This window comes from uncultured Alsobacter sp., assembly GCF_945952055.1.
Lineage (GTDB): Bacteria > Pseudomonadota > Alphaproteobacteria > Rhizobiales > Beijerinckiaceae > Alsobacter.
In genome coordinates this window covers 224,953-311,641 of record NZ_CAMFHB010000001.1, presented here as the reverse complement: position 1 = coordinate 311,641, position 86,689 = coordinate 224,953, and the positions used below count along the sequence as shown (strand labels likewise).

Annotated in this window: 63 protein-coding genes and 1 pseudogene (1 of these 64 cut by a window edge); 43 read left to right on the top strand and 21 right to left on the bottom strand. The window is 70.5% G+C overall.

What is annotated here, in order from left to right; translation table 11 throughout:
* From Q0Q47_RS01330 to Q0Q47_RS01320, 3 genes and pseudogenes are all read right to left on the bottom strand, one after another.
* Positions 1 to 574: pseudogene (locus Q0Q47_RS01330) on the bottom strand (glucose-6-phosphate dehydrogenase); the annotation flags it as partial.
* On the bottom strand, positions 571 to 1,533 hold the full coding sequence (locus Q0Q47_RS01325; RefSeq protein ID WP_293853498.1) for a carbohydrate kinase: 963 nt from the start codon (positions 1,531 to 1,533) through the stop codon (positions 571 to 573). The gene Q0Q47_RS01325 and the pseudogene Q0Q47_RS01330, both read right to left, overlap by 4 nt.
* Positions 1,530 to 2,789: an ROK family transcriptional regulator gene (locus tag Q0Q47_RS01320; protein ID WP_293853496.1), complete on the bottom strand. Its 1,260-nt coding sequence runs from the start codon at positions 2,787 to 2,789 to the stop codon at positions 1,530 to 1,532. Before Q0Q47_RS01320 ends, Q0Q47_RS01325 begins: the two co-directional genes overlap by 4 nt.
* Before the next feature lie 251 nt (positions 2,790 to 3,040).
* Between Q0Q47_RS01320 and Q0Q47_RS01315 the strand changes: the two genes are divergently transcribed.
* The 9 genes from Q0Q47_RS01315 (at position 3,041) to cysG (ending at position 19,727) form a co-directional block, all read left to right on the top strand.
* Positions 3,041 to 5,542, top strand: coding sequence for a glycogen/starch/alpha-glucan phosphorylase (locus tag Q0Q47_RS01315; protein WP_293853495.1), 2,502 nt, complete (start codon positions 3,041 to 3,043; stop codon positions 5,540 to 5,542).
* A gap of 2 nt (positions 5,543 to 5,544) precedes the next feature.
* Positions 5,545 to 7,749, top strand: a complete 2,205-nt coding sequence (gene glgB / locus Q0Q47_RS01310; RefSeq protein ID WP_293853493.1) for a 1,4-alpha-glucan branching protein GlgB — start codon at positions 5,545 to 5,547, stop codon at positions 7,747 to 7,749.
* Between the two features lie 70 nt (positions 7,750 to 7,819).
* Positions 7,820 to 9,088, top strand: coding sequence for a glucose-1-phosphate adenylyltransferase (gene glgC / locus Q0Q47_RS01305; RefSeq protein WP_293853519.1), 1,269 nt, complete (start codon positions 7,820 to 7,822; stop codon positions 9,086 to 9,088).
* Positions 9,085 to 10,536 carry a glycogen synthase GlgA gene (glgA, locus tag Q0Q47_RS01300; RefSeq protein ID WP_293853491.1) on the top strand — a complete coding sequence of 484 codons (1,452 nt, stop codon included), beginning with the start codon at positions 9,085 to 9,087 and terminating at the stop codon, positions 10,534 to 10,536. The genes glgC and glgA overlap by 4 nt, the downstream gene beginning before the upstream one ends.
* A 30-nt stretch (positions 10,537 to 10,566) precedes the next feature.
* Positions 10,567 to 12,195, top strand: coding sequence for an alpha-D-glucose phosphate-specific phosphoglucomutase (locus Q0Q47_RS01295; protein ID WP_293853490.1), 1,629 nt, complete (start codon positions 10,567 to 10,569; stop codon positions 12,193 to 12,195).
* Positions 12,196 to 12,315: 120 nt separating this feature from the next.
* The gene (gene glgX / locus Q0Q47_RS01290) at positions 12,316 to 16,470 is read left to right on the top strand and encodes a glycogen debranching protein GlgX (RefSeq protein WP_293853488.1); all 4,155 of its coding nucleotides are present in this window, start codon (positions 12,316 to 12,318) and stop codon (positions 16,468 to 16,470) included.
* Between the two features lie 99 nt (positions 16,471 to 16,569).
* Complete coding sequence (locus Q0Q47_RS01285) at positions 16,570 to 17,154, top strand: ANTAR domain-containing response regulator (protein ID WP_293853486.1); 585 nt, start codon at positions 16,570 to 16,572, stop codon at positions 17,152 to 17,154.
* Positions 17,151 to 18,194 carry a CmpA/NrtA family ABC transporter substrate-binding protein gene (locus Q0Q47_RS01280; protein ID WP_293853484.1) on the top strand — a complete coding sequence of 348 codons (1,044 nt, stop codon included), beginning with the start codon at positions 17,151 to 17,153 and terminating at the stop codon, positions 18,192 to 18,194. The genes Q0Q47_RS01285 and Q0Q47_RS01280 overlap by 4 nt, the downstream gene beginning before the upstream one ends.
* Before the next feature lie 90 nt (positions 18,195 to 18,284).
* Entirely contained in the window at positions 18,285 to 19,727 is a 1,443-nt protein-coding gene (cysG, locus tag Q0Q47_RS01275; protein ID WP_293853482.1) for a siroheme synthase CysG, read from the top strand.
* A gap of 54 nt (positions 19,728 to 19,781) precedes the next feature.
* Here cysG and Q0Q47_RS01270 read toward each other — a convergent pair whose 3' ends face one another.
* Both Q0Q47_RS01270 and Q0Q47_RS01265 read right to left on the bottom strand, forming a co-directional pair.
* Positions 19,782 to 22,436 carry an ATP-binding protein gene (locus tag Q0Q47_RS01270; RefSeq protein WP_293853480.1) on the bottom strand — a complete coding sequence of 885 codons (2,655 nt, stop codon included), beginning with the start codon at positions 22,434 to 22,436 and terminating at the stop codon, positions 19,782 to 19,784.
* Between the two features lies 1 nt (position 22,437).
* The gene (locus Q0Q47_RS01265) at positions 22,438 to 22,947 is read right to left on the bottom strand and encodes a molybdopterin-dependent oxidoreductase (RefSeq protein WP_293853479.1); all 510 of its coding nucleotides are present in this window, start codon (positions 22,945 to 22,947) and stop codon (positions 22,438 to 22,440) included.
* A gap of 160 nt (positions 22,948 to 23,107) precedes the next feature.
* Between Q0Q47_RS01265 and Q0Q47_RS01260 the strand changes: the two genes are divergently transcribed.
* The 5 genes from Q0Q47_RS01260 to Q0Q47_RS01240 all read left to right on the top strand — a co-directional run bounded on the left by Q0Q47_RS01260 (position 23,108) and on the right by Q0Q47_RS01240 (position 27,629).
* Entirely contained in the window at positions 23,108 to 23,317 is a 210-nt protein-coding gene (locus Q0Q47_RS01260; RefSeq protein WP_293853477.1) for a hypothetical protein, read from the top strand.
* Positions 23,318 to 23,437: 120 nt separating this feature from the next.
* The gene (locus Q0Q47_RS01255) at positions 23,438 to 24,178 is read left to right on the top strand and encodes a metallophosphoesterase (RefSeq protein ID WP_293853475.1); all 741 of its coding nucleotides are present in this window, start codon (positions 23,438 to 23,440) and stop codon (positions 24,176 to 24,178) included.
* A 1-nt stretch (position 24,179) separates the two neighbouring features.
* On the top strand, positions 24,180 to 25,574 hold the full coding sequence (locus tag Q0Q47_RS01250; RefSeq protein ID WP_293853473.1) for a bifunctional serine/threonine-protein kinase/universal stress protein: 1,395 nt from the start codon (positions 24,180 to 24,182) through the stop codon (positions 25,572 to 25,574).
* Between the two features lie 145 nt (positions 25,575 to 25,719).
* Positions 25,720 to 26,319: an NAD(P)H:quinone oxidoreductase type IV gene (gene wrbA / locus Q0Q47_RS01245; protein ID WP_293853472.1), complete on the top strand. Its 600-nt coding sequence runs from the start codon at positions 25,720 to 25,722 to the stop codon at positions 26,317 to 26,319.
* Positions 26,320 to 26,402: 83 nt separating this feature from the next.
* Positions 26,403 to 27,629 (top strand): MFS transporter, encoded by a 1,227-nt coding sequence (locus tag Q0Q47_RS01240; protein ID WP_293853470.1) that lies wholly within the window; start codon positions 26,403 to 26,405, stop codon positions 27,627 to 27,629.
* Here Q0Q47_RS01240 and fumC read toward each other — a convergent pair.
* Positions 27,620 to 29,026 carry a class II fumarate hydratase gene (fumC, locus tag Q0Q47_RS01235; RefSeq protein WP_293853468.1) on the bottom strand — a complete coding sequence of 469 codons (1,407 nt, stop codon included), beginning with the start codon at positions 29,024 to 29,026 and terminating at the stop codon, positions 27,620 to 27,622. The genes Q0Q47_RS01240 and fumC overlap by 10 nt on opposite strands.
* Positions 29,027 to 29,180: 154 nt before the next feature.
* On the opposite strand from fumC, the gene Q0Q47_RS01230 reads away from it, so the two are divergent.
* Genes Q0Q47_RS01230 through Q0Q47_RS01220 form a run of 3 tightly spaced genes read left to right on the top strand, consistent with a single transcriptional unit; the run spans position 29,181 to position 35,909 of the window.
* Positions 29,181 to 32,492: a DUF2126 domain-containing protein gene (locus Q0Q47_RS01230; protein ID WP_293853466.1), complete on the top strand. Its 3,312-nt coding sequence runs from the start codon at positions 29,181 to 29,183 to the stop codon at positions 32,490 to 32,492.
* A gap of 1 nt (position 32,493) precedes the next feature.
* Entirely contained in the window at positions 32,494 to 35,010 is a 2,517-nt protein-coding gene (locus Q0Q47_RS01225) for a circularly permuted type 2 ATP-grasp protein (protein WP_293853464.1), read from the top strand.
* Positions 35,007 to 35,909, top strand: coding sequence for a transglutaminase family protein (locus Q0Q47_RS01220; RefSeq protein WP_293853462.1), 903 nt, complete (start codon positions 35,007 to 35,009; stop codon positions 35,907 to 35,909). Before Q0Q47_RS01225 ends, Q0Q47_RS01220 begins: the two co-directional genes overlap by 4 nt.
* Here Q0Q47_RS01220 and Q0Q47_RS01215 read toward each other — a convergent pair.
* Together Q0Q47_RS01215 and Q0Q47_RS01210 are read right to left on the bottom strand one after the other, a co-directional pair.
* The gene (locus tag Q0Q47_RS01215) at positions 35,891 to 37,777 is read right to left on the bottom strand and encodes a mechanosensitive ion channel family protein (protein ID WP_293853461.1); all 1,887 of its coding nucleotides are present in this window, start codon (positions 37,775 to 37,777) and stop codon (positions 35,891 to 35,893) included. The two genes, Q0Q47_RS01220 and Q0Q47_RS01215, sit on opposite strands and share 19 nt — an antisense overlap.
* On the bottom strand, positions 37,774 to 38,928 hold the full coding sequence (locus Q0Q47_RS01210; RefSeq protein ID WP_293853459.1) for a 2Fe-2S iron-sulfur cluster-binding protein: 1,155 nt from the start codon (positions 38,926 to 38,928) through the stop codon (positions 37,774 to 37,776). The genes Q0Q47_RS01215 and Q0Q47_RS01210 overlap by 4 nt, the downstream gene beginning before the upstream one ends.
* Positions 38,929 to 39,065: 137 nt before the next feature.
* Here Q0Q47_RS01210 and Q0Q47_RS01205 point away from each other — a divergent pair, with 137 nt between their 5' ends.
* The 16 genes from Q0Q47_RS01205 (at position 39,066) to Q0Q47_RS01130 (ending at position 55,411) form a co-directional block, all read left to right on the top strand.
* Positions 39,066 to 40,103 (top strand): LacI family DNA-binding transcriptional regulator, encoded by a 1,038-nt coding sequence (locus tag Q0Q47_RS01205; RefSeq protein ID WP_293853458.1) that lies wholly within the window; start codon positions 39,066 to 39,068, stop codon positions 40,101 to 40,103.
* Between the two features lie 68 nt (positions 40,104 to 40,171).
* Positions 40,172 to 41,230 (top strand): sugar phosphate isomerase/epimerase, encoded by a 1,059-nt coding sequence (locus Q0Q47_RS01200; protein WP_293853456.1) that lies wholly within the window; start codon positions 40,172 to 40,174, stop codon positions 41,228 to 41,230.
* Between the two features lie 13 nt (positions 41,231 to 41,243).
* The gene (locus Q0Q47_RS01195; RefSeq protein ID WP_293853455.1) at positions 41,244 to 42,416 is read left to right on the top strand and encodes a Gfo/Idh/MocA family oxidoreductase; all 1,173 of its coding nucleotides are present in this window, start codon (positions 41,244 to 41,246) and stop codon (positions 42,414 to 42,416) included.
* A gap of 434 nt (positions 42,417 to 42,850) precedes the next feature.
* A complete protein-coding gene (locus tag Q0Q47_RS01190; RefSeq protein WP_293853453.1) occupies positions 42,851 to 44,182 on the top strand; it encodes an ABC transporter substrate-binding protein in 1,332 nt (443 codons plus the stop codon).
* An 84-nt stretch (positions 44,183 to 44,266) separates the two neighbouring features.
* Positions 44,267 to 45,241, top strand: coding sequence for a carbohydrate ABC transporter permease (locus Q0Q47_RS01185; protein WP_293853452.1), 975 nt, complete (start codon positions 44,267 to 44,269; stop codon positions 45,239 to 45,241).
* Entirely contained in the window at positions 45,238 to 46,194 is a 957-nt protein-coding gene (locus tag Q0Q47_RS01180; RefSeq protein ID WP_293853450.1) for a carbohydrate ABC transporter permease, read from the top strand. The genes Q0Q47_RS01185 and Q0Q47_RS01180 overlap by 4 nt, the downstream gene beginning before the upstream one ends.
* Positions 46,191 to 46,397: a hypothetical protein gene (locus tag Q0Q47_RS01175; protein WP_293853448.1), complete on the top strand. Its 207-nt coding sequence runs from the start codon at positions 46,191 to 46,193 to the stop codon at positions 46,395 to 46,397. Before Q0Q47_RS01180 ends, Q0Q47_RS01175 begins: the two co-directional genes overlap by 4 nt.
* Positions 46,398 to 46,400: 3 nt before the next feature.
* Complete coding sequence (locus Q0Q47_RS01170) at positions 46,401 to 47,519, top strand: ABC transporter ATP-binding protein (RefSeq protein WP_293853446.1); 1,119 nt, start codon at positions 46,401 to 46,403, stop codon at positions 47,517 to 47,519.
* Positions 47,512 to 48,537 carry an ABC transporter ATP-binding protein gene (locus Q0Q47_RS01165; RefSeq protein WP_293853445.1) on the top strand — a complete coding sequence of 342 codons (1,026 nt, stop codon included), beginning with the start codon at positions 47,512 to 47,514 and terminating at the stop codon, positions 48,535 to 48,537. The genes Q0Q47_RS01170 and Q0Q47_RS01165 overlap by 8 nt, the downstream gene beginning before the upstream one ends.
* 23 nt (positions 48,538 to 48,560) lie before the next feature.
* Entirely contained in the window at positions 48,561 to 49,151 is a 591-nt protein-coding gene (dhaL, locus tag Q0Q47_RS01160) for a dihydroxyacetone kinase subunit DhaL (RefSeq protein WP_293853443.1), read from the top strand.
* 4 nt (positions 49,152 to 49,155) lie between these two features.
* Positions 49,156 to 49,545, top strand: coding sequence for a dihydroxyacetone kinase phosphoryl donor subunit DhaM (gene dhaM / locus Q0Q47_RS01155; RefSeq protein WP_293853441.1), 390 nt, complete (start codon positions 49,156 to 49,158; stop codon positions 49,543 to 49,545).
* Positions 49,546 to 49,565: 20 nt separating this feature from the next.
* On the top strand, positions 49,566 to 49,868 hold the full coding sequence (locus Q0Q47_RS01150) for an HPr family phosphocarrier protein (RefSeq protein ID WP_293853439.1): 303 nt from the start codon (positions 49,566 to 49,568) through the stop codon (positions 49,866 to 49,868).
* Positions 49,861 to 51,474: a phosphoenolpyruvate--protein phosphotransferase gene (gene ptsP / locus Q0Q47_RS01145; RefSeq protein ID WP_293853438.1), complete on the top strand. Its 1,614-nt coding sequence runs from the start codon at positions 49,861 to 49,863 to the stop codon at positions 51,472 to 51,474. Before Q0Q47_RS01150 ends, ptsP begins: the two co-directional genes overlap by 8 nt.
* Positions 51,471 to 51,893, top strand: a complete 423-nt coding sequence (locus Q0Q47_RS01140; RefSeq protein ID WP_293853436.1) for a hypothetical protein — start codon at positions 51,471 to 51,473, stop codon at positions 51,891 to 51,893. The genes ptsP and Q0Q47_RS01140 overlap by 4 nt, the downstream gene beginning before the upstream one ends.
* A gap of 47 nt (positions 51,894 to 51,940) precedes the next feature.
* A complete protein-coding gene (dhaK, locus tag Q0Q47_RS01135) occupies positions 51,941 to 52,924 on the top strand; it encodes a dihydroxyacetone kinase subunit DhaK (RefSeq protein ID WP_293853434.1) in 984 nt (327 codons plus the stop codon).
* 132 nt (positions 52,925 to 53,056) lie between these two features.
* Positions 53,057 to 55,411 (top strand): xanthine dehydrogenase family protein molybdopterin-binding subunit, encoded by a 2,355-nt coding sequence (locus tag Q0Q47_RS01130; RefSeq protein ID WP_293853432.1) that lies wholly within the window; start codon positions 53,057 to 53,059, stop codon positions 55,409 to 55,411.
* 186 nt (positions 55,412 to 55,597) lie between these two features.
* Here Q0Q47_RS01130 and Q0Q47_RS01125 read toward each other — a convergent pair whose 3' ends face one another.
* The 8 genes from Q0Q47_RS01125 to Q0Q47_RS01090 all read right to left on the bottom strand — a co-directional run bounded on the left by Q0Q47_RS01125 (position 55,598) and on the right by Q0Q47_RS01090 (position 68,067).
* Positions 55,598 to 56,698, bottom strand: coding sequence for an NAD(P)/FAD-dependent oxidoreductase (locus Q0Q47_RS01125; protein ID WP_293853430.1), 1,101 nt, complete (start codon positions 56,696 to 56,698; stop codon positions 55,598 to 55,600).
* A complete protein-coding gene (locus Q0Q47_RS01120) occupies positions 56,695 to 57,630 on the bottom strand; it encodes a dihydrodipicolinate synthase family protein (RefSeq protein WP_293853429.1) in 936 nt (311 codons plus the stop codon). Before Q0Q47_RS01120 ends, Q0Q47_RS01125 begins: the two co-directional genes overlap by 4 nt.
* A gap of 261 nt (positions 57,631 to 57,891) precedes the next feature.
* Positions 57,892 to 58,830, bottom strand: a complete 939-nt coding sequence (locus Q0Q47_RS01115) for an ABC transporter substrate-binding protein (RefSeq protein WP_293853427.1) — start codon at positions 58,828 to 58,830, stop codon at positions 57,892 to 57,894.
* 88 nt (positions 58,831 to 58,918) lie between these two features.
* A complete protein-coding gene (locus tag Q0Q47_RS01110; RefSeq protein ID WP_293853426.1) occupies positions 58,919 to 59,947 on the bottom strand; it encodes a ribose ABC transporter permease in 1,029 nt (342 codons plus the stop codon).
* A gap of 23 nt (positions 59,948 to 59,970) precedes the next feature.
* Positions 59,971 to 61,503: a sugar ABC transporter ATP-binding protein gene (locus Q0Q47_RS01105; RefSeq protein WP_293853424.1), complete on the bottom strand. Its 1,533-nt coding sequence runs from the start codon at positions 61,501 to 61,503 to the stop codon at positions 59,971 to 59,973.
* Positions 61,500 to 62,747, bottom strand: coding sequence for an ROK family transcriptional regulator (locus Q0Q47_RS01100; protein WP_293853422.1), 1,248 nt, complete (start codon positions 62,745 to 62,747; stop codon positions 61,500 to 61,502). Before Q0Q47_RS01100 ends, Q0Q47_RS01105 begins: the two co-directional genes overlap by 4 nt.
* A gap of 416 nt (positions 62,748 to 63,163) precedes the next feature.
* A complete protein-coding gene (gene xylB, locus Q0Q47_RS01095) occupies positions 63,164 to 64,645 on the bottom strand; it encodes a xylulokinase (RefSeq protein WP_367278195.1) in 1,482 nt (493 codons plus the stop codon).
* A 203-nt stretch (positions 64,646 to 64,848) separates the two neighbouring features.
* Complete coding sequence (locus Q0Q47_RS01090; protein ID WP_293853420.1) at positions 64,849 to 68,067, bottom strand: DEAD/DEAH box helicase; 3,219 nt, start codon at positions 68,065 to 68,067, stop codon at positions 64,849 to 64,851.
* 88 nt (positions 68,068 to 68,155) lie between these two features.
* On the opposite strand from Q0Q47_RS01090, the gene Q0Q47_RS01085 reads away from it, so the two are divergent.
* The 6 genes from Q0Q47_RS01085 to Q0Q47_RS01060 all read left to right on the top strand — a co-directional run bounded on the left by Q0Q47_RS01085 (position 68,156) and on the right by Q0Q47_RS01060 (position 76,676).
* Entirely contained in the window at positions 68,156 to 68,386 is a 231-nt protein-coding gene (locus Q0Q47_RS01085) for a DUF1289 domain-containing protein (RefSeq protein ID WP_293853418.1), read from the top strand.
* Between the two features lie 73 nt (positions 68,387 to 68,459).
* Positions 68,460 to 69,263: a polyphosphate kinase 2 family protein gene (locus Q0Q47_RS01080; RefSeq protein ID WP_293853416.1), complete on the top strand. Its 804-nt coding sequence runs from the start codon at positions 68,460 to 68,462 to the stop codon at positions 69,261 to 69,263.
* Positions 69,264 to 69,420: 157 nt separating this feature from the next.
* The gene (locus tag Q0Q47_RS01075) at positions 69,421 to 70,677 is read left to right on the top strand and encodes a 3-phosphoshikimate 1-carboxyvinyltransferase (RefSeq protein ID WP_293853414.1); all 1,257 of its coding nucleotides are present in this window, start codon (positions 69,421 to 69,423) and stop codon (positions 70,675 to 70,677) included.
* 324 nt (positions 70,678 to 71,001) lie between these two features.
* On the top strand, positions 71,002 to 71,922 hold the full coding sequence (locus Q0Q47_RS01070; RefSeq protein WP_293853413.1) for a hypothetical protein: 921 nt from the start codon (positions 71,002 to 71,004) through the stop codon (positions 71,920 to 71,922).
* Complete coding sequence (locus Q0Q47_RS01065) at positions 71,858 to 73,384, top strand: DNA polymerase Y family protein (protein WP_367278196.1); 1,527 nt, start codon at positions 71,858 to 71,860, stop codon at positions 73,382 to 73,384. The genes Q0Q47_RS01070 and Q0Q47_RS01065 overlap by 65 nt, the downstream gene beginning before the upstream one ends.
* A gap of 7 nt (positions 73,385 to 73,391) precedes the next feature.
* Positions 73,392 to 76,676, top strand: coding sequence for an error-prone DNA polymerase (locus tag Q0Q47_RS01060; protein WP_293853411.1), 3,285 nt, complete (start codon positions 73,392 to 73,394; stop codon positions 76,674 to 76,676).
* Between the two features lie 175 nt (positions 76,677 to 76,851).
* Here the strand turns inward: Q0Q47_RS01060 and Q0Q47_RS01055 are convergent, their stop codons facing one another.
* Positions 76,852 to 77,682 carry a hypothetical protein gene (locus tag Q0Q47_RS01055; RefSeq protein ID WP_293853409.1) on the bottom strand — a complete coding sequence of 277 codons (831 nt, stop codon included), beginning with the start codon at positions 77,680 to 77,682 and terminating at the stop codon, positions 76,852 to 76,854.
* Positions 77,683 to 77,952: 270 nt separating this feature from the next.
* Between Q0Q47_RS01055 and Q0Q47_RS01050 the strand changes: the two genes are divergently transcribed.
* Positions 77,953 to 79,881: a methyl-accepting chemotaxis protein gene (locus Q0Q47_RS01050; RefSeq protein ID WP_293853408.1), complete on the top strand. Its 1,929-nt coding sequence runs from the start codon at positions 77,953 to 77,955 to the stop codon at positions 79,879 to 79,881.
* On the opposite strand, the gene Q0Q47_RS01045 is transcribed toward Q0Q47_RS01050, so the two are convergent.
* From Q0Q47_RS01045 to Q0Q47_RS01035, 3 genes are all read right to left on the bottom strand, one after another.
* Complete coding sequence (locus tag Q0Q47_RS01045) at positions 79,863 to 80,264, bottom strand: NUDIX domain-containing protein (protein ID WP_293853406.1); 402 nt, start codon at positions 80,262 to 80,264, stop codon at positions 79,863 to 79,865. The genes Q0Q47_RS01050 and Q0Q47_RS01045 overlap by 19 nt on opposite strands.
* Positions 80,261 to 81,646, bottom strand: a complete 1,386-nt coding sequence (locus Q0Q47_RS01040; protein ID WP_293853404.1) for a M20/M25/M40 family metallo-hydrolase — start codon at positions 81,644 to 81,646, stop codon at positions 80,261 to 80,263. Before Q0Q47_RS01040 ends, Q0Q47_RS01045 begins: the two co-directional genes overlap by 4 nt.
* A gap of 73 nt (positions 81,647 to 81,719) precedes the next feature.
* Complete coding sequence (locus tag Q0Q47_RS01035; RefSeq protein ID WP_293853403.1) at positions 81,720 to 83,276, bottom strand: helicase HerA-like domain-containing protein; 1,557 nt, start codon at positions 83,274 to 83,276, stop codon at positions 81,720 to 81,722.
* Positions 83,277 to 83,436: 160 nt separating this feature from the next.
* Here Q0Q47_RS01035 and Q0Q47_RS01030 point away from each other — a divergent pair, with 160 nt between their 5' ends.
* Together Q0Q47_RS01030 and Q0Q47_RS01025 are read left to right on the top strand one after the other, a co-directional pair.
* Positions 83,437 to 83,835 carry a DUF2267 domain-containing protein gene (locus Q0Q47_RS01030; RefSeq protein WP_293853401.1) on the top strand — a complete coding sequence of 133 codons (399 nt, stop codon included), beginning with the start codon at positions 83,437 to 83,439 and terminating at the stop codon, positions 83,833 to 83,835.
* Positions 83,836 to 83,965: 130 nt separating this feature from the next.
* Positions 83,966 to 84,373: a DUF4332 domain-containing protein gene (locus tag Q0Q47_RS01025; protein ID WP_293853399.1), complete on the top strand. Its 408-nt coding sequence runs from the start codon at positions 83,966 to 83,968 to the stop codon at positions 84,371 to 84,373.
* A gap of 30 nt (positions 84,374 to 84,403) precedes the next feature.
* Here the strand turns inward: Q0Q47_RS01025 and Q0Q47_RS01020 are convergent, their stop codons facing one another.
* Positions 84,404 to 85,015, bottom strand: coding sequence for a hypothetical protein (locus Q0Q47_RS01020; RefSeq protein WP_293853397.1), 612 nt, complete (start codon positions 85,013 to 85,015; stop codon positions 84,404 to 84,406).
* Positions 85,016 to 85,146: 131 nt separating this feature from the next.
* Between Q0Q47_RS01020 and Q0Q47_RS01015 the strand changes: the two genes are divergently transcribed.
* Positions 85,147 to 86,689 carry the 5' portion of a methylmalonyl-CoA mutase subunit beta gene (locus Q0Q47_RS01015; protein WP_293853396.1) on the top strand. Its footprint extends 314 nt past the window's final position, so only the first 1,543 of its 1,857 coding nucleotides appear in the window; its start codon is at positions 85,147 to 85,149; its stop codon lies off the right edge, out of view.

The following is an 86,689-nucleotide window of genomic DNA, read 5'->3' as shown; positions in this document are numbered from 1 at the left end:
CCATCAGGTTCTGCACCGTCTCCTTGCCGAGATAGTGGTCGATGCGGAAGATCTGGCGTTCCTCGAACACCTTGCCGACCGCGGCGTTCACCGCGTCGGCGCTCTCGCCGCTCTTGCCGACGGGCTTCTCGACGACGACGCGTGCCTTGGGCGTGACGAGGCCGTGCTTGCCGATCCGCTCGCAGATGGCGCCGAACAGGTCGGGACCGACGGCGAGGTAGAAGGCGCGGATGCGCTCGGGATGGTCGGCCAGGAGCTTCGCCAGCTCCGGCCACCCGGCATCGCTGGCCGCATCCAGCGTCACGTGGGCGAGACGGGCCATGAAGCGCGCCAGGTTCTCCTCGGTGAGTTCCTCGGCGGGCACGTGCTGGCGCAGGCTCCCCTTCACCCAGTCGAGATAGGCCGCGTCGTCGACGGGGCGGCGCGACACGCCGATGATTCGCGCTTCCGCCGGGATCTGCCCGGCGACGTCGCGGCGGAACAGGGCCGGCATCAGCTTGCGGGCGGCCAGATCGCCGGTGGCGCCGAACACCACCATGTCGAAGGGGTCGACGGAGATGATGCGCGAGCTCATGGGGCGTCCTTTCCTGCGAGGGCGGCCGCGACCTCGGCTGCCCGGGGGAGATCGGCACCGCGCCGCGAACAGGTGATCGACGAGGCGGTGACGGCGTAGGCGACGGAGCGGGCGAGCCCGTCTCTGGTCAGCGAAGCAAGAGATGGTCCGCCGAGATGGCCCGATCGTGACAAGTGGGCCAGCAAGGCGGCATGAAACGTATCGCCCGCGCCGACGGTGTCCACCACCTCCACCTTGCGGCCCGGCACCGCCAGCGGTTCCTCGTCGCGCAGGAAGGCCACGGCGCCGTCGCCGCCGCGCGTGACGACGACGAGTTCCGCGCCGGAGGCACGCCAGCGCCGGGCGGCCTCGGCGACGCCGAGTTTGCCCCGGTAGGCGATGGCGATGTCCTCGTCGCTGGACTTCACGATGGTCGCGGTTGCGGCGAAATCCTCGAAGCCCGTGGCCCAGGCGTCGAGGTCGCCGACGACCGTCGGACGCAGGTTGGGATCGATGCTGATCGTCCGGCGGCCCTTCTCGCGCCGCGCGAGCGCAAGGTAAGCCTCGCGCACCGGTTGGACGGCGATCGTGTAGGAGCCCATGGCGATCGCCTGCACGTCATCCGGCAGGGCCGGCGGCAGCTGAGCCGAGGTCAGGCATCGGTCGGCCGCGTCGGCCCCGTAGAAGGCGTAGCGGGGATGACCATCGGCTCCCCGGGCCACGATGCTCACGGTCGTGGGATTGGGCACGGCGGGCGAGAGCGACACGTCGACTCCTTCGCCGACGAGCACGTCCCGCAGCACCTCGCCGAAGCGGTCGGTGGACAGCCCGCTGAAGAAGGCGCTTCGCTCGCCCAGCCGCGCCAGGCCGAGGGCCACGTTGAAGGGCGAGCCGCCCACCACGAACTCGGCGGGAAACCGGGTGGGTCCTCCTTCGCCGACGAAGACGTCGACCAGCGCTTCGCCACACACCAGGATCACGGGCGGACCTCCTCGTCCTTGAACAGGATCTCGCGGTCGGGTGCGAACGCGGCCATCAGCGGCAGCATCGCCGCGCCGATCGCCCGAGCCTCGGGCCCGACCGAGCCTTCCGCGAGGACCGCGGGCGAAAGGCCGCGCCGGTCGAGGCGATCGACTTCGGCCGCGACGCTTGCGACCAGGCGGCTTCGTACAGCAGCAGGGAAGGCGCCGTCCACGATCATCGCCTCGGCATCAACCACTGCGCTGGCGGCCACCAGGGCCGGCGCGATGGCGGGTGCGACCTCGGCGATCCAGGCCTCCACCTCGCCGTCGAAGCCGCTCCAGTGCGTGGGATCCGTCCAGATGGCCGAGGGATCGCGACCCGAACGAACGAGCCGCTCCTCCAGCAGGAAGAGTGAGGCCTGGCGGATCAACTGCGGCCGCGACATGTGGCCCGGGCCGTCGAGGCGGGCCACGGGCATCGAGCCGAGCGCGCCGGCATTGCCGTTGCGGCCCACGTGGAGGGCATGGTTCAGCACCAGGCCGCCTCCGATGAACGAGCCGACGAAGCAATAGACGAAGTCGCGGTAGCGGGCGCCGCGGCCCGCGAAGAGCTCGGCGGCGCAGGCGGCGGTCGCGTCATTGCACAGCTGGACCGGCCCACCGGACAGTTTCGAAAGCTCGGCCGCGATGTCGACTTCACGCCACGATTGCAGCTCCGGCGCGGGGGCACCGAGCTCCGCGTCCCAGCTCCACAGCTCGAAAGGCACCGCGACGCCCATGCCGACGAGGCGCGCCGGATCCGAACCGGCGGTCGCCAACGCCTGGGGGATCTCGGCGGCCAGCCAGCCGAACACCGCGCCGGGCAGGGGCCAGGCATAGGTCATCCGGCGGCGCGACCGCACCGTGCCGACGAGATCGGCGACGACGAACTCGCAGCTGCGTCGGCCGATCTTCACGCCGAGCGCGAAGGCACCGTCCGGGTTCAGCGCATAGGGCACCGAGGGCTGGCCCACTTTGCCGCGCTGTTTCTCCCCGCGGCGCAGCAACCCTTCCGCTTCGAGGCGGTTCATGATCGTCGTCGTCGTCATGGCGGAAAGCCCCGTCAGCCGCGCGACGTCGGCCTTGGGCAAGGGGCCGTGGCGACGGATCAGCGACAGGGCGAGGCGCTCGTTGTAGAGCCGCACGCCGGCCTGGTTCGTGCCGCGGCTCGGATCGGCGGCGCGCACGGGGATGGGAGGCAGGGAGTCCGGCCGTGATGCGTGGGAGATGTCCATGGCCTGTCGCCGCAGCCTGTGTGGACTGGATGATGGAACGGTGACGGTATCCTGTCAATTAATAAGTCCAATGGATTTATGAATTGACGATTGACGATCATTCAGGCAGGTTTGCTCCCGTCGGTCCCGTTTGGCGGGTTCCGTCTTGCGTCCGCGCCCGCCGCTTGCCAGAGCGGTTTGGCAGGATCCCTGCAAGCACCTGAATGCAAGACGATCCGAGTCCGCACCGAGGCCATCAAAGGACTGCTCCCATGTCGACCGCCCAGCCCAGCCCCTCCGAAACGGCCCAATCCGTCCCGCTGCCGCCGGCCCTGCCGGCCGCCGTCGACGCGGAGGCGATGCGCGAGGCGATCATCGCCAAGCTGACCTATTCGGTGGGTAAGAACCCGGTTGCCGCCAGCAAGCGCGACTGGTTCGTGGCCACGGCCCTCGCCGTGCGCGACCGTATCGTCGAGCGCTGGATGAACTCCACGCGCCGCACCTACGCGGGCAAGCGCAAGCGCGTCTACTACCTGTCCCTGGAGTTCCTGATCGGCCGCCTGCTCGTCGATGCGTTGACCCAGCTGCAATTGAAGGAGCCCGTTCGCGAGGCCCTCGCCGGGCTCGGCGTCGACCTCGAGGAGCTCCGCCAGATCGAGCCGGACGCGGCTCTCGGCAACGGCGGCCTGGGGCGGCTGGCGGCCTGCTTCATGGAGAGCATGGCCACCCTGTCGATCGCCGCCTATGGCTACGGCATCCGCTACGATCACGGCCTGTTCCGTCAGCTCATCAAGGACGGCTGGCAGCAGGAATCGCCCGAGACGTGGCTGGCGTTCGGCAACCCCTGGGAGTTCGAGCGGCCGGAAGTGGCCTACTCCGTGGGCTTCGGAGGCGTCGTCGAGGCGCTGGACGGCGACGACGACACGGTGCGTCACGTCTGGAAGCCGGCGGAGACCATCGACGCGGTCGCCTACGACACGCCCGTTCCGGGCTGGCGCGGCGCGCATGTGAACACGCTGCGACTGTGGTCGGCCCGGGCTTCCGACGTGCTGCGGCTCGATGCCTTCAACCAGGGCGACCATGTGGGCGCGCTGGCCGACCGCGTCCGCGCCGAGTCGATCTCGAAGGTCCTGTATCCGAGCGACGCCACGCCGGCGGGCCAGGAGCTGCGGCTGCGCCAGGAATACTTCTTCGTGTCGGCCTCCCTGCAGGACCTCGTCCGCAGGCACCTCAAGAACTACGGCGCGCTGAACACGCTGCCGGACAAGGTCGCCATCCAGCTCAACGACACGCACCCCGCCATCGCGGTGGCCGAGCTGATGCGCATCCTCGTCGACCTCCACGGCATCGCCTGGGAGGAGGCCTGGGAAATCACCACCGCGACGCTGTCCTACACCAACCACACCCTGCTGCCCGAGGCGCTCGAGAGCTGGCCCGTGCCGCTGATGGAGCGGCTGCTCCCGCGCCAGATGCAGATCATCTACCTGATCAACGCCCTGCACCTGGAGCGCGTGCGCCGGATGGCGCCCGACGACCACGGGCTGGCCTCGGCCCTGTCGCTGATCGACGAGCACCATGGCCGCCACGTGCGCATGGGCACGCTGGCCTTCATCGGCTCGCATCGCATCAACGGCGTCTCCGCGCTCCACACGGACCTTCTTCGCAAGACCCTGTTCCGCGACCTCGACCGGCTCTATCCCAACCGCATCGTCAACAAGACGAACGGCATCACCTTCCGCCGCTGGCTGTTCGAGGCCAATCCCGGGCTGACCGACCTCCTGGTCGAGACGGTCGGGCCCAAGATCATGGACGAGCCGTCCGACCTCACTGGATTCGCCCGCTTCGCCGACGATGCCTCCGTGCGCGATCGCTTCGCCGCGATCCGCCGGTCGAAGAAGCAGGCGCTGGCGCGGATCATCGCCGAGCGGGTCGGCACCCGCGTCGATCCCGACGCGCTGTTCGACGTGCAGATCAAGCGCATCCACGAGTACAAGCGCCAGCTCCTCAACATCCTGGAGACCATCGCGCTCTACGACGCGATCCGGGCTCGCCCCGGTGCGGGGTGGGTGCCGCGCGTCAAGATCTTCGCCGGCAAGGCGGCGGCGAGCTACCACCAGGCCAAGCTCATCATCAAGCTCGCCAACGACGTGGCGCGCGTCGTCAACGGCGACCCCACGGTGCGCGGCCTGCTGAAGGTCGTGTTCCTGCCGAACTACAATGTCAGCCTCGCCGAGGCCATCATCCCGGCCGCCGACCTGTCCGAGCAGATCTCGACGGCGGGCATGGAGGCCTCCGGCACGGGCAACATGAAGCTGGCGCTTAACGGCGCGCTGACCATCGGCACGCTCGACGGAGCCAATGTCGAGATCCTCGACCATGTCGGCGCCGACAACATCTTCATCTTCGGCCTGAAGACCGAGGAGGTCGAGGCGCGGCGCCGACAGGGAATCGACATGACCGACGTCATCGCCGACTCGCCGATCCTGGGCCAGGTGCTGGACGCCATCGGGTCGGGCGTCTTCTCGCCCGGCGAGCCGAACCGCTTCGAAGGCATCGTCAACGCGGTGCGCCACTACGATCACTTCTTGGTCGCCGCCGATTTTGACGCCTATTATGCCTCGCAGAGGGCCGTGGATGCCCGCTGGGCCGACAAGGCGGCATGGTGGCGGTCCGCGATCCTGAACACCGCGAACATGGGATGGTTCTCGTCGGACCGAACCATCACGGAATATGCGCACGACGTCTGGGGAGCGCCGGTTCTGCCGGTGGCATGAGGATGGGCGCGGCGGGTTGGCAGGCTGAAGCAGGGGACGTCGAGGCGCTCGTGGCCGCCCGCCACGGCGACAGCTTCGCCGTTCTCGGACTGCACGAGACACCCGCCGGCTGGGCCATTCGCGCCCTCGTTCCGGGAGCCGAGGCCGTCGAGGCGATCGACGCCGACGGCCGTGTGATCGCCGGCCTCGCCCTGCGCGACGGGGCGGGCTTCTTCGAAGGGTTGGCGGCCGGGCTGAAGGCCCGGCAGCACTATCGGCTGCGGGCGCGGCGCGGCGGCGACACGTGGGAGTTCGAGGACCCCTTCGCCTTCGGACCCATCCTAGGCCCCCTCGACGACTATCTGATGGTGGAAGGCACCCACAAGCGCCTCTACGAGAAGCTGGGCGCCCACCCCGTCGCCCACGAGGGCGTGGCGGGCGTGCACTTCGCCGTGTGGGCGCCCCATGCCCGCCGGGTCTCGGTGGTCGGCGACTTCAATGCGTGGGACGGCCGCCGCCATCCGATGCGCAAGCGCATCGACAGCGGCCTGTGGGAGCTGTTCGCGCCCGGCCTCGCCGAGGGCATGGTCTACAAATACGAGATCGTCGGGCCGGACGGCGTGCTGTGCCCGCTCAAGGCCGACCCCTTCGGCGCACAAGGCGAACTGCGGCCATCCACCGCGTCGGTCGTCGCCGCCTCCGGGCCGTTCGCCTGGACGGACGACGGCTATCTGCAGAGCCGCGCCTCGGCCGACGCGCGCCGCGCGCCGATGAGCATCTACGAAGTGCATCTGCCATCCTGGCGCCGGGGCGAGGACAACCGGTTCCTGACCTACGACGAACTGGCCGACACGCTCGTGCCCTACGCGGCGGAGATGGGGTTCACCCACCTCGAGCTGCTGCCGGTGTCGGAGCATCCCCTCGACGATTCCTGGGGCTACCAGCCGATCGGTCTCTTCGCGCCCACCAGCCGTCACGGCGAGCCGGCGGGTTTCGCGCGCTTCGTCGACAGGGCGCACGCCGCCGGGCTCTCCGTCATCCTGGACTGGGTGCCGGCCCATTTCCCGACGGACGTGCACGGCCTCGCGCGCTTCGACGGCACGGCGCTGTACGAGCATCCCGATCCGCGTCGTGGCTTCCACCCCGACTGGAACACGGCGATCTACGACTTCGGCAAGCGCGAGGTGGTGAACATGCTCACCGCCAACGCGCTCTACTGGCTCGACCGCTTCCACGTCGACGGCCTGCGCGTCGACGCGGTCGCCTCGATGCTCTACCTCGACTATTCCCGCAAGCCCGGCGAGTGGCTGCCCAACGAACAGGGCGGCAACGAGAATCGCGAGGCGGTGGCATTCCTCCAGCACGTCAATTCGCACGCCTATGCGGCGGCGCCGGGCGTGGTGACCATCGCCGAGGAGTCGACGGCCTGGCCCGGCGTCTCCCAGCCGGTGCACGCGGGCGGGCTCGGCTTCGGCTTCAAGTGGAACATGGGGTGGATGCACGACACCCTGGAGTACATGGCCAAGGAGCCGGTGCACCGGCGCTGGCACCACGACAAGCTGACCTTCGGCCTGCTCTACGCCTTCTCGGAGAACTTCGTCCTGCCGCTCTCGCATGACGAGGTCGTGCACGGGAAGGGCTCGATCCTGGGCAAGATGCCGGGCGACGACTGGCAGAAATTCGCCAACGTCCGGGCCTACTACGCGTTCATGTGGGGACACCCCGGCAAGAAGCTGCTGTTCATGGGCCAGGAATTCGGCCAGCGGCGCGAATGGGCCTTCGCCCAGAGCCTCGACTGGCATCTCCTGGGGGAGGGGCCGTTCCACGCGGGCCTGCAGGCGCTGGTGCGCGACCTGAACCGCGCCTATCGCGACATCGCCGCCCTGCACGAGCGCGACTGCGAGGCCGACGGCTTCCGCTGGATCGTGGTCGACGACGCCGAGCAGTCGGTCGTGGCCTGGCTGCGCCTGGGCGGTGCCGGCGCGCGGCCCGTCGCCGTCGTCTGCAACTTCACCCCCGTGCCGCGCCCCGGCTACCGGGTCGGCCTGCCGGAGGCCGGACGCTGGCGCGAGGTCCTCAACACCGATGCCGCGCTGTATGGCGGCTCCGGCATGGGCAATCTTGGCGCGGTCGTTGCTACGGCCGAGCCCAGCCATGACTATCCTGCGTCGGCCGTCCTCGTGCTGCCGCCGCTGTCCACCATCTACCTGGAATTCGACCCCGCCTGACCCCGATCGGCGAACGGGCGAAGAGACCCGCGCCGCACGACAACGACGAGAGGAGGACCACGCCTTGCCGATCCCGACCTCCCCCGCCCCCGGGACCCCGCTTGCCCGCCATGCCATGGCCTATGTCCTGGCCGGCGGCCGCGGCAGCCGGCTCATGGAGCTCACCGACATCCGGGCCAAGCCCGCGGTCTATTTCGGGGGCAAGTCGCGCATCATCGACTTCGCGCTGTCCAACGCGCTGAACTCGGGCATCCGTCGCATCGGCGTGGCCACGCAGTACAAGGCGCACAGCCTGATCCGGCACCTGCAGCGCGGCTGGAACTTCTTCCGTCCGGAGCGCAACGAGAGCTTCGACATCCTGCCGGCCAGCCAGCGCGTGTCGGAGGAGAAGTGGTATCTCGGCACGGCCGACGCCGTGTTCCAGAACATCGACATCATCGAGGGCTACGACCCCCGCTACATCGTCCTGCTTGCCGGCGACCACATCTACAAGATGGACTACGAGGCGATGCTGCAGCAGCACGTCGAGCAGGGCGCCGACGTGACGGTGGGCTGCCTCGAGGTGCCTCGCGAGGACGCCAAGGGCTTCGGCGTGATGCACGTGGACGCCAAGGACCAGATCATCTCGTTCCTCGAGAAGCCGTCCGATCCGCCGGCCATGCCGGGCAAGCCCGACAAGTCGCTCGCCAGCATGGGCATCTACGTCTTCGAGACCAAGTTCCTCATCGAGCAGCTGCGCCGCGACTCCGAGGACCCGAACTCGAGCCGCGACTTCGGCAAGGACATCATCCCCTACATCGTCAAGAACGGGAAAGCCGTGGCGCACCACTTCGAGCGCTCCTGCGTCCGGTCGTCGGCGGAGTCGGGCGCCTACTGGCGCGACGTGGGGACGGTGGACGCCTACTGGGAAGCCAACATCGACCTCACCGCGGTCGTGCCGGACCTCGACCTCTACGACAACAACTGGCCCATCTGGACCTTCGGCGAGATCACGCCGCCGGCCAAGTTCGTCCATGACGAGGACGGCCGGCGTGGCCAGGCCATCTCGTCGCTGGTGTCGGGCGGCTGCATCGTTTCGGGCGCGGCCCTGCGCCAGACGCTGCTGTTCACGGGCGTGCGGGTGAACTCCTACTCGGACGTGGAGGGGGCGGTGATCCTCCCCTATGTCGAGGTGGGCCGGAACGTGCGGCTGCGCAACGTCATCGTCGACCGCGGCGTGACCATCCCGGAGGGCCTCGTGGTGGGCGAGGATCCCGTGCTCGACGCCAAGCGCTTCCGTCGCTCGGCCAAGGGCATCTGCCTCATCACGCAGGCCATGATCGACAGGCTGCCTTCATGACGGCACTCGCCGTCCTGTCCGTCGCGTCGGAGGTCTACCCGCTCGTCAAGACGGGCGGGCTGGCCGACGTCGCGGGTGCGCTGCCGGGTGCGCTGGCCGCGGAGGGCGTGGCCGTGCGCACGCTCGTGCCGGGCTATCCCAAGGTGATGAAGGCGCTGGAGGGTGGCACCGCCGTGCACGCCTTCGCGGACCTGTTCGGCGGACCGGCGCGGCTCGTGGCCGGGACCGCGTCCGGGCTGGACCTCATCGCGCTCGACGCTCCGCATCTCTTCGCCCGGGACGGCAATCCCTATGTGGGACCGGACGGCCGGGACTGGCCGAACAACGCCTTCCGCTTCGCCGCGCTGGCCCGCGCGGCGGCCGACATCGGCCTCGGCCGGACGCCCCTGCCTGTCCCCGACGTGGTGCATGCCCACGACTGGCAGGCGGCCATGGCGCCAGCCTACCTGCACTATGCCGGCGGCGCGCGCCCTGGCACCGTGGTGACGGTGCACAATCTCGCCTTCCAGGGGCAATTCCCGGCGGAACTCCTCGGGCCGCTGGGCTTGCCGCCGCATGCCTATGCGGTCGACGGGATCGAGTACTACGGCACCATCGGCTACCTGAAGGCGGGCCTGCAGCTTGCCGATCGCATCACGACGGTGTCTCCCACCTATGCGGCCGAGATCCTCGAGCCGGAGGCCGGCATGGGCCTCGACGGGCTGCTGCGCGTCCGGGCCGGCGCGCTCGCCGGGATCATCAACGGCATCGACGTCGACGTCTGGAACCCGGCGACCGATCCGCTGCTGCCCGCGGCCTTCGACGCGCGGCGCCTGAAGGGCCGGGCCAAGGCGAAGGCGGCGCTGCAGCAGGCGATGGGCCTGGCCGTCGACCCCGGCGCGCTCGTCCTGGGCGTGGTCAGCCGGCTGTCGTGGCAGAAGGGGCTCGATCTCCTGGTCGACGCCTTGCCGGTGCTCGTGGGCGAAGGTGCCCAGCTCGCCTTGCTGGGCGCGGGCGAGCCCGCCCTCGAGCAAGGCTTCGCGGCCGCCCAGGCCCGCTGGCCGGGCCGGATCGGCTGCCGCATCGGCTACGACGAGGCCCTCGCGCATCTCATCCAGGCGGGCAGCGACGCGATCCTCGTGCCGTCGCGGTTCGAGCCCTGCGGCCTGACCCAGCTCTGCGCCATGCGCTACGGCGCCGTGCCGATCGTGGCCCGCGTGGGCGGACTGGCCGACACGGTCATCGATGCCAACGAGATGGCGCTCGCCGCCGGCGTCGCGACGGGGCTCCACGTCGCCCCGATCGGGCGCGAGAGACTGGAGGCCGCGCTGCGGCGCGCGGCGTCCCTCTGGAACGACCCGCCGACCTGGCGCAGATTGCAGAAGAACGGCATGGCGACCGACGTGTCGTGGACCCACCCGGCACGGCGCTACGCCGCGCTGTACCGCGATCTCGTCGGCCGCGACTGACCGAACCGACAACGCCCTTCGGAAACGCTCATGATCAAGACCATCGCCACCGCCCCCATCGACGGCCAGAAGCCCGGCACCTCGGGCCTGCGCAAGAAGGTGCCGGTGTTCCAGGCACCGCACTATGTCGCCAACTTCGTCCAGTCGATCTTCGACTCGCTGGAGGGCTTCAAGGGCGAGACGCTCGTCGTGGGCGGCGACGGCCGCTACTTCAACCGCGAGGCCATCCAGATCGTCCTGCGCATGGCGGCGGCCAACGGCTTCGGCCGAATCGTGGTGGGGCAGGGCGGCATCCTGTCGACGCCTGCGGCCTCCAACCTCATCCGCGCGCTGAAGGCGTTCGGCGGCATCGTGCTGTCGGCCAGCCACAATCCCGGCGGGCCGGACGGCGACTTCGGCATCAAGTACAACATCGGCAACGGTGGGCCCGCGCCCGAAAAGATCACCGATGCCGTCTTCGCCCGGACGAAGACCATCGACCGCTACCTCACCCTCGACACGCCCGACCTCGACCTCGATGCGGTCGGGACGACGAGCCTGGGCGGCGCGACGGTGGAGATCGTCGATCCGGTCACGGCCTATGCCGCGCTGATGGAGAAGCTGTTCGACTTCGCCGCGATCCGGACCCTGTTCGCGTCCGGCTTCACGATGCGCTTCGATGCCATGTCGGCCGTCACCGGCCCCTATGCGACCGAGATCCTCGAGCGCCGCCTCGGTGCCGCGCCCGGGACGGTCCTGAACGGCACGCCGCTTCCCGACTTCGGCGGGCACCATCCCGATCCCAACCTCGTGCACGCCAAGCACCTGCTGGACCTCGCCTTCTCGAAGGACGCGCCCGATCTGTGCGCCGCCTCCGACGGCGACGGCGACCGCAACCTCGTCATCGGGCGCGGGCAGTTCGTGACGCCGTCCGACAGCCTCGCCCTGCTCGCGGCCAACGCCCACCTCGCACCGGGCTACGCCCGTGGCATCGCCGGCATCGCCCGCTCCATGCCCACCAGCGGCGCCGCCGACCGCGTGGCCGAGAAGCTCGGCGTGACGTGCTACGAGACGCCTACCGGCTGGAAATTCTTCGGCAACCTGCTCGACGCCGGCCTCGCCACGATCTGCGGCGAGGAGAGCGCCGGCACCGGCTCCGACCACGTGCGCGAGAAGGACGGGCTGTGGGCCGTGCTGCTGTGGCTCAACATCCTGGCCGCGCGTCGGGAGAGCGTGCGCGACATCGTGCGGCAGCACTGGGCGACCTACGGGCGCAACTACTACTCCCGGCACGACTACGAAGAGGTGGCGAGCGAGGGCGCCAACGCCATGATGGCGGACCTGCGCAAGGCACTCCCCACGCTGCCGGGGCGCCGCTTCGGCGACCTCGTCGTCGCTGCCGCGGACGACTTCGCCTACCACGACCCGGTCGACGGGTCCGACTCCAAGGCCCAGGGCATCCGCGTCCTGTTCGAGGGCGGTTCTCGCATCGTCTTCCGCCTGTCGGGCACCGGCACGGCCGGCGCCACGGTCCGCATCTACATCGAGCGCTTCGAGCCGGACCCGGCGAAGCACGATCGCGATCCGCAGGACGCTCTCGCGGACCTGATCACGATCGCCGGAGACATCTCGGGGCTGGCACGGCACACGGGCCGCACGGCGCCGACGGTGATCACCTGATGGCACGAGACCTGCCTGCGTCCTTCGACACGCGGCCTGCGGCCGCTGCTCAGGATGAGGCCCATCGGTGGTGTCCGAACCCCATGGATGTCCTCATCCTGAGCAGGCCGCGCAGCGGCCGTGCCGAAGGACGCACCATGGTCGAACAGCAGGCCAGCCTTGATCGCCATTGAAGGCTCCCCAGAACCTCTCGGCGTGACGCTGCGCGACGGTGGCGCGAACGTCGCCGTCGTGTCGCGCCACGCCGGCGCGATCTGGCTCTGTCTGTTCGACGACGCCGACCGGGAGACCGGCCGTCTCCGCCTGGAGGGCCGCACCGGCGACGTGCACCACGCCTTCGTGCCGGGCCTCGCCGCCGGCCAGCGCTACGGTCTCAGGGCCGACGGGCCTTTCGAGCCGTCCGCGGGCCACCGCTTCGACGTCGGGAAGCTGCTCGTCGATCCCTACGCGACGCGTCTGGATCGGCCGTTCGCCTATGCACGGGCCCTGGGCGAGCCGGGCGATACCGCGGCGCTCGTGCCGAAGGCGGTGATCGAACCGCAGCCCGCACCGCAGACCATCGCCCGGCCGGGCGTGCCATGGCCGGACACCATCGTCTACGAGCTTTCGGTCAAGGGCTTCACGGCCATGAACCGCGCCGTCCCGGAGAGAGACCGCGGCACCTTCGCGGGCCTCGCGCACCCGGCCGCCGTGGAGCATCTCGTGCGGCTCGGCGTCACGACGGTCGAGCTGATGCCGGCCATGACCTGGGTGGACGAGCGTCACCTGCCGCCGCTCGGCTTGTCGAATGCCTGGGGCTACAACCCGGTGGCGCTGATGGCGCCCGATCCCCGCCTGGCGCCCGGCGGCTGGGACGAGGTCCGCCGCGCGGTCGCGGCGCTCCAGTCGGCCGGTCTCGAGGTGATCCTCGACGTGGTCCTGAACCACACGGGGGAGGGCGACGAACTGGGCCCGACGCTCTCCCTGCGCGGCCTGGACAACGCGCTCTACTATCGGCTGCGGCCCGACGACCGCGCCCGCTACATCGACGACGCCGGCTGCGGCAACGTGCTCGCCCTCGACCGTCCGCCGGTGATGCGTCTTGCCCTCGATGCCCTGCGCACGTGGGCGGCGCGGGCCGGCCTGGACGGCTTCCGTTTCGACCTCGCCACGACGCTGGGGCGGCGCGACGGCGGCTTCGATCCGGCGGCGCCGTTCCTGGCGGCCGTGATGCAGGACCCCGTACTTCGCGACCTCAAGCTCGTGGCCGAGCCGTGGGACATCGGCCCCGGCGGCTACCAGACGGGGGCTTTCGGCACCTGGGGCGAGTGGAACGACCGCTATCGCGACGACGTCCGTCGCTTCTGGCGCGGCGACGGCGGCATGCTGGGCGCGCTGGCCACGCGACTGGCCGGCTCGCAGGACCTGTTCGCGGCGAAGGGGCGCCCCTCACGCAGCGTGAATTTCGTCACGGCCCATGACGGTTTCACGCTCGCCGACCTCGTCGCCTATGGTGCCAAGCGCAACCACGCCAACGGCGAGGACAATCGCGACGGCACCGACGCCAACCACTCGTGGACGAACGGCGTCGAGGGACAAAGCGACGACCCGGCCGTGGTCGCCCGGCGCCAGGCCGACCAGCGCGCCCTGTTGGCCACGCTGCTGCTCTCGCGCGGGACGCCCATGCTCGCCATGGGCGCCGAGGCCGGGCGCACGCAGCTGGGCAACAACAATGCCTACGCCCAGGACAACGCCCTGGGCTGGCTCGACTGGGACGGGCTCGACGGCGACCTCCTGGCCTTCACCGCCCGGCTCGCCGACGTGCGCCGACAGCATCCCGCCTTGCGCGCGGACCGCTTCCTCACGGGCGCCGACGCTCCCGGCTCGGAGGGCTTCCCCGACGTGGCCTGGCTCAATCTCGACGGGCGCCCGATGGACGCCGGCGACTGGTCGGACGGAAGCCGGCGGTCGTTGGCCGTCGCCCTCGCGGCGCCGGCTGGTGACGGCGTCGACCGGGCCTTGATCGTCATCCATGGCGGGAGCGCACCGGCGTCCGTGACGCTGCCCTGGTCGCGTCCCGACCACGGTTGGCGGCGCGTCGTCGACAGCGGGTCCTCCGCCGAACCGGCGCCGCCCCTGCTCGACGGCGGAGACGGTTGCGCCGTGGCCCCGCGCAGCGTGCAGCTGCATGTCGAGGAGCACGGGGCGAGCCTCGCGCGCCGGCGCCAGGGCGTTTCCTCCGCCACGCTGTCGCGCCTGGCGCGTGCCGCCGGCATCGCGCCGGACTGGTGGGAGGAAACCGGCCGGCACCACGCCGTGTCGGACGCCACCCGTTCCGCGCTGCTGACGGCGATGGGATTGTCGTGTTCGAGCGAGGCGGAGGCCCGGGAGAGCCTCGAGGCGCTCGCCGAGGCACGCGACCGGCGTCCCGTGCCGCAGGCCGCCGCCGTCACCGCCGGGCTCCCCTCGACCCTGCGTGTCGCCGGCGCGGTCACCGGCCTCGTCATTGCCGCGTCCGACGCAACGCGGCATCGCGTCCCGGTGGACCCTGCGACCGGGGATCCCATGGTCGCGGCCGTGGATGGCCGCATGTCGTCCGTCACGACCGTCGGCCTGCCGCCCCTGCCGGCCGGCCGCTTCTCGATCTGGGCCGACGGCCATGAGGACGCACCGGGGCACCTGCTCGTCTCGCCGGGACGCTGCGTCCTGCCGCCGCCGGGCCTTGCCCGCTTCGGCGTGGCCGCGCATCTCTATGCCGTCCGGGGAAGCTCCGACCAGGGGATCGGCGACTTCACCACGCTGGCGGAACTGGGCGTCGCCGCGGCCGAGCGCGGCGCCTCGACGGTGGGTCTCAATCCGCTGCACGCGCTGTTCCCGGGCGACCGCGAGCGGGCGAGCCCCTACCATCCCTCGGACCGGCGTTTCCTCGATCCGATCTATCTCGACGTCGAGATGCTGGGCGCGGCCGATCCCACCGGTGCCGCCAGGGCGCTGGTGGAACGCAGGGCGGCCTCCCTGTCCGCGCTGCGCGACGTCCCGGCCGTCGACTATCCGGCCGTCTGGCGGCTCAAGTCGGCAGCCCTGGAAGCGGCGTGGATCGGTTTCCGGACGCAGGCCGGCTCGGTGGCCGAGGAGGCCTTCGAGCGGTTCCGCGCATCGGGCGGGCCGGACCTCGAGGCGTTCGCGCGCTTCCAGGCGCTGGCGGAACGCCAGGGCGGTGCCTGGTGGACTTGGCCCGACGACCGGGACGCCCCGGCGGACCGGATCGCCTATCACGCCTGGCTGCAGTGGCTGGCCGACGGACAACTCGCGGCGGCGGCCGCCAAGGCCCGGCAAGCCGGCCTCGGGCTGGGCTTCTACCGCGACCTCGCCGTCGGGGCGGCGCCGGACGGCGCGGAGATCTGGGCCGACCAGACGGGCTTCGCCCGCGGCGTGTCGATCGGAGCGCCTCCGGACCGCTTCTCCGCCGACGGCCAGGTCTGGAACCTGCCGCCCCCCAATCCGATCAGCCAGGTCGCCACGGGCGCCGCGGCCTTCGGCCGGCTGGTCTGCGCCAACATGCGCCACGCGGGGGCGCTGCGGATCGACCACGTGATGGCGCTGACACGCCTCTTCTGGGTTCCGGAGGGCGGCCGGGGCGCCGATGGCGCCTATGTGGGCGCCCCCCTCGACCTGCTGCTCGCCGAACTGGCCCTGCAAAGCCACGCCGCGGGCGCGGTCGTCGTGGGCGAGGACTTGGGAACGGTTCCGGACGGGTTGCGCGAGCGGCTCGACGAGACCGGCGTGCTGAGCTACCGCGTGTTGTGGTTCGAGCGGGACGGCGAGAGCTTCCGGCCGCCGGAGACCTGGCCCGCCACGTCGGCCGCCTGCGTGTCGACCCACGACCTGCCCACGCTCGCGGGATGGTGGATCGGTCGCGACATCGAGGAGAAGCGCGGTCTCGGCCTGATGGACGAGGCAGCCGCAGGCGAGGCGTTTCAGGCGCGCGAGCGCGAGAAGCGGTTGCTGCACGAGGCGCTCGACCATGCCGGGCTGTGGCCGGCGCAGGCGACGGTCGCCGCGCCCCTGACGCCCGAACTCTGCGCCGCGATCCATGCCTTCGTCGCGCGGTCGCCGAGCGCGCTCGTCCTGGCGCAGCTGGACGATCTGGCCGGAGAGGTCGAGGCCGTGAACCTGCCTGGTACCGACCGCGAGCGCCCGAACTGGCGACGCAGATCCGACCGGACTGCTTCGGCAATTCTCAAAGCCAAGCTTGCGGTCCTGGTCGCCGGATCGCTGGAGACTTCAAGTCAGTGAAGTGACGGACGCAAGGGCACGTGAAACCAAGACGACATTGTGGCATAAACTGAGCAATCCTTTTCGGCCCCCCGTATCCTCCGCCCCAAAGCACCCCCGATGGACAAGTCGACGCGCATCGTCATCATCGACGAAAGCCCGGTACGCCTGGCCATCCTCGAAGATGGTCTGCACGAAGCCGGGCACGATGCGATCGTGCGGCTCAGCGGGACCGATCGCATTCTCGAACGGGTGGTCCAGGCGGAACCCGACATCATCATCATCGGTCTCGACGACCCCGGTCGCGACGTCCTGGAGCAGATGTTCCAGGTGAGCCGCGCCGTGCCCCGCCCCGTCGCCATGTTCGTCGACCAAAGCGATTCGGTGTCCATCGAGGCCGCCATCGACGCAGGGGTCTCCGCCTACGTGGTGGACGGCCTGCGCAAGGAGCGGGTCAAGCCGATCCTGGAGACCTGCGTCAGTCGGTACCGCGCCTTCTCGCGCCTGCGCGACGAACTGGAGCGCACCCGCGAGCGGCTCGACGACCGAAAGGTCATCGATCGCGCCAAGGGCCTCCTGATGCACCATCGCAACCTGTCCGAGGCCGATGCCTACGCGCTCCTGCGCAAAACCGCGATGAACGAGAAGCTCAAGCTGTCCGATGTCGCCCGGGCCCTGATTGCTGCCGCGGACCTGCTGCAATGAGCACGACCACGGTCCGTATCGGATTTCTTCCCCTCGTTGACGCCGCGCTGCTGGTGGTGGCCGCCCGCCGGGGATTTGCCGAGCAGGAAGGCCTGAACCTCCTCCTCAGCCGGGAGACCGCGTGGGCGGCCGTCCGTGACAAGCTGGCGGCGGGCCTCCTGGATGCCGCCCACTACCTGGCGCCGGCGGCCGTGGCGTCGCGCCTGGGGCTCGGAACGCTGGCCACGCCGCTCGTCGTCCCCGCGGCACTCAACCTCAACGGCAATGCGCTCGCGGTGTCGCGGAGCCTGCACGAGGGCATCATGTCCGCCCTGGACGGTGACGCCTGCGATCCTGCCGCGACGGCCCGTGCGCTCAAGCATGTCGTCGAGCGCCGGCGAAGGGACGGGCAGGCCCCGCTGGTCCTCGCCCATGTCTTCCCGTTCTCGACCCACCATTATCAGCTGCGGATGTGGCTCGCCGCGGGCGGGATCGACCCGCAGACGGACGTCCAGCTCACCGTCGTCCCTCCTCCGGCCATGGCGAGCAGCCTCGGGCGCGGCGTCGTCGACGCGATCTGCGTCGGATCGTACTGGTCGGAAGTCGCGGTGCGGGCGGGTGCGGGCATGCCGCTCCACCGGGGCATCGATTTCGGACGCGCGCTCCCCGAGAAGGTCCTCGCCCTGCGCGCCGACAGGGATCGCGAGAAGCCCGAGATCGCGGAGCGGCTCGTGCGCGCCCTCATGCGATCGGCCACATGGTCCGCCGAAGAGGCCAACCGGCCTGCACTGGCAACGATCATGGCGGACCGCGACATTCTCGACGCCGATCCCGACGTGGTCGCCGACCTGCTGGCCGGGTCGCCCCGCGATGGGCGGGCACCCGACCCGGACGTCCTCTGCCTGTCGCCGGACGTGCTCGAGCCGAGGCCCGCCCATGTCGACTGGATCCTCGATCGCATGACCGATGCCGGCCAGATCTGGCCGACGTCCGAGTGCCGCGGCCAGGCTCACGCGGCCTATCGGCCGGACCGGTTCGTCCGGGCGATGCGACGCGATTGACGCGCCACGCACCGCGTCCCCGTTGAAGCCGCCTCGGATTTGTGGCCTCTGCATCCGGTCATGACGTCACGACCGCCCGAGACCGCATCGATGCCCCAGAGCGAGGAGACCGGACGCCCCGCGCGGCGCCCCACCGCGACGCCCCCGGGGCGCATTGCCGCGCTCGCGGCCCTGCCCTTGTTCCACAAGCTCGACGGTCGCCCGGTCGTCGTCGCGGGCGGCACGGAGGGCATCGCCTGGAAGGCCGAACTGCTCGCCGCCGCGGGCGCGCGGGTGCGCGTGTTCGCCCCGGAGCCGGCCGAGGCCCTCGTGGCCCTCTCGGACGCCGGCACGGTCGCGCTGGCGCGGCGTCCCTGGACCCCCGACGACCTGCGCGGTGCCGCGCTCGCCATCTGCGACGCGGGTTCGGAGGGAGAGGCGGCCGCCTTCCGGTGCGCCGCCCGTCTCGCCGGGGTGACGGTCAACATCGTCGACAAGCCGGCCTATTGCGACGTGCAGTTCGGTTCGATCGTCAATCGCTCGCCTCTCGTCATCGGCATCTCCACCGACGGCGCGGCGCCCGTTTTCGGCCAGGCGGTCCGGGCTCGGATCGAGGCGCTGCTGCCGGAGGGCTTCAAGCGCTGGGCCGAGGCCGCGCGCAGCTGGCGCCCGGCGGTGCAGGCCCGCGAGCTGGGGTTCCGGGCCCGCCGGGTGTTCTGGGAGGCCTTCACGGAAAAGGCCCTGCGCGAACCGGATCGTGCGCCCACCGACGCCGACCGCGACGCCCTGTTCGAGGCCCTGGAGCAGGGACGCTCCGGCCCGGGCGTGGGCTCGGTGGCCTTCGTGGGGGCCGGACCGGGCGATCCGGAACTCGTCACGCTGAAGGCGGTCCGCCTCCTCCAGTCGGCCGACGTGATCCTGTACGACGATCTCGTCGATCCGCGCATTCTCGACCTGGCGCGCCGCGAGGCCCGGCGGATCGGCGTGGGCAAGCGCGGGCATCGCGCCTCTTGCGCCCAGGACGACATCGTGGCCGCCATGCTCGCGGAAGCGGCCAAGGGCGCGCGTGTCGTTCGCCTGAAGGGCGGCGATCCCGCCGTGTTCGGACGGCTGGGCGAGGAGATCGCCGCCTGCCGTGCCGCCGGCCTCGCCTATGAGGTGGTCCCGGGCATCACCGCGGCCTTCGGCGCCGCAGCCAGCCTCGGGCTGTCGCTGACGCACCGGCGCAGCGCGCGCCGTCTGCAGTTCGTGACCGCCCACGGCCAGGACGGCCGCCTCCCGGAGGACCTGAACTGGGCCGCGCTCGCGGACCCGGGCGCCACGACGGTCGTCTACATGGGCGTGCGGACCATGCCGGCGCTGGTCGCCCGCGTGCTGGAGGCCGGATTGCCCGGGCACACGCCCGCCATGGTGATCTCGAGCGCCACGACGCAGGCCCAGAGCGTGCTGCGCTCGTCGGTCGAGGGATTGCCGGGCCTCGCGGGCCAGCTCACCGAGCCCGGGCCGTCGATCATCATCATCGGCCCCGCGGCCGGCGAGGACGGCATCGCCTGAGGTCCCGCCACGGGGGCGAACCCCGCTGCTCCGGGCCGGTCGACGGTCGCCGGACTACTCGGCCGCGGCGCTGGTCGCGGAACGGGCCTCGGCCACCACCGCCTCCAGCACCGTGACGGCCTCGCGGCAGGGGCCGACGAGGCCGGCGAGCCCGTCCAGTGCCTCCCCCGCGTCCAGCTTGCTGACCTGCCGCGCCCGGCTCGCCAGATCGCGCAGGCCCACCTGTCCGAAGATGCCGGCCAGGCGGTGGGCGACCTTGCGCGCATCGCCCACGCTGCCGTCGCTGTGCGACTGCTCGAGCGCCTGCGTCAGCTCGGACGCGTCCTGAAGGAAGCGCGACAGGACGGGAGAGAGCGCCGATGCGGGCAGAACCTCCCGCAGTTCGGCCAGCGCGGGCTCCATCTGGGAGCGCAGCGCCGTAGGAGACGGGCTTCCTGCGCCGGCCGAGGATGAGGCACCCGCTGCTGGTGGCTGCGCGCCGCCGCCCGTGACGTGCGCCAGCATGCGCTTGAGATCGGCCAGGCGCGCCGGCTTTGTCAGGTAGTGATCCGTGCCGGCCACCTGGGCGTCGCGCCGCGCGTCGGGGAGCGCCTGGGCGGTCAGGAAGATGATGGGAACGCCCGCGGCGTCGCCGGGAAGCGCGCGGATGGCCTTCGTGGCCGCCACGCCGTCCATGACGGGCATCTGCATGTCCATGAGGACCGCGTCGAAGGTGGAGCCGCGCACGGCCTCCAGCGCCTCGCGTCCGTTCTCCACGCAGACGGCCTCGTGCCCGAGCTTGTCGAGCATGGCCTTCACGACCATCCGGCTGCTGGGCGTGTCCTCCGCCACGAGAACCCGCAGGGGCCGCGCGTCGTCGGGCTCGCGCGGGGCGGGGGCCTGGCGGTCGGTGGCGAGCACGGCCTGCGGCAGGCGAAGCTCGACATAGAAGGTCGTGCCCTTGTCGGACGTTCCCGCCACGCCGATCTCGCCGTCCATCAGGTCGACGAAGCGCTGGCTGATGGCCAGCCCCAGGCCGGTGCCGCCGGTCGTGCCTTCGATGGCGTCGCCCCCGCGCACGAAGGGTTCGAACAGGCGGTCGACCACGTTCTCGGGCAGGCCCGGGCCGGTGTCGGACACGGTGAAGCGGACCCAGCCGTCGCCGCGCTGCGACGGGCCGGCGTGGAGGCTGACGGAGCCGGCGCGCGTGAACTTCACGCTGTTGGCGAGCAGGTTGAGCAGCACCTGGTAGAGCCGCCCCTGGTCCCCCAAAACCGTGTCCGGAAGACCCGCCTCAGCCACCCATTTGACGTCGACGGGCTTTGACGCCGCCAGCGCCCCGGCCACGCCCACGAGGCGAGCCAGCATGTCCTTCAGGGCGAACGCCTCGACGTCGAGCTCGGCGCGCCCGGCCTCCAGGCGCGACAGGTCCAGGATGGTGTTGATGAGGTGCAGCAGCTGGTTGGCGGCCTCGTTGATCGCCACGACGTAGCGCTCGGACTGGCGGTCGAGCCGCGCGCCGCTGAGCAGTTCCGACAAGCCCACCACCGCGTTCATCGGGGTGCGGATCTCGTGGCTGAGCGTGGCCAGGAATTCGGACTTCGCCGCATTGGCCCTGCGCTCGCGGTCGGCGAGCAGCCGCAGCTCGGCCGCCTGGCGCTGCAGCGTGGTCTTGGCGACCTCGAGCTCGGCCTCGCGCCGCTTGATCTCCGTGATGTCGGTCCGGATGCCGACGAGGCCGCCTTCGCGCGTGCGCCGGTCGGAGATCATGAGCCAGCGCCCGTCGCCCAGCCGCTGTTCGTAGGGCCCGCCGAGCTGCGTGCGCAAGGCCATGCGACGCTGCAGGAACCCGTCCGGGTCCTCGCTCGCTCCGGCATACTGGCCGGCCTCGATGCCCGCCCGCAGGATGTCCTCGAACGTCTTGCCGGGGACCATGGAGGCCGCGGACCGATCGTAGTACTCGCGGTACTTGGCGTTGCTGATGACGAGCCGGTCGTCCCGGTCGTAGAGGACGAAGCCCTCGTTGATGTTGGCGATGGCCTCCGAGAGCCGGTCGCTGGCGGCCTGCGCCGCGGCCTGGGCGCGGGTGAGCGCCCTGACGTTCGCCCGGGCGATCGCCTCCGCCCGAATCAGGTAGGCCATCAGCCCCAGGAAGGTGGCGAGCGCGGAGATCGCGAAGATCTTGATCTCCGACCGCAGGTCGGACTGGATGCGCTCGATCCTGGTCCTGTCCTCGACCTCGTCCTGCAGGCTCGCCGTGGTCATGCGCATGATGGCCGGCATGCGCGGCAGGATCAGCTCGCGCGCCCTGCGCAAGGCCTCCGCGTCCCCCGGCTCGGCCTTCTCGACGATGGGATCGAGCTCGGTGAGCGCCGCCTGGATCTTGCGCAACTCCTCCGTATCGGCCGCACGGCCCTGCACCCAGCGCGCGTTGACGCCGGCGGAGAAGAGGTTCAGGCGGCTCCAGGCGACGTCGAAGCGCTCCGTCATCACCTCCTTGGTGATCGCCGGGTCGCGGTTCACGAAGCCGTCGAAGGCGACCATGAAGCGCGCCAGCTCGACCTCCAGTTCGGACGTGGCCCACACCGGGCTCTCGTCGAAGGGGACGCGGTAGGCACTTTCCATCGACAGGTAGCGCGTGGCCGACAACAGCGTGTTGATGACGAGCAACGCCACGACCCCCGCCATCAGCAGGGGAAGTCGCTTCGAGCGTTCGGCGAAGACCATCATGTCATCGGATCGTAAGGGTCTTGAGTTGCCAGATCCACTTGAAGTTGTTCGACTGCCCCCTGACGTTCGGATAGTCGTCGCGAGGGTAAACGAGCCAGATCGGCCCCTTGTCCCGGACGCTGAGATCCTTGCCGTTCATGCGCATCGCGAGGATCGCGGGAACGTCGTCGAACTCGCGGGCGTCGAGTTCGATGGTGTAGTCGTTGATGGCGGCCGCATGCATCACCCGTCCTTTCGCGCCGACGGCGTTCAGCAGGGTCTTCACGGCCACGCCCTCGAACTCCTGGACCCCGTCGGTCCAGGGCGTGGTCGTCCTGATCCGCGCCAGACCCAGACGCGACAGCATCGCACGATCGAACACCGCGCGGTCGCCATTGTTCCGGATGTCGATGGCCCCCGCGACGGTCAGCACGATGGGACCGGTCGGCGCGGGCAGATGCTGGGCGAAGCAGGTCGCGCCCGACAGAGCCAGGGCCACAGCGGCGGCGAGCCATTTCAGAAGGTCAGACATCTCGCTAGTCTCACTTCAGCTCGGCCGCAGACCGTCATAACCCTCACCGTGAGCACTTTTTTCCGCGTGTCTGTGCGAAATCGCACACTGCGAACAAAGCGCTCCGTGCATCCCCTTGCTTCGGCGCGCGTTGTGGGGGGTGACCACTCGGAGAGACCCGATGCCCCGATCCCGCAAGCTCAGCCGATTTGACGTGGAATCTCAGCGCGACGGCTTCGTCATGACCATCGAGGACGATCGGGGCGAGACGCTCGAGATCGTCGCGGACCGCGACCAGCTCGAGCTCATTGCGGACACTCTCGACGACCTTCTGGCCGAGGATGACGACGCCGACACCGTGAACGGCGATTCCGACGACGACGAGGACTGATCCCACCCCCGCGCCGCCGCCTGGCCCGGCTGGACCTCTTCAGCACTTTGCCTAATTGGCGGGCGCGCCGTTTGGCGGTCGAATGGTGGCGAGGAACACGCCATCGTTCGCGGAGGCCGGGTGCGCATCGCACTGTTCGCCGACATCCACGGCAACAGGGAGGCCTTCGAGGCCTGCCTGGCCGACGCGCGCCGTCGTGGCGCCGAGCGCCAGGGCTTTCTCGGCGACATCGTGGGCTATGGCGCCGACCCGGCCTGGTGCGTCGACACGGTGTCGCGCGCCTGCGAGCACGGCGCCTTCGCGCTCCTCGGCAACCATGACGCGGCGGTTGGAACGCCCACCGAATCGATGAACGCGGCCGCGACCCGCGCGATCGAATGGACGCGCGGCCAGCTCGACACCGCGCAGGCCGCCTTCCTTGCCGGCCTGCCGCTGGAGCGCGTGGAGGGCGACGCCCTGTTCGTCCACGCCAATGGCTGGGCTCCGAAGGACTGGGGCTATGTCCGAAGCGCCGTCGATGCCGAGCGGAGCCTGCGCTCCACCACCCAGCGCATGACCTTCTGCGGGCACACCCACGTGCCGGTGCTCTACCACATGGCCCCGCTTCGCCCGCCGGCGGAGCACGTGCCGGTGCCCAACCGGAACATCCCCCTCAGCTTGTCGCGCCGGTGGCTGGCCGTGCTCGGCTCCGTCGGCCAGCCGCGCGATGGCAACCCCGCCGCCTGCTACGGCCTCCTCGAGACATCCCCCTGGGACCTGACCTTCGTCCGGGTCCCCTACGACACCGCCGCCGCGGCGGAGAAGATCAGGAAGGCCGGATTGCCGGAGTCTCTGGCGACGAGGCTGCAACGGGGGCTTTGAGATGGCACTGATCCGCGTCGCCGAAGGCGCGACGATCGACGGGTTCACCGTGGGCAAGCGCCTGCACCAGGGCGGCATGGGAAGCCTCTGGAGCGTGAGCAAGGACGGCGAGCCCGGTCCGCTCCTGATGAAGTGCCCGGTGTTCAACGAGGGCGACGACGTCTCGGCCATCGTCGGCTTCGAGGTGGAGCAGTCGATCCTGCCACGCCTTTCCGGGCCCCACGTGCCCCGCTTCGTGGCCCAGGGCGACTTCTCCCGGTTGCCCTACATCGTGATGGAGCATGTCCAGGGGCGCAGCCTCGCCGAGTGGTCCGGGACGGCGCCGGTTCCGTGCGAGGAGGTGGCCTATCTGGGAGCCCTCGTGGCCCGCGCCCTGCAGGAACTGCACCGCCAGAAGGTCGTGCACCTGGACCTGAAGCCGGCCAACGTCATCGTCCGCAACACCGGCCAGGCGGCGCTGCTGGACTTCGGCCTGTCGCGCCACGAGGAACTGCCCGACCTCTTGGCCGAGGAATCGGACGTGCCGATGGGCACCGGCGCCTACATCTCGCCCGAGCAGATCGTGAGCGACCGCAACGAACCGCGCAGCGACATCTACTCGCTGGGCGTCATTCTCTACGAACTGGTGACGGGCAAGCTGCCCTTCGGCTCGCCCCAGCGGCGCAGCGGCATGCTGAAGAGGTTCTGGCGCGACCCGGTCCCGCCCCGGCGTCTCAGGAAGGACTGTCCGGAATGGCTGCAGGAGATCATCCTGCGCTGCCTGGAGATCGAGCCCGAGGATCGCTACGCCTCCGGTTCGCAACTCGCCTTCGCGCTCCAGCATCCCGACCAGGTGGCGATCACCGCGCGCGGCCGGCGCCTGGAGCAGGACGGCGTCGTCACCACGTTCCGGCGCTGGGCCCGCAGCCAGACCCTGCAGAAGAAGCTGCGGCCCCCCGTGACCCAGCACGTCTCCTCCGCACCCATCGTGATGGCCGCGGTGGACCTGTCCCACGGCGTCGACACCCTGGCGGAGACGCTGCGCGTGCATGCGCGCCGTGCGCTCGACGCGGACCCCTCGGCCCGCCTGGCCTGCGTGACGGTGCTGAAGACGTCGCTGATGAGCATCGACCAGGACACCGACGCCAGGGGCAACAGCACCTATGTCCAGAGGCTCGTCGAACTGAAGGACTGGGCAAGGCCCGTCGCCGGGGACGACGACCGGGTGAGCTACCACGTGCTGGAGGCCGTCGACCCGGCTGCGGCGCTGATCGAGTACGCCCACCACAACCAGGTCGACCACATGGTGGTGGGAGCGCGGGCGAGTTCGGCGCTGCGCCGCTACCTGGGAAGCGTCTCGGCGAAGGTGGTGGCCGAGGCGCCCTGCACGGTGACGGTCGTCCGCGCGCACGCCTGACGCGGGGAGGCGCCCGGCGGGGAAGCCGCAAAGCAGTGCAAATGCGAGCTTGCAGGCGTGCAGCTTGCCGGAAGGCCGCGGCTGCGCCACTTGTGCGTCCATCGCAGGACACCCCGGTCCTGCCCCGATTCCATGGAGACGTCGCATGACGAAGGTTCTGGTCCTCTATTACTCCTCCTACGGCCACGTCGAGACGATGGCCTATGCCGTCGCCGAGGGCGCCCGCGAGGCCGGGGCCGACGTCGTCGTGAAGCGCGTCCCCGAGCTCGTGCCGGCGGACATCGCGGAGAAGTCCCATTTCAAGATGGACCAGAAGGCCGAGGTCGCCTCCCCCGGCGAGCTGGACCAGTACGATGCCGTGATCGTCGGCGCGGGCACGCGCTTCGGCACGGTGGCGTCCCAGATGCGCAATTTCTGGGACCAGACCGGTGGCCTGTGGGCCCAGGGCAAGCTGGTCGGCAAGGTTGGTTCGGTGTTCACGTCGTCGGCCACCCAGCACGGCGGCCAGGAGTCGACCATCCTCGGCTTCATCCCGACCCTGCTGCACCACGGCATGGTCGTCGTCGGCCTGCCCTACGCCTTCCAGGGACAGATGGGCGTGAACGAGGTGAAGGGCGGCTCGCCCTACGGCGCCTCCACGATCACCGACGGCGACGGATCGCGCCAGCCTTCGGCCATCGAGCTCGAGGCCGCCCGCTACCAGGGCAAGCACGTCGCCTCGATCGCCGCCAAGCTGAAGGCCTGACCGCCCCGCGGCCGAGCCCCGCGCGTGGCGCGCTGGCGCCACCCGTCCGGGCCCGTTGACATCAGGGCCGGGCGGGGTCGAGGGTGCAGCGCACCATCGCTTCCCCCGTCCGACCCGACATCCAGCACCCCATGTTGTCACCCGAGAACAAGTCCCTCGTCGTTCTCGGTGTCTGCTGCATGGCCGCGGCCCTCGGCGGGCGCGTCACGGACCCGATCGTCCCGCTTCTGGCCGATCACTTCGGGGTTGTCGTGGCGACCGCCGCCCTGCTGTCGACGGCCTTCGCGCTGCCCTACGGGTTGAGCCAGCCCGTCCTGGGGCCCTTCGGCGACATCTTCGGCAAGCCCTCCGTCCTGCGCCTGTGCACCGCGTTGATGGCGGTGGCCCTCGTGGCGGCCGCGCTCGTCGACGACCTCGGTCTCCTCTTCGCCAGCCGCGTGGTGGCGGGAGCTGCCGCCGGCGGCGTCATCCCGCTCGCCCTGGCGCTGGTCGGGGATCGCGTCGAGCCGCATCGCAGGCAGGTGGCGCTCGCCCGCATCGTCGCGTCCGCGATGCTGGGGCAGCTCGTCGGCGTGGCCTGTTCGGGCGTGCTGGGTGCGGCCTATGGCTGGCGCGCGCCGCTCTGGCTGGCCGGAGCAGCGGGGCTCGTCGCGGCCACGGCGGCCCTGGTCTTCATCCGCCGGCCCACGGGCGAAGCGCCGCAGGCCTTCTCGGTCGAGCGCTTCATGGAGGGATACAGGCAGGTCTTCGCCAATCCCCGGGCCGTCGTCTGCTACGCCTCGGTCTTCATCGAGGGCGGATCGGTCTACGGCCTCCTGCCCTTCGTGGCCGAGACGCTGCGTCAGCGCGAGGTCGGCAGCACGCTGGAGGCGGGCTTCGTGATCGGCGGTCTCGGCCTCGGCGGCATTGTCTTCTCCGTGGCGGCGGGCTCGCTGCTGCGGGTCTTCGCCTCGCTCACCTTGATGAAGCTCGGCGGCACCCTCGGCGCGCTGGGACTGCTCGGCTTCGCCATCGTCGCCCCGTGGCCGTTCAGCGCCGCCTGCTTCCTCGTGCTGGGCTTCGGGTTCTTCATGCTGCACACCGGGCTGCAGAACCGGGCCGTGGGCCTGGCGCCCGCGGCGCGCGGATCGGCGGTCGCGCTGCACGCCTTCTTCTTCTTCCTCGGCCAGGGCCTCGCGCCGATCGTCGTCGGCCCGTTCCTGCACGCGGCAGGCGCGACGGTGACGCTCGTCGCCTGCGCGGCCCTGCTCGGTGCCGTCGGATACACCGCCGCCACGCTGCTGGCGCGGATCGACGCCCGTCAGGCCTGATCGGCCGGACCGGCCTCGCCGATCATCGTTTCCGGCCGGACCAGCGCATCGAACTCCTCGCCGGTCACCACGCCGAGCCGCAGTGCCTCTTCCCGCAGGGTCGTTCCGTTGGCGTGGGCCGCCTTGGCGACCTTGGCTGCCGCGTCGTAGCCGATGCGCGGCGCAAGCGCCGTGACCAGCATCAGCGACCGGCGCATCGCCTCCGCGATGCGGCCCTCGTCCGCCCGGATCCCGACGACGCAATGCTCCCGGAAGCTGTCCGCGGCGTCGGCCATGAGCCCGATCGACTCGAGCAGGGCTGCCGCGATCACGGGCTTGTAGACGTTCAGTTCGAAATGACCCTGGCTGCCGGCGACGGTGACGGTCGTCTGGTTGCCGAAGACCCGGCAGCACACCATCGTCATCGCCTCGGCCTGGGTGGGGTTCACCTTGCCGGGCATGATCGAGGAACCGGGCTCGTTCTCGGGCAGGATCAGTTCGCCCAGGCCCGAGCGCGGGCCGGAGGCCAGCAGCCGGATGTCGTTGGCGATCTTGAACAGTCCGGCCGCCGCCGCATCGAGCGTCCCGTGCAGGTTGACGAGCGCGTCGTGGGCGGCGAGCGCCTCGAAACGGTTTTCCGCCGGTCTGAACGGCAGGCCGGTCAGGTCGGCTAGGCGCTCGGCCACCTTGGCGCCGAACCGCGGATGGGCGTTGAGGCCGGTGCCGACCGCGGTGCCGCCCTGGGCCAGCGGCCAGATCTCCTCCAGCGCGGCGGCGATGCGTCGCCGTCCGTTGCGGACCTGCGCGACGTAGCCCGAGAACTCCTGCCCCAGCGTCAGCGGCGTCGCGTCCTGGGTGTGGGTCCGGCCGATCTTGATGATGCCCCGGAACGCCTGCGCCCTCTCGTCCAGCGCATCGGCCAGCGCGTCGAGCGCGGGCAGGAGGCGACCGCTGACCGCCAGCGCCGCCGCCACGTGCATCGCGGTCGGGAAGGTGTCGTTCGACGACTGGCCCCGGTTGACGTGATCGTTGGGATGCACGGGGGACTTGCCGCCCCGCGTGCCCGCGAGACTCTCGTTGGCCCGCCCCGCGAGCACCTCGTTCGCGTTCATGTTGGACTGGGTGCCCGAGCCCGTCTGCCAGACGACGAGGGGAAACTCAGCGTCCCAGCCCCCGCCCAGCACCTCGTCCGCGGCGGACGCGATGGCGTCGGCCAGCCGGGGATCGAGCTCGCCCAGCTCCGCATTGGCCTGGGCGGCGGCCTTCTTGACCAGCACCAGCGCCCGCACGATGCCGACGGGCATCCGGCCTTCGCCGATCCGGAAGTTGTGCAGCGAGCGCTCCGTCTGCGCCCCCCAATAGTGATCGGCCGGCACCTCGATGGGGCCGAAGCTGTCCGTTTCGGTTCGCGTCGCCATGGTCGTCTCCAGTAAAATCAGGCCGGGCGCGGCACGGGCCTTGCCTCTCCCTCAAGCCCGTCTAGGTTGTCCGACGCCTCCAGCGCTGCCGTGCCCCCGGCCGGTGCGGGTGGCGGGCTCGCCCGGGCCGCTCGTGCCACCCAGGGAATCCCTCGTGTCGATCACCGCAGCGCTGAACCATCTGACCCACTACCGCTACGACCGCCCGGTCGTTCTCGGCCCGCAGGTCATCCGGCTTCGGCCGGCGCCCCACAGCCGAACCGCGGTGAAGAGCTACTCGCTCAAGGTGACGCCGGAGAAGCACTTCATCAACTGGCAGCAGGATCCCCACGGCAACTGGCTGGCGCGGTTCGTGTTCCCCGAACCCGCCACCGAGCTCAAGATCGAGGTCGATCTCGTCGCCGAACTCGCGGTGGTCAATCCCTTCGACTTCTTCGTCGAGAGCTACGCCGAGCGGTTCCCGTTCTCCTATCCCGCGGAGCTCAAGCACGAGCTGCTGCCCTATCTCGAGCTCGAGGACGGGGGGCCGCTGCTGGACGACTTCGTGGCCCAGATCTCGCGCGAGAGCACGGCGATCGTACCGTTCCTCGTCGGCCTCAACCAGGAGCTCCAGCAGCGGATCGGCTACGTCATCCGCATGGAGCCCGGGGTCCAGACGCCGGACGACACGCTGCGCCTGGGCAAGGGCTCGTGCCGCGACACCGGTTGGCTGCTCGTCCAGGTCCTGCGCCGGCTCGGGCTCGCGGCGCGCTTCGTGTCGGGCTACCTGATCCAGCTGAAGCACGATCTCAAGGCGCTGGACGGGCCGACGGGCACCGACCACGACTTCACCGACCTGCACGCCTGGACCGAGGTCTACATCCCGGGAGCGGGCTGGCTCGGCCTCGATCCGACCTCCGGCCTGTTCTGCGGCGAGGGCCACATTCCGCTCGCGGCGACCCCGCACTACCGGTCGGCCGCGCCGATCTCCGGCATGGTCGGCTATGCGGAGGTGGACTTCGAATTCCACATGGGCGTGACCCGCGTGGCCGAGGCGCCGCGCGTGACGCTGCCGTTCGCCGACGAGAGCTGGGACCGGCTGGACGCCCTCGGCGACCTTGTCGACCGCGACCTCGTCGCCCAGGACGTGCGTCTCACCATGGGCGGCGAGCCCACTTTCGTGTCCATCGACGACTACCAGTCGGCCGAGTGGAACACGGACGCGGTCGGCCCCACCAAGCGCTGGCGGGCCGACGATCTCGTGCGGCGACTGCGGGAACGCTTCGCGGCGGGAGGCTTCCTGCATCACGGCCAGGGCAAGTGGTATCCCGGCGAATCCCTGCCGCGCTGGACCTTCGCCCTCTACTGGCGCCCCGATGGCCAGCCGGTCTGGCGCGACCCGTCGCTCCTCGCGGTCGAGGTCCCCCCGGACGTGCCGCCCCCCGACGCCACGGCGCGCCTGTCGGCCGGTGTCGCCGAACGCCTGGGCATTCCGCAGAGCTTCGCGGTGGCCGCCTACGAGGATCCCGCCCACTGGATCCTCAAGGAAGCGGAACTGCCGGTGAACGTCGATCCGCTCGACTCCAAGCTCGAGGATGCCGAGGCGCGGGCCCGGATCGCCCGGGTGTTCGAGCGCGGATTGGGAGAGCCCACCGGCCACGTCCTGCCGGTACAACGCTGGAATGCGGCGGCCCGCGACCGGCGATGGGTCAGCGAGCGCTGGCCGTTGCGCCGCGGGCGCCTGTTCCTGGTGCCGGGCGACAGTCCCGTCGGCTTCCGCCTTCCGCTGGCCTCGCTGCCCTACGTCCCGCCGGCCGCCTATCCCTACGTCGTGCCGGCGGACCCGTCGGAGCCGCGGGCGGCCCTGCCGAGTGCAGACGCCATCGCCCAGCGCGTCCAACGTCCCCCGGAAGGCGTCGAGCCGGGACAGGATCGGGTCGAGCAGGTCCAGGGCGGCGGATCGGTGCGCACCGCGCTGGCATTCGAGGTCCGAGAGGGAATCCTCTACGTCTTCATGCCGCCCGTGGAGCAGCTCGAGCACTATCTGGAACTGCTCGCAGCCGTCGAGGACACCGCCCGCGACATGGCGCTTCCGGTGCGGATCGAGGGCTACGGCCCGCCGCACGATCCGCGCCTCGCGGTGTTGAAGGTCACGCCCGATCCCGGCGTCATCGAGGTCAACGTGCAGCCGGCGGCCACCTGGCGGCAGGCGGTCGACATCACGCGCGGCGTGTACGAGGAGGCGCGCCTCGCGCGCCTGGGCACCGACAAGTTCATGACCGACGGGCGCCATTGCGGCACCGGCGGCGGCAACCACGTGGTCCTGGGCGGCGCGACGCCCAACGACAGCCCCTTCCTGCGCCGGCCCGACCTGCTCAAGAGCCTGGTGCTCTACTGGCAGCGCCACCCCGCGCTGTCGTACCTGTTCTCCGGCCTGTTCATCGGGCCGACCAGCCAGGCGCCGCGCATCGACGAAGCCCGCCACGACGGGCTCTACGAACTCGAGATCGCCATGGCGATGGTGCCGGGACCCGGCGGGGCAGACATCCCGCCCTGGCTCGTCGACCGGCTGTTCCGCAATCTCCTCGTCGACGTCACCGGCAACACGCATCGCTCCGAGATCTGCATCGACAAGCTGTTCTCGCCCGACGGGCCCACGGGCCGCCTCGGCCTGGTGGAGTTCCGCTCGTTCGAGATGCCGCCGGATGCGCGCATAAGCCTGGCCCAGCAACTGCTGCTGCGCGCCCTCGTCGCCTGGTTCTGGCGCGAGCCGCAGCACGGCGCGCTGGTGCGGTGGGGAACGGCCCTGCACGACCGCTTCATGCTGCCGCACTTCGTGTGGGAGGACTTCCAGCAGGTTCTCGCCGACCTCAGGCGCGAGGGCTACGCGTTCGAAAGCCTGTGGTTCGAGGCCCAGCGCGAATTCCGCTTCCCCTTCTACGGGGCGGTCGAGGTCGACGGCGTGTCGATGGAGATCCGCCAGGCGCTGGAGCCCTGGCACGTGATGGGCGAGACCGGCGCGATCGGCGGGACGGTCCGCTACGTGGACAGCTCCGTCGAGCGCCTGCAGGTGAAGGTCGAAGGCTTCAACCCCGCCCGCCACGTGGTGGCCTGCAACGGGCGGCGCCTGCCGCTGACGGGCACCGGCCGCCCCGGCGAGGCCGTCGCCGGCGTGCGCTTCAAGGCCTGGCAACCCGGCTCCGGCCTGCACCCCACGGTCCCGGTGCACGCCCCGCTCACCTTCGACGTGGTCGATTCCTGGACGGGGCGGTCGCTCGGCGGCTGCGTCTATCACGTGGCCCATCCGGGCGGGCGCAACTACGACACCTTCCCGGTCAACGCCTACGAGGCGGAGGCTCGCCGACTGGCCCGCTTCCAGCCCTTCGGCCACTCGCCGGGCCGCTTCGTCCCCTCGCCGCAGGAGCCCTCGGTCGAATTCCCGCTGACGCTCGACCTGCGGCGTCCCGCGGGCACCGGGATCGTGTGAGATGTCCGATGCCGCCTTCCGGCCGGGCCGGGACGCACGTGGTCGCCTGGAGACGCTGATCGGCGGCTATCGCCCCCGTGTCGGCGTGCCCGACGAGATGGTCGACTCGTCCGGGCGCCCGCGCCCGCACTGGCTTCCGGTGCTCGAGGCGCTGGCGGCGGGAGAGCCCGCCGACGTGGCTCGGGCCTTCGCCATCGCGGACAGGCACCAACGGGATTCGGGCGTCTACTACCGCGTCTATTCCGATGACTCCGGCGCCGAGCGGCCCTGGCCGCTGAGCCACGTGCCCCTGGTTCTCCCCGAGCAGGAGTGGCGGCACATCGTGGCCGGCCTCGTGCAGCGCGCCGGCCTGCTGGAGACGATCCTGGCGGATCTCTACGGCGAGGGCCGGCTCGTCAGCGACGGGCATCTCCCGGGGGCCGTGGTCGCCGGCAGCCCCGATTTCGTGCGCCCGGTCGTCGGGATGGACACCGGCGGCAGGCGCCGCCTGCAGGTCTACGCGGCCGACCTGGGCCGCGGGCCCGACGGCCGGTGGTGGGTCCTCGGCGACCGCACGCAGGCGCCCTCCGGCATGGGCTACGCCCTCGAGAACCGGATCGCGCTGTCGCGGGCCATCCCCGACCTCTACGGCGGCATGAACGTGCTGCGGCTCGCGCCCTTCTTCCAGGCGTGGCGGAGCTCCCTCGGGGCGCAGGTGGAACGTGGGCACACCCGCATCGCCATGCTCACCCCGGGCCCCCTGAACGAGACCTATTTCGAGCACGCCTATCTGTCGCGCTACCTGGGTTTCCTGCTCGTCGAGGGCGGCGATCTCACCGTTCGCGACGACGCGCTCTTCGTGCGCACCGTGGGCGGCCTCAAGCGCGTCGGCGTGGTGGTGCGCCGCCTCGATTCCGAATTCGCCGACCCGGTCGAGCTCGACCCGTCCTCGCAGATCGGCGTGCCGGGCCTGGTGCAGGCGGTGCGCGCGGGCTCCGTCATCCTCGCCAACGCGCTCGGCAGCGGCGTGCTGGAGAGCCGCGGCCTCCTTGGTTTCATTCCGGCGCTGGCGCGCAAGCTGCTGGGGCAGGACCTTCTGCTGCCCAACATCGCCACCTGGTGGTGCGGACAGGCGGCCGAGCGCGATCACGTGCGGCGCAACATCCAGGACCTCGCCCTGGCACCGGCCTTCAACCGTGTCCGGGACTGGCCGCTGCCGGGAGCCCCGGTCGAAGGCGCGATGCTGGGGGCTCCGGAGCGCGCCGCGATGGGCACCCTGCTCGCCGAGCGGCCCTACGATGTCGTGGCGCACGAGCCCGTGCGGCTGTCGACCATGCCCGTCTGGCAGGACGGGCGCCTCACGCCGCGGCCCTTCACCTTGCGCGTCTTCGTGGTCTCGACCCCGGATGGCTGGGAGGTCCTGCCGGGGGGATTCTGCCGCGTCTCGGAGGCGCAGGACCTGCGCGCCCTGTCCATGCAGCACGGCGGCCGCTCGGCCGACGTGTGGGTCACCAGCGAGTCGCCCGTCGGCCAGACGACGCTGTTGCCGCGGCCCGGCGCCGTCCCGGTGAGCCGCGTCATCGGCTACCTCCCGAGCCGCGCCGCCGAGAACCTCTTCTGGATGGGCCGCTACCTGGAACGCACCGAGGCGACGCTGCGCGTGGTGCGCTGCCTGTGCGGCCTGGTGGTCGAGAACAGCGAGACCAGCGGTCCCGCCCGCGAGGCCCTGCTGCGCACGGCCGACCTCCTCGTCGCGTGGGGCGCCACGGCAGGTCCGCCGGCACCGCGTCGCGGCGCGGCGGCCGCCGCCATTGCCGACGCGCTCTATGCGCCGCGCGCCTACGGGTCGACGCGCAGCCTTGTGCTGGAAGCGCGGCGCGCCGCCTCGGTCATCCGCGAGCGCCTGGCGCCGGATGCGGTGCGCGCCCTGTCGGCCCTGGTCGACCAGTTCGACCGGCCGGCGGCCGCGCACGAGGGGCCGGGCGAGGCGCTGGAGGCGGCCGAGAGCGGACTGCGGACGATCGCCGCGATTTCCGGACTCGCCCAGGAAAACATGAACCGCCTCTCGGGATGGCGCTTCCTCGAGATCGGACGGCGCATCGAACGCGGGATCCTGACGGGACGCTTCCTCCGCCGCTTCGCCGACGAGAACGCGCCGGCCTCGTGCCTGGACGCGCTGCTCGAGCTTTCGGACAGCCAGATCACCTACCGCGCCCGCTACCTGATGGGCACCGAGCGGGCTCCGGTGGTCGACCTCGCCGCTCTCGACGCGGGCAATCCCCGCTCGATCGCCTTCCAGGCGGCGCGCCTGCGTGACCACATCTCCAACCTCGCCGACCTGCCGACGCCCGACGCGCTGGACCAGGCGGCGGCGATCGTGAACGGCATCATCGCCGACCTGACGGACGCCGACGCCGTGACGCTGTCGGCCGACGACGTGCTGGCGGTCGAGAACAGGCTCATGGACCTGTCCAACGAGATCACGCTACGCTTCTTCACGCAGTCGGACCTGCGGGGGGAAGCCGAGGACCAGGCGTGATCTACGACGTCGACCACGTCACGACCTACGACTACGGCACGCGCATCAGCTTCGCGCGGTGCCTGCTGCACCTGCAGCCGCGCGAGGAACAGCACCAGCGTGTCCTCGCGTCGAGCCTCAGGATCGATCCGGTCCCGGACGAGCAGACCGTGGCGCGCGACTTCTTCGGCAATCCGATCTGCCATGTCCGCTTCGCGGCGCCGCACGCCACGCTGGTGATCCACGCCACGGCGCGCATCCGGGTCGAGCCCATCGCCCTGCCGGAGCCCGGCGCCACGCCGGCCTGGGACGTCGTGCGGTCGGAAGCCGCGCTGGCGGATCTCGGCCGTGACAGTCCGGTGCACCAGCTGTTCGCCAGCCGCCTCGTGCCGCTGTTGCCGGACGTGACGGCCTATGCCTCGACCTCCTTCACGCCCGGCCGACCCGTGCTGGCGGGCGCGATGGAGCTGAACCGGCGCATCCATGCCGACTTCACCTACGACCCCGCGGCCACGGACGTGGCCACGCCGATCAGCGCCGTGATGCGCCACCGGCGCGGCGTGTGCCAAGACTTCGCGCATCTGATGATCGCGGGATTGCGCGGCCTCGGCATTCCGGCCGCCTATGTCAGCGGGTATCTGCGGACCCAGCCGCCGCCCGGGCGGGAGAGGCTGGCCGGCGCCGACGCCACCCATGCGTGGGTCGCGGTGTGGTGCGGCATCAGGGCGGGATGGATCGGCCTCGATCCGACGAACGCCATCCCGGCCGGCGTCGATCACCTCGTGCTCGCCCGCGGTCGCGACTACGGCGACGTGGCACCGGTGTCCGGCGTGGTCGTGGCTTCCGCTGGGCACCGGGTCTCGGTGGCGGTCGACGTCAGGCCCGCCGGCGAGGGTCCGCCTCAGGCATTGGCCGGCTGACCGGCGACGCCGGCGGCCAGCGCGCCCTGCAGCACCACCTGCGAGCGGCTGTCGGCGAAGGGAATTCCCGCCTCGCGCAGGCCGGTCTCGATCCGCTTGAAGGCCGCCCCGCGAACCTCGAACTGCTTGCCGGGCGGCGTCTGGATCTTGCAGCGGAACACCTTCACGCCAGGCTCGATCCGGTAGAGCTTCGCCTTGAGCGGCGCGACGATGAAGGGCGCCAGCTCGGGATCCTCCAGCATCGCCTGCCCGATCGACTTGATCAGCTTGCGCACCTTCTCGCTGTCGACGTCCGGCGGCAGGGGGATCTCGAACTTGTCGATGACCCAGTCGCGCGAATTGTTGCGCACCGAGCCCAGCGCCCCGTACGGCACGAAATGCAGGGGGCCGTTCTGGTGGCGCAGCGCCACCGTGCGCAGCGTGATGCGCTCCACCGTGCCCTTGGCGTTGCCTCCCTCGATGTAGTCCCCGATCCGGAACACGTCCTCGGCCAGGTAGAACACCCCCGACAGGACGTCCCGAACCAGGGTCTGGGCGCCAAAGCCGACCGCGATGCCGAGCACGCCGGCGCCGGCCAGCAGCGGCGTGATCTCGATTCCGAAGATCGACATCAGCGACAGCACCAGCAGGACCAGCAGGGTCACGCCCGACGCCTTGCGGGCCAGGGGCAGCAGCGTGAGGAGGCGCGCATTGGCGCCGGTCTCGGGATCGCCCGCGAGGGCAACGCGGGCCAGCCTCGCATCGACCGCGCCCCTGATCGCGGCCCAGGCGACGTCGGCGGCGAGCAGCAGGGCGAGGGCGCCCAGCACGCGCAGCATGAAGCGTCCCGTCGGCGTCTCGCCGCCGGGCATGGCCAGCAGCGGCACGTCCCAGACGATCGCGCAGGCGATGACGCCGGCGAGCGCCACGACGAAACGGACGAGGCGGAGACTGAGATCCTCGTACAGGCTGCCGGGCGAGGCGTCGGCCGTCTCGGATGCCGACATCCGGTCCGTGCGCCAGGCCTCCCAGAACGTCCGGACGAAGCGCCGCGACAGCGTCTCGGCCGCGATCGTGAGACTGGCGATGGCCAGCGTCAGCGACCAGCGCGGCCCGCCCGAGAGCCAGAGCAGGACGATGAACCCGCACCAGAGGGCGGCCAGCAGCGGCGGTGGCAGGATCCTCAGGCGCCGCCTGGCCACGGCCGACTGGTGGACGGGCCTGCGCCTGCGCTCGGCGATGACGATGGCGGCGACCACCAGGCAGCACCCCACGAGGACGGTCAGAGCGCGCACGGCCCCCGCAACGGCGGGCGCATAGGGCTCGATCACGTCGGGCAGCACGATGCCGCCGGCGAGGACGCCGGCCGCCGTGAGGATGGCGGGCACCGCGATCTTGGCCTCCGGTGTCCGCATCCGGACGAGCCGCAGTCGCGAGCTGTCGGGCGAGAGCAGGGCGCGCACGATCACGGCGAGCGCGCGGACGGCCGCCACGGCGAGCGTGACCGCCGTGACGATGTCGAGCAGGGAGGCCGGCCAGGTGAAAGCCCCGGCCGTGCCCAGGATCGACAACGTCGAGACGGCGACCGCGCACAGGCCGATGGCGATCCGCCGGCCGGCGATCCGCCAGGCCTCGACGCGTGTCCTGGGATCCCCGGCCACCAGCCAGCGCAGCGCGGGCGATGCATAGATCCAGTAGAGCCACTCGAGCCCGGCGCCGACCACGACGAGGATCAGGAGATAGGCGAAGCCCCTGACGCCCTCGACCGATTGCAGGGCGTCCAGGCCCGCCCGCCAGAGGCCGGCGGCTTCGCCCGGTGCCGCCAGGAGATTGGAGAAGACGGTGGCCAGCTCGTTCTGGGCGCGCGCGAGGGCCGTGCGAATGGTCATGCCGCGCCCTCCAAGGTCTTCCCGGCCGGGGACGCGGGTCCAGGGGCCGGAGCGGCCTTGCCCAGCCAATCCTGCGGTCGCCGCGCGGCCGAAGCGTCGGCATCGGGCGGCATCAGGCGCTCGACCACCACGCCGTCGTCGAGCACGCGGGCGCGACAGGCGAGACGAACCGCGCCGGTGGACTTCGGCTCGTCCAGTGTCCTGCGTTCGATGTCGTCCACGGCGGACAGCCGGTCGGACCCGGCCGTCACGCGGACCCGGCACGTGCCGCATCGGCCGCGCCCGGAGCAGACGCTCGCATGGGGAACGCTCGACAGCCGGCTGATCTCCAGGATCGACAGGCCCCGGCGGCCGGTGCCGCTCAATCCGTTGTCATAGAGCACCGTGACGGGCTTGCGCCGTGTCACGACCACGCGGGCCACCATGACGGACACCGCGACGGCGACCGCGGCGAGGTAGGACAGGTTGGTGATCCCGCGGATGTCGCCGAGCGGGCCGTCGACGGAGCGCAACAGCGCCCAGGACGTGTTCACCTGGTTGGCGAAGGCCGGGTCCGAGGCGATGCGCGCGACCACGGCCTTGCCGCCCTCGACGAATCCGAGCAGCGCCAGGATCGGAATGGCGAACAGCAGGGGAATGACGACCGGGCTCAGCCGCGGCCACCAGCGTTGCAGCGAGAACCACGCCACGAGCCCGATCGCGCCGTGGGCCCAAACGATGATGACGACGAGCAGTTGCTGGATGGCGGAGGCCGGGGAGAACTGCCAGAAGATCGCCAGCAGATCGCCGAACCCGAGCGAGAGGCCGGGGGCCAGGTCACCCGCCATCTTCACCGCCAGGACATGCGGCAGGAGCAGGGGCAGGACGGCCAGGCCGAGCGCCACCTGCACCATGTCGCCGCGCCTCACCGCCAGGCTGCGGCGCGCTCCCACGGCGATGAGCCCGCAGATCAGGTGCAACGTCATGGCGGAGGCGAGAACGGCCGCTCCGACGCCACCCTGCCAGGGCCGCATCAGGACCCGTGCGGCGGCAAAGACCGCTTCCGGAGACCGCAGGCCGAAGACCAGGACGCTCAGGTGCATCGTCACGAAGCTCATCAGCACGAGGCCGCTGGAGAGACGGACGGTTCGAATCAGGGTCGTGACGCTCATGCGGTCATCCGGGGGCATCGGTCCGGACACCATGCCGGGTCGGGAGACGGCGGTCCAGTTCCAGCACTGCAAGCATCGTATTGCGTCGCAGCGACGAAATGAGTTGCGCACCTCAAATGCTGAAGTAGCTTGCCTCCATGAGCGCGATCGGGGAGAGGGTGACGCTGGAGGACGTGGCGCGCGAGGCGGGAGTCTCGCTGGCCACGGTGGACCGCGTCGTCAACCGACGGCCCGGCGTGCGCGAGAAGACCGTGGCCCGCGTCGAGGCCGCCATCCTGAAGCTCAGCTATCGCCCGGATCCCGTGGCCGCGCGCCTGGCGCGCAACAAGACCTTCCGCTTCTGCTTCATCCTGCCCACGGGCACGAACACCTTCATGGGCCAGCTCGCCGACCAGGTGCGGCAGACGGCCGAGTGGCTGGCCGTGCAGCGCGCCTTCGTCGACACGCTGCATGTCGACGTGTTCGATCCGGACGAACTGGCCCGGACCATCGAGACCGTCGGTCCGCGCTACGACGGCGTGGCCACCATCGCGCTGGATCATCCGCGGGTGCGTGCCGCCATCGACGAGGTGGTCGGCCAGGGTGTCGCCGTGGTGACGCTCGTCTCCGATGCTCCCACGTCCACGCGCCTGCACTATGTCGGCATCGACAACACGGCGGCTGGACGGACCGCCGGCACCCTCATGGGCCGGTTCCTCGGCAACAGGACCGGCAAGGTCGCCATCATCGCGGGGTCGCTGGCGCTGCGCGATCATGCCGAGCGACAGTTCGGCTTCTCCCAGGTGCTGACGCGCGAGTATCCCAACGCGTCCGTGCTGGCCGCGCGGGAAGGGCGCGACGACAGCGATCGGACCGAGCAGATCGCCCGCGAGCTCCTCGCCGCCCATCCCGATCTCGTCGGGATCTACAGCGCGGGAGCGGGCAACCGCGGCATCGGCAACGCCCTGGAGGCCACGGGCCGCGCAGCGGACGTGGTGTGGATCGCGCACGAGCTGACGCCGCACACGCGGCGCTATCTTGTGCGCGGGGTGGTCGACGCCGTCATCAACCAGGACGCCGGACACGAGGCCCGCTCGGCGGCGCGCGTGCTGCTGGCCCACTGTTCGGACGAGCCGATCATGCGCGACCAGGAGCGCATCCGCATCGACATCTTCATTCGCGACAACCTGCCCTGAGCCGACGGCCGGGGCGACGCATCCCGCCGGCATCGGCCGGCGCCATCAAGATCGAGGGAGGACCAGACGTGGCAAGCAATGTGAAGGGACCGGCGATTTTCCTCGCCCAGTTCGCGGGCGACGCGAAGCCGTTCAACTCGTGGGAGTCGATCTGCAAGTGGGCCGCAAGCCTCGGCTACAAGGGCGTGCAGGTGCCCACCTGGGACGGCCGGCTCTTCGATCTCGCCAAGGCGGCATCGTCCAAGGACTATTGCGACAAGATCGCGGGTGTCGCGAAGAAGCACGGCCTCGCCATCACCGAGCTCTCGACCCACCTGCAGGGCCAGCTCGTCGCGGTCAATCCGGCCTACAACGAGGCCTTCGACGCCTTCGCGCCGGCGCAGGTGAAGGGCAAGCCGCGCGAGCGCCAGAAGTGGGCCGTCGACCAGCTGATGATGGCGGCGCAGGCCTCCAAGCATCTGGGCCTCACCGCCACCGTGACATTCCCCGGCGCGCTCGCCTGGCCCTACGTCTATCCCTGGCCGCAGCGCCCCGAGGGCCTGATCGACGCCGCGTTCGACGAACTGGCGCGTCGCTGGAAGCCCATCCTCAATGCCTATGACGAAGTGGGCGTCGACGTCTGCTACGAGATCCATCCGGGCGAGGACGTCTTCGACGGCGCGACCTTCGAGATGTTCCTGGCGAAGCTGCGCAACCACCCGCGCTGCTGCATCAACTACGATCCCTCGCACTTCGTGCTGCAGCAGCTCGACTACCTCGCCTTCATCGACATCTACCACGAGCGCATCAAGGCCTTCCACGTGAAGGATGCCGAGTTCAATCCGGACGGGCGGCAGGGCGTCTACTCGGGCTACCAGCCGTGGATCAACCGCGCCGGCCGCTTCCGCTCGCTGGGTGACGGCCAGGTCGACTTCGCCGGCATCTTCTCGAAGATGGCGCAGTACGGCTACGACAGCTGGGCGGTGCTCGAGTGGGAATGCTGCCTGAAGCACCCCGAGGACGGCGCGCGCGAGGGCGCCCAGTTCATCGCCGACCACATCATCCGCGTGACGGAAAAGGCGTTCGACGACTTTGCCGGCGGCAGCGTCGACAAGAAGCAGATCAAGCGCTTCCTCGGACTGCGCTGAACAGGGGGACACGATGGCCATCGAAGGCAAGGACGACGGCGTCGCCGGCGGACGCATCCGGCTCGGCATGGTGGGCGGCGGGGAGGGCGCGTTCATCGGCGCCGTCCACCGCATGGCCGCCCGCCTCGACGATCACTACGACTTCGTGGCGGGGGCGCTGTCCTCGACACCGGAGAAGGCGATGCGCTCCGGCGCTGCGCTCGGGCTCGATCCCAAGCGCACCTACGGGACGTTCCAGGAGATGGCCTCGCGCGAGCGTCGGCTGAAGGACGGCATTGAGGCCGTGGCGATCGTCACGCCCAACCACATGCACGCGCCTGCGGCCGCGGCCTTCCTGAAGGCCGGCATCCACGTCATCTGCGACAAGCCGCTGACGACGACGCTGAAGGAGGCGAGGAAGCTCAAGGCGCTCGCCGACGAGTCCGGCCTCGTGTTCTGCGTGACGCACAACTACACGGGCTACCCGCTCATCCGGCAGGCCCGCGAGATGGTGAAGGCGGGCGAACTCGGCGAGATCCGCGTCGTGCAGGTCGAGTATCCGCAAGACTGGCTCACCGACCCGATCGAGACGACGGGGCAGAAGCAGGCCGACTGGCGCACCGATCCGGCCCGCTCGGGGGCTGGCGGATGCGTCGGCGACATCGGCACGCATGCCTACAACCTCGCCGACTTCGTCACCGGCATCGAGGTCAGCGAGCTCTGCGCGGAGCTGACGACCTTCGTGCCCGGCCGGCGCCTCGACGACAACGTGCAGGTGATGCTGCGCTATGCCAACGGCGCCCGCGGCGGGCTGTGGGCGAGCCAGGTGTCGCCTGGCAACGAGAACGGCCTGCAGCTGCGCGTCTACGGCACCAAGGGCGGCATCCACTGGCGCCAGGACAATCCGAACTACATGTTCTTCACCGCGCACGGGAAGCCGACGCAGATCCTGACGCGCGGCGGAGCCGGGGCCAACGCTGCGGCGGGCCGCGTGACCCGCATCCCGTCCGGCCATCCCGAGGGCTACCTCGAGGCCTTCGCCACGATCTACACGGAAGCCGCCGCGGCCATCCGCGCGGCCCGCTCCGGGGCGAAGCTCGACAAGGCCGTCACGTTCCCGACCGTCGACGACGGCGTGAAAGGCGTGGCGTTCATCGAGGCCTGCGTCAAATCGTCGGGCAAGGGCGGAGCCTGGGTGAAGCTGTGAGTGGTTGCCGAGAGTGCTGGGCCTGGACTGTATCTCCGTCCTTGCACCACCTCTCCGCGTCATGCCCGGGCTTGGCCCGGGCACCCACGACGTGAGGATGGACCAATCAAAGTCGTGGATCCCCGGGCCGAGCCCGGGGATGACGGCTGAAAGATTGGCGCAGCTGGTTGAAGCCGATGGCTGAGGTCGACCGCCAGAACCGCCGTCACTTGTTTAGTTGACTTGTTTAGTAGCGCGTGTTCCACTGAACAGCATGGCGACGGCTCCTTTTGAAGGCCGCGCCCGAGGAAGCGCCGAGCCACAACAAGCGGCCGGATCACTGAAGTCTCTCATCCCCGCCGCGATGCGGGGCGCGATGCGTGCCCGTTGTGCCGGAGCGCGACAGATGACGCGCGCCGGTCTGGTGTTGAGCTGAACCCCAAGGGAGGACACCCATGAAGAAGCTGATGGCAGGAGCCGGAGCGCTCGCCGCGGCGCTGATGATGTCGGCGGCCGCGACCCCCGCCGCCGCACAGGGCAAGACGATCACCCTGTGCTGGGCAGCCTGGGACCCGGCCAATGCGCTGGTCGAGCTGTCGAAGGACTTCACGGCGAAGTCCGGCGTGAACATGAAGTTCGAGTTCGTGCCGTGGCCGAACTTCGCCGACCGCATGCTCAACGAGCTGAACTCGAAGGGCAAGCTGTGCGACCTGCTGATCGGCGACAGCCAGTGGATCGGCGGCTCGGCCGAGAACGGCCACTACGTCAAGCTGAACGAGTTCTTCGACAAGAACGGCATCAAGATGTCGGACTTCATGCCGGCGACGGTGACCGGCTACTCGGAGTGGCCGAAGGGCACGCCGAACTACTGGGCGCTGCCGGCCATGGGTGACGCGCTCGGCTGGACCTATCGCAAGGACTGGTTCGCAAAGCCCGAACTGCAGGCCGAGTACAAGAAGCAGTACAACCGTGACCTCGCCCCGCCGAAGTCTCTCGACGAGCTCGTCGACATCGCCAAATTCTTCCAGGGGCGCGATGTCGACGGCAAGAAGGTCTACGGCGCCGCGATCTTCACCGAGCGTGGGTCGGAAGGCATCACGATGGGGGTGTCGAATTTCCTCTATCCGTACGGCTTCCAGTACCAGGACCCGAAGAAGCCCTACAGCATGGACGGCTTCGTGAACTCGGCCGGCGCCATCAAGGGCCTCGAGGCCTACAAGGCGCTCTACAAGTGCTGCACGCCGCCCGGCTACACCGACGCCTACATGCAGGAAGGTCTCGATGCCTTCAAGTCGGGCCAGGTGGCCATGCAGATGAACTGGTTCGCCTTCTTCCCGGGCCTGGCCAAGGACGAGAAGGTCGGCGGCGACAAGATCGGCTTCTTCGTCAATCCGGCGGGTCCGGCCGGCAAGGGATCGCAGCTCGGCGGCCAGGGCATCTCCGTGGTGGCCTACTCGCCGAACAAGAACGAGGCGCTCGAGTACATCAAGTGGTTCGCCTCCGCCGACGTACAGAAGAAGTGGTGGGCACTGGGCGGTTACTCGGCCTCGAAGGCGGTCCTCGAAGACCCGAATTTCGCGAAGACGGCCCCGTTCGCGGCCGACTTCCTCGTGGCGATGGGCCAGGTCGTCGACTTCTGGGCCGAGCCGTCCTACGCGCAGCTCCTGCTCGCCGAGCAGAAGCGCGTGCACGACTACGTCGTGGCCGACAAGGGCACCGCCAAGGAAGCCCTCGACGCGCTGATCGCCGACTGGAAGAAGGTCTTCAAGGACGACGGCAAGCTGTGAGCCGTCGGTCGACCTGAGCCAAGTCCCCGCGCCGTCCGCGGCGCGGGGTCCCTCTCGATCCCAGCGGCGGAACGGGCCCGTGCCATGAACGATCAAAGCCCTGTCCGCGGAGGCCCGCCGAACCTGGTGCAGCGCCTCGCGGTCGCCACGCCGGAACCGATCGCCGGCCGCGTGCGCGGCCTCTCGGACCGGTCCATCGCCTGGCTGTTCATCGCACCGACGATCGTCCTGCTGCTGGCGATCAACATCTTCCCGCTGATCTGGACGATCAAGCTCTCCTTCACGAACTACCGGGCCAACCGGCCCAACGCGCCGGTGCGCGACGTGGGCATCGACAACTACCAGTCGATCCTGACCGATCCCGACATCTGGGCGGCCATGCAGGCCACCGCGCATTTCGTGTTCTGGACCATCGTGCTCCAGACGCTCATCGGCTTCACGCTGGCCTGGCTCATCGACCGCAAGTTCCGCGGCCATGGCTTCTGGACGACGCTCATCCTCATCCCGATGATGCTGTCGCCGGCCGTCGTCGGAAATTTCTGGCGGTTCCTGTACCAGCCGCAGATCGGCGGCTTCAATTACTTCATTTCCTTCTTCACCGGCCTGCCGCCTTCCTCCTTCGAGATGATCGGTTCGGTGAAGCTCGCCCCCTGGTCGATCGTCGTCGTCGACACCTGGATGTGGACCCCCTACGTGATGCTGATCTGCCTCGCGGGGCTGCGGTCCATCCCGGACTACATCTACGAGGCGGCCGAGGTCGACCGCGCCTCGCCGTGGCGCCAGTTCTGGTCGATCACGCTGCCCATGGCCATGCCGTTCATCATGCTCGCGGTGCTGTTCCGTGGCATCGAGAACTTCAAGATGTTCGACATGGTCAACCTGCTCACCTCGGGTGGGCCGGGATCGACCACCGAGGTCGCCTCGATCACGCTCAAGCGCGAGGCCTTCGAGAAGTGGCGCACGGGCTTCTCTTCCGCCTTCGCCATCATCCTGTTCGTGACGGTGTTCGGCCTCGCCAACATCTACGTGAAGGCCTTGAACCGGGTGAAGCAGAGATGAGCGCCGGCCTCACCACAGCCCATTCCGTCGTCGAGCCGGGGCGGCTCTCCAAGCGCATCGCCACGATCGTCGTGGTCCTCTACGCGGTGCTGACGCTGCTGCCGCTCGGCTGGATCTTCCTGACCAGCCTGAAGTCGCCTCCGGACTCGATCAGCTATCCACCCAAGGTCGTCTTCCAGCCCACCATCGAAGGCTACTGTAACCTGTTCACGACGCGCTCGCGCCAGACGGCCGACTACATCAAGTCGCTGCCGCCCCCCTCGGGGAGCTGCGAGCAGATCGCGCGCGACCGCAACATGGTCGTGGTGGGAACGTCGAACTACGCGCCGCGCTTCCTCAACTCGCTGATCATCGCCTTCGGATCGACATTCTGCGCGGTGACGCTGGGGACGCTGGCGGCCTACGGGTTCTCGCGCTTCAAGGTGCCGCTCGCCGACGACCTGCTGTTCTTCATCCTGTCGACGCGCATGATGCCGCCGATCGCGGTGGCGATCCCGATCTACCTCATGTACCGCGAGCTGGGGCTCTCCGACACCAAGGTGGGGATGATCCTGCTCTACACGGCGGTCAACGTGTCGCTCGCGGTGTGGCTCTTGAAGGGCTTCATCGACGAGATCCCGCGCGAGTACGAGGAGGCCGCCATGATCGACGGCTACACGCGCCTCCAGGCCTTCCGGAAGGTGGTGCTGCCGCAGGCCGCGACCGGCATCGCCGCCACCGCGATCTTCTGCCTGATCTTCGCCTGGAACGAGTACGCCTTCGCCGTGCTGCTGACCTCCGGCGAGGCGCAGACGGCGCCGCCCTTCATCCCGATCATCATCGGCGAGGGCGGCCAGGACTGGCCCGCCGTGGCCGCCGGCACCACGCTGTTCCTGATCCCCATCCTCGTGTTCACGGTGCTGCTCAGGAAGCACCTCCTGCGCGGGATCACCTTCGGGGCGGTGCGCAAATGAGCGGCGAAACGACATCCGCCAAGGCCGCAGGCCGGACACGCCTCTTCCGGCGCGGGCCCTGGGAGACGCTGGCGACGATCGTGATCGCCTGCGGCGTGCTCATGCTGCTGCAGCCGTTCTCGCTGGCGCTCTACACCTGGTCCTTCGTGACCACGCTGACCGGCGTCGTCATGTTCACTATCGTCTCGAAGTTCCCGGAGTAGCCCATGGCCGAGATCCGGGTCGAAAACCTCCAGAAGAATTTCGGCGACTTCGCCGCCGTGAAGGACTCCTCCTTCACCGTCGAGGACGGCAGCTTCTTCTGCCTGCTGGGGCCGTCGGGCTGCGGCAAGACGACGACGCTGCGCATGATCGCAGGTCTGGAGCTGCCGACGTCCGGCGTCATTCGCCTGGGCGGCGACGACGTGACCTTCAAGCGGGCCTCCGAGCGCGACATCGCCTTCGTGTTCCAGCTGTTCGCGCTCTACCCACACATGAACGTGCGCCGGAACATCGGCTTCCCGCTCGTCTGCCAGGGCGTGCCCCGGGACGAGATCCGCACCCGCGTGGAGGAGGCGGCCCGCATCCTGCGGATCACGCATCTGCTCGACCGCCCCGTGTCTGGGCTCTCCGGCGGCGACCGCCAGCGCATCGCGCTTGGCCGCGCCATCGTGCGCCGGCCCATGGCCTTCATGATGGACGAGCCGCTGGGCGCCCTCGACGCCGAGTTCCGGCACGTGATGTGCGGCGAGCTTCGCGCCCTGCACGACCGCCTGAAGGCCACCACCGTCTACGTCACGCACGACCAGCTCGAGGCCATGTCCATGGCCGACACCATCGCCGTGATGAACGAGGGCGTGATCGAGCAGCTGGCGAGCCCGCGCGAGATCTACGACCGCCCGGCCTCCCTGTTCGTCGCGGACTTCATCGGCTCGCCGCCGATGAACTTCCTCGCGGCCCGGTCGTCCCTGGCGCCGGGCGCAACCACCCTCGACCTCGACGGAGCCGCGGTCGCGATGCCGGCGCTGCGGGACGGCGTGCCCGAGAAGGACCTGGTGCTCGGCGTGCGTCCCGAGCATGTCCGCCTCGACGACGCGTCGCGCCTGCGCGGCGAAGTCTTCGGGGCCGAGTACCTCGGCACGACCCAGGTCGTCACGATCGTCACGGCGCGCGGCAGGGTGCGCGCGCGGCTGGCCTCCGACGTCAAGGTCACCCCCGGCGAGCAGGTGGGCCTGTCCTTCCGTCCCGAGCGGCTGTCGCTGTTCGACAAGGCGAGCGGGAAAGTGCTGCGGTCGGCCCTGCACGACGAGGCGCCGCAGCGGCGCCGGGAGATGGCCCATGGCTGAGGTCGTTCTCGAAGGCGTGGGCAAGAGCTTCGGCGCCGTGAAGGCGGTCGCGGATCTCTCGCTCACCATCGCCGACGGCGAGTTCGTGGTGCTGCTCGGTCCCACCGGCGCCGGCAAGACGACGACGCTGCGCCTCGTGGCGGGGCTGGAGAAGCCCGAGGCAGGGCGCATCGCCATCGGAGGGCGCGACGTGACGCGCGAGCCGCCGGCGGCCCGCAACGTGACCTTCGTCTTCCAGCAGTACTCGCTCTACCCGCACCTCTCGGTCTACGACAACCTCGCCTTCCCGCTGCGCTCGCCGGCCCGGCGGGTGCCGGAGCCGCAGATCGAGGAGACGGTGCGCTCCGTGGCGCGCCTGCTGCGCATCGAGGACAAGCTGAAGAACCGCGCCACGCAACTCTCGGGCGGCCAGATGCAGCGCGTCGCCATCGGACGGGCTCTCGTGCGCTCGCCGTCGATCTACCTGATGGACGAGCCGCTCTCCTCGCTCGACGCGAAGCTGCGCTCCGAGTTGCGGGTCGAGCTCAAGCGCATCCAGGAACAGCTCGGCGCCACGATCCTCTACGTGACCCACGACCAGACCGAGGCGATGACGCTGGCCACCCGGATCGGCGTCATCGAGCAGGGTCGGCTGATCCAGATCGGCTCGCCGCGCGAGATCTACGAGAACCCCGTGAGCGCCTACGTGGCGAGCCGGCTCGGCAGTCCCGGCATCAACCTGCTACCGCTGGCGCTCGCGCCGACCCTGGCGGCCCCGCACGGTGCGACGACGGTCGGCGCCCGCACGGAACACCTGCGCATCCGCAGGGCGGCCGCAGGGACGGGCGCCGTGACGGGGCAGGTCAACTGGGTCGAGCACCTCGGCGACCAGAACCACCTGCACGTGTCGGTGGGCGACCGCAGCCTGGTGACGCTGAGCGACCCGGACAGCGGGCTCGACCGGGGCGACACCGTCGCGATCGACTTCGTCCGGCCGCTCTTCTTCGACGCGGCCGGCGCACGGGTACAGGCCGGGTGACCGGCGGGAAGGACGGAACGGGCATGGACGCGATCACCCAGGCGAAGCTGTTCGCCATCGTCTGCGAGACGATCATCGGTCACGCCGACGAGCTCACGACGCTCGACCAGGCGATCGGTGACGGCGACCACGGCATCAACATGAAGCGCGGCTTCGAGGCCGTGGCGGCGGACCCGACCGTGGCGTCCAAGCCTTTGCCCGATGCGCTGAAGGCGGCCGGCATGGCCCTCGTGATGAAGGTCGGCGGTGCGTCGGGGCCGCTCTACGGCACGCTGCTCATGACGCTCGGCAAGGAGATCGGGCCGGACCCCGGTGTGGACGACGCGGTGCGGGCGCTGGGCGCGGCGATCGACGCCGTCAAGGCGCGCGGCAAGTCCGAGCCGGGACAGAAGACGATGCTGGACGTGCTGGTGCCCGTCCACGCGGCGCTCGCCGCCGATCCGGGCGCGGACGTCGCGAGGGTGGCGCGAGACGCCGCGGAGGCCACCGTGCCGATGAAGGCGATCCGCGGCCGTGCATCCTTCCTGGGCGACAGGTCCATCGGGCACATGGACCCCGGGGCGCGTTCCGCCTGCCTCATGGTCGAGGCCGTGGCCAGCGTGGTGCGGGGTTAGAGCGATGGCCAATGTCGGGATCGTGATCGTGTCTCATTCCCCGAAGGTCGCCGAGGGCGCCGCCGACATGGTGCGGCAGATGGTGGGCGACGCCGTCCCCCTCGCCCACACCGGCGGCGATCCGGCCGGCGGCCTCGGGACGGACGTCGGCTCCATCCTCGCGGCGATCGATGCGGCGTGGTCGGAGGCGGGCGTCGCCATCCTCGTCGATCTCGGCGGCGCCGAGACCAACAGCGAGATGGCCATCGAGTTGCTGGACGAGGATCGACGGCCACGGGTCGTCGTATGCAATGCGCCCATCGTCGAGGGCGCCGTCATCGCCGCCGCCGAGGCGTCGGGGGGATCGCCCCTCGACACCGTCAAGAGGATGGCGGAAGAGCTGTCGCCCCAGTAAGAGGCGGGCCGGAGGACCTCATGTCGAACACCGTCACCGCGTCTGCCCTTCTGACCAACGCCGTCGGGCTGCATGCCCGCCCCTCGGTGAAGCTCACGCAGCTGGCGAAGTCCTTCGGGGCGTCGGTCGAGATCGCGCTGGAGGCCGGCGGCCCCTGGATCGATGCCAAGAGCCCGGTCAAGGTGATGCGGGTCAAGGCGACGAAGGGGGCCACGCTGCACGTGCGGGCAACGGGCGACGATGCCGCCGCCGCCGTGGCTGCCGTGGTCGACCTGGTGGTCCGCAAGTTCGACGAGGCGGATGCCGAGGCCGCTCATGGCTGAGCGGCAGATCGCGGGCCGTTCCGCATCCCCGGGGTTCGCCTGCGGGTCCGTCCATCGCCTCGCGGGCGGTGGCCGGGAGCGGGTTCCCACGGGCGACCCGGCCCGGGAAGCCGCCGCATTGTCCGATGCCATCGGCAGGGCGATGGCCGACATCGAGTCCCTCGCCGAGAAGACCGGCGGAGATGCCGCCGACATGCTCGCCTTCCAGGCGGCGCTTCTCGGCGACGACGAACTGTCGCGCCCGGCCTTCGACGCGGTCGCGGCGGGAGCGTCTGCCGACAAGGCCTGGTCGACGGCGCTGTCCTCCGAGATCTCCGGCTACCTCGCATCCGACGACGAATATTTCCAGGCGCGCTCGGCCGACCTCGAGGATCTCCGCGACCGGGTCCTGACCATCCTGTCTGGCGGCGAAGCCGACGTGGTCCCGCCGGGGGCCGTCGTGGTCGGCGAGGACATGCCGCCGTCCAAGTTCCTGTCCATCGACTGGCACGCGGGCGGGGCGATCGTGCTGGCCGCCGGATCGAAGACGAGCCACGTCGCCATGCTCGCACGATCCCGTGGCGTGCCCATGGTGGTCGCTGCGGGGCCGGCCATCGTCTCCGCGTCCGGCGAAGCCCTCGTCGATGGTGCGGCCGGCACGGTCGTGCTCGATCCGGAACCGGCGACGCGGGACTCGTTCGAGAGCCGGCGGCTGGTGGAGGAAGCCGCGCTGCGCGAGGCAGCAGCCGTCCTGCCCGCGCCGGCCGCGACGCGCGACGGCACGACTGTCACGGTGCTGATCAACGTCGCCGACCCCGGCGAGCTCAAGAGCGTGGACCCCGCCCACTGCGACGGCATCGGACTCGTGCGCACCGAGTTCCTGTTCCACGGCCGCGGCTCGCTGCCCGGCGAAGAGGCCCAGTTCGGCGTCTACCGCACCATCGCGGAATGGGCGCAGGGCCGGCCGGTCACCATCCGCACGCTCGATGCCGGCGGCGACAAGCCCATTCCCGGGCTCACCATCGACGGGGAGAGCAATCCCTTCCTCGGCGTCAGGGGCATACGGCTGTCGCTGGCCCGGCCCGAGGTGTTCCGCGTCCAGCTGCGCGCGTTGCTGCGGGCCGGCGTCTACGGGCAGGTGAAGGTGATGCTGCCCATGGTGACCGTGCCCGGCGAACTGGAAGCCGCCCGCGCCATGCTCGTCGAGGAGCACGACGCCCTCGTCGCGGCCGGGCGCAAGGTGGTCATGCCGCCGCTCGGCATTATGGTCGAGGTGCCGGCCACCGCCCTCGCCGTCGACCGTTTCGACGCCGCGTTCTACTCCATCGGGTCCAATGATCTCACTCAATATGCGACGGCGGCGGGACGGGACATCGGGGCCGTCGCCGACCTCGCCGATCCGCTGCATCCGGGTGTGCTCGGCATGATCGAGCATGTGGCGGCCTACGGGGCCGCCAGCGGACTGGACGTCAGCCTGTGCGGGGATGCCGGCGGCGACCCGGACGTGCTCCCGGCGCTGCTGGAGGCCGGATTGCGAACCGTCTCCGTCGCGCCGGCGGCGCTCGGGCGCACCAAGCTCGCGATCAGGGCCATCGATCTCGCGAGCGGGGCGGGAGACGCGGCGTGAGCGAGGAGACTGCCGCCAGGGACCACGCGGGAGCGGTCTGCGACTACAAGCGCATCCTGCAGCGGGTGCTCGACAACCGGCCGTCGGGAACCCGGCAGCGTCTGGCAACCGCGCTCGGCAAGAACCGCTCCTTCGTGTCCCAGATCGCCAACCCCGCCTATCCCGTCCCGATTCCGGCCCAGCACCTCGAGACGATCTTCGAGCTCTGCCATTTCTCGCAGGAGGAACGGCGGGCTTTCCTCGGCGCCTATGGCCTGGCCCATCCGGCGCGGCTGAAGGTGGTCCCGGATGCGCGCCGGCAGCGGGTGGTCCGCCTCGAGGTGCCGGACCTCGGCGACCCCAGGCGCAACCGGAAGGTGGATGCCCTGCTCGCCGAGTTCGCGCGGAGCATCGCCGCAATCGTGGACGACACGAACTGAACGAGACGACGGCCCGTGACTCGGCGCCGCAGCAGGGAGGGAAGACCATGAAGAAGCTGATCAACGCGGTCGACAGCGTCCTCACCGAGAGCCTCGACGGCTTTGTGGCGGCCCATGCCGACCTGCTCGTGCTGGGCGAGGAGCACAAGTTCGTCCGGCGCCGCGCGCTGAAGCCGGGCAAGCCCGCCCTGATCTCGGGCGGCGGCTCCGGCCACGAGCCGCTGCATGCGGGCTTCGTCGGCGCCGGCATGCTCGATGCCGCGTGCCCCGGGCAGGTCTTCACCTCGCCCACGCCCGACCAGATGATCGCCGCGGCCGAGGCGGTCGACACCGGCGCGGGCGTGCTCTTCATCGTGAAGAACTACGAGGGCGACGTCATGAACTTCGAGATGGCGGCCGAGATGGCCGGCCGCGAGATTCTGACGGTGGTGACGGATGACGACGTCGCCGTCGAGACGTCGACCTACTCCACCGGCCGGCGCGGCGTCGCGGGCACCCTCGTCGTGGAAAAGATCGTCGGCGCCGCCGCCGAGCAGGGCCGCGGGCTCGCCGACCTGCAGGCGCTCGGCAAGGACGTCAACGGCCGCACCCGGTCCATGGGCGTGGCCCTGACGTCCTGCACCGTGCCGGCGGCCGGCAAGCCGACCTTCACGCTCGCGGAAGACGAGATGGAAATGGGCGTGGGCATCCACGGCGAGCCGGGTCGCCGCCGGGTGAAGCTCGCCACCGCCGACGCGATCGCCGAGGAGATGCTGGGCGCCATCGTCGGTGACCTCGGTCCGAAGGCCGGCTCGGAATGCCTGCTGCTGCTCAACGGCTTCGGCGGCACGCCCGCGATGGAGCTCTACCTGATGGTGAACAGTGCCCGGCGCATCCTGGCCGGCAAGGGCGTGACCGTGACCCGGTTCCTGACGGGCTCCTACGTGACCTCGCTGGAGATGGCCGGCTGCTCGCTGACGGTCACCATGCTGGACCAGGCCGTGACGACCCTGTGGGACGCGCCCGTGCACACGCCGGCCCTGCGCTGGTGAGCCTTTGCGGGCTTCAAGGGTGGTCCGCATGACCTGAAAGCAACGGAGGTGTGACCGAACGCCTATCGCCACGGGCGATTCGAGCGCTAAACTGGTCAGCAATCCTGTCTTTCCAGATCATGGTGCCTTGGCATGAACGTGCGCACGTCTCCCGATGACCTGTCGGCCATGCAGTTCGGCGTTGGCCAGCCCGTCCCCCGCAACGAGGATCCGATCCTGGTCCGCGGCGAGGGCCGATACACGGACGACGTTTCGATCGAAGGGCAGCTCTACGCCCATTTCGTGCGCAGCCCCTACGCCCACGGCGTGATCAAGGGCATCGATACCGAAACCGCCAAGGGCATGAAGGGCGTGGTCGCGGTCTACACGGGCGCCGACCTGGAGGGGAACGGCTACGGCACGCTGAAATGCGTGTTCGCGTTCCAGAATCGCGACGGCACGCCGATGAAGAAGCCGGTGCGCAAGCCACTGGCCATGGACAAGGTGCGGTTCGTCGGCGACCCCGTCGCCCTCGTGGTGGCCAAGACCGCGGCGCAGGCCCGTGACGCGGCCGAAGCCGTCGTCCTGGACATCGAGGTCCTGCCGGCCGTCACCACCGTGGACGAAGCGCTCGCCCCCGGCGCACCGCAGCTCTACGACGACGTGCCCGGCAACCTCATCGTCGACTTCCACTCCGGTGACTCGGAGAAGGTCGCCGCCGCCTTCGCCAAGGCGGCCCACGTCACGAAGCTTCGGCTCGTCAACAACCGCGTGGTCGTCAACCCGATGGAGCCGCGCGCCGCGGTCGCCACCTTCGACCGCAAGACCGGGCGCTACACCCTCTACGCGCCCAGCCAGGGCGTGTTCGGCAAGCGCAACAACCTGGCCGAGGCGATGGGCGTGAAGGCCGACAAGATGCGGCTGGTCACCGGCCATGTCGGCGGCTCGTTCGGCATGAAGGGCGCGGTGTTTCCTGAATATGTCGGGCTCCTGCACGCGGCCAAGCTCCTGAAGAAGCCGGTCAAGTGGACCGACCAGCGCTCGGAGAGCTTCGTCTCCGACCATCACGGCCGCGACATGGTGTTCGAGGCCGAGCTGGCGCTCGACGCCAAGGGCACGTTCCTGGCCACCCGCTTCACCGGCGTCGGCAACCTGGGCGGCTATCTCACCCAGGTCGGCCCGATGATGGCCACCAACAACATCGGCAAGAACTCGATCGGCATGTACCGCACGCCGCTCGTCGAGGTGAGCTCGCGCTGCGCGGTCACCAACACGGTTCCGATCGGCGCCTATCGCGGCGCGGGGCGCCCCGAGGGCAACTACTTCATGGAGCGCCTCATCGACGCGGCCGCCGCCGAGATGGGCATCGACAAGGTGGCGCTGCGCAAGCGCAACCTGATCAAGCCGGACCAGATGCCCTGGTCGACGCCGGCCGGCACCACCTACGACAGCGGCGACTTCCCGGCGCTCTTCGCCAAGGCGATCGAGGCCGCCGACTGGGACGGCTACAAGACACGCCTGCGCGACAGCCGCAAGAACGGCAAGCTGCGCGGCCGCGGCATCGGCTGCTACCTCGAGGTGACGGCGCCCCCGACCAACGAGATGGGGGGCATCCACTTCGAGGAGGACGGCACCGTCACCATCGTGACCGGCACGCTCGACTACGGCCAGGGGCACTGGACCGCCTTCGCGCAGGTGCTGACGAGCCGCCTCGGTGTCCCCTTCGACAAGATCCGCCTCGTGCAGGGCGACAGCGACCGCCTGATCGCCGGCGGCGGCACGGGTGGCTCCAAGTCGATCATGGCGAGCGGCGCGGCCATCGTGGAAGCCAGCGCGCTGGTGGTCGAGAAGGGCAAGGCCATCGCGGCCCATGTGCTGGAGGCCGGCGTCGGTGACATCGAGTTCGCCAACGGCCGTTTCACCATCGCCGGCACCGACCGGTCGGTCGGGATCATGGATCTCGCCGAGCGGCTGCGCAAAGGCCTCGTGCTGCCCAAGGACGTGCCGCAGACGCTGAACGTCGACCACGTCTTCAAGCAGGCGCCGTCGGCCTATCCCAACGGCTGCCACGTCGCCGAGATCGAGATCGATCCGGACACCGGGGCGATCACCATCGACCGCTACGTCACGGTCAACGACTTCGGCACGCTGGTGAACCCGATGCTCGTCGAGGGCCAGCTCCATGGCGGCGTGGTGCAGGGCATCGGCCAGGCGCTCTACGAGAGCACGGTCTATGACGGCGAGGGCCAGCTCGTGACGGGGTCCTACATGGACTACGCCATGCCGCGCGCCGCCGACGTGCCGTTCTTCTCTTTCGAGAACAGCGGCGTGCCCACGGCCACCAATCCGCTGGGCGCCAAGGGGTGCGGCGAGGCGGGCTGCGCCGGGTCGCTGCCGTCGGTGATGAACGCCATCGTCGATGCGCTGTCGCCCTACGGCGTGAAGCACGTCGACATGCCGGCGACGCCCCACGCCATCTGGCAGATCATCAACGCCGCTGGCAAGTGAGGGGCGGGAAGGGGACTGGCCTCCAAGCCTCCCAGTCCTCCTCATCCTGAGCCGGCCGCGGAGCGGCCGAGTCGAAGGACGCAGCATATCGCAGCTGAACAGTTGTGCGTCCTTCGACTCACGGCCCTGCGGGCCGTGGCTCAGGATGAGGACATTGGAGGTCGGAAAGAGAAGCAGGCCAGCTCTCTACCCGATGCGCCGCACGACCTCTTCGGCGATGGCCATGGACGAGGTCAGCCCCGGGCTTTCGATGCCGAGCAGGTTGACCACCCCAGGTACGCCGTGCTCGCGCGGCCCGTCGATGCGGAAGTCGGGGGCGGGGTCCTTGGGGCCCGCGATCTTGGGGCGGATCCCCGCATAGCCGGGCGACAGCGCGTTCTCGGGCAGGCCCGGCCAGTATTTGCGGATCTCGGCGTCGAAGCCTGCGCCTCGGGCTGGATCGACGTCATAGTTCGGCTCCTCGATCCATTCGACGTCCGGACCGAAGCGCGCCTGGCCGCCGAGGTCGATCGTCAGGTGAACGCCGAGGCCATGGGTGTGCGGCGCCGGATAGATGAGCCTCGTGAAGGGCGCGCGGCCGGACAGGACGAAGTAGTTGCCCTTGGCGTAGCGGGTGGGCGGGATGGCGCCGGCCGGCAGGCCGTGGATGGCCTCTCCGACCGTGGAGGCCGCGAGCCCGGCGGCGTTGACCAGAAGCCCCGTGGTGAACCGGAAGGGCTCCGCTCCGCCCGTCTCCACCGCAATCGCGTTGCCCCCGGCGCTGGCGCGCAGGAAGGGTGTGTGGAAGGCGAAGGAGCCGCCGGCGTTCTCGACTTCGCCCTGCATCGACAGCATGTAGGCATGGCTGTCCACGATGCCCGTCTCGGGCGACCAGAGCGCGCCGACGCAGAACAGCGCCGGTTCCATGGCCATGGCCGCCGCCCCGGAGATCATCTCCAGGTTCTCGACGCCGTTCGCCTCGCCGCGGCGGGCCACGCCCAGCACCGCCTGCAGCTCGTGCTCGTCGGTCGCGACGATGAGCTTGCCGCATTTGCGGTGGGCGATGCCGCGCTCCGCGCAATAGGCGTAGAGCAGGCGCCGGCCTTCGACGCACATCCGCGCCTTCAGGCTGCCGGTGGGATAGTAGAGCCCGGCGTGGATCACCTCGCTGTTGCGCGAGGACGTGCCGGTGCCGATGCCCTCCGCGGCCTCCAGCACCAGCACCGAGCGGCCCGTCAGCGCCAGCGCGCGGGCGACGGCGAGGCCGACGACGCCGGCCCCGACGATGGTGGCGTCGACGTCGGTCAACCCGGCAGCTTTCCGGCGCGGCCGTCGTGGCGGGCGAGGCGGCCCAGCAGGTACTCGACCTCGGCTTTCGCGGCGGGGGTGAGCGAGGAGCCCGGCTTGCGCTGGGCGTCGGAGGCGAGGATGCCGCGGCGCTTCAGGATGTACTTGCGCACCGCCAGGCCCACGCCCTGCTGCTGCTCGTAGCGCACCACCGGAAGGTGGGCGTCGAAGAGGTCGTGGGCGGCGTCGCGCTCGCCGGCCTTCTGCAGGCGCACCACGTCGATCAGCATCTCGGGGAAGGCGTAGCCGGTCATGGCGCCGTCGACGCCACGCTCCATCTCGAAGTCGAGGAAGAGGCCGCCATTGCCCGTCAGGATCGAGACGTGGCGCAGCGAGCCCTCCTTCTCGAAGCGGCGCAGCGCCGAGATCTTCTCCAGGCCCGGCCAGTCCTCGTGCTTCAGCATCACGCAGGACGGGTTGTCCATGATGATCTTCTGGATGACCTTCGGGGTCATCTGCACCTGCAGCGTCAGGGGATAGTCCTGGATGCAGAACGGGATGTCCGTGCCGATCGCCTCGACCGCCTGCGCATAGTAGGTGACGATCTGGTCGTCGGTGCGCAGCGTGGACGGCGGGGCGATCATGACGCCGCCGGCGCCCTTGTCCATGACGGCGCGGGCCAGCGAGCGCATCGCGGCGAAGCCCGGCGCCGAGACGCCGACGAGCACCGGCAGCTTGCCGGCGCGCTTGATGCAGCGGTCGACGAAGGCCACGGATTCGGACAGGTCGAGCTTGGGCGCCTCGCCCATGATGCCCAGCACCGTCATGCCCGTGGCGCCGATCTCGCCCCACCACTCGACCATGCGGTCCGTGGAGTTGAAGTCGATCTCGCCGTTGTCGGTGAAGGGGGTCGGGGCGATCGGGTAGACCCCGGCCGAATGGATGCCGAACATGTGTGCTCTCCCAGTTGGCCGAGGATTATCGGAGGGAGCGTTTTCCGGCAACAACGCTGGGCGCGGGTCCGTTGTGCGTCCTTCGACACGCCGCCTGCGGCGGCTGCTCAGGGCGAGGACCTTTGGTGCAGTCCAACGCTACGATCGTCCTCATCCTGAGCAGGCCGCGGAGCGGCCGTGTCGAAGGACGCACCACCCGTCCGCATGCGAAAACGGGCGGGATCGCTCCCGCCCGCCGTCACTCAGGCTCGAACCGCCGGCTCAGCGCGGCGAGGTCCAGCCCTTGTAGTCCTTCACGTTGTCGCGGGTGACGAGCTTGGACTCCATCAACGTGACGGTCTGCTCGGGCTTCTTGCCGTTCATGGCGTCGACGCCCAGCTTCACGGCAAGCTGCGCCATGGCGTAGGGGTCCTGGCTCGCGGAGGCCTGGACCTGCGGGCTGTTCGGGTCCTTCAGCGAGGCCTCGATGTCCGGGGCGCCGTCGACGGCCGTGATGATGATGCCCGAGCGGTTGAGCTGCTTGGCGGCGAGGTCGGTGCCGATCGCCTGCGGGTCGTTGATGGCGAACACCGCGTCGATCTTCTGGAAGCGGGTCAGGTGACCCTGCATCACGGCGAGACCGCCGTCGCGCGAACCCTTGCCGTCCTGGTCGTCGGACAGAACCTTGATGCCCGGCGCCTTCTTGAACACGGTCTTGCAGCCGTTGACGCGGTCCACGACGGCCGAGACCTGCGGGCCGTTCTGGATGATCACGTCGCCCTTCCCGCCGAGCTTGTCGACGATGTACTGGCAGGCGATCTCGCCGGCCTGGACGTTGTTGGTGGTGACGGTGAGGTCGGCGCCCTTGGCCGCCGTGTCGACGGCGACGACGAGGATGCCGGCTGCCTGGGCCTTCTTGATCGCCGGCTCGAGCGCGTTGGCGTCGCCCGGGTTCAGGAGGATCATGTCGACGCCGGCGGCGATGAAGTTGTCGATCTGCGTGAACTGCTTGCCGAGGTCGTAGTCGAAGCCGACGGTGGTGACCTTGACGTTCGGGTTGACCTTGCGGGCCTGGTCCTCGGCGCCCTTGGACAGCGCGACGAAGAACGGATTGCCCATCGAGCCCAGCGAGATGCCGATCGACTTGAGTTCCTTGGCGGACGCGGGGGCGGCGAGCGCGAGGGCGGCAGCGGCCGTGGCCGCCATCAGGAAGGTCTTCATGAGAGTTCTCCTCCGGAGGTGACAAGTTGGTCTTGTGAAACTGGGACGGACCCGACCAGACGATCCGTCCCCCTGCCGACGCACCGGATCAGGTGCGCGCGGAACCCTTGAGGCGGTAGCGGTCGAGCGCCACGGCCCCGATGATGACGAAGCCCTTGATGATGAACTGCCAGATGTCGGAGACGCCGACGAGGATCAGGCCGTTCGAGAGCACGGCGATCATCAGCGCGCCGATCAGCGTGCCCCAGATGGAGCCGATGCCGCCGACGAAGCTGGTGCCGCCCAGGATGACCGCCGCGATGGCGTCGAGCTCGTAGGACTGGCCGAGCTGCAGGCCGTTGGCGGCGTAGAGCCGGGCGGCCGACATGGCACCGCCGAGGCCGGCCAGGGCGCCGGACACGCCGTAGACGAAGAGCAGGACCATCCAGACCTTGATGCCCGAGAGGCGCGCCGCGTCCGGATTGCCGCCGACGGCGTAGATGCGCACGCCGAGCACGGTGCGGCGCAGCACGAACCAGGACACGAGCACCACGGCGAAGGCGATGATGACCAGCCACGGGATGCCGAAGAGGTTGCCGTTGCCGATGAAGGCGAACGGGAGCTGCGGGTTGAAGACGGTCTTGTCCTCGCCGATCAGGCGCGCGAAGCCGCGCACCGCGGTGAGGGACCCCAGCGTCACGATGAAGGGCGGCAGCTTGAAGGCGGCCACGAGCGCGCCGTTGAGCAGGCCGAGCGCGAGGCCCATCAGGATCGCGGCCGGAACCCCGATCAGGCCCCATTCGGGGATCTTGGACGCGATCACCGCCACCATGGCCGAGGCGGCCAGGATGGAGCCGACCGAAAGGTCGATGCCGCCGGTCAGGATCACGAAGGTCATGCCGGCGGCGAGCACCGTGTTGATCGAGGCCTGCTGGGCCACGATCGACAGGTTCTGCCAGGACATGAAGCGCCCGTCGGCCCAGGCGGTGGCGAAGCTGCCGCTCTGGGAATAGCCCGACAGGAACTGGAACATGATGGCGATCAGGATGAGGATGGGCAGCATCCCCAGCGCCTGGATCGTGGAGCGGATGGCGAGACGGCGCCTGGTGGCACCCTGGGTCATGTCGACGGCGGTCATGGCGATGATCCCTTGTCGTCGGTTCAGGCGGCGAGGCCGTGGCTTGCGCCGGTGGCGATGGCGCCGATGGCTTCCTGGGTGATGGGCGTGCCGGTGGTGCCCCCGACCTCGCCGGCGATGACGCCTTCGCGCATCACCAGCACGCGGTCGCAGACGCCGACGATCTCGGGCAGCTCGCTCGAGATCACGATGACCCCGACGCCCGCGCGGGCGAGGTCGTCGATCAGCCGGTAGATTTCGGACTTGGCGCCGATGTCGACGCCGCGCGTCGGCTCGTCGAGGATCAGCACCTTCGGCTTGCATTCGAGGAGCCGCGACAGCAGCACCTTCTGCTGGTTGCCGCCCGACAGCGCCCCGACATTGACCATGTCGGTCGAGACGCGGATGGAGAGCGCCTTGACCGCGGCGGCCGAGCGGGCCCGGGCCGCGGCTCCGTTGAGGATGCCCGCACCGCGGCTGTCGCGGGCGATGACGCCGAGATTGATGTTCTCTCGCACGGTCATGTCGAGGAACAGCCCGAGGTGCTTGCGATCCTCGGTGAGGTAGACGAGCCCGGCCGCGATCGCATCCTGCGGCAGCTTCGGGGTGATGTCGGTCCCGTCCAGAACGACGGTTCCCGAGGCGCGCCGGTCGGCGCCGTAGATCAGGCGGGCGAGTTCGGTGCGGCCCGCGCCGACCAGGCCGGCGAGCCCGAGCACCTCGCCCTGGTGCAGCTCGAGCGAGCAGCCATGGACGCGCTTGCCGTCGCCCATGTCGCGCACCGACAGGATCACCGGTCCGCGGCTCATGTGGGCGTCGTGGTCCTTCTTGTAGAAGGAGGAGAGGTCGCGGCCCACCATCATGCGCACCAGCGCCTCGGCGGAGATCTCCTCCCGGTTCAGCGTGCCCACGAAGGTGCCGTCGCGCAACACGCTGACACGGTCGGACAGCTCGTAGACCTCCGCCATGCGGTGGCTGATGTAGATGATCGCCATGCCCTCCGACCGCAGCTGGCGGACGATGGCGAAGAGCGCTTCGGTCTCGCGCGAGGACAGCGAGGTCGTGGGCTCGTCCATCACCAGGATGCGCGAGCGGGCGTGCACGGCGCGGGCGATCTCGACCTGCTGGCGCTCGGCCATCGAGAGATCGGCGACCAGCGTGGCCGGGCCGAAGGTGACGCCGAGGCGCTGCAGCACCGGCGCGCATTCCCGGGCCATGGCGCGGCGGTCGAGGATGCCGCCGCGGGCATGCTCGCGGCCGAGCAGCATGTTCTCGGCCACCGTCAGGTTCGGGGCGAGCGCCAGCTCCTGGTAGATGATGGCGACGCCCGCGTCGCGGGCCGCCTGGGGACCCTTGATGGTGACCGCCCGGCCGCCGATCAGGATCTCGCCGCCCTCGTCCGCCTGGTAGGCACCCGACAGGATCTTCATGAGCGTCGACTTGCCGGCGCCGTTCTCGCCCATGAGGGCGTGAACCTCGCCGGGCCACACCCGAAGCGACACGCCGCTGAGCGCCTTGATGGTGGCGAAGGTCTTGGAGATGTTGCGCATCTCCAGAATCGGAACGGCATCCGTCATGACAGGACCTCCATGAAGGCATCCGGCGTGTCTCCGGTGAGGAGCTCGCGCATCGGGCTGTAGCTGACGTGGACGGGAAGGCTCGCGGCGCCCACGGCGCCCGCGTCGCGGCCGACGGCGCCGACGCGGATCTCGGGGGCCTGGCGGGACTCGGCGACGCAGGCGGCGCAGCGTTCGGCAAGCCGGGCGACCAGCGGCTCGAGATGCTCGTGCGGCAGGTCGCCGGCCACGATGACGTGCTGGACGTCGAGGATGTGGGCGCCGGTCAGGATCGGCCAGGCCATGGCGTCGGCGGCGTCGTCGATCCATTCGGCGAAGGCCTTCGGCGCGGCGTCGATGGCGTCGTCGAGGTCGAGCGTCGAGCGCACCCGCACGCCGTTGTGGCGCAGGTGCCGCGCGAGCACGGCGAGGGAGGCGCGGGCGATGAGCGGCTGGGCGCGCCCGTCGCCGGGCGGCGCGGAGGCGAGCCGCGAGGGGCCTACCGGCACCACGGCCATGTCGCCGGCATTGGCGTTGCGGCCGCGCAGGTAGTTGCCGCCGAGCACGACGCCACCACCGACCGCCGGGCCGATGAACAGATAGAGGAAGTCGTCCAGCTCGCGGCCGTGGCCGTGCAGGAGTTCGCCCACCGCGGCAGCGCTGCCGTCGTTCTCCACCACCACGGCGAGGCCGGTGGCCTGGGTCAGCGCCGGCTGCAGGTCGAAGGCGTCCCAACGCCGGAACACGGCGTCGGGCAGGTCGAGGTTTCCGAGCCAGCTGCCGAGATTGTAGGGCATCGCGACGCCGAGCCCGGAGAGGCGGGCGGACGACTTAGGCCCGAGGCGACGACGGAAACCGCGGACGTGCGAGGCCAGCGCCGCGATGGCGTCCTCGGGCATCGGCAGCCCGTCGATCACGACGCGCTCGATGACCGTGCCGGCGAGATCCACGAGCACGGTCTCGATCATGTCGCGATCGATGCGCACGCCGACGGCGTAGGCGCCTTCCGGGTTCAGCTCGAGAACGGTGGCCGGCTGCCCCCGGCCGCCGTAGCGCTTGCCGGCGGTGCGGACGAGGCCGGTCTCCTCCAGCTTGCGGACGATGACGCCGGCGGCATTGCTGGTGAGACCGATGCGGCGGGCGAGGTCGGCCTTGGAGGCCGGACCGAGGCGGCGCAGCGACGACAGCACCACGCGCTCGTTGAAGTCGCCGATCTGGGTGGAAGTCGAGCCCTGTCCAAGCGATCCCGCACCGTTCGACGCCAAGCCGGCGCCTCCGGGACCCACTTGCGGCACGTGTGACGGACGGCTTGGCCGCACGTCCTCCTCCCTCGTTTGGCCGCTCCGGTTCGATGCCGGAGCGATTATGTAATCAACGATGATTTATTCTGCCTGCGTTCAGCGGCGCCGTCAACGGGATTGTTGTTCAGAATTGAACTGGCGGGTGCCGTGGCCTTCGCCGCGAGACTGGCGGCTGCGGATCGGCGTTCGTCAATTGCCCCCCGGCACCGCCGTGCGCCTCACGTCTTTGGTGCGCCACAACCTCTCAGCCGTCCTGCCCGGGCTCGGCCCGGGCATCCACGACTGTGCCGGGGCCATCCGCAAGTCGTGGATGGCCGGGCCGAGCCAGGCCAGGACGCGGAGAGGGAGGTGCAAGCTGGACTACTGAAAGGGTCCGAGCGTCAGCCCTGGCCCTGATCCGCAAACAGCGGCTTCAGCGTGCGGTAGAGCGTGCGGAAGCGTCCGAGCCGCTCCCGATAGGCCTCGACCAGCGTGGGATCGGGCGAAGTCTCGTCGAGGACCGGCGGCGGCACGCAGACGCTTTCGACGGCACCCTGCCCGAGAGCGAGCCGGGCCAGGCGCGCGGCACCCACGGCGGGCCCTTTTGCCGCACCCGCATAGCGAACGAGCGTCACGTCCAGCACCGAGGCGAGGATCTTCATCCAGAAGGCGCTGCGGGCGCCGCCGCCGATCACCCCGGCACGGGTCACCCGCGTGCCCGAGCCGGCCAGCGCGTCGCGGGCATCGGCGAAGCTGAACGCCACGCCCTCCAGGACCGCCTGCATCGCGTCGGCCCGGTCGCTCGCCGGCGTCAGGCCGAAGAGGACGCCGCGCGCATCGGGGTCGTCGTGCGGGGTGCGCTCGCCGGTGAGGTAGGGCAGGAAGAGGAGGCTGCCCGGACCGCGGAAGCGCGCCTCCGCCTCGGCGAGCAGCGTGGCCACGTCGCTGCCGACGAAGCCGGCGAGCCAGGCGAGGCAGCTCGCGCCGTTCAGCATCGCGCCCATCTGGAACCAGCGTCCCGGCACCGCGTGGCAGAAGGCGTGCACGGCCTGCTCGGGCGCGGGCCGGTATTGCGCGTTCGACACGAAAAGCTGGCCCGACGTGCCGAGCGAGATGAAGGCATCGCCGTCGCGCACCGCACCGATCCCGATGGCGCCGGCCGCCGCGTCGCCCGCTCCCGCCGCGACGATGACGGGTCCGGTCATGCCCCAGCGCGCGGCGAGCTCAGGGCGCAGGCGACCGGCGGGAGCCGGGCTTTCCAGTGCCGGCGGAAGCACGGCCGGATCGAGGCCCGTGGCCCTCGCCGCCTCGACCGACCAGGTGCGCGCCGCCTCGTCGAACCACCACGTGCCAGCCGCATCGGACACGTCGGTCGCCTTCTCGCCGGTGAGGCGGAATCGGACGTAGTCCTTGGGCAGCATCACCGTGCGGATCCGCTCCACGAGCCCGGGCTCGTTGGCGATCAGCCAGGGGATCTTGGGTCCCGTGAAGCCCGCCATCGGCGGGACGCCGACGATGGCCGCGAGGTGCGGGTGGGTGCGCCGCAGGTCGCGCGCCTGCGGTCCGGCGCGGCCATCGTTCCACAGCATGGCGGGCCGCAGGGGCCTGTCGTCGGCGCCGAGCAGGACGGCCCCGTGCATCTGGCCGGAGAGCCCGATGCCGGCCACCCGCGCCATGGCTGACGGCTCGTCTCGCGCGAGCCCGTCGAGCACGCCAGCGGTCGCCTCCCACCACCAGTCGGGATGCTGCTCGGAGGCGCCGGGGCCCGGGCGCAGGATGTCGAGCGGTGCCTCGCGCTCGGCGACGATCGTCTCGGCCTCGTCGGCGAGGACCACCTTCACCGCCGACGTGCCGACGTCAATCCCCAGCACCATGCCGCCCATGCCGCCCTCCCTGCTTCGCTTGCCGGAGAGTGGTCGGGTTGTGGGCGAAAGCCAAGAGCCGAAGCGCGGTGCGTCCTTCGACACGCGGCCTGAGGGCGCTGCTCAGGATGAGGAAAGTGGTGGATTTTCAATCACTAACGATCGTCCTCATCCTGAGCAGGTCGCGCGAGCGGCCGTGTCGAGAACGCAGCATCGTGCCGTGCTCAACCCGCAGCCTTCCTCCGCTTTGCCAGCGCCCCTGCAATGGCCTTCAACAAGGCCAGCGCCGCCCCGACCCGAGCCGGTCCATCCTCCCCGCCGCGGGGCCACATCCAGCGCTCGCCGGCCTCTTCGAGCGGCGGATCGAGATCGCCGGCGAGAGCCGAAAGGCGCTTGCCTGCGGGGTCGCCGCGGGGCGTCAGCGCCAGGCCCTTCGGTCCGGCCTCGAGACGCGCGATGCCCAGCGCGCGGCAGGCGGCCGTGACGCGGACCTGGTCGAGCCACAGGCGCGCCGCCTCGGGCGGTTCGCCGAAGCGGTCGTCCAGCTCGTCGGCGAAGGCCTCGACCGCGCGCAGGTTCGGCAGGCGCATGGCGCGGCGATAGAGCGAGAGACGCAGTTCGGGTTCGGGCACGTAGTCGGCGGACAGGGCCGCGGCGCAGCCGACGGCGAGCTGGGGCGTCCAGTCGTCCTCGTCGCCTTCGCCCCCGAGCGCGGCCACGGCACGGGCCAGCAGGTGGCGCGACAGCTCGACACCGACCCGGCGCAGGTGGCCGGTCTGGTCCACCCCGCCGACATCGCCGGCGCCGCGATGATCGAGGTCTCGCGCCGCCACGGCAAAGCCTGCGCCCGCTTGGTCCAGCGCGGTGAGCGCGGCAATGCGCCGCTCGCCACCGGGACCCGGCGGGGCCAGCGGATTGGTCGCGAGCAGGCAGCGACCCCGGGCCCGGCCGCGCCCGACACGCCCGCGCATCTGGTGCAGCTGCGCGAGCCCGAACCGCTCGGGGTGCCAGATCACCATGGTGTCGGCGCCGGGAATGTCGAGGCCGCTCTCGATGATGCTGGTCGCAATCAGGATGTCGGCCTCCCCATCGGCGAAGCGCAGCATGGCGTCGTCGATGGACTCGGGTGCCATGCGGGCATGGACGGTGATCGGCGTGAGCTCAGGGACGAGGCCGGCGAGGCGCTCGGCCATGGGGGCGATGTCGGCGACGCGGGGGCAGACGACGAAGCTGCGCCCGCCGCGGGCGCGCTCCTCCATCAGGAGATCGCGCACGAGCCCATCGGCCCATGGCGCCGCGAGGGTGCGCACCGGGCGGCGTCCGGCCGGGGCGGTGGCGATGAGCGACACTTCGCGCAGTCCGGCGAGCGTTTCCTGCAGGGTGCGCGGGATCGGCGTGGCGGTCATGGTGAGCGCGTGGACGCCGCGGCGCAGGCGGCGCAACGCGCGCTTGTGCACGTCGCCGAAGCGCTGTTCCTCGTCGACGACGACGAGGCCCAGATTCTCGAAGCGGACGGCGCGCCCGGCCAGCGCATGCGTGCCCACGACGATTCGGACGGAGCCGTCCGCCAGCCCCTCCTTCGTGGCCTTGGCCTCGGCGGCAGGCACGAAGCGCGAGAGCTCCCCCACCGTGATGCCGAAGGGCCCGAAGCGGCGGCGGAACACCTCGGCATGCTGGCGGGCCAGCAGCGTGGTCGGCGCGGCGACGGCCACCTGCCGCCCCGAGAACGCGACGGCCGCGGCGGCCCGCAGCGCCACCTCGGTCTTGCCGAAGCCGACGTCGCCGCACACGAGGCGATCCATCGGACGTGTGCCCGCAAGGTCGTCGAGTGCCGCCTCGACCGCGCGGCGCTGGTCCAGGGTGAGCGGATGCGGGAAGCGGGCACCGAAGCGGGCCATCCGTGCCGGGTCCGGCCTGCAGGCGGGTGCGCGCGCCCTGCGCCGGGCCGCGACCTGGGCGGCGATGCGGGCCGCGACCTCCGCGGCATCGCGCGCCACCTCGTCGCGGCGGCGCTCCCAGTCCGCTCCGCCCAGCCTGTCCCGCTTCACGCCCGTCTCCGCGGTGCCGTAGCGCCAGAGCAGGCCCGCCTCGAGGGGCTGCACGAGCAGCACGTCGTCATCCGCATAGACGAGCCGTATCGCCTCGCCCGGCCCCTCATCGCCGGCTTCGACGGGCACCAGTCCCTCGCAGATCGCGAGCCCGTGCTCCTCGTGCACCACGACGTCGCCGGGCGCGATCTCGGTGTCCTGGACGAAGCCTTCGAGGCCGGGGCCGCGCCGGGCCTGCGTGCCGCCGACCAGGTCCTCGGCCGCCAGCACCAGGACCCCGGTCGCCGCGTCGAGGAACGACGCGGGCAGGGGCGCGCGCAGGCTGAGGACGGCCCCCGGGCCGGCAGCCTCGACGGCGGCCCAGTCCTCGGCGGCCTCCACGCCCGAGCCAGCCTCCCCCAGCAGGCGAAGCAACTGGCGCAGGCCCCGCGGGTCGGGCGAGACGAGAACGACGCGTCCATCCTCGGCGCGGACCTGCGCGACGCGGTCCTGAGGATCCTCGCCGAGATCGGGACGGGGCGCTCCTCCCGGCATCGGTTCGCCGCGCAGGACAAAGCCCTCCCACGCCTCCCGCACCAGCAGGATCGCCGGATCGACGGTGCGGCTTCGGCGGGCGATGGGGGAGGGCTGGTCCTCGGTCGCGAGATCGAGCGCGATGCGGGCGCGCTCGATGGCGCCGGGCGCCAGGAGGATCGCGGCGCCGGCGAGCACGGTCGTGAGGTCGAGGCGCCGATCGCAAGGCTCGGCCGGGTCGCGCGGTGCCCCGTCCGCCTCGCCGGCCCGCTCGCTCGCGGGTCCGACCCGGACCTCCGCGATCTCGCCGATGCCGCGCTGGGACACCGGATCGAAGGGGCGGATCGCGGCGATGCGGCCGCCCTCGCGATCCAGTCTCACCGGTCGTTCGGCATCGGCCGGAAAGACCTCTACGACCTCGCCCCGGATGGCGTATTCCCCGGGCTCGTCGACCCGCGCATCCGCGCCGTAGCCGAGCCGGAGCAGCAACCGGGCGAAGTCCTCGTCCTGCAGCGGGTCGCCGACCGTCAGCACGAGGTCGTCGAGGAGGAGGTGCGCCGGGTCTGCGCTGCGCAGCAGGGCCGATTCCGCACTGGCGAGCACGACGCGTGGCCCCAGAGGGGGCCGTTGCAGGCGCCGCAGCGCCGCGATCCTGCGGCCCATGGCCGCGGCGGACGGCGGCACGGCACCGGTGGGCGACACGTCCCAACCGGGCAGGTGCACGACGTCGAGCTCCGGCGCGAGGCCCGCGAGCACCCCGGCGATCGCGACCGCCTCGTCCTCCTCCGCGGTCAGGCACAGGCTGAGCGGGGCCGTCGCCGAGCGGCGGAGCAGCGCCAGCGCGGCTTCGCCGGGCGTTGCAGGAAGAGGCGTGTCGGACATCGGGGGGATCCGCGAGAGAGTGGGCGCTGGCAACGCGCGGATGCGTCCGCGGTTGCCAAGGGCCGCCCGCCATCCTAGGTGTGCCGCCATGCAGATCACAGAGAGCCCCTGCGTCCACGTCTGTACCATCGATCGCGGCAGCGGCCTGTGCATCGGCTGCGGGCGCACGATCGACGAGATCAGCCGCTGGGTTTCGATGAGCGCCGCCGAGCGGCGCGCCATCATGGACGGGCTTCCCGCCAGGCTCGCGGCCGCCGATTTGCCGCCCCGGCCCCCGCCGGTGCGCACGGGACGGCGCAGGCTGCGCGGTACGCCCTGACGAGGCTTGCCGCGGGGAGGCCGGCGCAACTACCGTGACGGGCAGAAACCCCGCGCACGAGAGGAACACGCCCGTGGCCAACCCGCTCATGATCGCCCCCGGAAAGGCCGCGAAGCTCGACGGCCGCGACCCCGACGACACCGCCTATGTAGGGTCGGAGGAGGAGGCCCGGGCAGGCCTGCTCGCCGATGCCAACGAGATCGACAAGCTGCAGGACAAGCTCTACGCGGAGGGCAAGCGGTCCCTGCTGGTCATCCTCCAGGGCATGGACACGTCCGGCAAGGACGGCACGATCCGGGGCGTGTTCAACACCACCGGCCCGCTCGGCGTGAGCGTCACGGCGTTTCGCAAGCCGAGCGAGGAGGAACTCGCCCACGACTTCATCTGGCGCGCCCACATGGCCGCGCCGCGGCGCGGCACCATCGGCATCTTCAACCGCTCGCACTACGAGGACGTGCTGGTTGTGAAGGTGCGCCGCTTCGCGCCCGCCAAGGAGATCGAGAAGCGCTACGACCAGATCAACGCCTTCGAGAAGATGCTCACCGAGAACGGCACCACGGTGCTCAAGTTCATGCTCCACATCTCCAAGAAGGAGCAGAAGGAGCGTCTGCAGGAACGCCTCGACGACCCCAAGAAGCACTGGAAGTTCAACCCGGGCGATCTCGACGACCGCAAGCTCTGGTCGGATTTCCAGGACGCCTACGATACCATGCTGGAGCGCTGCTCGACCGACTGGGCGCCCTGGTACGTGATCCCGGCCGACAAGAAATGGGCCCGCAACGCCGCCATCGCCAAGATCGTGCGCAAGACGCTGGAGGACATGGATCCCTCCTATCCCAAGGTCACCTGGGACCCCAAGAGCTTCAAGGTGGAGTGAGCGGGGGCGAGTGGCGAATAGCGAGTAGCGAGTAGCGAGTAGGGCGGCTGACAGGTCGGATTCCCAATCCCTGCTCGCTACTCGCTATTCGCTATTCGCTCTCCTCGCTTCCCTCGCCCTCTGGCCTCCCGCGGCCATTTCTGCCAAAAGCGCGGCCATGACCGAACGCATCGTCACCATCGTTCCGCCCGCTCGCCCGCTCACCGGCCGCGCCATGCCGCCGGGGTCGAAGTCGATCACCAACCGCGCGCTGTTGCTCGCGGCCCTGGCGCGCGGCACGAGCCGGCTCACCGGCGCGCTGAAGAGCGACGACACGCTCTACATGGCGCAGGCGCTGCGCGAGATGGGCGTCGCGGTCGAGGAGCCGGACGCGACGACCTTCGTCGTCACCGGCGACGGCACGCTGCGCCGGCCGGGCAAGCCGCTCTTCCTCGGCAATGCCGGCACGGCGACGCGCTTCCTGACGGCGGCCACCGCGCTCGTCGACGGCGACGTGGTGGTCGACGGCGACGCGCACATGCGCAAGCGCCCGATCGGGCCGCTGGTCGAGTCCCTGGCGCAACTGGGCGTGAAGGCCGAGGCGCCCACGGGTTGCCCGCCGGTGACCGTGCACGGCAAGGGTGGCCTCGACGGTGGCCTCGTGACGATCGATGCCGGCCTCTCCAGCCAGTACGTTTCCGCCGTGCTGATGGCGGCCGGCGCCGGCCGCGGGGCGACCCGCATCCGCCTCGTCGGCACCGAGATCGGGGCTCGCGGCTACATCGACCTGACGCTCGCCGCCATGGCGGCCTTCGGCGGCAAGGCCGTGGTGGAGGACGCGGCGACCTGGCGCGTGGAGCCCACCGGCTACACCGCCGCCGACCACCTGATCGAGCCCGACGCCTCCGCCGCGACCTATCTCTGGGCGGCCGAGGTGCTGACGGGCGGCGCCATCGACCTCGGCGTGCCGGCGGCCTCCTTCTCGCAGCCCGACGCGCGCTCCTACGACGTCATCGCCAGCTTCCCGCACATGCCGGCGGTGATCGACGGCTCGCAGATGCAGGACGCCGTGCCGACCATGGCGGTGCTCGCCGCCTTCAACGCGACGCCCGTCCGCTTCACCGGCATCGCCAACCTGCGCGTGAAGGAGTGCGACCGCGTCCGTGCCCTCTCCTCCAACCTCGTCCGCATCCGGCCAGGCCTCGCCCACGAGGAGGGCGACGACCTCGTCGTGGCGTCGGACCCCGGCCTCGCCGGCCAGACCCTGCCGGCCGAGATCGACAGCTTCGCCGACCACCGCATCGCCATGTCCTTCGCCCTGGCGGGCCTGAAGATTTCCGGCATCACCATCCGCGACGCCGGCTGCGTGGCCAAGACGTTCCCCGCCTACTGGGACGTCCTGGCGGGGTTGGGCGTGGAGCTGATCGAGCGCTGAGAGCTCCTGCGTCCTTCGACACGCGGCCTCCGGCCACTGCTCGGAGCTTGCGGAGCGTTGGGCCTCTAAAGCTTGCACCACCCTCTCCGCGTCCTGGCCGGGCCTGGCCCGGCCATCCACGACTTGAGGATGGCCCCGGCAAAGTCGTGGATGCCCGGGCCAAGCCCGGGCAGGACGGCTGAATGGTGCACGCGCACGTGGGAAAACGAGCTGCCCCACCTTCAGCCTGACAACACGCGCCTCGGTTGACTCACTGCCGAGTCTCTGGAATCCATAGAGAACGAAACAAGAACATACCTCCGGATTTTTCAGAGCCCGTGGACCATGACGGTTTCCGCGTCGACACCCCTTTACGCCTCGCTGCGCGAGCGCATCGCCGCCATCGGATCCGATGGGCGGATGCGGGCGCTCGAGTCGGGCGGGGACGACAAGGCGGTGGCGCTCGGCCATGCCCTGGCGGACCGCATCCTGGGCGGCGGGCTGAAGCGCGGGGCGCTGCACGAGATGCGGCATGCGGAGCCCGGCGACGCTCCGGCGGCCACCGGGTTCGCGCTCGCCTGCGTCGCCCGCTTCGGCAGCGGCGGGGTGCGGCCGTGGATGTGGGTGCGCCAGGACCTCGCCGGGCGGGAGACGGGCGAGGCCTACGGGCCGGGCCTCGCCGCGCTCGGGCTCGATCCGTCGCGGCTCGTCATCCTGGCGGCTGCCGATGCCCGCGACGTGCTGCGCGCCGCCGAGGAGGGCGTACGCTGCGCCGCGCTCGCCGCCGTGCTCGTGGAGCCCTGGGGCGATCCGCGCGCGCTCGACCTCACCGCGCTGCGCCGGCTGGCGCTCGCCGCCGAGGAGAGCGGCGTGCCGGTCCTGCTGCTGCGCAACGGCGCCCATGGCGGGCCGGCAGGCGCGGTCACGCGCTGGCGCATCGCCGCCGCGCCGAGCCTGCCGCTCGCCTCGCTGGGCCGCCTGCCCGGCCTCGGCCACCCCGCCTTCGCCGCCACCCTGGAACGCAACCGCCAGCAGGGAGGCCTCGGCGAGGGCGGATCCTGGATCATGGAGTGGTCACCCGATGAACGCGCCTTCGCACCCCCGCGTCCAGGAACCGAGCAAGCACCAAGACACGAGCAAACACATGGAGCAGCCGACCCGGCTGCTGGCGCTGGTCCTGCCGCGCCTGGCGACGGACCGGTTGCGCCGGCATTCCGCCCGGCGGCCGGCGGGGGAGACACCGCCCCTCTCCGCCGCACCGCCTGACGCGCCGCTCGTCGTCGTCGGGCGCGAGCACAATGCGCTCGTGCTCACGGCGGTCGACGCGGATGCCGCCGCCGCCGGGCTCGCTCCCGGCATGCCGCTCGCCACCGCCCGGGCCATGGTGCCGGGCCTCGCCGTGGCCGAGGCGGATCCCGCCGCCGACGCCGCGCTCATGGAGACCGTCGCCGACTGGGCCGAGCGCTACACGCCCTTCATCGGTCTCGATGCACCGGATGGCCTCGTGCTCGACATCGGCGGCTCGGCGCATCTCTTCGGCGGCGAGGCCGCCATGCTCGACGACCTCGTCGGGCGCTGCCGGCGGGCGGGGCTGACCGCCCGCGGAGCGATCGCGGGCAGCCGCGCCGCGGCCGTCGCGCTTGCGCGCTTCGGCCGGGACGGGCAGGGCACGATCGTGGCGCCGGGCGGCGAGGCAAAGGCCGTGGCGCCACTGCCCGTGGCGGCGCTGGGCCTTCACCCGGACCTCGCCGGAGCGCTGGTGCGGCTCGGCCTCAAGCGCGTCATGGATCTCGCCGTGCGCCCGCGCGGGCCGCTCGCCGCCCGTTTTGGCACCGACCTGCTGACGCGTCTCGACCGGGCGCTGGGCCGCGCCGACGAGCCGCTGTCGCCGCGCCGGCCGCTGCCGGCCTGCACCGCGGAGCGGCGCTTCGCCGAACCCATCGGGCACGAGGAGGACGTGCGCCGCTCGATCCTGGCGCTCGCCGCCGATCTCGGCCGGATCCTGGAGCGGCGAGGGGAGGGCGCGCGGCGCCTGGAACTCGTCTTCTTCCGCACCGACGGGGCGCTGCGTCGGCTCACGGTGGCGACCGGCCGCCCGCTGCGCGACCCCGCCACGGTGCTGCGCCTCTACCGCGAGGCGCTGGATTCGCTTGCCGATCCCGTCGACCCCGGTTTCGGCTTCGACGTCATGCGGCTCTCCGCGCTGGCCACCCAGCGCCAGGACGCCGAGCAGACCGGCCTCGACGCGCGCCGCCAGGACGACGCGCTGCTGGCCGATCTCACCGACCGGCTCTCCGCCCGCTTCGGCCATCGCCGGGTGCTGGCGCTGGCCGCGCAGGACAGCCACGTGCCCGAGCGGGCGAGCCTCGCCGTGCCGGCCCAGGCCGGCCGCGCGCCAGGCAGCTGGGCCGACTGGACCGTGCCCGGCGAGCCGCCCGTGCGCCCGGTGAGGCTCGTCGATCCGCCGGAGCGGATCGAGGCGCTGGCCGAAGTCCCCGACGGGCCGCCCGTGCGCTTCCGCTGGCGCCGCGTCGTTCACGCCGTGCGCAAGGCCGAGGGCCCCGAGCGCATCGCGCCGGAATGGTGGCTGGCGCCCGAAGGCACGCTGACCCGCGACTATTTCCGCGTCGAGGATGAAGCCGGCCGCCGCTTCTGGCTCTACCGCGAGGGCCTGTGGTCCCGCGAGACCGACGCCCCCCGCTGGTTCCTGCACGGGCTGTTCGCGTGAGGGCGCCATGACCGCCTTCGCGGAGCTCGGGGCCACCACCAACTTCACCTTCCTCGCGGGCGCCTCGCACCCGGAGGAGATGGTGACCCAGGCCGCGCTGCTGGGGCTGAGGGGGCTCGGCATCGCCGACACCAACACGCTGGCCGGCGTGGTGCGGGCCCATGTGGCGATGCGCGAGACCGAGGCGGGGAAGACCGGGCTGCGGCTCGTCGTGGGGGCGCGGCTCGTCTTCGCCGACGGGGCGCCGGACGTGCTCGCCTATCCGGCCGACCGGTCCGGGTGGGGGCGGCTGTCGCGGCTCATCACGCTGGGCAAGCGGCGGGCCGAGAAGGGCTCCTGCCACATCACGCTCGACGATCTCGTCGAGACCCTGCAGACCGGCGGCGGCCTCAACCTCGCGCTCGTCCCGCCGCGCCGGCTGGCGCCGGCCGACGCGACGCGCGTGGCCGCGGCGCTTTCGCGGCTCACCGCGGCCGCACCGGGGGATGTCTGGCTGCTCGCCACCATGCCCCATGCGGGCGCCGACAGGCGGCGCCTCGCCAGGCTGGTGGCGCTCGCCGGGGAGGGGCACGTACCGCTGCTGGCCAGCAACGAGCCGCTCTACCACGAGCCCGCCCGCCGCCAGCTCCAGGACGTGCTGAGCTGCATTCGCGAGCACGCCACCATCGAGACGGCGGGCCGGCGGCTCGAGGCCCATGCCGAGCGCCACCTCAAGGATGGCGCCGAGATGGCCCGGCTCTTCCGCCACGTGCCGGACGCCATCGCCGAGACGCTGCGCTTCCTGAACAGGTGCCGTTTCTCGCTCGACGAGCTGCGCTACGAATATCCCGACGAGCCGGTGCCCAAGGACCGCAGCCCGCAGGCGCATCTCGAGGCGCTGACCTGGGAGGGGGCCGCGCGCCGCTTTCCCGGCGGCATCCCGGGCAAGGTGCGCGACACGCTGGTGCGCGAGCTCGCGCTCATCCAGCAGCTCGACTACGCGCCCTATTTCCTCACCGTGAACGACATCGTCGCCTTCGCCCGCTCGCAGGACATTCTTTGCCAGGGGCGCGGCTCGGCGGCGAACTCGTCCGTCTGCTACTGCCTTGGCATCACCGCGGTCGACCCCACCGAGATCGACCTCCTCTTCGAGCGCTTCGTCTCGGCCGAGCGGCGCGAGCCGCCGGACATCGACGTCGACTTCGAGCACGAGCGGCGCGAGGAGGTGATCCAGTGGATCTATGGCCGCTATGGCCGCGAGCGGGCGGGCCTCGCCGCCACCGTCATCAGCTACCGCGCCCGCAGCGCCATCCGCGACGTCGGCAAGGCCATGGGCCTCACCGAGGACGTCACGGCGGCGCTCGCCAACACCATCTGGGGCAGCTGGGGCAAGGGGCTCGACGAGACGCAGGTGCGCCAGGCCGGGCTCGATCCGGACAACCCGATGATCGGGCGCGCGGTGGGCCTCGCCATGCAGATCATCGGCTTTCCCCGCCATTTGTCCCAGCATGTCGGCGGCTTCGTGCTGACCCGCGGCCGGCTCGACGAGACGGTGCCCATCGGCAACGCCGCCATGGAGGACCGCACCTTCATCGAGTGGGACAAGGACGACATCGACGCGCTCGGCATCATGAAGGTCGACGTGCTGGCGCTCGGCATGCTGACCTGCATCCGCAAGGCCTTCGACATGCTGCGCCTGCACGGGGTGGCGGACCTCACCCTCGCCACCATTCCGCGAGAGGACCCGGTCGTCTACGCGATGCTGCAGCGGGCGGATTCGCTCGGCGTGTTCCAGGTCGAGAGCCGGGCCCAGATGAACATGCTGCCGCGGCTGCGGCCCGAGCGCTTCTACGACCTCGTCATCGAGGTGGCGATCGTGCGGCCGGGCCCGATCCAGGGCGACATGGTGCATCCCTACCTGCGCCGGAGGCAGCGCAAGGAAAAGATCGTCTATCCGCAGCCCTCGCCCCAGCACGGGCCGCCCGACGAGCTGGAACGCGTTCTGGGAAAAACGCTCGGCGTGCCGCTCTTCCAGGAGCAGGCCATGCGCATCGCCATCGAGGCGGCGAAGTTCACGCCCGACGAGGCGAACCGCCTGCGCCGGGCCATGGCGACCTTCCGGCGCGTGGGCACCATCCATCTCTTCCAGGAAAAGATGGTGCAGGGCATGGTGCGGCGCGGCTACGACGCCGAGTTCGCGGCGCGCTGCTTCCAGCAGATCGAGGGCTTCGGCGAATACGGCTTCCCCGAGAGCCACGCGGCCTCCTTCGCGCTGCTCGTCTATGCCTCGTCATGGCTCAAGTGCCACCACCCGGCGGCCTTCGCGGCGGCGCTCCTCAACAGCCAGCCCATGGGCTTCTACGCGCCGGCGCAGATCGTGCGCGACGCCGTGCAGCACGGCGTCGAGGCGCGCCCACCCGACGTCAATGCGAGTGCCTGGGACAACACGCTGGAGGAGCGGGCGGACGGGACGCTGGCGCTGCGGCTCGGCCTGCGCCAGATCGACGGTTTCCGCGAGGAGTGGGCGCTGGCGCTCATGCGGCGGCGCGGCGCCTTCTACCCCACGGTGGAGAGCCTGCAGCGGCGCGCCGACCTGCCCAAGGCGGCGCTGGTGAAGCTCGCCGAGGCCGACGCCATGCGCTCCATGGGCCTCGACCGGCGCGATGCCGCCTGGGCCGTGCGGCGCCTGCCCGATGCCGTGGCGCTGCCCCTGTTCGAGGCGGCGGGCGCGGCCGAACTGGCGCAGGAGCCCCTCGTCACCCTGCCGGCCATGCCGCTGCCCGAGCACGTGGTGGTCGACTACCAGATGCTGCGGCTGTCACTGAAGGGCCACCCGGTCGGCTTCCTGCGCGGCCTGCTCGCGCGCGAGGGCATCCTCGACTGCGCCACCGTGCAGGCCCAGGGCGACGGCCGCCGCATCAAGGCCTGCGGCGTCGTGCTCGTGCGCCAGCAGCCGGGCAGCGCCAAGGGCGTCGTGTTCATGACCATCGAGGACGAGACCGGCATCGCCAACTGCGTGGTCTGGCCGACTATGCGCGAGCGCTTCCGCAAGGAGGTGATGGGCGCGCGCCTCATCCAGGTCGACGGCCGCATCCAGCGCAGTGCCGAAGGCATCGTGCACCTCGTCGCCGAGCGCCTCGTCGACCGTTCGGCCGACCTCGGCCGCCTGTCGCACGAACCCCTTCCCGTGCCGCTCGCCAATGCCGACGAGGTCCGCCGGCCCATCGCGGAGAACCGCGTCAGCGGTGGCCACTCACCGCGCCGGCACCCCCGGGACGTGCGCATCCTGCCGAAGTCGCGGGACTTTCATTGAGAGAGAAAAAGCAAAGGGAGTTCACCCCTCCGCGCGTCATGCCCGGGCTTGGCCCGGGCACCCACGACTAAAGCTCTCAACCACCGCAAAGTCGTGGATGGCCGGGCCAAGCCCGGCCAAGACGGAGAGATGGGTGCAGAACTGAACCGGCAGGACCTCCCGGCAGCCCGAAGCCTCAGGCCACCTTCCCGACCACGCGGGATTCCTTCATCAGCTCGGCCTTGGCGCCGTCCAGCGTCAGGGAAATCCAGGCCTTGTTGTTCATCTCGATCAGCCCGTCGCCGCCGGGATACTGGCGCGCGATGTGGCCGTAGAGCTCGCGCGAGGCGATGCGGAGCTTGTTCTCGCCGTCGGGGTCCTGCCCCAGAAGGATGGTGCGGGGCGCGATCCAGCGCAGTGGCTCGGCGCTGACGAGGCCCCGCTCGCGCGAGGTCAGGATCGAATCGAGCGGGTGGCGTCCGTCGAGGATCAGGCAATCCGAATGGACGGTCCGCACGGCGCCTTCGCCCAGTTCCAGCCAGTCGAGGCCATTCATGGCACCGGGACACAGGACCGAGCCGCCGGCCGGTTCTTCGCCATGGCTGACATGCAGCGCCACCGGGCGGACGACCCCTTCGCCGGACGAACGTCCCGTCGAACTGCCGATCACCCGGATCTGCGTGTCGCCCAGTTCGTAGATGTCGTCGGGCGCCAGCGTCTCGACGGTTCGCTCGGAGCGGAAGTTGCGGTAGACGGCGGACACGTCGTCGCCGGTCGTCTCGAGCTCCAGGCACACGTCGACCGGGAAGAACTCGGCGATGTCCTCGACCTTGACGACGCCTTCGCTCTCCACCCCGGGATGGACGTAGTAGTTGATCTTGCCGTCTTCCAGAACTTCGAACAGGCGCTGCAGGACCTCGTTGGTGGTCCCGATGCCGATCTGCGACCCGTAAAGAAGACGCGATCCGTCCGTGCCGATCACGAGCACCATGCCCGCACAGGGATCGATTACATGGACCTGCGTCATCACCGCGAACTCGTCACACCACGCCTACCAACAATTCACCATGCCAGATCAGGCTTTCTGATCTGTTAAGCGCCCGGGCCGGCGCCCGCACGACGATGCGAAGGCCACGACCCAAGAATTCGTCCGTATTGCGAAATGTCCATTCGTGAATCGGATCGGAAAGCGAAATTGCCAAAGATCAAAAGCGCGCTCATCCCACAACAATGCGTGCAGTTACGAAATATTTTGCTCTGCTCTGTACTGTCCCGGCAAGATCTGCAGAGGACTCACATGGTGACCTGGCTGAACCGATCCATCGGCAATCGTGCATTGGCGCTCGTGATCGCCTCCGGGCTGATCGCCGCCGTCGTTGCCATCATGGGCGCGATGGCCTTGGGCCTGCAACGCGACGCGGCTTTGCGCGGACGGCTTTCCGACGAACGGGCGCAGGTCTCGGAACGCCTCAACGGCGCCATCTACCGCGCCGTGATGGAGTCGCGCGGGATCTACGCCGCCGCGACGCCCGAAACGGCCAAGCCGTTCGCCAGGAACCTGCTCGACGCCCTCGCCGAGACACAGGCCACCGCCGAGAAATTGCACCAGCTCAAGCCGACCGACGCCACGCTCGCCCTGCGCACGCGGGTTGCCGAGTTCGTCACCTTCCGCAGGGAGCTTGCGCGGCTGGGCACGGAGGTCTCCCCGAAGGAGGCCGACAAGGTCGGCAACAACGAGGTCAACCGCGCCAACCGGACCGCCCTCAACAACGAGGTCTCGGCGATCCTCTCGGCCGCCCGCGAGGACGCGCAGCAGACCGAGGCGCAGCTCGTGGCCACGACCCGCATCTTCCAGGCGGTGTATGTCGGCGGCGCGCTCCTGCTCGCCCTCGTGCTCTCGGCCGTCGGCGTGCTGGTGGCGGTGACCACGATCCGCCGTCCGCTCGGGCAAGCGACCCGCTCGCTCGAACAGGTGCTCGCGGGGCAGACCGTGGCCGTCGCGGGTGCGGACCGCAAGGACGAGATCGGCGCCATGGCGCGGGTGATGGCCCGCTCCATCGCCAACGCGCAGCAGCTCCAGACCCTGGAGGAGGAGCGCAAGGCCGGCGAGAACAGGTCGCTCGCACGGGCCGGCCGCATCGCCTCCCTGCAGAAGCGCTTCGGCGAGGTGGTCGAGGCGGCGCTGCGCGGCGATCTCGCCCAGCGCGTCGGCGAAGAGGTCGCCGACGACGACCTGCGCCAGTTCGCGCACCAGCTCGACACGCTGCTGTCCACCGTGGACCAGTGCATCTGCGAGACCCAGTCGGTCCTGCGCGACGTCGCCGCCGGCCGGCTTTCGGCGCGCGTGACCGGAGACTATGCCGGCTCCTTTGCGCTCCTGAAGAAGGGCACGAACGATCTGGCCGGCGAGTTCGAGACGATGCTCACGAACCTTGCCGAAGTCTCCTCCAACGTTCGCACCGCCACGGGCGAGATCCTGGCCGGCGTCACCGATCTCGCCGGACGCACCACCGACCAGGCCGCCGTGGTCGCGGCCACGACCAGCAAGCTCGGGACCTTCGCCAGGACCTTCCGCGACAATGCATCGCGTGCCGCCGAAGCCGTGGCGCTGACCCGAACGGCCGAGGGCGGCGCCCGGGAGGGCGGCGAGGTGCTCAAGTCCGCGTCGCTGGCCATGGAGCGCATCGCCACGTCGTCCAAGCGCATCAACGACATCATCGAACTGATCGACGAGATCGCCTTCCAGACGAACCTGCTCGCGCTCAACGCCGCGGTCGAGGCCGCCAGGGCCGGCGAAAGCGGCCGTGGCTTCGCCGTGGTCGCCGCCGAGGTCCGCAGTCTGGCCCAGCGGGCGGCCGGCGCCTCCAACGACGTCAAGCAGCTCATCGTCGCGGCCCAGAACGACGTGCAGTCGGGCGTTTCGCTGGTCGACCAGACCTCCAGCGTGTTCCACCGCATCTTCACCTCGGTCAACGACGTCAGCCGTCTCATGGACGACCTCGCGGACGCCTCACGCGGCCAGTCCGAAGACATCTCCGGCCTGTCCGAAGAGGTGGAGCGGATCGACGACATGACCCAGCAGAATGCGGCGCTGGTCGAGGAGACCAACGCGGCCCTCGCGGTCACCGACCAGCAGACAGCGAGCCTCGAGGACCTCGTCTCGCGCTTCGACCTGCGTCAGGCGCGGCTCGGCACCACCCGCGGCTCTCAGCGCGCGGCGGCCTGACGCGCGGCCCGCGCATCGCGCGCGGCCTGGCCGAGGTTGGACGGAAGCGCCGCCACCGGCCACCAGCGCACGTCCCCGTGCTTGGCCGGCTCCACGTTGCGCGCCTCCCCGGCCACGACCGTGGCCTGGAAGACCGGCGCGATCCAGTGATGGCCGGGCTCCATCATCTGCGTCAGGCACAGGAGCCCGTGGAGGGCGATCGTCAGGCCGGTTTCCTCGGCCACCTCCCGGACGACCGCGGCTTCGGCCCGCTCGTTCCAGTCGATCTTGCCGCCGGGCAGGTTCCAGAGCGTCTTCTCCGGCGCCTTGAGCCTCAGGACGAGGAGAACCTTGCCGTCCTCCTCGATCCAGGCGCCGCATCCGACACCGGGCAGCCCGGTCACGACGCGAGCGCCGCCAGCACCCGGGCCCAGGAGCGGGTGCCCTTGTGGAAGCTCGTCAGGTCGTACTTCTCGTTGGGCGAATGCACGCGGTCGTCGTCGAGCCCGAAGCCGATCAGCAGCGAGTCGAGGCCCAGGGTGCGCTTGAAGTCGCCGACGATGGGGATCGAGCCGCCGGAGCCGATCATCACCGGGGCCTTGCCCCACTCGTCGGTGAGGGCCGACCTGGCCTGCGTCAGCGCGGGCATGTCGTAGGGCAGCTGGATGGCCTTGGATCCCTTGTGGTGGATGAAGGTGACCGAGCAGTCGGCCGGCACCCTCGCTTTCACGAACGCCTCGAAAGCCTGGCTGACCTTCGCCGGATCCTGGTCGCCCACCAGGCGGAAGGAGATCTTCGCGCCGGCCTCGCCCGCGATGACGGTCTTCGTGCCCTCGCCGGCGTAGCCGCCCCAGATGCCGTTCACGTCGCAGGTGGGGCGCGACTGGATCTGCTCGATGAGCATCCGGCCCTTCTCGCCGATCGAGTGCTTCAAGCCGACGATGCCGAGGAAGGCCTCCTCGGTGAGCCCGAGCGCCCGCCACTGGTCGAGGATCTGGGTGGGGGTCTCGTGCACGCCCTCGTAGAAGCCCGGCAGCGTGATGCGGCCGTCGGCATCGTGCAGGTCGGCGATGATGCGGGCGAGCACGCGGACGGGGTTCGCGGCCGCGCCGCCGAAGACGCCGGAATGCAGGTCCCGGTCCGCGCAGCGGATGACGATCTCCTCGTAGCACATGCCGCGCAGCGACACGTTGATCGACGGCGTTTCCGGATCCCACATGCCCGTGTCGCAGACGAGCGCCACGTCGGCGCCGAGGTCGTCGCGGTTCGCTTCGAGGAACTCCGGCAGGAACTGCGAGCCGCTCTCTTCCGCGCCTTCGATGAGCATCGTGATGCCGATGGGCAGGGAGCCGGTCACGGCCTTCCAGGCCCTGCAGGCCTCGACGAAGGTCATGAGCTGGCCCTTGTCGTCGCAGGCGCCGCGGGCGACGATCATGCGCCGGCCGTCCTCGGCCGTGATGAGGCGCGGCTCGAACGGCGGGACGTGCCACTCGCTCAGCGGATCGACCGGCTGGACGTCGTAGTGGCCATAGAAGAGGACGTGGGGCTTGCCGGGCTTGGGGGCATGCCCGACGACCGCCGGGTGGCCGCCGGTCTCCCGGGGTGAGGCATCGTCGAAGCCGATGCCGCGCAGGTTCTCGGCGACCCACTGCGCCGCCCGCCGCGAGTCCGCGGCATAGGCGCTGTCGGTGGAGATCGACGGGATGCGCAGAAGCTCGAAAAGACGGTCGAGCGACGCGTCGAGATCGGCGTCGATGCGGGCGAGAACGGCGTCCAGGGATGACATGTCGGCAGGTCCGGCTGGGTCAGGGTCATCGACCTTACCCGCGCCGGAGCCGACCGCAATCCCCGCGTGGCCGCTACTTCTTCAGGCTGCCGAGAACGCCGCGCAGGATGGCGCTGGCGATCTGGGTTCCCACCGTGCGTGCGGCCGAGGAGGCGGCATTGGCGATGACCCGCTCGGTGACGGTCATGCGTCCCCGTCCCCCGCCACCCCCGCCGCCGGTGATGCCGCCGAGAATGCCCCCGAGAATACCGCCGAGCCCGCCGGAAGACGACGCCTGCTGCGGCGCCTGCCCCGTCGGCACGGTCCCGCCCTGGCCCGCCGGCTGGCTGGGCGCCGGCGTCTGCAGCTGCCGCCGCTTCGTCAGGATCTCGTAGGCCGACTCCGAATCGATGGCGGTGTCGTAGCGTCCGCGCAGAGGGCTCGACGCGATCACCTGCTGGCGCTCCGCCGGCGTGACCGGTCCGACCCGGGCGGTCGGCGGCTTGATCAGCGCACGCGACACGATCTCCGGAATGCCCTTGCCCTCGAGCATGGACACGAGGGCCTCGCCCACGCCCAGCTGCGTGATGGCCTGCTCGGTGTTGATCTTGGGGTTGGGGCGGAAGGTCGTGGCGGCCGCCTTCACGGCCTTCTGGTCGCGCGGCGTGAAGGCGCGCAGCGCGTGCTGAACGCGGTTGCCGAGCTGGGCGAGAACCGTGTCGGGCACGTCGAGCGGGTTCTGCGTGACGAAGTAGATGCCGACGCCCTTGGACCGGATGAGGCGCACGACCTGCTCGACGGCTTCCAGCAGCGGCTTGGGCGCGTTGTTGAACAGCAGGTGCGCCTCGTCGAAGAAGAACACGAGCTTCGGCTTCTCCGGATCGCCCACTTCCGGCAGCTGCTCGAACAGTTCGGACAGCAGCCAGAGCAGGAAGGTGGCGTAGAGGCGCGGGCTGGCCATCAGCCTGTCCGCCGCCAGGATGTTGACGAAGCCACGCCCATCCCGGTCGAGCTTCATGAAGTCGTTGATGTCGAGGGCGGGCTCGCCGAAGAACTTGGTCGCGCCCTGGTTCTCGAGCACGAGGAGCTGGCGCAGGATCGAGCCCACCGTGGCGTCGGCCACGTTGCCGTACTGCAGGGCGACCGGCTTCAGCCCGTCCGCCTTGGTCATCTCGTTCAGAAGGAGCCGCAGGTCCTTCATGTCGATGAGCGGCAGCTGCTGCTCGTCGGCGATGCGGAAGGCGATGTTGAGGACGCCCTCCTGCGTGTCGTTGAGCTCGAGCAGGCGGGCCATCAGCAGCGGGCCCATCTCCAGCACCGTGGCGCGGATCGGGTGGCCCTGCTCGCCGAACAGGTCCCAGAAGACGGCCGGGAACTGGTCCGGCTGGTACTCGTAGCCCATGTCCTTGGCACGGCTGACGAAATGCGGCTTGGGATCGCCCGGGGCAGCGATTCCGGACAGGTCGCCCTTGATGTCGGCCGCGAAGACCGGCACGCCCGCTGCCGAGAAACCCTCCGCCAGCACCTGCAGGGTCACCGTCTTGCCGGTGCCCGTCGCCCCGGTGATCAGGCCATGCCTGTTCGCCAGCTTGAGCGTCAAAACCTCGGGCTTGTCGCTCTTGCCGACGAAAATGGTGCCGTCATCCGCCATGATGCTGCCGTCCCCTCGCTGTCATCGATGTGAAGGTATAGCGGTGGGGCGTGTCGCTTTCCACCGCTGGCACCGCCTTGGCGCAACGAAGTCGTGCCGGCAGGGCTTGTGCTCCCTGCAGGACACTTGCAATCTTGAACTCAACCTTACGAGGCACCTCATGGACGAACTCGTCACGAAGATCGCCGACGCAACCGGGCTCGACGCCGCCGCGGCGTCCGGCGCCATCGGCATCGTGCTCGACTTCCTGCGCAAGGAAGCACCGGCGGACAAGGTCGCCGCGATGTTTTCCGCGATGCCCGGTGCCGAGGCGCTGGCCGACCAGGCCGCGGCGTCGGACACCGGCGGCAAGCCCGGCGGGCTCATGGGAGCCCTCGGCGGCCTCATGGGCGGCGGGGGGCTGATGGCGCTCGCGGGCAAGCTCACGGGCGCCGGGCTCTCGATGGACCAGATGCAGACGCTGGGACGCGAGCTCTTCGCCTTCGGCCGGGAGAAAGCGGGCGAGGACGCGATGGGCGAGGTCGTGGCCTCCGTCCCGGGCCTGTCCCAGTTCGTCTGAGCGACGCGGGTTCAGCGGCGTGCCCCGGGTCGCGGCGGCACGCCACGCGAGGGATGCGCCCGAGGGGGGCGCAGTCAGGCGGAGCGGCCGGAGTCCGGCCGTGCCGCCGTTCCATGGAGGGGAGACTGCGATGGCCTATCCGATAGCGACGATCGAGGGCATTGGCCCGGCCTATGCCGAGAAACTGAAGGCGGGCGGAATAGCCACCACCGCCGATCTTCTCGACAAGGCGAAGGATCCCAAGGGCCGCAAGGCCGTGGCGGCTGCGTCTGGCATCACCGAGACGCTCATCCTGAAGTGGACCAACATGGCCGATCTCCTGCGCGTCCCCGGCGTGGGGGAGGAGTATTCGGAGCTGCTCGAGGCCGCGGGTGTCGACACGGTCAAGGAACTGCGCAACCGCAACGTCGCGAACCTGACCAAGGCGATGGAAGAGGCGAACGCCAAGCGCAAGCTCGTGCGGGCGGTGCCCAGCGAGAAGGTGGTGGCCAAGTGGGTCGAGGCGGCCAAGGAGCTGCCGCCCATGATGATCTACTGAGAGCGGCCCGGAGGCGTCGAAGGCGCCCGCTCAGCAGCTTCCGAGCTGGCGGGCGCAGACCCGTTCCACCCAGCCGATGCCGAACTCGGTGTCGGCTTCGACCCAGGTGCCGTTGCACGAGAGCAGGCGCTTGACCGCGATGGTGTCGGGCGTGATCGGAAAACCGCCCCGTTTGCCGACGAGCGATGCCTTGCGCTTGGCATCGCGCCGCGGCGCCACCATCAGCGCATCCGAGCCCAGCGTGGCCTTCACCATGGCGCTGGGCACCCAACCGTTGCCGCGAAAGACCGCCGCGGACTGGCGATTGTTGGCGTCCGCCTCGCTCGGGAAGAACGCCGTGTCGATGCGGAACCAGCCGTCGCGGTAGCCGGTGACGCGCACGAGCACGGCCAGCTCGTCGAGGCCGATGACGCGGGGCGGCGGAAGGCGGCCGAGCGCCGGCGCATCCGGCGCGGGCTCCGACCGCACGGGCAGGCCGCCGGGATCGGGATCGTTGGACCAGCCTTCGAACTGGCAGGCCACCACGCCGGTCTGGACGCGCCGGGCCCAGAGCGGCTCGGCCAGGACGGCCTGTGGAGCGACGGCGGCCATGACAGTGGCCAGCACGGACCACCACAAGGCCTTGCTTCTGCGCTTCTTCACCCCTGACATGCCGTCCCCCCGCTCCGTCGAACGGAGGGTGGCGTATTTCGGCAGGTTTGTGCAATGGTCGCGCCGCTTTCGGGCCAGGTGCAATGGTGGTGCCGCTGACGCGGCAAACGGCGGGGTTTCCCATGGCTGATCTCGGCTTCGCCTCCGATTTTCCGCAGCCGACGCGGGATCAGTGGCTCAAGCTGGTCGACGGCGTGCTCAAGGGAGCGCCCTTCGAGCGTCGGCTCGTGGGAGCCACCCATGACGGCATTCGTGTCGAGCCGCTCTACGGAAAGGCCGACGGAACGGCCCCGATGGCCCGCGCCGGCTCGGGGCCCTGGCATGTTCTCGCCCGCGCCGACGATCCCGACGCCAAGCGCGCCAACGCACAGGCGCTCCTCGATCTGGAGAACGGTGCGACGGGCCTGCACGTGGCCTTCTCGGGGTCCGTCGGCGCCCACGGGTTCGGGCTCGCCGACGGCTCGCAGGCCACGGTGGCCACCGTCTTCGACGGCGTCGTCCTCGACGCGGGGATCCACGTCGAACTGGACCTGTCGATCCGATGCAAGGAAGCGGCGACCGCCCTGGCCGACCTCGTGGTCGCGCGCGGTCTCGACCCGGCGGCCTGCGACATCGCCTTCGGCTACGACCCCCTCGGACAATTCGCCCTGCTTGGCGGCGGCCCGGTCGACTGGCCGACGCTCGCGCCCCTGTTCGCCGGGTTGGCCAAGGACCTCCTCGGCCGCGGCTTCAAGGGGCCGGTCTGCGCCGCGGACGGCCGCATCGTCCACGCGGCCGGCGGATCGGAGGCCCAGGAGCTCGCCTTCGCGCTCGCCTCGGCCCTGGCCTATCTCAGGGCCATGGAGGCCGGCGGCATTCCGCTCGACACCGCACGCGCCGCGATCGGCTTCCGGCTGGCCGCGGATGCCGACCAGTTCCTGACGATCGCCAAGGTCCGCGCCCTGCGCCGCCTCTGGGCGGGGATCGAAACGGCCTGCGGGCTCGATCCCGTTCCGCTGCGCCTGCACGTGGAGACGGCCTGGCGCATGACGACCCGCCGCGATCCGTGGGTCAACCTGCTGCGCACGACCGTCGCCGTGTTCGCCGCCGGCGTGGGCGGCGCCGACTCTATCGCCGTCCTGCCCTTCACCCAGGCGCTGGGGCTGCCCGACGCATTCGCCAGGCGGCTGGCGCGCAACACGCAGCTCGTGCTGCAGGAAGAGAGCAATCTCGCCCGGGTCGCCGATCCGGCCGCCGGGTCCGGTGGCATCGAGGCCCTGACGTCGCAGCTGTGCGAGGCGGCCTGGTCGCTCGTGCAGGACCTGGAGACGCGCGGTGGCCTTCATGCCGGGCTCGCCGACGGCACGTTCCACGACAAGGTCGCCGCGGTGCGGACCGAGCGCGGCAAGGCCGTTGCGCGGCGCAAGGACGCGATCACCGGCACGAGCGAGTTTCCGGACGTGTACGAGGCCCCGGTCGCGGTTCTGGTCCCGGCTCCGGCCGCCACGGCCATGCCCGGGTTCGGGCAGTTCGCGTCGCTGGCCCCGATGCGCGCGGCCGAACCGTTCGAGGCGTTGCGCGATGCCGCCGACAGAGCGGCCGCGCGGCCGACCGTCTTCATCGCGACGCTGGGACCCATCGCCGAATTCACGGCGCGCGCCACCTTCGCCAAGAACCTGTTCGAGG

Bases quoted from the DNA above. Each gene is read 5' to 3' on its own strand.
- Q0Q47_RS01320 (WP_293853496.1), bottom strand. From the start codon at position 2,789: ATGGACATCTCCCACGCATCACGGCCGGACTCCCTGCCTCCCATCCCC.
- Q0Q47_RS01315 (WP_293853495.1), top strand. From the start codon at position 3,041: ATGTCGACCGCCCAGCCCAGCCCCTCCGAAACGGCCCAATCCGTCCCG.
- glgB (WP_293853493.1), top strand. From the start codon at position 5,545: ATGGGCGCGGCGGGTTGGCAGGCTGAAGCAGGGGACGTCGAGGCGCTC.
- glgA (WP_293853491.1), top strand. From the start codon at position 9,085: ATGACGGCACTCGCCGTCCTGTCCGTCGCGTCGGAGGTCTACCCGCTC.
- Q0Q47_RS01295 (WP_293853490.1), top strand. From the start codon at position 10,567: ATGATCAAGACCATCGCCACCGCCCCCATCGACGGCCAGAAGCCCGGC.
- Q0Q47_RS01285 (WP_293853486.1), top strand. From the start codon at position 16,570: ATGGACAAGTCGACGCGCATCGTCATCATCGACGAAAGCCCGGTACGC.
- Q0Q47_RS01280 (WP_293853484.1), top strand. From the start codon at position 17,151: ATGAGCACGACCACGGTCCGTATCGGATTTCTTCCCCTCGTTGACGCC.
- cysG (WP_293853482.1), top strand. From the start codon at position 18,285: ATGCCCCAGAGCGAGGAGACCGGACGCCCCGCGCGGCGCCCCACCGCG.
- Q0Q47_RS01270 (WP_293853480.1), bottom strand. From the start codon at position 22,436: ATGATGGTCTTCGCCGAACGCTCGAAGCGACTTCCCCTGCTGATGGCG.
- Q0Q47_RS01265 (WP_293853479.1), bottom strand. From the start codon at position 22,947: ATGTCTGACCTTCTGAAATGGCTCGCCGCCGCTGTGGCCCTGGCTCTG.
- Q0Q47_RS01260 (WP_293853477.1), top strand. From the start codon at position 23,108: ATGCCCCGATCCCGCAAGCTCAGCCGATTTGACGTGGAATCTCAGCGC.
- Q0Q47_RS01250 (WP_293853473.1), top strand. From the start codon at position 24,180: ATGGCACTGATCCGCGTCGCCGAAGGCGCGACGATCGACGGGTTCACC.
- wrbA (WP_293853472.1), top strand. From the start codon at position 25,720: ATGACGAAGGTTCTGGTCCTCTATTACTCCTCCTACGGCCACGTCGAG.
- fumC (WP_293853468.1), bottom strand. From the start codon at position 29,026: ATGGCGACGCGAACCGAAACGGACAGCTTCGGCCCCATCGAGGTGCCG.
- Q0Q47_RS01225 (WP_293853464.1), top strand. From the start codon at position 32,494: ATGTCCGATGCCGCCTTCCGGCCGGGCCGGGACGCACGTGGTCGCCTG.
- Q0Q47_RS01215 (WP_293853461.1), bottom strand. From the start codon at position 37,777: ATGACCATTCGCACGGCCCTCGCGCGCGCCCAGAACGAGCTGGCCACC.
- Q0Q47_RS01210 (WP_293853459.1), bottom strand. From the start codon at position 38,928: ATGAGCGTCACGACCCTGATTCGAACCGTCCGTCTCTCCAGCGGCCTC.
- Q0Q47_RS01205 (WP_293853458.1), top strand. From the start codon at position 39,066: ATGAGCGCGATCGGGGAGAGGGTGACGCTGGAGGACGTGGCGCGCGAG.
- Q0Q47_RS01195 (WP_293853455.1), top strand. From the start codon at position 41,244: ATGGCCATCGAAGGCAAGGACGACGGCGTCGCCGGCGGACGCATCCGG.
- Q0Q47_RS01190 (WP_293853453.1), top strand. From the start codon at position 42,851: ATGAAGAAGCTGATGGCAGGAGCCGGAGCGCTCGCCGCGGCGCTGATG.
- Q0Q47_RS01185 (WP_293853452.1), top strand. From the start codon at position 44,267: ATGAACGATCAAAGCCCTGTCCGCGGAGGCCCGCCGAACCTGGTGCAG.
- Q0Q47_RS01180 (WP_293853450.1), top strand. From the start codon at position 45,238: ATGAGCGCCGGCCTCACCACAGCCCATTCCGTCGTCGAGCCGGGGCGG.
- Q0Q47_RS01175 (WP_293853448.1), top strand. From the start codon at position 46,191: ATGAGCGGCGAAACGACATCCGCCAAGGCCGCAGGCCGGACACGCCTC.
- Q0Q47_RS01170 (WP_293853446.1), top strand. From the start codon at position 46,401: ATGGCCGAGATCCGGGTCGAAAACCTCCAGAAGAATTTCGGCGACTTC.
- Q0Q47_RS01165 (WP_293853445.1), top strand. From the start codon at position 47,512: ATGGCTGAGGTCGTTCTCGAAGGCGTGGGCAAGAGCTTCGGCGCCGTG.
- dhaL (WP_293853443.1), top strand. From the start codon at position 48,561: ATGGACGCGATCACCCAGGCGAAGCTGTTCGCCATCGTCTGCGAGACG.
- dhaM (WP_293853441.1), top strand. From the start codon at position 49,156: ATGGCCAATGTCGGGATCGTGATCGTGTCTCATTCCCCGAAGGTCGCC.
- Q0Q47_RS01150 (WP_293853439.1), top strand. From the start codon at position 49,566: ATGTCGAACACCGTCACCGCGTCTGCCCTTCTGACCAACGCCGTCGGG.
- ptsP (WP_293853438.1), top strand. From the start codon at position 49,861: ATGGCTGAGCGGCAGATCGCGGGCCGTTCCGCATCCCCGGGGTTCGCC.
- dhaK (WP_293853434.1), top strand. From the start codon at position 51,941: ATGAAGAAGCTGATCAACGCGGTCGACAGCGTCCTCACCGAGAGCCTC.
- Q0Q47_RS01130 (WP_293853432.1), top strand. From the start codon at position 53,057: ATGAACGTGCGCACGTCTCCCGATGACCTGTCGGCCATGCAGTTCGGC.
- Q0Q47_RS01120 (WP_293853429.1), bottom strand. From the start codon at position 57,630: ATGTTCGGCATCCATTCGGCCGGGGTCTACCCGATCGCCCCGACCCCC.
- Q0Q47_RS01115 (WP_293853427.1), bottom strand. From the start codon at position 58,830: ATGAAGACCTTCCTGATGGCGGCCACGGCCGCTGCCGCCCTCGCGCTC.
- Q0Q47_RS01110 (WP_293853426.1), bottom strand. From the start codon at position 59,947: ATGACCGCCGTCGACATGACCCAGGGTGCCACCAGGCGCCGTCTCGCC.
- Q0Q47_RS01105 (WP_293853424.1), bottom strand. From the start codon at position 61,503: ATGACGGATGCCGTTCCGATTCTGGAGATGCGCAACATCTCCAAGACC.
- xylB (WP_367278195.1), bottom strand. From the start codon at position 64,645: ATGGGCGGCATGGTGCTGGGGATTGACGTCGGCACGTCGGCGGTGAAG.
- Q0Q47_RS01090 (WP_293853420.1), bottom strand. From the start codon at position 68,067: ATGTCCGACACGCCTCTTCCTGCAACGCCCGGCGAAGCCGCGCTGGCG.
- Q0Q47_RS01085 (WP_293853418.1), top strand. From the start codon at position 68,156: ATGCAGATCACAGAGAGCCCCTGCGTCCACGTCTGTACCATCGATCGC.
- Q0Q47_RS01075 (WP_293853414.1), top strand. From the start codon at position 69,421: ATGACCGAACGCATCGTCACCATCGTTCCGCCCGCTCGCCCGCTCACC.
- Q0Q47_RS01070 (WP_293853413.1), top strand. From the start codon at position 71,002: ATGACGGTTTCCGCGTCGACACCCCTTTACGCCTCGCTGCGCGAGCGC.
- Q0Q47_RS01060 (WP_293853411.1), top strand. From the start codon at position 73,392: ATGACCGCCTTCGCGGAGCTCGGGGCCACCACCAACTTCACCTTCCTC.
- Q0Q47_RS01055 (WP_293853409.1), bottom strand. From the start codon at position 77,682: ATGACGCAGGTCCATGTAATCGATCCCTGTGCGGGCATGGTGCTCGTG.
- Q0Q47_RS01050 (WP_293853408.1), top strand. From the start codon at position 77,953: ATGGTGACCTGGCTGAACCGATCCATCGGCAATCGTGCATTGGCGCTC.
- Q0Q47_RS01040 (WP_293853404.1), bottom strand. From the start codon at position 81,646: ATGTCATCCCTGGACGCCGTTCTCGCCCGCATCGACGCCGATCTCGAC.
- Q0Q47_RS01035 (WP_293853403.1), bottom strand. From the start codon at position 83,276: ATGGCGGATGACGGCACCATTTTCGTCGGCAAGAGCGACAAGCCCGAG.
- Q0Q47_RS01030 (WP_293853401.1), top strand. From the start codon at position 83,437: ATGGACGAACTCGTCACGAAGATCGCCGACGCAACCGGGCTCGACGCC.
- Q0Q47_RS01025 (WP_293853399.1), top strand. From the start codon at position 83,966: ATGGCCTATCCGATAGCGACGATCGAGGGCATTGGCCCGGCCTATGCC.